Here is a 115,343-nt window from a genome sequence, read left to right as displayed (position 1 = left end):
CCAGCCGCCGTGCTGACCGACCTTGCCGAATTCAACCATCTCGTCACCCGGCTGCGTTTCGTGCCGACGGCCATCGAGGATGCCTCGCTGTCGGAGGACGAGCGGCAGCGCGGCGCCGATTTCGCCAGGACGTTGTCGGTCAGGGTGCTGTCGCGGACATGGCAGATGCTGCTCAAGGGCATTCCCGAGGTGCAGTCCTCCAACCGGCCGGTCAGTGCCGCCGAAATGGTGCTGATCCGGCTGGCGCATGCCGCCGATCTGCCGACGCTGGACGAGGCGCTGAGATCGCTCGAGGGCGCTGCGCCTATGCAGAATGGCGCGCCGCGCCCGAATGGGACGCCGGCAAGTTCCGGCAATGGCGGTGGTGCCGGCGCGGTGGCGCAGACGCGCATGCCATCCGGATCCGGCGGGGCACAGAGCATGCGGCTGGTCGAAGCCTCGCCTGCTGCCGTTGCCTACGTCGCTCCGCCGGAGCCGGCCATGGAATCGGCGCCGCTGAAATCGCTGGCCGACATCATTGCGCTCGCCGATGCGCAGCGCGACATCGCCTTCAAGGTGCTGGTCAAGAGCTGCATCCGGTTTGTGCGTATCGAGCCCGGCCGCATCGACGTCGGCCTGACCAGCGATGCGCCCAAGATGCTGCTCAACGACCTGACGACGAAGCTTCGCGCCTGGACCGGCCGCAGCTGGCTGGTCTCCCTGTCGAAGGAAGAGGGCGGCCAGACGCTCGCCGAAATGGAATCGGCCAAGCGCGAGACGGCATTTCTCGATGCCAAGAGCGATCCCACCGTGGCCGCCATCCTGGCGCGCTTTCCCGGTGCCAAGATCATCGACGTGCGCATTCCAGACGCGCCGGAAGCCGAAACGACAGAGGCTGAAGTGCCGGTAGAGCCGCCGGCTGACGACGATGAAACCTGATCCAGTCACGAATCCGCAAAGGACCCGACCATGAAAGATCTTCTCGGCCTGATGGGCAAGGCGAAGGAAATGCAGGCCAAGTTCCAGGCCATGCAGGACGAGATCGCCACGCTGGAAGCGTCCGGCCAGGCCGGCGGCGGCCTGGTCAATGTGACGCTGACCGGAAAATTCGAGATGAAGTCGCTGAAGATCGATCCGTCTCTGTTCAGGGAAGACGATGTCGAGATTCTGGAAGACCTGGTGCTGGCCGCTCACAACGACGCCAAGACCAAGGTCGAGCAGATCATGCAGGAAAAGACCAAGGCGCTGACCGCAGGTCTGCCGATCCCGCCGGGAATGAAACTGCCCTTCTAGCATTCGGCGCGCGCGCCCATGATCGCCATGACCGAAGAGCCCTCCGAAAGACTGATCGAGCAGCGTATCCGCAACAGGATCTACGAGATCCTGGAAATCCTGGCCGATTGTGACGACGGCGTCGATCTCGTCGGCATCAAGGGTTATTTCTACCTGTTCGAGGATTTCGTCCATCGCCCGTCGATCGAAGCCGGCACATCGGCGCTTTCAAAGGACGAGCGCGCGATCGTGCTGGAGATCGCCGAATTCCTGGAGGCAGCGAGCGAGACAAATCCGGACTTCACCAAGGCTGAGTTCATAGACAGCGACTGGCCGGGAAAGATCGCGCCGACGGCCAGGGAGGCGCGGACGCTGTTCCTCCGGCGCGGCTTGTTTTCGGAGAAGGTCGAGGAGCTTGAGCCCGGCCAGCCGGCGGCCATCACAGTGGGGCACTAATTCACTTTTAGGTCATGCAACTGTACCAATTTGGCAACAGAGCCTCATCAATAACGTTTTGGCCATCATTTTGCCCGAAAGTGTCTCATTCTTGCCGCAGCCTGGGGGCGGGCATGGAAGTGAGAGGGTTACCTGTTGATTGCCACGCGATGGAAGACGCCGCTGTTGCTCTGCGCCGTCATTTCACCCCTGTTTTTGGCTGCCTGCAGCCAGACCACGTCACACGGCATGTCCGTCGCCAGCCTGACCGACGCCATCACGCCGGGTTTCCTGAACTCCCGGGCCTACAGCCACACGCCGAAGGACAAGGAATGCCTGGAACGGGCGATGTTCTTTGAATCCAACCGCTCGAGCCGCGATGGCATGATAGCGGTCGGCACTGTGGTGATGAACCGGCTGCGCTCCGGCAAGCACGGCAGCACCATCTGCCAGGTGGTGGGCGAGCGCGGGCAGTTCGCCCCCGGCGTCATGACAAGGCCGATGAATTCACGCGCAATGCCCGATGTCGAAGAGGCTGCCGAGGCGGTGCTCAAGGGTGAGCGCAAGGCCAAGCTCAAGAACACCATGTTCTTCCACACCGCCGGCTTACGCTTCCCCTACAAGAACATGCACTACACCATGGTTGCCGGCGGCAATGCCTTCTACGAGAAGCGCGGCCGCAACTGGCAGCCGCTGCCGGACGAGCCGCAGGTCGCCATTGCCTCGGCGGCGCCGCAGAAGCCAGCGGAGCCGGTGACGATGGTCGCGTCCGCCGAGCCGGTGCGTCCGGCCAAGCCGGCGACCGTCCGGTCCGTCCCTGCCCAGCAGACCTATATGACCGCGGCCGCCGTGCCGACCGCGAAATCCGCGCGTGTCTCGGCGGAGCCGACGGTGGTGGCGATGCAGGAGCCGATGGAGGAACCGGATGCCGCCCGTTTTGGCGGAACCTTGAACACAAGGACAAGGGTCATCTCCTCGGTCGAGGAAGCGCCGCAAGAGGCGTCTATGGGGTTCCAGTCGACGCCTGAGAACACCGACGCTGTCGGCGCGATGATCGTCAGCCAGGGCCGGCCGCTCGAAACCAACTGATCTGCTCTCCATGGTCCCCATGGGCCCTGCCCATTTTGGTCCGCCAAGGCCAATATGGCGGTCATGCGTATGCGGATGTTCCAAAGCGCTCTGAAAAATCCTAGATCAGAGCGATGTCGAAGCGAATCGCCGGTCCCGAGATCGAACGTCTGATCCAGCTCCTGGCCAAGGTGCCGGGGCTGGGTCCCCGGTCGGCCAGGCGTGCGGCCCTTCATCTGATCAAGAAGAAGGAGCAGCTTTTGTCGCCGCTGGCTGCCGCCATGGCCGAAGCGGCCGACAAGGTGCGCATCTGCTCGACCTGCGGCAATGTCGACACATCGGACCCTTGCATGATCTGCACCGATCCGCGCCGTGACGCCGGCACCATCATCGTCGTCGAGGACGTCTCCGACCTGTGGGCGCTGGAGCGCGCGGCGGCGATGAATGTGCGCTACCACGTGCTCGGCGGCACGCTGTCGCCGCTCGACGGCATCGGCCCCGACCAGCTCAACATGCGCTCGCTGGTCGACCGCGTCGCCGGTGGCGAGGTCAAGGAGATCATCCTCGCCGTCAATGCGACGGTGGAGGGCCAGACGACCGCGCATTACCTCACCGATCAGCTGTCCGGCTTCGACATCAAGGTGACACGGCTCGCGCATGGCGTGCCGGTCGGCGGCGAACTCGACTATCTCGACGAGGGCACGCTGGCCGCGGCGCTGCGCTCGCGGACGGCGTTTTGACGCAATTGGCGGGCAGGAGAAGCAAATGATTCCTGCTTTTGTGAAATCAGCTTTCGTCTTTCTCTGCCTTGTCTTTGCGGCGATGGTTTCGGTCACTCCCGCCTCGGCCGCACCGATCGACGACCAGTTCCGCGCCTGGCTGCAGAACGACCTTTGGCCGCAAGCAAGGGCGAAAGGCATTTCCAAAACCACCTTCGATGCCGCCTTTGACGGCATCAAGCCCAATCTGAAGCTGCCGGACCTGGTCAAGCCGGGCGATAAGGCGACCACGCCGCGGAAGCAGCATCAGGCCGAATTCGGCTCACCCGGCGCCTATTTCGCCGAGAAGACGGTTCGCGCGGTGACGGCGGGCGGGCGTGCGCGCGAAGCCACCAATGCCAGGACACTTGCATCAATCGAAAAGCGCTACGGCGTGCCGGGCGAAGTGCTGCTGGCGATCTGGGGCCGCGAAACCGGATTCGGCGCGGCGAAGGTGCCTTACGACGCCTTCGAAGTGCTGGGCACCAAAGCGTTCATGTCGACCAGGAAGGACTTCTTCCGCACCGAACTGCTTGCGGCACTCGAGATCGTCGAGCGCGGTCTTGCTCCGGTCGGCGCGATGAAATCGTCCTGGGCCGGCGCGCTCGGCCAGCCGCAATTCATGCCGACCTCGTTCCTGAAACATGCCGTCGATTTCGACGGCGATGGCCGCGCCGACATCTGGAACTCGACGCCGGACGTGCTGGCCTCGATCGCCAATTATCTCGTCCATTACGGTTGGGTAAAGGGCCGCGGCTGGGGTTTCGAGGTGACGGTGCCGGAAAGCGTTTCCTGTTCGCTGGAAGGCCCGGACCAGGGCAAGAAAATCTCGCAATGGGCTGATATGGGCATCAAGCGCGTCGGCGGCAAACCGTTTCCAGCAAGTGAGCTGAAGGCCGAAGGCTTCCTGCTGATGCCGGCAGGGCGCAGCGGCCCGGCCTTTATCGCCACACCCAATTTCTACGTGCTGAAGCAATACAACACCAGCGACCTCTACGCGCTGTTCATCGGCCACGGCGCCGACCGCATCGCCCATGGCGATGGCAATTTCGCCGGCAGCTGGGGCGCGGTTGGCGGGCTCCACCGTTCGGATATCGCCGCTCTGCAACGCGCGCTGGAAGCCCAGGGCTATGATGTCGGCAGCGCCGATGGCCTGCCCGGCTTCAAGACCCGCCGTTCGATAGGCACTTGGCAAGCCAAGAACGGGCGCGCCGCCACCTGCTTCCCTGACGCCGGCTTGGTCGCGGCGCTGAAGTAGCCGCGACATTCGCCAGATTTTCCCCGATCGGCAGCCTCTATTGGCTGGCTTATGCGTCGACATCCACCGGCCTCTCTGGCCCATTGAGCCGTCGTATAAATGCTCGTTGCCCGCCACGAGGCCGCCGGATATGGTGTTGACCAACTGGACAAAAACCGCAACGGTAAGAGGTCAGTGAGGCCGTCTCAAGGCCCGAAAAGAATTCCACAACCCTGAGCCGGGAACTCAGGTCAACAAACAACAAAACAGGGAACGATCACGATGATGATGGAAAAGTTTGCTCTACGCTCTCGCTTCCTGCTGGCGGGTGCAGCCATGTCCGCGCTGCTTCTGGCCGGCGCGCCCGCCGGTGCGGTCACGCCCGCCGACACGCTGGTCGAAGGTTTCGCGATCGACGACATCATCTCCATGGATCCGGGCGAGGCGTTCGAGCTGTCGACCGCCGAGGTCACCGGCAACACCTATGATCTGCTTGTCCGTCTCGACCTCAGCGACACCTCCAAGGTCAAGGGCGACCTCGCCGAAAGCTGGACCGTCTCCGATGACGGCCTGACCTACACGTTCAAACTCAAGCCCGGCCTGAAATTCGCTTCCGGCAACCCGATCACCGCGGCCGACGTCGCCTGGTCGTTCGAACGCGCCGTCAAGCTCGACAAGAGCCCGGCCTTCATCATCGGCCAATTCGGCATCAGCGGCGACAACGTCGCCGAGAAGGCCAAGGCGGTCGACGAGACCACTTTCCAGTTCACCGTCGACAAGGCTTATGCCCCGAGCTTCGTCCTGAACTGCCTGTCGGCAACGGTCGCTTCGGTGGTCGACGCCAAGCTGGTCAAGGAACATGTCGCGGCGGTCACGCCGAGCGCTGACTACAAATGGGACAATGATTTCGGCAATGCCTGGCTGAAGACCGGCTATGCCGGCTCCGGCGTCTTCAAGCTGCGCGAATGGCGCGCCAATGAGGCAGTCGTTCTCGAGCGCAACGACAATTACCATGGCGAAAAGGCCAAGCTTGCCCGCGTCATCTATCGCAACATGAAGGAAAGCTCGGGCCAGCGCCTGGCGCTCGAAGCCGGCGACATCGACGTTGCCCGCAATCTCGAGCCGAACGATCTCGACGCCATCGCCAAGAACGCCGATCTCACGACCACCAGCGCGCCGAAGGGCACCGTCTACTACATCAGCCTCAACCAGAAGAACCCGAACCTTGCCAAGCCGGAGGTCCGCCAGGCCTTCAAATATCTGGTCGACTATGATGCCTTGAGTTCCACCATCCTCAAGGGCATCGGCGAAATCCACCAGACCTTCCTGCCCAAGGGTGTGCTCGGCGAATTGGATGAGAATCCGTTCAAGCTCGATGTCGCCAAGGCCAAGGAATTGCTGGCCAAGGCCGGCCTGCCCGACGGCTTCAGCGTAACCATGGACGTACGCACCGGCCAGCCGACGACCGGCATGGCGGAATCGATCCAGCAGACGCTTGGCCAGGCCGGCATCAAGCTCGAGATCATCCCGGGCGACGGCAAGCAGACGCTGACCAAATATCGCGCCCGCAACCACGACATCTATATCGGCCAGTGGGGCCAGGATTATTTCGACCCGAATTCCAACGCCCAGACCTTTGCCTCGAACCCGGACAATTCGGATGCGGGCAAGTCCAAGACGCTGGCCTGGCGCAACGCCTGGGACATTCCGGACCTGACCAAGGAGACGGAAGCAGCACTGCTCGAGAAGGACGCCGGTAAACGCGCTGACATGTACAAGGATCTGCAGAAGAAGATCCTGGACACCAGCCCCTTCGTCGTCATCCACCAGCAGCTGGAAGTGGCCGGCCTGCGCAAGAACCTCAAGGGCTTTGCGCTCGGCCCGAGCTTCGACAGCAATTTCGTCGGACCGGTGTCCAAGGAATAATGCTCGCGGACACGCCGCATGAGCGCGGTTGAAAAAGAAATGGCGGCGGGGCGCGGCAGCGCCCGCGCTGTCGCTATTGCATCATCCTTTGGCCGTTTCCTGGTCATTGCGATCACGACCTATCTTGGTCTGCTCGCGGTCACCTTCTTCATCGGCCGCGTCATTCCGATCGACCCGGTGCTGGCGGTGCTCGGCGACCGGGCGCCGGCCAATGTCGTCGAGCGCACGCGCCGGGAGATGGGCCTCGACCTGCCGTTGATCGAGCAGTTCTACATCTATGTGAAAAATGCCCTGAACGGTAATTTCGGCATCTCCGTGCTGACCACCAATCCGGTCATGACCGACATTCGCCGGGCGCTGCCGGCCACCACCGAACTGGCGACGCTGGGAACGCTTATCGGGGCGCTGTTCGGCGTGCCGCTCGGCGTGCTGGCGGCGGTCAAGCGCGGCAGTCTCATCGACCAGATCGTGCGCATCATCGGCCTGATCGGCTATTCCGTGCCGATCTTCTGGCTCGGCCTGCTGGCGCTGGTGCTGTTCTATGCCAAGCTGCAATGGGTTGCCTTCCCGGCGCGGCTCGACGTCGTCTACGAATACACTTTTACGCCGATCACCGGCTTCTATCTCCTCGACTCCGCGATGCAGGGGCAGTGGGACGTGTTTTACGACGCCTTCCGCCACATCATCCTGCCGGCATCGCTGCTCGGCTACTTCTCGCTCGCCTATATCAGCCGCATGACGCGCTCGTTCATGCTCAACGAACTGTCCCAGGAATACATCGTCGCGGCGCGCGCCAAGGGCCTGTCGGAAACCCGCATCATCTGGGGCCACGCGCTGCGCAATGCGGCGGTGCCGATGGTGACGGTGATCGCGCTCTCCTATGCCGGGCTGCTCGAAGGCTCGGTGCTCACCGAAACCGTGTTCTCGTGGCCGGGCATCGGCCTCTACATCACCAACTCGCTGCAGAACGCAGACATGAATGCGGTGCTCGGCGGCACCATCGTCATCGGCTCGGTGTTCATCGCCATCAATCTCCTCTCCGACCTGCTGTATCGGGTGCTCGATCCGAGGACGAAGGTTCAATGAGCAGAGGTATTCCACTTTCGGGCCTAGAGCAGTTCACCGTTTCACGGAAACGGCGACCCGCTCTAACTCCTTGTTTTTACGCAATTCCGGACGGAAAACCGTTTCACACTTTTCCTGGAATTGCTGCGGCCAATCACCCCCACTCCGGCCCTTCGGGCCACCTCTCCCCCTGCCCGGGGGAGAGGAAAAGCCGGTCGCACGCCTGGCGCCTTTCATCTCCCCCGTCGAGCGGGGGAGAGGTGGTCTGCGAAGCGGGCCGGAGTGGGGGTCGACAGTACCAAGAGGCATCGTCATGACCGCCTCCGACGCCCGCCCTCTCTCCCGTCGCGACTGGCTGCTCAGCGAGCGGCCGGCCTCGCGTATGCAGGCAAGGCTCGGTCGCGCCTATGTGGCGTGGCGGCGCTTTTCCGCCAACCGTCTGGCCTTTCTCGGCCTGCTCATCATCGTTGCCCTGCTGGTCGTTGCCGCCCTTGCCGGCGTGCTGGCACCTTATTCTCCGACGTTCGGCGACCTGAAGAACGCGCGCCTGCTGGCGCCGAGCGCCGAGCACTGGTTCGGCACCGACGATCTCGGCCGCGATATCCTGTCGCGCATCCTCTACGGCTCGCGCTGGACCCTTTATGTGGTCATCCTGGTCGCCATCATCGCGGCACCGATCGGCCTTCTGGTCGGCACGGTGGCCGGCTATGCCGGCGGCTGGACCGATGCCATCCTGATGCGCATCACGGACATCTTCCTCGCCTTTCCCAAGCTGATCCTGGCGCTGGCCTTTGTCGCAGCACTTGGCCCCGGCATCGAGAATGCGGTGCTGGCCATCGCCATCACCTCATGGCCGCCCTACGCCCGCATCGCGCGGGCAGAGACGCTGACGGTGCGCAATTCCGATTACATCAAGGCGGTGCAGCTGATGGGCGCCTCGCCCTTCCGCATCGTGCTGCGCCATATCATGCCGCTTTGCATTTCGTCCCTGATCGTCAGGGTGACGCTCGACATGGCCGGCATCATCCTGACCGCCGCCGGGCTCGGTTTCCTCGGCCTCGGCGCGCAACCGCCGCTGCCCGAATGGGGCACGATGATCGCGTCGGGCCGCCGCTTCGTGCTCGACCAGTGGTGGGTGGCCGGTGCGCCGGGCTTCGCCATCCTCATCGTCAGCCTCGGCTTCAACCTGCTCGGCGACGGCCTGCGCGACGCGCTCGATCCTCGCAGTGGTGACCAATGAGCAGGGAAACGAAGACGCTTCTCGACGTCGACGACCTGCGCGTCACCTTCCCGACCCGCACCGGTCTAATCGAGGCGGTGCGCGGCGTTTCCTTTTCGCTCGGCCGCGAAAGGCTCGGCATCGTCGGCGAGTCCGGCTCGGGAAAATCGCAGACCGGCCGCGCCATCATGGGCCTGACGCCGCCGCAGGCCCGGATATCGGCCAACAAGCTCGCCTTCGACGGCATCGACCTGCTCAGCGTCTCGCCGCGCGAACGTCGGAAGCTGCGCGGCAAACGCATCGCCATGATCCTGCAGGACCCGAAATATTCGCTCGACCCTGTCATGAGCATCGGCCGCCAGATCGTCGAGACGCTGCGCACCCATGAAAAGGTCGGCAAGGCCGAGGCACGCGACCGCGCATTGGCCATGCTGGAGGCGGTGCAGATTCGTGATCCCTCTCGCGTCTTCAACCTGCATCCGCATGAAGTTTCGGGCGGCATGGGCCAGCGCGCAATGATCGCCATGATGCTGATCGCCGGTCCGGAAATGATGATCGCCGACGAGCCGACCTCGGCGCTCGACGTCACCGTGCAGCTCGATGTGCTCGGCATTCTCGACCGGCTGGTCAGTGAGCGCGGCATGGGGCTGATCTTCATCTCGCACGATCTGCGCCTGGTCTCGTCCTTCTGCGACCGCGTCATCGTCATGTATGCCGGCAAGGTGGTCGAGCAGCTCAAGGCGTCCGAACTCGGCCATGCCCAGCACCCCTACACGCGCGGCCTGCTCAATTGCATGCCCAAGATCGGCGCCGACCGCCACCCGCTGCCGGTGCTCGACCGCAAGCCGGAGTGGGCGGCATGATTTCCGCGATTGCCGTCGACAGGCTGGAAGTGATCTTCGACCGTTTTCGCGCACTGAAGGGCGTCAGCCTCGACGTGCAGCCGGGTGAATCCTTCGGCCTGGTCGGTGAATCCGGCTCCGGCAAATCGACGCTGCTGCGGGCCATCGCGGGCCTTGCGCCGGTCGCATCGGGCAGCATCGCCGTCAACGGCAAGACGCTCGGCGCGCGCCGCGACAAAAGCTTCTACCGCGAAGTCCAGATGGTCTTCCAGGATCCGTACGGCTCGCTGCACCCGCGCCAGACCGTCGACCGCCTGCTGCAGGAGCCGCTTGCCATCCATGGCTTTGCCGACGGCGAAAAGCGCATCCAGCGGGCGCTCGACGAGGTCGGCCTCGGCAACGGCTTCCGCTTCCGCTATTCGCACCAATTGTCAGGCGGCCAGCGCCAGCGCGTGGCGATCGCCCGTGCGCTGATCCTCGAACCCTCGATCCTGCTGCTCGACGAGCCGACCTCGGCGCTCGACGCCTCGGTGCAGGCGGAAGTGCTCAACCTGTTGGAAGAGGTACGCAAGCGGCGCAAGCTGACCTTCCTGATGGTCAGCCACGACCTCGCCATCATCACCCATATGTGCGAGCGGCTGATGGTGATGCAAAGCGGCGAGGCGGTGGAGAATCTTGCGGCTAACGACCTTGTCGAGCGCCGTGTCTCGAAGGACTATACGCGCAACCTGCTGAGAGCGAGCGACGGGTTTGTGAGAACCGGCTGAATTCGTTCTTCCTGTGCACAGAACAACCATCTTGGGGGACTACGATGGAGGAGTGGAAGTTTGCGGATCCGCCCAATGTCGCAGTGTTTGTGGATAGGGGCATAGTTACGCGTGGCGACTGGATTGCCTACGTCTCGCATGACAATGACGACGGCAGTTGGCAATTCCACAACAGCGAAACGGGACCTGTGGACGAAGGCGATATCATGATTGTCAGCTTGCAGAACGTTGCGCAGCGGGACGAAAGCGTCCAGGCGTTGGCTGACTTGCCAGAAGGCTGGCATGCGTGGCGCATCTCAAGATCGTCGCCGTGGCAACGCGCCAGGTCGCACCCTGTACCTTCCAACGACAACGAATGACCAGGCAAAGCGTTAAGTCGAACCTTGCGCCAGTTCGCCGTTTTCCAGAACGGGGGACTCTTCTCGGTCCTTCGGCTCCTTGATCCTGAACCACGTCACATAAAGCGCCGGCAGGAACAGCAGCGTAATCGCCGTGCCGGCAATGATGCCGCCCATCATGGCATAGGCCATCGGGCCCCAGAACACTTCACGTGCGATCGGGATCAGCGCCAGGCTGGCGGCGGCGGCCGTCAGCGCGATCGGCCGCATGCGGTGTTCCGTCGCTTCGATGACAGCGGCCCAGCGGTCCTTGCCTTCCCGGACGAGATCCTCGATCTGCACGATCAGGATGACCGAATTGCGGATCAGGATGCCGATCAGCGCCAGCACGCCGAGGATGGCGACGAAGCCGAGCGGTGCTCCGCTCGGCACCAGGGCCGCCACCACGCCGATCAGGCCGAGCGGCGCCACGGCCACCACCAGGAACAGGCGCTGGAAACTCTGCAACTGCACCATCAGGATCGTCGCCATGACGAACAGCATCAACGGCACGACGGCGGCGATCGGTCCCTGGCTTTTGGCGCTCTCCTCGACCGAGCCGGCGGTGGCGATCGAATAGCCCGGCGGCAGCTTGGCGGTGAAGGCATCGACCGACGGCTTCAACTCGTTGACGACGGTGGCCGGCAGCACGTCGCCGACCAGTCCGGCGCGCACGGTGATGGTCGGGATGCGGTCGCGTCGCCACACCGTTGGCTGCTCCAGATCGTAGCGGAAGTTGGCGACGGCCGCGAGCGGGATCGCCTCGCCGGTACTGGTCGGCAGCTGCATGTTCTGCAAGGTTTCGATCGAGCCGCGTTCGGACCCACGCGAGCGCGCCACGACATTGATCAGATAGGTGGCGTCGCGCACCTGCGTGATGGTGGCGCCGCCGACCGTACTGTTCAGCGCGCTGGCGATGTCGGAGGAGGTGATACCGAGCTGGCGTGCCTTGTCCTGCAGCACGTCGACCCTCAGCACACGCTGCGGCTCGTTCCAGTCGAAGGTCGGCGCTGCTAGCTTTGGATTGGCGGAGATGACACCGGCGAATTGCTGCGCCAGTTCGCGCACCGTCTGGATGTCGGGACCGCCGACGCGATATTGCACCGGGCGGCCGACCGGCGGTCCGAGTTCGAGCGGCTTGACGAAGGCGTCGGTGCCGACGAACTCCTCGCGCAGCAGTTTTTCAAGCGCCGGCTTGACCCGGTTGCGGGCCGCGATGCTTTTGGTGACGATGACGGTCTGGCCGAAATAGGGGTTGGCCGGCTGCACGTCATAGGCGAGCACGAAACGCACCGCGCCCTGGCCGATATAGGACGAAAAATGGTCGATGTCGGGATTGCCGACCAGCGCCCGCTGCTCGAACCGCTCCATCTGGTCGCGCGTATCGGCGATCGAGGCATTCTGCGGCAGGTTCCAGTCGACGATCAGCTCCGGCCGGTCCGATGGCGGAAAGAACTGCTGCTGCACCAGCCCGAAGCCGGCGATCGAGCCGGCAAACAAAAGCACTGTGACGATGATGGTCAGCCAGTGATGGCGCACCGAGCCGACAAGCACGCGCCGGAAAAGCGAGGTGAAGCGGCCAGGCTGGTCGTGATGCTTGGTTTTCATCGTCGCCGGCAGGATGGTGACGCCGAGCAGTGGCGCAAACAGCACCGCCACGACCCATGACACCAGCAGCGAAACGGCGATGACCACGAACAGGGTGAAGGTATATTCGCCTGCGGCGCTGTTGTTGAGGCCGATCGGGATGAAGCCGGCGACCGTCACCAGCGTACCGGTCAGCATCGGAAAGGCGGTCGATGTGTAGACATAGGTCGCCGCCTTGCGCAGATTGTCGCCGACCTCCAGCCGCGCCACCATCATCTCGACCGCGATCATCGCGTCGTCGACCAGAAGCCCGAGCGAGATGATCAGCGCCCCCAGGGAAATACGCTGCAGCGAAATGCCGAGATAGGCCATGACCGTGAAGGTGATGGCCAGTACCAGCGGGATCGACAGCGCCACGACGAAGCCGGCGCGCATGCCGAGGCTGATGAACGACACGGCGAGCACGATGGCGACCGCCTCGAACAGCGCGCGCGTAAAGCCCGAGACGGCCTCCTCGACGATGACCGGCTGGTCGGCCACCAGATGCACGCCGACACCGACCGGCAGGTCGGCCAGCACCTTGTCCATCTCCTTGTGCAGCGCCTCGCCGAATTCGAGCAGGTTGGCGTTGGGTTTCATGCCGATGGCGAGCCCGATCGCGTCCTGGCCGTTGAAGCGGAATAGCGCCGTAGGCGGATCGACATAGCCGCGCGTGATCGTCGCCACGTCGCTGAGGCGGAAGAAACGGTCATCGACGCGCAGATTGATGGCGCGCAGGCTGTCCTCGGAGGTGAACTGCCCGCCGACCCGCACGCTGATGCGCTCCGGCCCGGACTGGATGACGCCGGACGGCGTGATCGCGTTCTGCGCCTGCAGGCTCGCCACGATCGCTTGCTGGTTGAGGCCGAGGGCGGCGATCTGGCGGGTCGAGAATTCGAGATAGATCGCCTCGTCCTGGGCGCCGACGAGGTCGACCTTGCCGGCGTTGGGCACGGTCAGGATTTTTGTTCTGGCGTCCTCGACATAGTCGCGCAGCTGGCGCGGCGTCAGCCCGTCCGATGTGAAGGCGTAGATGTTGCCATAGACGTCGCCGAAGCGGTCGTTGAAGAAGGGTCCCTGCACCCCCTGCGGAAACTGCGCCGCGATGTCGTTGACCATGTTGCGCACCTGAATCCAGTTCGGCACGACATCGCGTGCTTTGGTGGTGTCCTTCAGGTTGACGAAGATGACGGTCTGGCCGGCCGTGGTGACGGACTTGGTGTAGTCGAGGCTGTCGAGTTCCTCGAGTTTCTTCTCGATACGGTCGGTCACCTGCTGCACGGTTTCCCTGACCGAGGCGCCCGGCCAGTTGGCCTGGATGATCATCGTCTTGATGGTGAAATTGGGGTCTTCTTCACGGCCGAGATTGAGGTAGGAGAACACGCCAGCCACGACGAAGACCAGCATGAAATACCAGACCATGGAGCGGTGGTTGAGCGCCCAGTCGGAGAGATTGAAGCCTTTCATGAGGCCCCTCCCTCGGGCACTGTCACCTTCTGGCCTTCGCTCAGGCTGTGGACGCCCGCCGTGACAACACGCATGCCGGCCTCCAGCCCCTCGGCCACCGTGAAGGTGCCGCCATTCTTCGACGCGACCTTTATGTCGCGTGCGTTCACGCTGGATGTCTGCGGGTCGACGATCCACACTTTCGCGGAACCGTTCTTTTCGAACAGCGCCGACATGGGCAGTTCGATCGTCAGTGCCACCTTGGTCTCGCGGGTCGCCGTCACCGTCGAGCCGAGCCGGAAGGCCTGTGGCGGATCCGTGAGCGTCAGCTTGACGCGCCGCGTGCGGGTCGAGCCCTCGGATTGCGGTGCGATCTCGCGCAGCTTGGCCCCGGTCTGGATCGTCGGCAGCGACTGCAGGATCACCTGGAAGGGCGTGCCGGCCTCAAGATCACCGGTCAATTGATCGGGAATGTCGACCACCGCCTCGCGCAGGTCCGAACGCGCCACGGTGACGACGGTCTGGCCGGGCGAGACCGTCTGGCCAACTTCGGCGCCGACCGCGGTGACGACACCGTCGAAATCAGAGAACAGCCTGGCATAGCCGAGTTGTTCCTGCGATTTGGCAAGCGAAGCCTTGGCCCGCTCGACACCTGCCTCCGCAGCTTTGCGCGCCTGCTGCGCGGCATCGAAGACAGCTTGCGTGGCGTTGGCCGAGGCGAGCAACTGGCGCTGCCGTTCCTCGCTGGCGGCGGCGTTGGCGAGCTGCGCCTCGGCATTGGACAGTTCCGCCTTGGCCGCCTGGAGGCCCAACTCCAGTGCGGTCGGATCCAGTGCCGCTATCGTCGTGCCCTTGCTGACGATGTCGCCGACCTGGACGTCGCGCGAGACGACCCGGCCAAGCAGGCGGAAGGCCAGGTCGGCGCTGACCTGCGGTTCGACGGATCCGGCAAAACCGAAGATTTGCGTGGTGCGCGGCTCGATCACCATCGACAGCACCGGTCGGACGATCTCGGGCGGCTTTTCCTCCGACTTGGAGCAGGATGCCAGCGCGCCGAGCATGAGCACGCCGAGCAGGATGCGTGGCGTCCGGCTCATTGGCCCGCTCCCGATATCTCGATCGTCTGTCCAGGGCTGAGCAGCTGTCCTCCAGCGGTGACGACGCTCTGGCCCGCGTCCAGCCCCTTGGCGATCACGACCGTGCCCGAATTGAACGCCAGCACTTCGACCGGCGCCATCGTCACTGCCTTGGTCGAGGGATCGACGATCCAGACCGCCGGCTTGCCGCCGCTGGACGTCAGCGCCTGCCAAGGCAGCAGGATCGCCTTCGCCGGCTTGGCGCTTACCGTGCCGATGACGGCTGCCCCAAGCGGCATGCCGGCGGGCGTGTCGGGAATGGCGATTTTGACCCGGATCGAGCCCGAAGCCGGGTCGACCGCAGGCGAGATTTCGCGGACCTTGCCCGTCGCCCTGACCTGCGGATCGGACAACAGCGTGATCGTCACCGCAGGCGATGCCGGTGCCTTGGCGATCAGCGTCTCCTGCACGTTGAACACGGCGTCGCGGTCACCGTCCTCGGCGACGGTGAAGACGGTTTGCGCGGCTTGCACCACTTGGCCGGTTTCGACTTGGCGGGCGGTGATCACGCCGGCGGCACCGGCCTTGAGCTCGGTGAAGGACAGGTTTTGCTGGGCGTTGGAGAAAGCGCTCTGCGCGGCTTCGACGCTGCCTTGTGCCACCTTCAGGGCCTGGTCCGCGGCGTCATAATCGCGCCTGGTGGTAAAACCCTGGGCGAGCAGCGTCTTCTGCCGTTCGAAGGCGGCGGCGGACTGGGTCAATTGCGCCTGTGCCGCGTCGAGATCGGCCTGCGCCGAGCGCAAATCGGATTCCTGCTCCTGCGGATCGATCCGGGCGAGCACCGTGCCTTGATCGACATGCTGGCCGACATCGACAAACCGTTCGGCGACGCGACCACCGACCCGGAACGACAGATTGTTCAGCGTACGCGCCGCGATCACCCCGGTCAGCGAGGTTCTCGGCGCATAGTCGGCCATCGCCACGGTTTCGGTGCGCACCATGACCGGCAATTTCTTGTCCGCCGCCTCCTGCTTCTGGCAGCCGGTTAGCAGAAGAGCCGCCGTGCAAGCGAAAAGCACCGAGGCGATCGGACAAGAAAACAGGCAGGGGGTTTTGACCGACGGCCGCGAGACGGACGATGTCGCGTTCCTGCTCATGGACTCCCCCAGCCCCGTGGGCGGCTCGCGCGGATCGCGAGACCTCGCGGATATCTGGAGGATAGTCGATCCCCGGGAAAAGGAAACCGGTCTCGTACGTGTATCGGGCAACTGGTTAAGCGCCGGGATCCACCCGTCGCAGGCCCAATCGCCTGCCGGTGGTGCCGACTTGAGGAAAACGTGAAATAAGGTCAGAAGACGTCTCAACGGCATCAAACAGGACGGGCGCCGGCCCGGTGAGGGATACGATGAAGAATTCAGCCATTTCCGAACGCAAGAACCAATCGATTTCCCGCGGCGTCGGCATGACCACGCAGATCTATGCCGACCGGGCTGAAAATTCGGAAATCTGGGATGTCGAGGGACGTCGCTATATCGATTTCTCGTCGGGCATCGCCGTGGTCAACACCGGGCATCGCCATCCCAGGGTGATCGAGGCGGTCAAGGCACAGCTCGACCGCTTCACCCACACCTGCCACCAGGTGGTGCCCTATGAGAGCTATGTGCGCCTGGCCGAACGGCTGAACGGCATGCTGCCCGGCAAGTTCGAGAAGAAGACGATCTTCGTCACCACCGGGGCGGAGGCGGTAGAGAACGCCATCAAGATCGCCCGCAATGCCACCGGCCGTCAGGCGGTCATCGCCTTCGCCGGCGGTTTCCATGGCCGCACCTTCATGGGCATGGCGCTGACCGGCAAGGTCGTGCCCTACAAGGTCGGCTTCGGCGCCATGCCGGGCGATGTCTATCATGCGCCGTTCCCGGTGCCGCTGCACGGTGTCTCGGTCGCCGATTCACTGGCGGCCCTCGACCGGCTGTTCAAGGCCGATGTCGATCCGGCCCGCGTTGCCGCCATCATCATCGAGCCGGTTCAGGGCGAAGGCGGTTTCTACGACGCGCCGCGTGACTTCCTGGTTGCGCTGCGCAAGCTTTGCGACCAGCACGGCATGCTGCTGATCGCCGACGAAGTGCAGACCGGCTTTGCCCGCACCGGCAAGATGTTTGCGATGGATCACCATGAGGTGGCCGCCGACATCACCACCATGGCCAAGAGCCTGGCCGGCGGTTTTCCCTTGGCCGCGGTCACCGGCCGCGCCGAAATCATGGATGCGCCCGGCCCCGGCGGGCTCGGCGGCACCTATGGCGGCAGCCCGATCGGTGTTGCCGCCGCGCACGCCGTGCTCGACGTGATCGAGGACGAAAACCTGTGCGACCGCGCCAACACGCTGGGCGCAAGGCTGAAGCAGCGGCTGCAGTCGATCCGTGACGACGTGCCCGAGATCGTCGACATCAGAGGCCTCGGCTTCATGAATGCGGTCGAGTTCAACGACGTCAAGAAGGGCCTGCCGTCGGCTGAGATCGCCAATGCGATCCGGTTGAAGGCGCTCGACAAGGGCCTGATCCTGCTGACCTGCGGTGTCTACGGCAACGTCATCCGCTTCCTGGCGCCGATCACCATCCAGGACGAGGTCATGAACGAAGCACTCGACATCCTGGAAAGCTCGATCCGCGAAGTCTGCGCCGCCTGAACTTCTACCTCCCCCTTGTGGGGAGGTTGGGCCGAAGGTCCGGGTGGGGGCTTGGCGCCCACCCCCACCCCGCTGCTTCGCAGCGACCCTCCCCACAAGGGGGAGGGTAAGCGGGGGGCTAGCCCGCAGCCCTTGCAGGCTCATCCTGCTGAAATGCGGCCAGCGCCGCCTTCAGACCGTCAGGTCCCTCAGCAACCAGCTGCGGCGTCGGTGAGAAGCCGGCGCCGAGCATCTTGCGGCCAAGCATGTGGTCGCCGGGACGGTTGACCGATTCGATGCCGAGCAGCCGGTCGCCGGCATAGTGGTAGATCGAGAACTTGTTTTCGGGCAGGTCGCCCAGCACGACATGGCTGTCGCCGCCGGCGGTCAGGCCGACCATCTGCAATTTCATGTCGCCGATGTCCGACCAGAACCATGGCACCGCCGAATAGGGGTCGGTATGGCCTGATATCGTGCGCGCGGCAAGCCGCGCCTGGTCGGTGGCGTTCTGCACCGATTCCAGCCGCACGTCGCCGCCGGTGAACCAGTGCCGGTAGGAGGCAGCATCGCCAATGGCGAGAATCTCCGGCATCGACGTGCGCATCTGATGATCGACGCGAATGCCGTTGGCGATGCTAAGGTCGGCCGCCTGCGCCAGTTCGACATTCGGCACGGCACCAATGCCGACAATGACCATGCGCGCCGGCAGCCTTTCGCCTGACGAGGTGATCGCGGCCACGACATGACCGTTTTCGCCATCGAGCCTGGCGATCGAGGTGCCGGTGAGGATGCGCACGCCTGTCGCTTCCAGCCGTTGCCGGACGTGGCTCGCCACGACCGGCGCCACGGCGCGGCCGAGCAGCCGGTCCACGGCCTCCACCACTGTCACTGTGCGACCGGTGGCCCGCAGTGTGGCTGCGATCTCCAGCCCGATGAAACCGCCGCCGAGGATGACGACTTCGTCGCTTTGGGCGCTGAGGTCGCGGATCAGCCGCGCATCGGCCAGCGAGCGCAGCGACAGCACCCCGGACAGATCGGCGCCGGGCAGCGGCAGCGTGCGCGGGCGCGAGCCTGTCGCCAGGATCAGGTGGTCGAAGGCAAGCGCACCCCCGCCGGCAATATCCAAACTGCGGCGTCCGGCATCGATCCGATCGATCCTGACGCCAGGCCGGTAATCGATGGCGCTGCCGGTGTAAAAGGCCTCGCCGCGCAAGGGTTGCGGCTTGGCCTCTACATCCTTGATGAAGGTCTTCGACAGCGGCGGTTTGTGATAGGGAAGTTCGTCCTCATCCCCGACGAGGATCACCGGCCCGTCATAGCCGTCTTCGCGCAGACTGGCGGCCGCTTGCACGCCCGCATGACCCGCGCCGACAATGACCACACCGTTCTTCATCGCATTCCAATCCCGCTTCTATCCTAGGATGTCTCGCCAAGTGGCAATTGTCTGGTGCCGCCGCAAGAGAGCTTTTGCGGGTCGCACCCGGAATGGCGGCTGTCAATCGTACAGTTCAGTGGCAAGACCGGTGCAGAAGATGCATAAAGTTGACAGTCGTAGTTTAGAATAATTCTAAACTGTTGTTTCAATTGACTTTTCCTACGGATTGTCATTGACATCCGACGATGTCGCAGCTTTATGGAGGCTCGCGCGTCAGCGCATCCCTTTAATGTCTGGGCCTTGAACCCTTTCGATTGGAGGCATTTTGGTGTCTTTCTTCCGCGAACCGCGCGATGGCGCGGCATCTCTTGCGCCCAATGGCCCACAGATGGCCTGGCGCCGGTTGCTGCGCGCGCCGTTTACAGAATTTCCGAGAAACTGGAGAGTGATTATGACAGCACGATATGGCAGCAGGCTTGCGGCGATCGGCGCCACTGCCCTGCTGACGGCGGCGGTATTCGTGTTGCCGGCAAAGGCGGAAACCGATGCAAAGGCGGTCATCAAGACCTATTCCGACATCGCACTCGCCAAATACGAGGATTCGCTGACCACCGCGCAGGCGCTCGACAAGGCGGTCGACGCGCTGCTCGCCGCGCCATCGGCGGAAACCCTCAACGCTGCCCGTGACGCCTGGAAGGCATCGCGCGTTCCCTACCAGCAGACCGAGGTCTACCGCTTCGGCAACAAGATCGTCGACGACTGGGAAGGCAAGGTGAACTCCTGGCCACTGGATGAAGGCTTGATCGACTACGTTGCCAAGAGCTACGGCACCGAATCGGACGCGAACGCGCTCTACACGGCCAATGTGATCGCCAACAAGGAGATCGAGATCAACGGCAAGAAGGTCGATGCATCGAAGCTTTCGCCGGAGTTCCTCTCCGGCACGTTGCAGGGAGCCGGCGGCATCGAGGCCAATGTCGCCACCGGCTACCACGCCATCGAATTCCTGCTCTGGGGCCAGGACCTGCATGGCGCCGGCCCGGGTGCCGGCGAGCGCCCCTATACCGACTACGACCTCAAGAACTGCACCGGCGGCAATTGCGATCGCCGCGCCGAGTATCTGAAATCGGCCAGCGACCTTCTGGTTTCGGATATTCAGGAGATGGTCGGCAACTGGAAGGAAGACGGCGCCGCCCGCAAGGCTCTCGTCGATGGCGAGCCGAACCCGGCGATCTCGACCATCTTCACCGGCATGGGCTCGCTGTCCTACGGCGAACTGGCCGGCGAGCGCATGAAGCTCGGCCTGCTGCTGCATGATCCGGAAGAGGAGCACGATTGCTTCTCCGACAACACCTACAATTCGCATCTCTACGACGCCATCGGCATTCGCGCGGCCTATCGTGCGAGCTACACGCGTCTCGACGGCACCGTCGTTTCGGGTCCCTCGGTGGCCGATATGGTGAAGGCGGCCGATCCGGCGATCGACAAGGAACTGTCTGACAAGCTCGATGTCACCGTCGCCAAGATGGAGGCGATCAAGGCGCGTGCACTGGCCGGCGAGGCCTATGACCAGCAGATCGCCGAGGGCAACGTTGAGGGCAACGCCACCGTGCAGGCGGCGATCGATGCGCTGATCGATCAGACCAAGTCGATTGAGCGCGCCGTCGGCTCCCTGAAGCTCAGCACCATCGCCTTCGAAGGGTCCGACAGCCTCGACGCGCCGGACAAGGTGTTCAAGTAAGGGCCGAAAGACAGGAGACTGATCCGGAGCCGGACAACCGGCTCTGGAACGGCCTCCGCTAGAAAATCAAGCCACACGGCGCGGGAGACGCCGTCAGCCAGCCGAGCAAGCCAATGCTGATTTGTCATTGCAATATCATCACCGAGAAGGAGATCGAGCAGACGATCGTCGGGCTGCTGGACCAGGATCCCTGGCAGCTGATCGTGCCGGCGAAGATCTATCATGCCATGCAAAAGCGCGGTCGCTGTTGCGGCTGCTTCCCAAATGTGGTGGAAACGATCATTCGGGTCACCGAAAATTACCACGCCCGCTCGGAGGCGAGCGGCGTGGATGTCGTTTCACACCTGGATCGCGTCAGAGGCCTGCGCGTCCAATACGGGAGCAGAATTCATGAAAGGCGATCCGCAGATCATCGAGCGGCTTAACGAGGCTCTTTTTCTGGAGCTTGGGGCCGTCAATCAGTACTGGGTGCATTTCCGTCTGCTTGAGGACTGGGGATACGCCAAGCTGGCAAAGAAGGAGCGGGCGGAATCGATCGAGGAGATGCACCATGCCGACAAGCTCGTCGCCCGTATCATCTTCCTCGAAGGCCATCCGAACCTGCAGTCCGTGGCGCCACTGCGCATCGGGCAGAACGTCAAGGAAGTGCTCGAATCCGATCTTGCCGGCGAATATGACGCACGTACCGCCTACAAGCGGTCGCGCGAAATCTGCAACGACGCCGGCGACTACGTGACGATGAAGCTGTTCGAGGAATTGCTCGCCGACGAGGAGGGTCACATCGACTTTCTCGAGACGCAGCTCGACCTGCTTGCCTCGATCGGCGAGGAAAAATACGGCCAGCTCAACGCCGCATCGGCGGACGAGGCGGAGTAAGGGCATGCGGGAATGCGGCGCCTGCTAGAATTCGTGCGCCGCTCGCGGCGGGCCAATGGCTCGCCGCTCCTTCGCAAGACGCCGGCCGGATTGGCGCGTCGGCGCTATGTCGTGCTCGTGTTGGCGCTTGTCTCTTCGGCGATGGCCGGTGATCTTCAGCCTGCCGGGCTCGCCACCACGCGCACCGACCTCAATGCGAAGGACCAGGCGCGCGTCATCGCCGTCACCAGGCCGACCGCGGATTTTTCCAGGCCAGAGCAGTTCGAACTGATGCAAGGTGGCGCCGGCACGTCCCGGAAGGACGTCAGCCGCGATTCCTTCTCGCAATCCTCGGCCAACATCACCTTCGAGGAAGAGGGCGACTTCAAGCTCGGCAATGCCCTTTTCCGCAAGAACTGGGTCTCGTCGCCATCCTCGACCCAGGCGTCGGACGGGCTCGGCCCGCTGTTCAACGAACGTGCCTGCCAGAACTGCCATCTGAAAGATGGCCGCGGCCGCCCGCCGCAAGGCGACGTCGGCACCACGTCGATGTTCCTGCGGCTGGCCCGTGACGCCAGCAGCGCGGAAGAGAAGGCGGCGCTTGCCGACCACGAGGTGCTCAACTTCCCCGACCCGGTCTACGGCAGGCAATTGCAGGAGCTCGCCGTACCCGGCCTGCCCGGTGAAGGCAGGATGCATATCGACTACCAAGAACGTAAGGTAGAGCTGACGGACCGCACTGTGATCTCCTTGCGCAAACCGAGCTATTCGGTTGACGGCCTTGGCTACGGGCCGCTTGACCCACGCACCACGCTGTCGCCGCGCCTGACCCCGCCGATGATCGGCTTGGGCCTGATCGAACAGATCGCGCCGGCTGATATTCTCGCCCACGCCGATCCGGACGACAGGGACCGCGACGGCATTTCCGGCAGGCCGAACATCGTGCGCGATAGCCTGAACGGAAAACTGACGCTTGGCCGTTTCGGCTGGAAGGCACAGACCGCGTCGATCCGCCAGCAGGCGGCGGACGCCTTTGCCGGCGACATCGGCATCTCGACGCCCGAAGAGCCGAAGCATTGGGGCGATTGCACTGCTGCGGAGGCAAAATGCCTCGACATGCCGAACGGCGTGCAGCAGCGTCTTGGCCCGGTCGAGGCGCCGCCGCCGGTGATGGATCTCGTCACCTTCTATTCGCAGAACCTGGCCGTGCCGTCGCGCCGCGACCTCGACCGGCCCGACGTGCTCGCGGGCAAAAAAACATTCTACGAGATCGGCTGCATTGCCTGCCACACGCCGAAATTCGTCACGCGCCGCGATACGCCCAACAAGGCGCAGGCCTTCCAGTTGATCTGGCCCTATTCCGACTTCCTGCTGCACGACATGGGGCCTGATCTGGCCGATGGCCAAGCCGTGGGAGATGCGACGGGCAATGAATGGCGCACGCCGCCGCTGTGGGGCATCGGCCTGACCGAGACGGTCAACGGCAATTCCTTCTTCCTGCATGACGGGCGCGCGCGCAGCCTGACCGAGGCGATCCTGTGGCATGGCGGCGAGGCGCAGAAAGCGCGCGACCGCTTTGCCGCCGCCAGTGCGACTGAGCGTGACGCGCTGCTCAAATTCCTGGAGTCACTGTGATGTTCAAGCGTTCTGCATTGTTTCTCGTTCTTCCGCTGGCCCTGCTGGGCGTTGTCCCTGCGTCTGCGGCGGTCAAAGCCTCCGATATCATCCAGCGCGCGATCGATGGCTTCGTCCGCCCGGCCTATGCCGGCCTGCACGAGCATGCGGAAGCCTTGACCGGATCCATGCGCGAGCTGTGCGTCACGCCCTCGCAAGGAGAACTCGATGCCGCACGCGCCGAATTCTCCGCCACCGTCTATGCCTGGTCGTCAGCCGAAATCATCGGCTTCGGACCGATCAAGGAGAACAACCGGCTGGAGCGCATGCTGTTCTGGCCGGATCGCAAGAGCATCGGCCTGAAACAGGTACAGGCGGCGCTGTCCGACAAGGATCCGACCGCGACCGATCCGGCACAACTGGCCGGCAAGAGCGTTGCCATGCAGGGGCTGGGCGCGCTCGAATTCGTTCTTTACGGCGACGGCGCCGATGCACTTGCCGGCAAGGATGATCCCTACCGCTGCGCCTATGGCGCGGCGGTTGCCGGCAACATCGAAGCCATGGCCGGTGAGGTCAGCGCCGCCTGGAACAAGCCGGACGGCTTTGCAGCGCTTTGGGCCAATCCGGGGCCGCAGAACCCGCTTTACCGCGACGGCAACGAAGCGGTGACGGAACTGGTCGGCGTCTTCATCAATGAGCTCGAAATGGTGCGCGACGTGCGCCTGAAAGGGTTTTTCGGCGGCAAGCCGGATGCGGACAAGCCGAAACAGGCAATCTACTGGCGCTCGCAAAACACCACCGCGTCACTGGCCGGCAATCTCTCCGGCATCGATACGCTGTTCCAGGCCTCGAAACTTGGCGATGCTCTGCCGGCCGATGCGCGCTGGATGGCCGAATCGATCCACATCCAGCTGGTCAACGGTGTCGCCACCGCCAAGGCGGTCAGCTGTCCAATCGACAAGGCGCTTGCCGATCCGGCGCTGCGTGACAAGCTCGATCATTTCGCGCTGATCACCTCCAGCCTCTCGGCCTTGATTGGCACCAGGTTGACCGCCGAATTCGGACTGACCGCAGGCTTCTCTTCGCTGGATGGGGACTGAGCATGATCCCGAAAAGTGGAAGCCGGTTTTCGGAAAAGATCATGCTCAAGAAGAGAGATTGATCCTTGAAAACCCCTCTGATAGATCGCCGCGATTTCCTGAGAGCTGCAGGCGTTGGCTTCATGGCGACGATGACGCCCTCGGCCTGGGCAACCACGCTTGTGGCCGACGCCGTCTTCGCCACGGCTTTCGTCAAACGCGACGGCAGCTTTGGCGCTGCCGTCCTGTCCGAGGCCGGCAAGGTCCTGCATGCGATCGACCTGCCCGATCGCGGCCACGATGTCACCTTCGATCCCATATCGAAACGCTCGGTGGTCTTCGCGCGTCAGCCCGGCACCTTCGCCGTGGTTTTCGATCACTCGGGCCGTGACGCGCCGCTGACCATCGCCAGCATCGCCGGCCGGCATTTCTTCGGCCATGGCGTGTTCTCGGCCGACGGTGCGCTGCTCTATGCCACCGAAAACGACTTCGACAACGCCGCCGGCGTCGTCGGCGTCTACAATGCGCGGGCCAAATTCAGCCGTGTCGGCGAATTCCCGACCTATGGCATGGGTCCGCACGAGCTTCTGCTCTTGGGCGATGGCAGGACGATCGCGGTTGCCAATGGCGGCATCGAGACCCATCCGGATTACGGCCGCGCCGAGCTCAACATTGCAACCATGAAGCCGTCCTATGTGCTGATAGACCGCGTCACCGGCGATCTTATCGAGAAGCACGAATTGCCGGCCGCACTGCATCAGCTGTCGATCCGCCACATGGACACCGATCGGTCCGGAAGCGTCTGGTTCGGCTGCCAGTACAGGGGGCCGGGCACCGATCGACCGTTGCTGGTCGGTCGCGCCGCGCGCGGCAAGGAGCTGCAGTTGCTGGACATGCCGCAGGACGTTTTGTCCGGCTTCCGCAACTACATAGGCTCGGTAGCCGCCAATCGGGCTGCCGGAACCGTCGCCGTTTCCTCGCCGGAAGGCAACTCGCTCGTCGTGATCGATGCGGCCAGCGGCCGGGTCGTTGCGAACAGCGCATTGGTCGAGGTCTGCGGCGTGGCGCCCGATGGAACCGGCTTCATGGCCACCACCGGCGCCGGCGAGATCGTCGAGGGCAGCGGTGCGACACGCTCCGAACCGGACTATGTCTGGGACAACCACATGCTGCGTATCGAACAGGCCGCATAGGCTACAAGCGAAGCCGCTTAACGAATTATGCACTATCCCCTTGCGGTGGCGGGCCGTGGCGGGCACAGGGAATTGTTTTTCGAACCGGTTGCCTCATGAAATTGCTTGCCATCGACTGTGCCGCCAACCTCTGCACCGCTTGCGTCTATGACGTGGTGGCGAAGCGGGAGCTTGGCCGTTCGGTGCTCGATCTCGGCAAGGGCCATGCCGAGCAACTGATGGCGGTCATCGCCGAAGCGCTGGAGGCAAGCGCAACCGACTATGCAGGTCTTGGCGCCATCGCCGTCTCTGTCGGCCCGGGTTCCTTCACCGGTCTGCGCGTCGGCGTCTCGACCGCGCGTGGCCTGGCGCTGGCGCTGAAGATACCCGCAATCGGGGTGACGACGCTGGAGGCGCTGGCCGCCGAAGCGTCAGCGGCATTTCCCGGTCGCGCCGTGCTGGCGGCGCTCGATGCCGGCCGTGAAGAGATCCACGCGGCCTTCTACGATGAAATGTCAGTCTTGACTTACGGTCCGGCCGTGGCCACGCTGACTGACGTGGTGGCCATGGCGATGGAAGCGTCTCCGGTGCTTGCCGGCACCGCGGCAGCGCTCATCAGCGCATCGGCCGGGCGCGAATTCGATGTCGGCCCTCGGACAGCCACCGCCGACATTGTCACCTACGCCCGCCTGGCTGCCGCCAAGGGCGCGGGCGAACGGCCGAAACCACTCTATATGCGCGGCGCCGACGCCAAGCCGCAGGCCGGGTTCATTCTTTCAAGGCAAGAAAATTAGATGCGCATACCTTTTCTCCAACCACGCCGCCGGGACTATGCGCTCGAGCCGCTGAGGATCGCCGACAGTCCGGCGGTCTCACTGCTGCATCGCGAGGACTTTGTCCGCCCTTGGACCGATGGCGAATTCGCCGCTCTTCTCGAACAGGACACCGTGTTCGGCTATGCGGCGCGCGAAACCGGACAGGGCTCCAAGCCGCCCGTCGGCTTCGTGCTGGCGAGGCTCGCGGCAGGCGAGGGCGAGATCCTGACCGTCGCGGTGGCGCGATCGCATCGCCGGCAGGGATTGGGCTGGCAGTTGATGGACGCGGTGTTGCGCGAACTGCACGCGCAGCGCGCCGAAGCGCTATTCCTCGAGGTCGACGAGACCAATGTCGCGGCGATCGCGCTTTACCGTCGGCTGGGCTTCCGCGAGGTCGGCAAGCGGCCGAATTACTACAGATCGACCGAACACGGACCGACCGGCGCGCTTGTCATGCGCCGCGATCTTCGCTAGCGACACGGCCGGGATGGGGCGATGATCAAGAAAATCAGGATTTTCCTGGCGCTGGGCCTCGTTGTCGCCGGTTCGCTGGTCCTCGTGCCGTTACAGATCCTGTCGATGAAGACCGGCTGGTGGCCGGAAACCTTCATCCTCAAAATCTGGCACAGGCTGATCGTCAGGGCGCTCGGCATGCGCATCCATGTCAAGGGAACGCTGTCCGACAAGCGCCCGCTGCTGGTTGCGTCCAATCACATCTCCTGGACCGACATCATGGTGCTCGGTTCTTTTGCCGACGTAAAGTTCATCGCGAGAGCCGATATGGAAGGCTGGCCGCTGATCGGCATGCTGTCGAAGCTGCAGCGCACCGTGTTCATCGAGCGCGAGCGCAAGCGTTCGTCGGGCGACCAGGCAAGCGAGATTGCCAGCCGCATGGCCAAGGGCGATGCGATGGTGCTGTTTGCCGAGGGCTCGACCGGCGACGGCAATATGATCCTGCCGTTCAAGAGCACACTGTTCGGCGCCGCCTCGATGGCGATTTCGGAAGGCGCGGCGGAACAGGTGTTCATCCAGCCGGTGGCGATCGCCTATACGCGTCTGCACGGCGTGCCGCTCGGCCGCCGGCATCGCCCGCTTGCAGCCTGGATCGGCGATGAGGATTTGATGCCGCATCTCAAGGTTCTGCTCGCGGAGGGCGCGCTCGACGTCGAGGTGCATTTCGGCGAGGCAATCGCCTTTTCCAAGGGTTCGAACCGCAAGGAGACGTCGAAACTGATGGAAAGCCAGGTGCGTGAGATGATGCAGGCGGCGCTTGCCGACCCGCGGCCGAGCCGCTAGCCCCGGCATGCCCTTGCTGGCGCGGGCCGAGAATCGTCTGTTTTTTGTCACGGAAAGGCGTTAGAAGCCGCCTTATGGACTTGAACACGATAGAAAGCGACGACATCGGCACTACGGCTGGACAGCCGGCGGTGCTTCCCGCGGCAGCGAGAAAAGTCTTCATCAAGACCTATGGCTGCCAGATGAACGTCTATGATTCACAGCGTATGGCCGATGCGCTGGCTGCCGACGGCTATTCCGCGACCGATGCCATTGGCGAGGCGGACCTGGTGCTGCTGAACACCTGTCATATCAGGGAGAAGGCTGCCGAAAAGGTCTATTCCGAGCTCGGCCGTATCCGCGCCATGAAAGCCGAGCGTGCCCTGGCTGGCCGTGAGATGCTGGTCGGCGTCGCCGGCTGCGTGGCGCAGGCCGAAGGCGCCGAGATCATCCGCCGTTCGCCGGCAGTCGACCTGGTCATCGGTCCGCAGACCTATCACCGGCTCCCGGACGTGCTGGCGCGGGTGCGCGGCGGCGAAAAGATCGTCGAGACCGATTACGCCATCGAAGACAAGTTCGAGCACCTGCCGCAGCCCAAGCGGGCCGAGGTCATCAAGCGCGGCGTCACCGCCTTCCTCACCGTGCAGGAAGGCTGCGACAAGTTCTGCACCTTCTGCGTTGTGCCCTATACAAGGGGCTCCGAGGTCTCCCGGCCGGTGGCGCAGATTGTCGCGGAGGCTGAGCGCCTGGCCGAAGCCGGCGTGCGCGAAGTGACGCTGCTCGGCCAGAACGTCAATGCCTGGCATGGCCAGGGCGGGAGCGGTCAGGAGTGGGGGCTTGGCCGCCTGCTGTTCAGGCTGGCCGAAATCCCCGGGCTGGCGCGTTTGCGCTACACCACCAGCCACCCGCGCGACATGGATGACGAACTGATAGCGGCCCATCGCGATCTGCCGGCATTGATGCCCTATCTGCATCTGCCGGTGCAATCCGGCTCCGACCGCATCCTCAAGGCGATGAATCGCCGGCACACGGCGAGGGATTATCTGGCGCTGCTCGACCGTATCCGTACCGCGCGGCCTGACATTGCGCTCTCCGGCGACTTCATCGTCGGCTTTCCCGGCGAGACCGAGGCGGATTTCGAGGCGACCATGGAGCTGGTGCGTCAGGTGAATTACGCCTCGGCCTTTTCGTTCAAATATTCGCCGCGCCCCGGCACGCCGGGCGCCGAAATGTCCGATCACGTGCCGGAAACGGTCAAGGACGAGCGCTTGCAGAGACTGCAGGCTCTGCTTGTGAAGCAGCAGCAGGATTTCGGTTTGAGCCTCGTCGGAAGCACCATCGACACGCTGATCGAGAAGCCCGGCCGTCAGGCCGGCCAGAAGGTTGGCCGCTCGCCTTGGCTGCAGCCGGTTATTGTTGATGAAAAGGCCGGCGAAATCGGTGACATTATCCAGGTGCGAATCACGAAGACGGGCTACAACAGCCTGTTCGCCGAATTGGCCTGAGGGTCTCGGCAGATGAGGAGAGACGGTTGAGCGCAGCAGAGCTGAAGAACCTGCCCCCGGTACCGGCATCTGGGGCTTCTGACATGGCGCACATCGTTCTGACTTTCGACAACAACAAGCTTGCCAGCGCCCTTTATGGTCAGTTCGACGAAAACCTCGCCAGGCTGGAGCAGAAGCTTGGCGTCGACATCCGCTCACGCGGCAACCAGCTGACCATCAAGGGTTCGGCGTCGGCCGCCGAGCAGGCGCGCCGCGCCCTGGACAACCTCTACGGCATTCTCCAGAAAGGCGTCGATATAGGCCAGTCCGACGTCGACGGCGCCGTGCGCATGGCGATCGCCGCCGACGATCAGCTGACCCTGCCGACGCTGGAGCGCAAGGGCAAGGTTTCCGCCGCCCAGATCGCCACCCGCAAGAAGACGATCTATGCCCGTTCACTCAACCAGGACGCCTATATGCGGGCGCTGGAACGGTCGGAACTGGTGTTCGGCATCGGCCCGGCCGGCACCGGCAAGACCTATCTGGCGGTGGCCCATGCGGCGATGCTGCTCGAGCGCGGCATGGTCGAGCGCATCATTCTCTCGCGGCCTGCGGTCGAGGCCGGCGAACGGCTGGGCTTCCTGCCCGGCGACATGAAGGAGAAGGTCGATCCCTATCTGCGGCCGCTCTATGACGCGCTCTACGACATGATGCCCGCCGACAAGGTCGAGCGCGCCATTGCCGCCGAAGTGATCGAGATCGCGCCGCTCGCCTTCATGCGCGGCCGCACGCTGGCGCATGCCGCCGTCATCCTCGACGAGGCGCAGAACACCACGCCGATGCAGATGAAGATGTTCCTGACGCGTCTGGGCGAAAATTCGCGCATGATCGTCACCGGCGATCCGACCCAGATCGATCTTCCCTCGAACACCAAATCGGGACTGGTCGAAGCCTTGCGGGTGCTGGACGGCGTGGCGGGCGCGGTCACCGTGCGCTTCAACGACGGCGATGTGGTCCGCCATCCGCTGGTGGCGGAAATCGTCAGGGCCTACGACCGGGACGCCAAGCTGGCGCGCGGCCTCGGCGCCGAGAATTGATTTTGACGATGCGGCCTCATGCCTGAGGACATAATATCAGGCGACGGGGATGTTCCCGTCGACATCGATATATCTGTCGAAGCGGGCGACTGGCCCGATGAGGCAAGCCTGACGCGGCTGGTCGATCGCGCTGTCGTGGCTGCTTTTGCCGAGACCGGCGTAGTGGGCCATTCCGAGCTTAGCCTTGTTTTTTCCGACGACGCCCATATCCGGACGCTCAACGCCGGCTGGCGAGGCAAGGACAAACCGACCAACGTCTTGTCTTTCCCGGCTTTTCCGTTTGTGCAAGGCGGACCGTTGCCGCCGATGCTGGGCGACATCGTGCTGGCCGCCGAAACGGTCGCCCATGAAGCGGCACTGGAAGACAAGCCTGTCGAGAACCATATCACCCATCTCGTCATCCACGGCCTGCTGCATTTGCTGGGTTACGATCACGAGACCGACACTGAAGCCGAGGCGATGGAAGCCGTCGAACGCGCGGCGCTTGCAAGGCTTGCCATTCCCGACCCCTACGCGTAACTACATCTGATCAATTGACCGGACGACGATGAACGACAAACCAGAAACTGCCGCCCGCCCCGACGCCGGCAGTGCGACCAAGGCTTCCGATACGTCGGAAGAGGGATCAAGTCCGAGTACCGTTACCTCTGGTGCTAACAGTACCTCTGGCGCTAGCAGTACCTCTGCTGTTGCCGGTGCTGGCAGCGCTGCCAGCGAGACGTCGCCTGCCGGTCCCTCCCTGTTCGACCGCGTTCTGGGCCTCTTTCGGCAACGAAACGGAACCAGCCTGCGTGAGGAAATTGCCGGCGCGCTTGCCGAGACGACGAGCGATGCCGGCGCCTTCTCGCCCGGCGAACGCGCCATGCTCAACAACATCCTGCGGCTGCGCGAAGTGCGCGTCGAGGACGTCATGGTACCGCGCGCCGACATTCAGGGGGTCGAAATCACGACGACGCTCGGCGATCTCCTGGGCACTTTCGAACAATCCGGCCATTCCCGCATGCCGGTCTATTCCGAGACGCTCGATGATCCGCGCGGCATGGTCCATATCCGTGACGTGCTGGCCCACATCACCAAGATCGCGCGCGTCAAGAAGGGCCGCACGACCAGGAAAACCCCCGCTGCCACGGTTCTCGATCTTGCCCAGGTCGACCTCGCACGCACCATTGGCGACCTCAATCTGATCCGCCCGGTGCTGTTCGTGCCGCCGTCGATGCTTGCCTCCGACCTGATGGGCCGCATGCAGACGACGCGCACCCAGATGGCGCTGGTCATCGACGAATATGGCGGCACCGACGGCCTCGCCTCGCTGGAAGACATCGTCGAGATGGTGGTCGGCGACATCGAGGACGAGCATGACGACGACGAGCCGATGATCACCCAGAGCGGCGACGGCGTGTTCATCGTCGACGGCAAGGCCGAGATCGACGACGTGGCCAAGATGATCGGCGGGGATTTCGCCGCCGGTGAACATGGCGAATATGTCGACACGATCGGCGGCATGATTTTCAACACGCTTGGCCGTGTTCCGGCCCGCGGCGAGGTGGTGCAGGCCATACCCGGCTTCGAATTCCACGTCCTCGATGCCGATCCGCGCCGCGTCAAGCGCGTGCGCATCGTGCAGAGCCAGAAGGGTGAGCGCCGCCGGCGCGCCACCGCGCGCACCGAACAGGCGTGAGCGTCACGCTCGCCCGATGACTGTCGACGACCCGTTCAAGCATCCAAGTCTGGGGTCCTCTTCTACAAGGACCCTCGTGCCGCGCTGGACTGGCTTGAAGCAGCATTTGGCTTCGAGCGCAGCATGGTGGTCAGCGATGCCGAGGGAAAACTCGTCCATGCAGAGATGCGATTCGGCGACAGCTACATCATCGTCGATTCCGAATGGAGCGATTATGTCGCCAGCCCGGCTTCGGTCTCGGGCAGGAACACGCAGTCGATCTATGTCAGGCTGAAGGGCGGCCTGGATGCGCATTGCGAGCAGGCGCGGGCGACCGACGCCGGGATAATCCAGGAGCCGGCGGATCAGTTCTACGGCGAGCGCCAGTATCGTGCCCGCGACCCCGAGGGCCATGTCTGGACCTTCACGCAGACCATCCGTTCGGTTCCGCGCGAGGAGGCCGAGCGGCTGGGCGGCGTTCAAATCGAGGGTTGGCACCGGTAGGGCAGGGCCGGAGCTGTGCATCTCAGCCAGCCATCCGCCCGTTTGGAGCGCGGAGCGCAGCCTGTTAAATCTTGTGTCCTGATTCGCGACTCGGAAGTATGCATGGAGCGCCTCACCGGCCGGATAATTCTGCTTTGGGGTTGGCGGCGTGCGCTCGTGGCGTTTCTCGCGGGCGCTTTTGCCGTGCTTGGGCAGGCGCCTTACGATTTCTTCGCCGCCTGTTTCGTCTCGTTTCCGCTGCTGGTCTGGCTGCTCGACGGCGCCACCGGCGAAGCTTCCGGCAGCCTGTTCCGGCGTCTGCGGCCGGCTTTTGCCGTCGGTTGGTGGTTTGGTTTCGGCTATTTCCTCGCCGGCCTCTGGTGGATCGGCTCGGCGCTGCTGGTCGAGGCCGACAGTTTTGCCTGGGCGCTCCCCTTCGCGGTGGTCGGCATTCCTTTCATGCTCGCCTTTTTCTACGGCTTTGCTGCAATCGTAGCCCGGCTGCTGTGGAGCAACGACATTGGCCGCATCGCCGCCCTTGCCTTCGGCTTCGGGTTGGCGGAATGGCTGCGCGATTTCCTGTTCACCGGTTTTCCCTGGAATGCCGTCGGCTACGCGGCCATGCCCGTGCCGCTGCTGATGCAGAGCGTCTCGGTGACGGGCATGATCGGCATGAACGCGCTCGCCGTGTTCGTCTTCGCACTGCCGGCACTGCTGGCGGCACGTCGGCACCTGCGCCTCGGCGCGGCACTGTTTGTCATGCTCGCCGCCGCCCATGTCGGCTTCGGCTATGTCAGGCTTGGCGCTCCCGAACCGCCAGCTTCACGCAGCCTGGATGTCCGCATCGTTCAGCCGGCCGTGGACCTGTCGGAAAAATGGGATGCCTCGGTGCGCGACCGCATCTTCGCGGTCCTGATGGGGCTCTCGGCCAAGGCGCCGGACCCAGGCCATCAAAAGCCGCAGCTGATCCTGTGGCCCGAAACCTCGGTGCCTTTCCTCTTCACCGAGCGTCCGGACGCATTGACGGCGCTGGGAGACATGCTCGGATCCGGCCAGATGCTGATTGCCGGCGTCGTTCGCGAGGAAGGCGGTTCGGCCGCGAATGCCGACAGCCGTTACTACAACTCCGTGGTGGCGATCGACGACAAGGGTGAAATCTCCGACGCAGTCGACAAGGTTCACCTGGTGCCGTTCGGCGAATACCTGCCTTTCGCCGATCTGCTCCAGCGTTTCGGCATCGAGCAACTGGTTGCCGGGCCGATGAGTTTCGCGGCCGGCAATGAGCGGCACGCCATCACGCTGCCCGATGGCATCCGTGCGCTGCCATTTATCTGTTATGAGGTGATCTTTCCCGATCTTGTGGCAGTTGACGCTGCGTCAGCGCAGCTTATTGTGAACGTTACCAACGATGCGTGGTTCGGCGACACGCCGGGTCCGTATCAGCATTTCAGGCAGGCCCAGATCCGCGCGGTGGAAAATGGATTGCCATTGGTACGTGCTGCCAACAACGGCATCTCGGCCGTCGTCGATCCGCGCGGGCGCATCGTCGATGCGCTTGCGATCGACGCACGCGGCGCCATCGATGCCCACATACCGATTTCCGGACAGGCGCTCATATCTCCCGGCCAACGGCGCATTAACGGAATGCTGATCATGTTGCTGTTTGCCGTTGGGGCAGCGCTGTTGAACGTAAGGCAAAGGCTACGGGTGAATTGACAGCCAACACATTAGAAACTCATACTGTAAGTGCCTGAAAATTTCTCGAAGCCGGTGGATCGTTCTGTTGGGGCAGTTGCCTCCGGCTTTGTTTGGGCAAGAAAAAATAGAGAAAGCCGAAAAAATTCGGCGAGGAAAAAATGACAGAAGACAACAAGAAGAAACCGAATCCGATCGACATCCATGTTGGCAGTCGCATCCGGCTTCGCCGCAACATGCTGGGAATGAGCCAGGAAAAGCTGGGAGAAAACCTCGGCATCACATTTCAACAGATTCAGAAATATGAAAAAGGCACCAACCGCGTCGGCGCCAGCCGATTGCAGGCGATAGCGTCCATACTCGGCGTGCCGGTCGCCTTCTTTTTCGAGGATGCGCCCGGCCAGGAGCCCGTGGCGGGCCGTGGATTTGCCGAGGACGCGTCGATGGCTTTCGCTGTCGAATTCTGCGGCAGCCCTGAAGGCCTTCAGCTCAACCGGGCCTTTGTCAAGATCGCTGATGCCAAGGTGCGCCGCAGGATTATAGACCTGGTCAAGTCCCTCTCCGCCGACGATCCCGACTGATCCTCAATCACGCCAGCACCGGCGGCGTCTTGCCGCCGGTGGCACAAGATAACTGCATCGACATTCATGCCAGAGCCGAAGCACCGCTTGACGAGCGGCGCTTCGCCCCGCTAACACGTGGCGCGCCAAAATCGGCAGCCTGCCGATCGTTTTTCAAGAGGGGACACCCGTGACGCGGCAGAACTACTTCTTTACCTCGGAATCCGTTGCCGAGGGCCATCCCGACAAAGTCTGTGACCGGATTTCCGACGAGATCGTCGATCTGGTGTATCGCGAAGCCAAGAAGACCGGCATGGACCCGTGGAAAGTCCGTGTCGCCTGCGAGACGCTGGCCACCACCAACCGTGTCGTCATCGCCGGCGAAGTGCGTGTTCCCGACACGCTGCTCAAGAGGGACAAGGCGGGCAATATTCTCAAGGATGCCGCTGGGCATTCGGTCGTCAATCCGGCCAAGTTCAAGTCGGTCGCCCGCAAGGCGATCCGCGAAATCGGCTACGAGCAGGCCGGCTTTCACTGGAAAACCGCGAAGATCGAGGTTCTGCTGCACGGCCAGTCGCCTGACATCGGCCAGGGCGTCGACAATGCCTCCGACCGTCAGGGCGAAGAGGGTGCCGGCGACCAGGGCATCATGTTCGGCTACGCCTGCCGCGAGACGCCGGATCTGATGCCGGCGCCGATCTACTACAGCCACAAGATACTCGAATTGCTGGCGGCCGCCCGCCACGAGGGCAGCGGTGAAGCCGGCAGGCTCGGACCGGATGCCAAGAGCCAGGTCACCGTTCGCTATGTCGACGGCAAGGCCGCCGAGGCGACGCAGATCGTGCTGTCCACGCAGCATCTCGATGCGAGCTGGGATTCGAAGAAGGTCCGCAAGGTCGTCGAACCCTATATCCGGGAGGCGCTGGGCGAGCTGAAGATCGCCGACAACTGCATGTGGTACATCAATCCGACCGGCAAGTTCGTCATCGGCGGGCCGGACGGCGACGCCGGGCTGACCGGCCGCAAGATCATCGTCGACACCTATGGCGGTGCCGCACCCCATGGCGGCGGTGCCTTCTCCGGCAAGGACACCACCAAGGTGGATCGTTCGGCGGCCTATGCGGCGCGCTACCTGGCCAAGAACGTCGTGGCGGCGAAACTCGCCGACCGCTGCACCATCCAGCTTTCCTACGCCATCGGCGTTGCTCAGCCGCTGTCGGTCTATGTCGACTTGCACGGTACCGGCAAGGTCGACGAGGCAAAGCTCGAGGACGCGCTGCGCACGGTGATGGATCTGTCGCCGTCGGGTATCCGCCGTCACCTCGATCTCAACAAACCGATCTACGCCAAGACGTCGTCCTACGGCCATTTCGGCCGCAAGGCCGGCCGTGATGGGTCTTTCTCCTGGGAAAAGACCGATCTCGCCAAGGCGCTCAAGGACGCGGTCGCCGCCTGACAGCGGCGCCGCAAAGTCCCACCATGGATCCGAAGGGCAGACCAAGCCGCGCGACCGAAGCCTTTTTCGGTCGCCGGCGCGGCAAAACCATGCGTCCGCAGCAGGCGGCCGCATTGGAAAGCGGCTTTGGCACATATCGGCTCGATCTGACGGCTGAACCGCCGACCGATCTCAGCAGTCTGTTTGAGACGGATGTCAGCGCGGTTCGCCTTGAGATTGGCTTCGGCGGTGGCGAGCATCTCCTGCATCGTGCGATCGAGGCGCCTTCGATCGGCTTTATCGGCGTCGAGCCCTTCGTCAACGGCATGGCCAAGATGATGATGGCGGTGCGCGAGAAACCACTCGCCAATCTGCGGGTCTATGACGACGACGCCACAAGGCTGCTCGACTGGCTGCCGCAAGCCTCGCTCGACGGCATCGATCTGCTCTATCCCGACCCTTGGCCGAAGAAGAAACACTGGAAGCGGCGCTTCGTCAGCCCGGTCAATCTCGAGCGGTTCGCGCATGTGCTGAAGCCTGGTTCAAAATTCCGCTTCGCGTCCGACATCGACACCTATGTCAACTGGACCCTGCTGCATTGCCGCGCGCATGGCGCGTTCGCATGGCAGGCTTGCGAGGCGGCGGACTGGCACCTTTCCTATGAAGGTTGGCCGGGCACCCGTTACGAGGCCAAGGCCATTCGTGAGGGCCGGCGGCCGGCCTATCTGACCTTCATTCGGAAATAAGCTCGCGGTCATAGAGAAATTCCAGGAAAAGTGTGAAACGGTTTTCCGTCCGGAATTGCGTCAAAGCTAGAAGCGGCGGCCGATGCGATCGAAGGCGGCAGGCTCGACGCCGAGATTGCGCAGGTCGTCGGCGCGCGGCCTGCGACCGGCTTCCACGGCCCGTGAAGCGGCCACGGCGCTGCCGAATACGGTGAAGAAGTCGCCTATTGCAGAAAATATCGTGCGATTGCTCATGATCATGTCCTTTCGCGCACGTATGGCGCACGGCCACATTTGTGCAGCGCAACATAAATAGGCGCGTTTCAGCGCCGATCCCATGGGTGTCGCCGCATAGGCGCCATGCGCCCCATGCAACGCTGGCGCGGGCCGCCTCGATGGCGGCGTTGCCCGACCAGCACAGCGGGCTTGAAACACAGGCCGTCATCGTCTATATCAGCCTCAAATTCTTGGTCGGTATGACGAAGAGTGGGTCCACCCGGTCCCGCTCTTTTTTATTACCTGCCGATAACTTGGTAGAGAACGACAGGGCTTCAATGACTGCAACGGCAAGCGAGGGCGACGATCGCATCATCCGCGAAAGCGGCATCGATGCGCGCATCGCGCTGATCGTCCAGCCGGTTCTGCGCGGCATCGGCTTCCGCCTCGTGCGGGTGCATCTGTCGGGCCAGAACGGGCTGACGCTGCAGATCATGGCCGAACGCGAGGACGGCACCATGACCGTCGAAGATTGCGAAGAGGTCAGCCGCGCTGTGTCGCCGGCGCTCGACGTCGATGATCCGATCGAAAAGGCCTATCACCTCGAAGTCTCGTCGCCCGGCATCGACCGGCCACTGGTCCGTAAATCGGATTTCACGACCTGGACGGGTCATCTGGTGAAGATGGAAACATCGATGGTCGTCGCCGACCGCAAGCGCTTCAAGGGCAAGATCGCCGAAGCCGGCGAAGACGATGTGCTGATCGAGCGCGACAAGGCAGCCTATGGCGAGGAGCCGACGGTGCGTGTCCCCTACGATGCGATTGCCGACGTGCGCCTGATCCTGACCGACGATCTCATCCGCGATGCCCTGTCGAAGGACAACAGGGCGCGCAAGGAAGCCAAGAAGCGCCGCGGCGAACCGGACGATGACGAGTCGGGTGCGGAAGCGGACGCCACGGAAGACCACGAACAGGAACTATGATTGAGCTGCCGGGCGCAAAGGCCCGGCAAACAAGCTCCGGAGAAAAACGATGGTTGTAAGCGCCAACAGACTTGAATTGCTGCAGATCGCCGACGCGGTCGCGCGTGAAAAGTCGATCGACAAGTCGATCGTCATCGCCGCCATGGCCGATGCGATCCAGAAGGCGGCGCGCTCGCGTTACGGTCAGGAGACCAACATCCGCGCCGACATCAACCCGAACACCGGTGAGATGAAGCTGCAGCGGCTGATGGAAGTGGTCGAGAAGGTCGATGACTACGCCACGCAGATCGCCATTTCCTCGGCTCGCGAGCGCAATCCCGACGCCCAACTCGGCGACTTCATCGCCGAACAGCTGCCGCCCATGGATTTCGGCCGCATCGCTGCCCAGTCGGCCAAGCAGGTCATCGTGCAGAAGGTCCGCGAGGCCGAACGCGACCGCCAGTATGACGAGTACAAGGACCGCATCGGCGAGATCGTCAACGGTACCGTCAAGCGCGTCGAATACGGCAACGTCATCGTCGATCTCGGCCGCGGCGAAGCGATCATCCGTCGCGATGAGCTGATCCCGCGTGAAAACTACAAATATGGCGACCGCGTCCGCGCCTATGTCTACGATGTGCGCCGCGAGCAGCGCGGCCCGCAGATATTCCTGTCGCGTACCCATCCGCAGTTCATGGCCAAGCTGTTCACCATGGAAGTGCCGGAAATCTATGACGGCATCATCGAGATCAAATCGGTCGCCCGCGACCCAGGTTCGCGCGCCAAGATCGCCGTTATCTCGCGCGACAGCTCGATCGATCCGGTCGGCGCCTGCGTCGGCATGCGCGGCAGCCGCGTCCAGGCCGTCGTCGGCGAATTGCAGGGCGAGAAGATCGACATCATTCCGTGGTCGCCTTCTGCGGCGTCCTTCATCGTCAACGCGCTGCAGCCGGCGGAAGTCGCCAAGGTCGTGCTCGACGAGGATGCCGAGCGCATCGAAGTCGTGGTTCCCGACGACCAGCTGTCGCTGGCCATCGGCCGCCGCGGCCAGAACGTGCGTCTCGCCTCGCAGCTGACCGGCTGGGATATCGACATCCTCACCGAGGCCGAAGAATCCGAGCGCCGCCAGAAGGAATTCGTCGAGCGTTCGTCGCTGTTCATGGAAGCCCTCGACGTCGACGAGATGGTCGGCCAGGTGCTGGCCTCCGAAGGCTTCACCAGCGTCGAGGAAGTCGCGTATGTCGATTCCGGCGAGATCGCCTCGATCGACGGTTTCGACGAGGACACCGCTTCGGAAATCCAGACCCGCGCCCGCGAATATCTGGAGAAGATCGAGGCCGAGCACGATGACAAGCGCAAGGCGCTCGGTGTTTCGGACGAGTTGCGCGAAATCCCCGGCGTCACCACCGCCATGATGGTGACGCTTGGCGAGGACGGCGTGAAGACGATCGAGGATTTCGCCGGCTATGCCGCCGACGACCTGACCGGCTGGAAGGAACGCAAGGACGGCGAGACAAAGGTCTATCCGGGCGTGCTGGCCAATCATGGCGTGACCCGCGCGGACGCCGAACAGATGGTTCTGGCCGCCCGCCTCAAGGCCGGCTGGATCACCGAAGACGAGCTTGCAGCCGAAGAAGTCTCGGCTGACGAAGCCGTTGGTGCGTGAGGTGAAACCGCATCGCACCGAACCCGCCCCTGGACGAGATGAACGATCGCACCTGCATCGTTACGCGCAAACAAGCCGAACCGGATGATCTGATCCGGTTCGTCGTCGGCCCGGATTCGGCCGTCGTTCCCGACATCAAGAGAAATCTGCCCGGCCGCGGTTGCTGGGTGAGCGCCGACCGCCTACATATCGACAAGGCTGCGGCGAAGAACCTCTTTGCCCGCGCCTTCAAGGCACAGGTGGTCGTGCCGCCCGATCTTGGCGGCATGATCGACGGGCTGCTTTCCAGGCACGCTCTGGGCATGCTTGGTCTTGCCCGTAAGGCAGGCGCAATTTCGCTTGGTGCTACCAAGGTCGAAAGTGCTGTTCGTGGCGGATTGGCGCTTTTCGTGCTCCACGCGACCGAGGCGTCCGATGACGGCGTGCGCAAGATCAGCCAGGCGCGACGGGCGACAGTCCATCTCGGCGGGCCCGCCATCCTTGCCTACAAACTTTTCTCCGAGGCCGAGTTGAGCTTGGCATTGGGGGGTACAAATGTGATACATGCTGCCGTTCTCGCGGGAGACGCGGGCAGGGCGGTCCAGAAGCGCATGGTTGCGCTCGACCGGTATCGGGGCGGTTCCCCGGACGATCTGGCAATGCTTGCGGCTGTTGCTGACGAAGATGATGCCGCAGAGGATATGGAATGAGCGATACGAAATCGGGTGACGACAATACGCTGAGTGTGACGCCGAAGAAGACCTTGACGCTGAAGCGCCCCGGTATGGAACAGGGCACTGTGCGCCAGAACTTCTCGCACGGCCGCACCAAGCAGGTCGTCGTCGAAACCAAGAAGCGCAAGTTCTCGATGCCCGGCGACAAGCCGGAGCCTGTTGCCGCCCCGGTCTTCACACCGAAGCCGGCGGTCGTGGCCGCACCCGTCGTCGTGCCGGAAGCACCGAAGGCGCCACCACCGCCGCCGGCCCCGGTCGAACGCAGCGGTATGGTGCTGAACGAACTGTCGCGCAGTGAAATGGAAGCGCGCCGCAGGGCGCTCGAGGGCTCGAAGGTTCGCGAGGTCGAGGACCGCCAGCGCGCCGCCGAGGATGCCAAGCGTCGCGCCGAGGACGAAGAGCGCCGCAAGCGCGAACGCGATGAATCCGCACGCCGCCAGGCTGAGGAAGAGGCGCGGTTGCAGACCGAGGCCGAATCCCGCCGTCGGGCTGAGGAAGAGGCCCGTCGACGCGCGCCATTGGCTGCCGAATTGGCAACGGTCGATGACGAGGAAGTGGCCAAGCCGAAGCGTGTTGGTGCCGGCGCACCGGTGCGCCGTCCGGTCACGCCCGAAGTGGCGCGTCCGGCCAAGCCGACCAAGGCCGAGGAAGACCGCCGCCGCGGCAAGCTGACGCTGAATTCAGCATTGTCCGACGAAGACGCGCGAGCCCGTTCGCTGTCGTCGATGCGTCGCCGCCAGGAAAAATTCAAGCGCGCGATGCACAATGAGCCGCGCGAGAAAGTCATGCGCGAAGTGATCCTGCCAGAGACCATTACGATCCAGGAACTGGCGCAACGCATGTCCGAGCGCGCGGTCGACCTGGTCAAGTTCTTCATGAAGCAGGGCCAGATCCTGAAGCCGGGCGACGTCATCGATGCCGACACGGCCGAGCTGGTTGCTACCGAATTCGGCCACACGGTCCGCCGCGTCGCCGAGTCCGACATCGAGGAAGGCCTGTTCAACATCGCCGACAATGCCGAGGACCTGGTTTCGCGTCCGCCGGTCGTGACGATCATGGGTCACGTCGATCATGGCAAGACCTCGCTGCTCGACGCGATCCGCAACGCCAATGTCGTCTCCGGCGAAGCCGGCGGCATCACCCAGCATATCGGCGCCTACCAGGTCGAGAAGAACGGTCACAAGATCACCTTCATCGACACGCCCGGCCACGCCGCCTTCACGGCGATGCGTGCTCGTGGCGCCCAGGCGACCGACATTGCCATCCTGGTGGTTGCCGCCGACGACAGCGTCATGCCGCAGACGATCGAATCGATCAGCCATGCCAAGGCGGCCGGCGTTCCGATCATCGTGGCGATCAACAAGATCGACAAGCATGATGCCGATCCGCAGAAAGTGCGCTCCGAACTGCTGCGCCACGAGGTTTTCGTCGAATCCATGGGCGGTGAAGTTCTGGACGTCGAAGTGTCGGCGACCAAGGGCACCAATCTCGACAAGCTGCTCGAGGCGATCCTGCTGCAGGCCGAAATTCTCGACCTGAAGGCCAATCCGGATCGTACCGCCGAGGGTGTCGTCATCGAAGCCCAGCTCGACAAGGGCCGTGGCCCCGTCGCGACCGTGCTGGTGCAGACCGGCACGCTGATGCCGGGCGACATCCTCGTTGCCGGCAACGAATGGGGCCGGGTGCGTGCGCTGGTCAACGATCGTGGTGTGCAGATCAAGGAAGCGCCGCCGGCGATGCCGGTGGAAGTGCTTGGCTTGCAGGGCACACCGCAGGCCGGCGACCGCTTCGCCGTGGTCAACAACGAGGCCCGTGCCCGCGAGATCACCGAATACCGCCAGCGTCTGGCGCGCGAGAAGGCGGTTGCCAAGCATGCCGGCCAGCGCGGTTCGCTCGAGCAGATGATGTCGCAATTGCAGACAAGCGGGCTGAAGGAATTTCCGCTGGTCATCAAGGGCGACGTGCAGGGCTCGATCGAGGCGATCAACGCCGCGCTCGACAAGCTCGGCACCGACGAAGTACGTGCGCGCATCGTCCATGCCGGCGCCGGCGCCATCACCGAAAGCGACGTGTCGCTGGCGGAGACTTCGGGTGCCGCGATCATCGGCTTCAACGTCCGCGCCAACGTCCAGGCGCGTGCCGCTGCAGCGGCGGCTGGCATCGAGATCCGCTACTACTCGATCATCTACAACCTCGTGGATGACGTGAAGGCGGCTCTGTCGGGCCTGCTGTCGCCGGAGCGTCGCGAGACCTTCATCGGCAACGCGCAGATCCTCGAGATCTTCGACATCACCAAGGTCGGCAAGATCGCCGGCTGCCGTGTCACCGAAGGCAAGGTCGAGCGTGGTGCGGGTGTGCGCCTGATCCGTGACAACGTCGTCATCCACGAAGGGACGTTGAAGACCCTGAAGCGCTTCAAGGACGAAGTTTCGGAAGTCCCCGGCGGCCAGGAGTGCGGCATGGCCTTCCAGAACTACGAGGACATGCGCGTCGGCGACGTCATCGAGTGCTTCCGCGTCGAGATGGTGACCCGGACACTCTGAGTTCGAGTGACTTGTCCATACCGGGCGGTGGCCGAAAGGCCGCCGCCCGAGGTCTATTGAGAACGACCCATATGAGACATGCGGCACGGTCCCATCCCGCGCCTCACGCTTCAGGATAGAGAAAAATGCCCCGTCCAACCACATCCAGCCCATCCCAGCGCATGCTGCGCGTCGCCGAACAGGTGCGCCATGCGCTGTCCGAAACCCTGCAGCGCGGCGAGATCATCGATCCGCTGATCGAGAACACCGTGGTGTCGGTCTCGGAAGTGCGCATGTCGCCCGATTTGAAGGTCGCTACCGCTTTCGTTTCGCCACTCGGCGCCAAGGATACCGATGCGGTGGTCGAGGCGCTGAACAAGCATGCGAAATTCATCCGTGGCCGTGTTTCCAGCGCGCTGCGGCAGATGAAATTCATGCCGGAGTTTCGCTTCAAGCTCGACACCTCCTTCGACAATTTCGCCAGGATCAACGACCTCTTGAAATCGCCGGAAGTGGCGCGCGATCTGAGTCCTGAGGACCAGCAAAACGCGGACCAGGACAAAGACGACAACAAGGACACCGAATAGTGGCGCGCCGCGGCAAGAAGAAGGGCCGGCCGATCTCGGGCTGGCTGATCCTGGACAAGCCGGTCGGCATGGGCTCGACCGAAGCCGTCTCCAAGATCAAATGGCTATTCCAGGCGGAAAAAGCCGGCCATGCCGGCACGCTCGATCCGCTGGCGTCCGGCATGCTGCCGATCGCGCTTGGCGAGGCCACCAAGACCGTTCCCTACGTGCAGGACGGCGCCAAGATCTATCGCTTCACCGTTGCCTGGGGACAGGAGCGTTCGACCGATGACCTCGAAGGTCCGGTGACGAAGGAGTCCGATCTGCGTCCGTCGGAAGCCGAGGTGCTCGCCCTGCTGCCGAAATACACCGGCGTCATCATGCAGACGCCGCCGCAATTCTCGGCCATCAAGATCGCCGGCGAGCGCGCCTATGATCTGGCCCGCGACGGTGCGACGGTCGACATACCCGCGCGAGAGATCGAGATCGGCCGTCTGGACGTTGTCGAGCATGGCGCCGACCATACTGTTTTCGAGGTCGAGTGCGGCAAGGGCACCTATGTGCGTTCGCTGGCCCGCGACATGGGCCGCGACATGGGCTGTTTCGGCCATATCTCCGAATTGCGCCGGGTCGAGGTCGAACCGTTCACCTCGGAGGACTTCGTTACCATCGCCGAGTTGGAAGCTGCCCGTTTCGGCGTGGTGGAGGGAAACGCAGACGCGACTGATATCGCCGACGCTACGGTAGCCGCCGACACGGCAGAGGCTGCCGACAAGGTGGAAGTGCCAATCGACTTCGATGCCATCGATGCGCTCTTGGTCGACACATCGGCTGCCCTCGATTGCCTGCCGCAGATCGCCATCAGCGACGATGCGGCGACCAAGATCCGCCTTGGCAACCCGGTCATCATCCGCGGCCGCGATGCACCGGTGGAAGCCGAGGAAGCCTGCGCCACGGCGCGCGGCAAGCTGGTCGCCATCGGTGCCATCGAGCAAGGCATGTTCAAGCCCAAGCGGGTCTTTGCCGGGTGACGGCTCTCGTCTAACTTCAGTTCGACTCTACGTTCGAGGGGCACATGGCAAAGGCCGAAGCGGTGAACAAACGGGCGCCGGTGAAAACGCGCCGGCCGCCGGTCGGTGCGTCGCCTGGCACGCTGATCGCCGACCCCTCGGCGCGTCGCAGCGAACTCAGGCTGACGCTGATCTCGCCCGAAAAATTCAAAACCATCGAAAATGCCAGCATCGACGACCTCAACACCCATTGCGACAAATGGCCGGTCCTCTGGCTCGACTGCACCGGCCTCGCCAACATCCCGCTGATCGAGGAGATCGGCCGCATTTTCAGCCTGCATCCGCTGGCGCTGGAGGACGTCGTCAACACCGGCCAGCGGCCGAAGGTCGACTTCTTCGAGGACCATGCCTTCGTCGTCGTCAGGATGATCGACGACGTCACCTCGCATCGCTATGAGCAGATCGCCGTCTTCTTCGGCAGCAACTTCGTCGTCACCTTCCAGGAGCGTGAAGGCGACCCGTTCGATCCGGTGCGCAAGCGCATCGAAAGTTCGGCGCCCAACCGGTTGCGCGCCCGGGGCGCCGATTACCTCGCCTATGCGCTGATCGACGCCATCGTCGACAGCTACTTTCCGCCGATCGAGGCCGCCGGCGACACGGTCGACAGCATCGAGGACGAGATGCTGCATTCGCCGCACAAGCATCAGATGCGGCAACTGCATGAATTGCGGCGCGACGCCAACGTGCTGAAAGGCGTGCTTTGGCCGATGCGCGATGCGCTGGCGACGCTGATCCGCAACGATGTGCCCTATGTGAAGGCCGAGACCAAGATCTTCCTCAACGACACGCTCGACCATGCGCTGCGGCTGATCGAACTGGTCGAAACCCAGCGCGACATGCTGACCGGCCTGATCGAGATGCACCTGTCGCTGAGCCAGGCGCGCACCAACGACGTCATCAGCTATCTCACCATCGTATCGGTCATCTTCATGCCGCTCACCTTCCTGGTCGGCATCTGGGGCATGAATTTCGACCCGGAGTCTTCGCCCTGGAACATGCCGGAACTGAAGGCCTATTATGGCTATCCCTTGTCGCTGCTGTTCATGGCGCTTGTCGCGTTCGGGCTGATCGCCTTCTTCAAATGGAAGAAATGGCTTTGACAAGGATAAACCTGCCATTTTGGGCCTGAAAAGCCGGCTGGTGAATTGGGCTGGTGTTTTCCGGGGAATTGCACTATATGCGCCGCAGCATAGCGCTGTGACGCTTTGCTTGCACCGGCCCCTGCTGGACGACATCCCGGCTGAGGGCGACCCGTTTCCTCAAACAGATAAGGAAAAACACGATGTCGATTACTGCCGAGCGCAAACAGGAATTGATGGGTGAATTCGCAACCGCCAAGGGCGATACCGGGTCTCCGGAAGTCCAGGTGGCCATCCTTTCCGAGCGCATCAAGAACCTGACCGACCATTTCAAGGACCACAAGAAGGATAACCATTCCCGCCGTGGTCTGCTTGCTCTCGTCTCTCAGCGCCGCAGCCTGCTTGATTATCTCAAGCGCAAGGACGACGCGCGCTACCAGACGTTGATCGAGAAGCTCGGTCTGCGCCGTTGACGAATTGACCGGCGGGCTTTCGAAGGAGAGCCCGCCGGTCGCGCATTCTGCCAGTCGCATCGACTGGCCAGACCCGGTTTCGATCGTGCAGAGGGCACTCGAAACCGCCCATGGACGGTCATGGGGCAGGATTGCAGGACGCTCGCGCGCGCTCGCCGCGCCGAAATTACCCGAGCTTCCCGTTGTCTTGCCCGTGGCTGCCCGAGAAAGGAAGCCAGGGAAAGGGCATCCGCGCACCGTGAAACGGCGCGGCCCTTTCCTCATATTAAGGACAAGACATGTTCAATCACCACAAAGTGGAAATCGAATGGGGCGGCCGTCCGCTCATCCTCGAAACCGGCAAGATCGCACGCCAGGCTGACGGCGCGGTGCTCGCCACCTACGGCGAGACCAAGGTTCTCGCCACCGTTGTTTCGATGAAGGAGCCGAAGCCCGGCCTCGATTTCTTCCCGCTGACCGTCAACTACCAGGAAAAGACTTACGCCGCCGGCAAGATCCCGGGTGGCTATTTCAAGCGTGAAGGCCGTCCGAGCGAGAAGGAAACGCTGGTTTCCCGCCTCATCGACCGCCCGATCCGCCCGCTCTTCGCCTCCGGCTACAAGAACGACACGCAGATCGTCGTCACCGTCGTCCAGCATGACCTCGAGAACGATCCCGACATCCTGTCGATCGTGGCCACCTCGGCTGCCCTGACGCTCTCGGGCGTGCCCTTCATGGGCCCGATCGGCGGCGCCCGCGTTGGCTATATCAACGGCGAATACGTGCTCAACCCGCATGTCGACGAGATGCAGGAATCGAAGCTCGACCTGATCGTCGCCGGCACCACCGACGCCGTGCTGATGGTTGAGTCCGAGGCCAAGGAATTGGGCGAAGAGCTGATGCTCGGCGCCGTCATGTTCGGCCACAAGGGCTTCCAGCCGGTCATCGACGCCATCATCAAGCTGGCCGAAGTCGCCGCCAAGGAGCCGCGCGACTTCACCGCGCCGGACTATTCCGCGCTTGAAGCCGAGATGCTGAAGATCGTCGGCGACGAACTCAGCAATGCCTACAAGAACGTCGACAAGCAGAAGCGCTACGCCGCCGTCGACGCCGTCAAGGCGAAGGTCAAGGCAGCGTTTGCCCCGGCAGAAGGCGAAGACGCCAAGTACACTTCCGAGCAGATCGGTTCGGTATTCAAGGAACTCCAGGCCAAGGTCGTGCGCTGGAACATCCTCGACACCGGCTCGCGCATCGATGGCCGTGACCTCAAGACGGTCCGCAAGATCGTTTCCGAAGTCGGCGTCCTGCCGCGCACCCACGGTTCGGCGCTGTTCACCCGCGGCGAGACCCAGGCGCTGGTCGTTGCAACGCTCGGCACCGGCGAGGACGAGCAATATGTCGATTCGCTGACCGGCATGTACAAGGAGAAGTTCCTTCTTCACTACAACTTCCCTCCCTACTCCGTCGGAGAGACCGGCCGCATGGGTTCGCCGGGCCGTCGCGAAATCGGCCATGGCAAGCTCGCCTGGCGCGCCATTCGCCCGATGCTGCCGAGTGCCGACCAGTTCCCCTACACGCTGCGCGTCGTCTCGGAGATCACCGAGTCCAACGGTTCGTCGTCGATGGCCACCGTCTGCGGCACCTCGCTGGCGCTGATGGATGCCGGCGTGCCGCTGGCAAAGCCGGTCGCCGGTATCGCCATGGGCCTGATCAAGGAAGGCGAGCGTTTCGCCGTTCTGTCCGACATCCTTGGTGATGAGGATCACCTCGGCGACATGGACTTCAAGGTCGCCGGCACCGCGAACGGCATCACCTCGCTGCAGATGGATATCAAGATCGAAGGCATCACCGAGGAGATCATGAAGATCGCGCTGGACCAGGCCAAGGATGGCCGCCAGCACATCCTCGGCGAAATGGCGCATGCTCTGACCGGCGCGCGTTCGGAACTGGGTGAGTTTGCACCGCGCATCGAAGTGATGCACATCCCGACCGACAAGATCCGTGACGTGATCGGCTCGGGCGGCAAGGTGATCCGCGAGATCGTCGAAAAGACCGGCGCCAAGATCAACATCGAGGACGACGGCACGGTCAAGATCGCTTCGTCCAACGCCAAGGAGATCGAGGCGGCGAAGAAGTGGATCCACACCATCGTCGCTGAGCCGGAAGTCGGCGAGATCTACGAAGGCACGGTCGTCAAGACCGCCGACTTCGGCGCTTTCGTCAACTTCTTCGGCCCGCGTGACGGCCTCGTCCACATCTCGCAGCTTGCCAACGACCGGGTCGCCAAGACCTCGGACGTGGTCAAGGAAGGCGACAAGGTCTGGGTCAAGCTGATGGGCTTCGACGAGCGCGGCAAGGTCCGCCTGTCGATGAAGGTCGTCGACCAGGCCACCGGCAAGGAACTCGCCCGCGACAAGAAGACCGAAGGCGAAGAAAACGCCGCCTGAACGTCTTGAGTTCATGAATTGAAGCGGGCGCGGCTTATGTCGCGCCCGTTTTCATTTCAGCCCCGGTTTTCACTTTCAAATCGCCCAGACAAGTCGAGATCGAACAATGTCCGCCGAGCCGTTGAAGACGCTTTTCCATCCCTTCGAGGCCGAGGCTGTTTCTTTGCCGGGAAAGGGCACGCGCGCCCTGTTTCTCGGCGCTGAGCCGGGTTTTCGCCTGCCTGAAGGCTTCGAGGCGACGCTTCACCTCGTGCAGGGCTTCCGGCCGCATTTTAGCGCGCTGCAGGCGTCTGGCTGCGTCGTCACCGCGCAAGTGGAAGGCGATGGCTTCGATATGGCACTTGTGCTTGCCGGCCGGCATCGGGGTCTGAACGAAGTGCGCCTCGCGGAGGCGCTTGAGCGTGTGGCGCCGGGCGGCTTGGTCGTCGTTGGCGGCGGCAAGGACGATGGCATTGCCAGCCTGCGCAAGCGCGTTGACGAACTTGTGCCGCTGGAGGGCCATCTGCCAAAATATCACGGCATCGCCTTCTGGTTACGCCGTCCCGCGGACCTCGCCGCCGCGGAAGAACTGCGCGCCGCCAATCCCGCTCTGCTGGTTGAAAACCGGTTCCGCACCGCGCCCGGCATGTTTTCCTTCGACCGGATCGATACCGGCTCGAAATTGCTGGTCGAGAACCTGCCCAATGATCTGCGTGGCAACATTGCCGATTTCTGCGCCGGCTGGGGGTATCTGGCTGCCGAGATCGCCGTCCGCTCACCGGGCATTTCAGCGCTCGACCTCTATGAGGCCGATTTCGCCTCGCTCGAAGCCGCAAAGCTCCATCTGGCAGGGGTCGGCCAGTCGATCGCCAGGAATTTCTTCTGGATCGATCTGCTGAAGGAACCGGTCGAGAAGCGCTACGACGCGATCGCCATGAACCCGCCCTTTCACCGCAGCCGGGCGGCCGAGCCGGAGATCGGCGCCGGTATGATCCGCGCGGCGGCCAAGGCCTTGAAACCAGGTGGTCGGCTGTTCATGGTCGCCAACCGCCAGCTTCCCTATGAGCCGATACTGGCGGCCGCTTTTTCGAGCCATGCCGAACTCGCCCGCGACGGCATGTTCAAGGTGCTTGTCGCTCGTCGTTGATACAATGCACCGCGTTCAATGCAGATTGGCGACGCGTCGGACCTCATCGGTGACATGCACGTCGCCGACCCTGATCTTGAGGGGGGCCGGCCTGCCGTACAGGTAGCCTTGCACCACCTCGCAGCCGGCTGCCCTGAGCAGCGTCGCCTGGCTTTCGGTCTCGACGCCTTCGGCAATGATGCTGACGCCGAGCGCGCGCGACAGCCCGACGATGGTCGAGACGACCGCACCCGAGCTGGAATCGGTGTCGAGGCGGCTGACGAAGGACCGGTCGATCTTCAGCTTGCCGAACGAGAAATCGATCAGGTAGCTCAAATTGGAATAGCCGGTGCCGAAATCGTCGACGGCGACCGAGATGCCCATATCCGCAAGCTCCTTCAGGATGGCGGCGGCGCGGTCGCGGTCCTGCATCATCGCCGTCTCGGTCACTTCCAGCTCCAGCCGCGACGGCTTGATGCCGGTGCTCGTCATGGCGTCGCGCACGATGCCGACAAAATCCTTGGTCATGAACTGGACGGGCGAGATGTTGACGGCGACGAAGCAGTCGTCGGGCAGATGCCGGGCGTCGCTGCAGGCTTTGCGCAGCACCCATTCGCCGATCGGGCCGATCATGCCGGTTTCCTCGGCGATCGGAATGAACTCCATAGGCGGGATCATGCCGCGTTCCGGATGCCGCCAGCGGATAAGCGCTTCATACCCGACGATGCGGCCGGTCGGGAGATCGAGCTGCGGCTGGTAATGAAGGTCGAAGTCACCACGTTCGAAGGCTATGTGCAGTTCGGATTCGATCCATTGGCGATGGTCGGCGACCCTGCCCATTTCGGCATGGAAGACCGACCAGTTGCCGACGCCGCTGGCGCGCGCGTTCTGCAGCGCCAGATTGGAGCGGCGCAGGATGAGGACCGGATCGACGCCGTCCTTTGGCATCGCCACGATGCCGACCGACAGGCTGACGGATTGCAGGTGCGTACCGAGATCATAGGGCTCCATCATCTCGTCGATGAGCCTCTCTATGGTGCTTTCCAAGGACCCTGAGACTTGATTGTCGGGCAGCAGGATCGCGAATTCACCGGCGCCGATGCGCCCGATCAGCGCGCGCGGTGGCACGCACGTCTTCAAGCGCTTGGTGAAGGCGCGGATCAACTCGTCGCCCTGGCTGTAGCCGATGGCGTCATTGATCTGCTTGAAGCGGTCGATGTCGATATCGATGAGGAACATCGGCTCGCCGGTCCGGCTGGTCGCGCATGCCGCCTCGGCAATCTTGCCGACCATCGCCGGGCGTGCCACCAGGCCGGTCAGCTTGTCGAAATGGGTTTCCGTGAAGACGAAATCCGCCGATTCATCGACGCCGGCGAAGAAGGACATCGCGGCGACCGACGCCGCCAGTGCGCAAAGAGCGGCCATCACCGGGACCATCAAGTCCGCCGAGATGCCGGCAAAACCATCGCCGAGACCGAGCTTCAGGCCCCAGAGCCCGAGGACGAAACTGCCGAGACCCGAACTCGCTATGGTGAGCAGTCGGAACACCGGTGTTCGCTTCGGGTTGCTGACGGCGAGCATTGAAAGTTCCCCTGAGTACGGGGCTTTCTAGCGGATATCTCCTTAAAATGAGTTTCCGCGAATGAATCCAATTTTATTGGACCGAAAGTATTTCTTGAGCGGATCAATGCGCTGGCGCTGAAACGATTCAGTTGGCGCGCTTTAAGCTTCGTATCTTCAAATGTCCGCCATTTCAAAACCGTCGCGCACCTTTGGCCGGAAGGCGTTAGTCTCGCCCGCCGTCGGTCTGCTTCAATTCGTCGAGCGTCGGCATGGAAACGATATGATAGCCGGAATCGACATAGTGGATTTCGCCGGTAACCCCGGAAGACAGATCCGACAACAGATAAAGCGCCGAGCCGCCGACCTCGTCGATGGTCACCGTGCGGCGCAGCGGCGAGTTTCGCTGCTGGTAGGAAAACATGTGGCGCGCATCGGAAATGCCGGCGCCGGCAAGCGTGCGCACCGGTCCAGCCGATATGCCGTTCACCCTGATGGCGCGCGGACCGTAGTCGTTCGCAAGATACCGGACACTCGCCTCCAGCCCTGCCTTGGCGACGCCCATGACATTGTAGTTCGGCATGACGCGGACCGACCCCGCATAGGTCAGCGTGATCATCGATCCGCCGTCCTTCATCAAAGTGGCCGCATGGCGGGCGACCTCGGTGAAGGAGTAGCAGGAGATCACCATGGTGCGGACGAAATTGTCCCGGCTGGTGTCGGCGTAGAGACCTTTCAGCTCGTTCTTGTCGGAAAAGCCAATGGCGTGGACGACGAAATCCAGCCCGCCCCATTCCTTGCCCAGAGTCTCGAACGTGGCCGCGACAGAGGCGCTGTCCTCGACGTCGCACGGCACGACCAGCGAGGCGCCGAGCTTGTCGGCCAGCGGCCTGACCCGGCGTCCGAAGGCATCACCCTGATAGGTGAAGGCGAGTTCCGCGCCATGTTCGGATAATTTCCGGGCGATGCCCCAGGCGATCGAATGATCGTTGGCGACACCCATGACAAGCCCGCGCTTGCCCTTCATCAATCCGTCCATGGCCGGCAAATCCTTATGCGGAATAGCGCTGGAAAACGAGCGTGGCGTTGGTGCCGCCGAAGCCGAACGAATTGGACAAGACAGTGTCGATCCTGGCGTCGTCGATGCGCTTTCGCACGATCGGCATGCCCTCGAATTCGGGGTCGAGGGTCTCGATATGGGCGCTTTCGCCGATGAAGCCGCCCTGCATCATCAGGATCGAATAGATGGATTCCTGCACGCCGGCCGCGCCCAGCGAATGGCCGGTCAGCGACTTCGTCGAGGTGATATACGGCATCTCTGGGCCGAACACCTCGCGGATCGCTCCCATTTCCTTGGAATCTCCCACCGGCGTCGAGGTACCATGGGTGTTGATGTAGTCGACCGGTGTGGAAACCGTGGCCAGCGCCTGGCGCATGCAGCGGACTGCGCCCTCGCCTGAAGGGGCAACCATGTCGTGACCATCCGACGTCGCGCCATAGCCCACGATCTCGGCATAGATTTTCGCGCCGCGCGCTTTGGCATGCTCAAGCTCTTCCAGCACCAGCACCCCGGCGCCGCCGGCGATGACGAAGCCGTCGCGATTGGCGTCATAGGCGCGGGAAGCGGTCGATGCGTTGTCGTTGAATTTCGACGACATGGCGCCCATGGCGTCGAACAGGTCCGACATCGTCCAGTCGAGATCCTCGTGGCCGCCGGCAAAGATGATGTCCTGCTTGCCCCACTGGATCAATTCATAGCCATTGCCGATGCAATGCGCCGAGGTCGAACAGGCCGACGAGATCGAGTAGTTGACGCCGTGGATCTTGAACCAGGTGGCAAGCGTCGCCGATGCGGTCGACGACATTGCCTTCGGCACCGCGAACGGACCGATGCGCTTGGGACTGCCGTTCTTCAGCGTCGTTTCGGCAGCTTCGACGATGGTGCGGGTGGATGGTCCGCCCGATCCCATGACGATGCCGGTGCGCTCATTGGTGATGTCGCTCTCGCCGAGGCCCGCATCCGCGATCGCCTGATCCATGGCGACATGGTTCCAGGCAGCCCCCTGGCTCAGGAAGCGCATCGCACGGCGGTCGATCATGGCCGATGGATCGAGCGTCGGCGCTCCCCAGACCTGGCAGCGGAAGCCGTGTTCGGCGAAGGAATCGGAGAAGCTGATGCCGGATCTGGCGTCATGCAGAGAGGTCTGCACCTCGTTGGCATTGTTGCCGATCGACGACACAATGCCGATGCCTGTGACTACGACACGTCTCATTCGCAACTCCTTCCAGGGGTGCTGGCCAGAGAGCTGGCCAGGGATGCCGGTCAGCCAACCGCCGACTGCTTGGACAGACCGACTTTCAAATCCGTTGCCGCGTATATGGGTTCGCCATCCGCCTTCAGCCAGCCATCGGCGATGCCGAGCACCAGCCGGCCCCGCATCACGCGCTTGAAGTCGATGCCATATTCGACCTTCTTCACCGAGGGCGTGACCATGCCCTTGAATTTCACTTCACCGGTCGACAGCGCCATCCCCTTGCCGGGTTCGCCCAGCCAGCCAAGATAGAAGCCCGTCAATTGCCACATGGCGTCGAGGCCGAGGCACCCCGGCATGATCGGATTGCCGATGAAATGGCAGGCAAAGAACCACAGGTCCGGCTTGATGTCGAACTCCGCGCGGATGAAACCCTTCTCGAAGGCGCCGCCCGTCTCGCTGATCTCGGTGATGCGGTCGAACATCAGCATCGGCGGATAGGGAAGCTGGGCGTTGCCCGGTCCGAACAGTTCGCCGCGGGCGCAGGCCAGCAATTCGTCGTACTCGTAGCTGGATTTACCCGCCATCAATCTCATCCCCATATCGTTCCGGGCTATCGGGTGCCCTTGTCGTTGGTTTCCTAACACAATCTGTTTCAGGCCGGAAACCGGCGTTTGCGCTTAGCCTGCTCGTCTGCCTGGGTCAATGCGCGCTATTGATCGCATTCGGACGACAGAATATATGTCCTGAGAGGTCCGGTTTCGGCAGACGTTCATTTTTTTGCCATTCTGGGCGTGTCTTGGGGCGGAACTGTGGGGTTCGACGAGAAGATGGACCTGGACGGCCGGAAGGAAAATGTCGCTGTGGACAAGCGGGTCCGTGAAGCTGGCCTGAGGCCGACGCGTCAGCGCATTGCGCTGGCCGATCTGCTTTTCGCCAAGGGCGACCGGCATCTGTCGGCCGAGGAACTGCACGAGGAGGCGGTTGCCGCCGGCGTGCCGGTGTCGCTGGCCACCGTCTACAATGCCCTTCACCAGTTTACCCAGGCGGGACTTTTGCGCATCCTCGCCGTGGAGGGCGCGAAAACCTATTTCGACACCAACACCTCCGACCACCACCATTTCTACATCGAAGGCGAAAACCGCATATTCGACATCGACAGTGGTCCGGTGACGGTCGCCAACCTGCCGGAGCCGCCGGAAGGGATGGAGATCGCCAATGTCGATATCGTGGTGAGGCTGCGCCCCAAACGCCGCGAATGACCGGCGAGGCCCCCTTACCGTGCCCGTGCTGTTGTTGCTCGGCGGGCACATGTGGGGCAATGCGGCCGCGATGGCGGTTGCGCTGATCTGGATCGCGCACATCGCCATCGACCGTGCGCTGGCCTATGGCCTGAAGCTGCCAACCGGCTTTCAGGACACCCATCTCGGCCGTATCGGGCGCTAGGCTGACCTGAATTTCAACACACCCAAACCGGGCCGTGAAGGATCGGGGTTAAGATTCTGGGTCAAGAATCAGTCCTTGACCCGTTCGCCGGGATAGGCGCCCCAGACGATCGACTGGGCAAGCCAGCCTGTGTGGCCATCGAATGTCATTTCGCACCACTGGCCGTCGCAGGATTTGATCGTGCCCATGACGCCCGGCTCGACCATCGCGACCACCCTTGCGTCCTTGTTGGGGCTGTTGAGAAGGTTGATCTGGGCACCCTTGCCGCGCTGCCACGGAGCAACGATTGCTGTGCGCCGGCCGGACAGCAGCGACTGGTTGATCCAGCCTTCCGAACCATCGGCATCGCGCACGCGGCGCCATGTGTCGAATTCCTGGATGATCTCCATCGGCAGGCCGGCCTTCATATACATCCAGTCGACCGAGTAGTTGGCCCCGGGACCGACGCGCGAGTTGACGCGGCCGGATTTCAGGCTGACGAAGCGCGGCAGCGGCAGGCCACTCGGACCAAGCGTGACGACGCCCTGGGCAGGTGCAGCGGCACTCTGCGCCACGGCAAGCGGAGAATAAAGCAGAGCGCCGAGAAATGCTGCGCTGAGGGTCAGGCGAAGCGACGCGAAACCAGACACTTTCATTCCTTTCGGCGCTTGCCCATCGGCCTCGGCGCCCCTTTTTCTTTGTCTTCGGCGGCACCGCTTGTTACAGGGAGTAATCGGCACCGCGACCGGCTTTCAGTTTCGCCGGTCTTGGTTAAAGAGGTCTCAACGAGATCGGGTTAGAAGCAATTCCAGCAAAAGTGTGATGCGGTTTTGCGTTCGGAATTGCGGCAAGTACTCGGGAGGGAAAACAATGGCAGGCAAAAAGAAGCCTCTCGTCGTCATCACGCGAAAGCTGCCCGACCCCGTCGAGACCCGCATGCGCGAGTTGTTCGACGCAAGGCTGAATGTCGAGGACCGGCCGATGACGCAGCCGGAACTGGTCGCGGCGGTCAAGGAGGCCGACGTGCTGGTGCCGACGGTAACCGACCAGATCGACGCCGCACTGATCGCCCAGGCCGGCGACAACCTCAAACTGATCGCGAATTTTGGCAATGGCGTCGACAAGATCGATGTCGCGGCCGCGGCCAAGAGGGGCATCACCGTCACCAACACGCCGAATGTCCTGACCGAGGACACCGCCGACATGACCATGGCGCTGATGCTGGCGGTGCCGCGGCGGCTGGCGGAAGGTGCCAATGTGCTCACCGGTGACAAGAAATGGGCTGGCTGGTCGCCGACCTGGATGCTGGGCCGGCGCATCTGGGGCAAGCGGCTCGGCATTGTCGGCATGGGCCGCATCGGCACCGCCGTCGCCAGGCGGGCCAAGGCCTTCGGACTGTCGATCCATTATCACAATCGCCACCGCGTGCTGCCGGCCGTGGAAGACGGGTTGGAGGCGACCTATTGGGAAAGCCTCGACCAGATGCTGGCCCGCATGGATATCATCTCGGTCAACTGTCCCTCGACGCCGGCAACCTTCCATCTGCTTTCGGCGCGGCGGCTGGCGCTGCTGCAGCCGACTGCCTATGTCGTCAACACCGCACGTGGCGACATCATCGACGAGGAAGCGCTGGTCAAGCTGATTCAGGACGGCAAGATCGCCGGCGCCGGGCTCGATGTCTACGAGCATGAGCCGGCCTTGAACAGCAAGCTGCTGAAGCTCGCCGCCAAGAACAAGGTCGTGCTTTTGCCGCATATGGGCTCGGCGACGCTCGAGGGCCGCATCGACATGGGCGAGAAGGTCATCATCAATATCCGCGCCTTCGTCGACGGCCACCGCCCGCCGGATCGGGTGCTGCCGCTCAGGACCTGACGCTGTCGCGGCCCACAAACCGTAAGATAAACCTTACGGGATGGCTTTGCGCATGGTGATCGAGGTCGGCCTGGCATAGCCCTCGTGCGCCGTACGTTCAGTTTCGCGAAAGCCGAGGCGAGCAAAGGCCGCATGATTCCCGGTCAGCTCGATCCGCGTCTGAAGCTCGATTGCCGTCTTGCCGCGGCTGCGGGCAAGGTCTTCGACCGCCTGCATCAGCCGCCGGCCAATGCCTTGTCCCTGGCAGTCCGGCGCGACCGCGAGCTTGCCGACATAGAACTCTGTCACCTTTTCAAGGGCAAAGACGCAGCCGACGATCCGATCGCCCTTGAGCGCGACGAAGCCGGTCTCCCACCGCGCCTTGTCCCGCAGAGTGTCGGTGGTCAAAAGGTGGGCCGAGGAGGGCGGGTCGATGACGCCGTCCATCGAGGCGAAAGCGCGCATGATCAATGCGAGCACATCGTCCCAGCGGTCGAAATCGGTCGGGATCCGCGTGATGGAGACAGCTTCGATCCGGTCCAAGAATTCAGCTTCTCTTGTAGCGGATGGTGTCGAAGCGCGCCGCCAGCCCATCATAGAGCAGCAGCCGGCCGACCAGCGGTTCGCCGACGCCGGTGATCAGCTTGATCGCCTCCATGGCCTGCAACGTGCCGACGACACCGGCCAGCGCGCCAAGCACGCCGGCTTCGGCGCAGGACGGCACCAGGCCCGGCGGCGGCGCCTCGGGAAACAGATCGCGATAGCCTGGATTGGGTTTGCCGTCCTTGCCGTCTTCGAATGGCTTCAGCACCGTTACCGAACCATCGAAGCGTCCGACGGCGGCATGCACCAGCGGCTTGCCTTCGCTCGCGCAGGCATCGGCCACGGCATAGCGCGTTTCGAAATTGTCGGAACCGTCGACGACGATGTCATAGCGGGCGACGAGGGCGGGCGCATTGTCCTTGGTCAGCCGGATTGTGTGCGCTTCAACAATTGTGTTGGGATTGATGCGAGCGATTGCCGCCTTGGCGCTATCGGTTTTCAGCAGGCCGACAGTGTCGGTACCGTGAATGACCTGGCGCTGCAGATTGGACAGCGAAACGGTGTCGTCATCGACCACGCCTAGTGTGCCGACGCCGGCGGCGGCGAGATATTCAAGCACCGGCGCGCCCAGCCCGCCAGCGCCGATGACCAGCACCCGGGCCTGTTTCAGCCTTTGCTGGCCGGCTCCGCCGATCTCCGGCAGCACGATGTGGCGGGCATAGCGTTCGATCTCGTCTGCGGTCAGGGCGGCAGTGGTCATTGCCTGATCATACAGGGACTGAAAAACCTTGTCAGGGATCTTCGGTTGGCCCAACCGTCCCATGGTCGACAGTCAGGAATTGCGCGCGTCCCTGGAGACTGGAAAACAGCGCAGCATCGGTTCCTGTCATGAACGCCTGGCAGTTCAGTTCCTCCAGGATGGAAAACAGCGCCGTGCGGCGCCGGCTGTCGAGATGCGCGGCGATCTCGTCGAGCAGCAGGATCGGTGTCATGCCCGACATTTCGCCGGTCAGCCTTGCATGCGACAGCACGATGCCGACCAGCAGCGCCTTTTGCTCGCCTGTCGAGCAAAGCTCGGCCGGCATCGCCTTGGGGCGGTGCCGAACCATCAGGTCCGAACGATGCGGGCCATCGAGCGTGCGCCCGGCGGCGCGGTCGCGCTCACGGCCGTCGGCAAGCGTCCGGCGGAAGCGTTCCTCGACATCGACTGCCGGCGCGACGGCAATCTCGGCTTCCAGATCGCCCGAAAGGCCGATGTCGGCCTGCGGAAACGGTCCTGTGTCGGGCAGCCTGTCGATCATGGCGGCGAGAAGACGCACCATCTCGGCCCGCGCGGCGGCGATCGCCACACCGGTTTCGGCCATCTGCGTCTCGATAGCGTCGAACCAGCGGTCGTCTCGAGAGCCTTCAGTAAGCAAGCGGTTACGGCCACGCATCGCCTTCTCGTAGTCGATCGCACGTTGCCCGTGGCCGGGATCGATCGCCAGCACCAGCCGGTCGAGAAAGCGCCGGCGATCCGCGGCCGGCCCGGTGAACAACGCGTCCATGGCCGGCGTCAGCCACACCACGCGCAGCCATTCCAGCATGTCCTCGGCCGAACGCGCCGGAGCTCCATTGATGCGCACCCGCCTGCCGCCTTCGCCGGCGGTGTCGCCGCCGGAAATGCCTGTTCCGATCTCGACTTGGCCGTCAGGTCCGTCGAGCCGGGCATGCAATGCAAAGCCGCCGTCGCCGCCCTCGCGTGCGACATCCGCGTAAGGGGCGCGGCGCAAGCCACGCCCTGGTGTCAAAAAGGAGATCGCTTCGAGGAGATTGGTCTTGCCGGCGCCGTTGTCGCCGGAAAAAACCACGGCACCTGGCGCCAGATCGATCGTCAGCGCCGCATAGTTGCGGAAATTAGTAAGTGTTAGCTTACTTATATGGTTCTGTCCCGGCAACCGCTATCCGCCTATAGAGCGCTCCATCGTTTCACAGAAACGCAGAACCGCTCTATCTCTTTGTTTTGACGCAATTCCGGACGGAAAACCGCTTCACACTTTTCCTGGAATTGCTCTAGGAGTTGCCGTAAATATCGCGCTTGCCGCCGTTCACAACAGGACCGAAGTGCTGACACCGCGCCGCTACACCCGCATCGGCATCAACACATAAAGCGCGGTCTCGTCGGCCATGTCGTGGATCAGTGTCGGCGAACCGGCATCCGCCAGCATGAACTTGGCCTCCGTGCCGGTCAGCTGCGCGGCAACGTCGAGCAGGTACTTGGCGTTGAAGCCGATCTCGATCGGATCGGATGAATAGTCGGCGGACAGTTCTTCGGTGGCGCTGCCTGAATCCGGATTGTTGACCGCAAGCGTCACCTGACCCTCGCTGATCGACAGCTTCACCGCGCGGCCGCGTTCGGAAGAGATGGTCGAGACACGATCGACGGCGGCGGCAAAGCTCTGGCGGTCGATGATCAGCTTCTTGTCGTTGCCGGTCGGAATGACCCGCTGATAGTCGGGGAAGGTGCCGTCGATCAGCTTCGAGGTCAAAACCACGCTGCCGATGGTGAAGCGGATTTTGGTGTCCGACAGTTCGGTGGTGACCGCGACATCCGGATCGTCGACGAGCTTCTGCAGCTCGCTCACCGTCTTGCGCGGAATGATGATGCCCGGCATGCCTTCGGAACCCGCTGGCGCATCGATCTCGGCGCGCGCCAGGCGGTGGCCGTCGGTCGCCACCGAGCGCAGCTTCAGCTTGCCGCCGACCTCATGCGTGTGCAGGTAGATGCCGTTCAGGTAATAGCGCGTCTCCTCGGTGGAGATGGCGAATTGGGTCTTCTCGATCAGGCCTTTCAGGGCAACCGAGTCGAGACGGAAGATATGCGAGAAGGATCCGGCCGAGAGCTCCGGGAAGTCGGATTGCGGCAGACACTGAAGGCGGAAGCTCGAGCGGCCAGACGTCACCGTCATGGCGTTGCCGTCCTCGTCCGTCTTCAGCATCACCTCGGCGCCATCGGCAAGCTTGCGCACGATGTCGTAGAGCAGATGTGCCGGGACTGTCGTCGCCCCGCCGCGCTCCACCTTGGCGGGCGTCGCTTCGGTCACCTCGAGGTCGAGATCGGTCGCCTTCATTTCAAGGCTGGCGCCTTCGGCGCTGAGCAGCACGTTGGACAGGATCGGTATGGTGTTTCGCCGCTCGACCACACGATGGACGTGGTTGAGCGACTTCAGGAGATTTGACCGTTCCAGGATAACACGCATGACGAAACAGGCTCGCTTGAATGAATGACGGGTCACCAGTGAGCGGCGTCCCGCGAAAGGTCTGAACAGGCTCAGAATCTGCGTAAACTGACAGGAAAAAACCAGCAAACGCAAGCCCGCGCCACCGGTTCAGGCCGGCTAGGCGGGCTTTCTGGGGATAACGCGCCCGAAGTCCGCGAGCCAGTGTCGTAAAACCGAAATCCAGATCGCTTCCAGGCGGCGCCACGAGCCCGATCCAGGCCCAGCGCCGCACTGGCAAGCCATTGAATTCCGGTATTGTTCTGGCTCTGCCATCCCCGGAGGATCAGGCCTGGTCGTTGATCAACCGCCTCAGAAGCTCAAGTTCCTGCGCCAGCGTGTTGTCGTTGCCGGAAAGGTCCTCGATCTTGCGCACGGCATGCAGCACCGTGGTGTGATCGCGGCCGCCGAAACGCCGTCCTATCTCAGGCAGCGAGCGCGGCGTCATCACCTTCGACAGGTACATGGCGACCTGCCGCGGCTTGACGATGGTGCGCGTGCGCCGGTTGGACAGCAATTCGGTCTTCGACACATTGTAGTGACGCGCCACGATGCGCTGGATGTCCTCAATACGGACACGCTTCGGCTCGCCGGTGCGATAGATGTGGCCGAGGATTTCGTCGATCCGGTCGATGGTGATCTGCGGCTCGAAGGATTGACGGAACAAAAGCTGATTGAAGGCGCCTTCCAGCTCGCGTCCGCTACCGGTCACGGTGCGGGCGACGTGATTGAGGATCTCCTCCGAAATGTCGAGCGACGCGTCGTCGCTCCTGGCCGTGGCAAGGCGCAATTTGAGCATGCCGAGGCGCATGGCGAAATCGGGCGCCGACATTTCAAGCGCGACACCGCCATTGAGGCGCGAACGGACCCGCGGTTCGAGCGATTCCAGTTCCGATGGCGGCCGGTCGGCGGCGACGACGACCTGCTTGGCGCTGTCGAGCAGCATGTTGATGAGGTGGCAGAATTCGTGCTGGATCGACTTGCCCTGCAGAAACTGCATGTCGTCGATGATGAGCAGGTCGATGTCGCGCAGCTGTTCCTTGAGCGTCAGCGCGTTGTTGTCGCGGATCGCGGTGGCAAAGCGCCACATGAAATACTCGGCCGTGAGATAGACGACGCGCGACTTGGGGTTCTGCTTCAGCGATTCCGCGGCGATGGCCTGCAGCAAATGTGTCTTGCCGAGCCCGACGGTTGCGTGAAGGAAAAGCGGATTGAAGCGCACCGCGCTCGATTGCGATTCCGCCACTGCCTTGGCGGCGGCGAAGGCCACCCGGTTCGACGGTCCCTCGATGAAGGAGCCGAACGTGTAGCGCGGATCGAGCGGTGATCCCAAAACGTTGTGGCGGAATTCGCTCTCGATCGGTGTGCCCGGACGCGGAGCCGGTGCGCGCTCCACCCGGCTGGGGCTGACTGTGCCGGCGGCAAGCGCCGTCTGCGTCTGCCGTGTCACCTTGCTGCGTGCTGGCGTTACCTCTGGCTCGGCCTGGCTGCGTCCCTGACGGGTTGCCGTGCGCACGACGATGTCGATCTTGAGGAGATCGGGATCCTCCTGCTTCCACAACTCGGAGATGAGGTCGAGATAGTGGCCGTTGATCCATGAGCGCAGGAAGGCGGTAGGCACCGAGATGCGGACAATGCCCTTGGAAGCCTCGGCGACCTTCATGCGGCCAAACCAGCTCGAATAGACTTCGGTTCCCAGGCGCGCCTTCAACTGGGTCTTGACCCGGTCGAATTTCTGTTCCGCGTCGCTGGACACCGCCATGTCGTTTGCTCCGATCAAAGTTCCAGGAAATGGGAGGTCGCCCGTAAGCTCCCTTTCGATGCCGCTCTGCATGATCTTTTCCTTGTCCTTCCGTACCTGTTTTCCACCGGGGATGCGCCTCCTGCATCCGGTTCCGGCGACCTAACTCTTTGCTACGATGTCCGCTGCCGCCGCCGGCAGATGAACGTCGCCCATTATCCGTGGGAACCGGTGCCGGCCCATGGAAGCCAGTCCGCGTTGGGTATGTCAGGGCAATACAACACCGTCCGGCGAAAGTGCGCCGGCGCGCCGTCTACCTGCCATGTCTAGTTACGCCAGTCCCCTACCGTATCGAAAAAGACAAACCAAACCCGTCCGCGGACTTGATCCGCGTTGCAAATCCCGCCAATTTAAGCTGGCCGATTCAGGCTTGGGTTAAGAGCCAGAGCCCGTCCCTTTCGATAGATCGACACTACCGAAATCGCTGTGGATAGGGCAAGGCCACGTCTAACGGATTTTTAAGGAATCTGGTTACTGGAGGTGGGTTCGAGTGGCGTGCCGCAACGGCACAATTTAACAAAGCCATTGTGATTCAAACCCTTTTCCGGTGAATATGAAAAACCGGACGCCGACAGAAATATTCTGAAATAATTCGCTTGACAGCGACTTGTCCCCGATCGGGTCCGACCGGTGTGGACAAGCTGTGGATCACCATCTGTAAGTGTCTGAAAAATATAATCTATTTCTGACAATCAAGAATCTTTAGGTCGGCCGTTTCAAGCATGCCGATCAACAGCAGGCATGCATATGTCGGCAAACTATTCCTAAATGTGAAATCCCGCATAAGACGGCGTTTCCGGACATTCTTTTTAAGTGCTTGCCGGCAAACGAAAAAACCCGGCACAAGCGGCCGGGTTCCAAGAACGTCAGTCTAGGCAAGTAATGTCAGGCCGACAGTACCTTGACCCGCTGAGCCAGTCGCGACACCTTGCGGGACGCCGTATTCTTGTGGATTACGCCCTTGGTCGCGGCACGCATCAATTCCGGCTCCGCGATCTTGAAGGCAGCCTGTGCGGCAGCCTTGTCACCGGAGGCAAGCGCCTCTTCGACCTGGCGGATATAGGTGCGGACGCGCGAGCGGCGATTCTTGTTGACCGCTGCGCGGCGGACGATCTTGCGCGTTGCCTTTTTGGCCGAGGATGTATTGGCCATGATGCCTCTCTTCTGATCTGGTCGGCGCATGCGGGATGCCGCAGGGCGCAAAAAACAAAACGGGCAGCCACGGGGCCGCCTCGGTTGGTGCGGCTTATAGTTCAGCTTTTCCGGCGCGTCAACGCTGCCTGGCCTTCTTTTTGGCGGCCAACAGTCATCTTCTTCGCAGCCAAGGTATTGGCGTCAGCGGTTGGTGAAATTCGGCTTCCGCTTCTCGGCAAAGGCCGCCATGCCTTCCTTCTGATCGTCCAATGCAAACAGCGAGTGAAACAGCCGGCGCTCGAACCGCAACCCCTCGGCAAGCGTCGTCTCGAAGGCGCGGTTGACAGCCTCCTTTGCCATCATCACCGATGGTAGCGAGAATGCGGCGATCTTGGCCGCGGCCTTCAGCGCCTCCTCGACAAGTTCGCCGGCGGGCACGACCCGCGACACCAGGCCAGAACGCTCGGCCTCGGCGGCATCCATCATCCGCCCGGTCAGGCACATGTCCATCGCCTTCGACTTGCCGACGAAGCGGGTCAGCCTTTGTGACCCGCCCATGCCTGGAATGACGCCGAGCGTGATTTCGGGCTGGCCGAACTTGGCCGTATCGGCGGCGATGATGAAATCGCACATCATCGCCAGTTCGCAGCCGCCGCCGAGTGCATAGCCCGCCACCGCCGCGATAATTGGCTTTCGCGCCCGCGTAAGCTCTTCCCAGCCGACGAAGAAGTCTTGGGCGTAGGCGTCCGCGTAGGAGATGGACTGCATCTCCTTGATATCGGCGCCGGCGGCGAAAGCCTTTTCAGAACCGGTGATGACCATGGCGCCGATACCGGCATCGGCGCTGAAACCGGTCACGGCCGCCACCACTTCGGTCAGGATCTGGGAGTTGAGCGCGTTGAGTGCCTGCGGCCTGTTCAGCGTGATCAGCCCGACCTTGCCGTGCGTCTCGGTGATGATCGTCTCATAGGTCATGGCTGCTTCTCCTTGCTCACGCTCGTCTGGAGCGGTTCATCGTTTCACGCAAACGCAGAACCGCTCCATCTCCCTGTCTTGACGCAATTCCGAATGGAAAACAGTTTCACACTTGGAATTGCTCTAACTCATCGCTGACACGTCCGGCAATAAAAGGTCGATCGGCCGCTCTGCACGACACGTTCGATGTGGCCGCCGCAGCTGGGCTTGGAGCAGGCCTCGCCTTCGCGGTCGTAGACGGCGAAGGCGTGCTGGAAATAGCCCAGCGACCCATCGGTCTGCATATAGTCCCGCAGTGAGGAACCGCCGGCTGCGATCGCATCCGATATCACCGAACGAATGGCTTGCACGAGGTGTTCGCTTTGGGCCTGGGCTTTCTTTCCGGGCTTGGCGATCGTGCCCGCCTCGCGCAGCGGCGACAGGCCGGCGCGCCACAGCGCCTCCGACACATAGATGTTGCCGAGCCCGGCGATCAGCCTCTGGTCGAGGAGCGCTGCCTTCAGCGGTGATCGCCGCCCTTTCATCAATGAGGCAAGCAGCGCGCCGTCCAATGTGTTGCCCGTAGGCTCAACGCCGAGTCCGGCCAGCATCGGATGGACGTCCGGCCCTTCGGCAAACAACATGAAGCCGAAGCGGCGCGGATCATTGAAGATCACGCGGGATCGGGCGCCTGCCGGAGACACGATATGGAAGACGACGTGATCGTGATTGGAGCTCTTCGAGCGCTCGTGCCGGAAGATGCCGGGCATGTCGCTGCCATCGGCCGTCTCGATGCGGAATGAGCCCGACATGCCGAGATGGCAGATCAGCACGGGGCCGCCTTCCAGGTCCATCGTCAGATACTTGGCCCGGCGGCCGAGTGCCGTGATCGTCTTGCCCGTCAGTCGCTGCGCGAATTTCTCGGGAAATGGAAAGCGCAGATCCGGTCGGCGCGCCTCGACGCGGGCGAAGGTGGCGCCTTCCAGAACCGGCTGAAGTCCGCGCCGGACGGTTTCGACCTCCGGCAATTCAGGCATGACCGCCGATCGCCGTATAGAAAGAAGCGCCGTAGCGTCCGGGCGCCAGCCCGAGATGCTCGGCCACGGTCTCGCCGATGTCGGCGAATGTCGTTCTCAGTCCGATGTCGCCGCCCTTGAGACCCGGTCCAGTGCCGATCACCGGAATGCGCTCGCGCGTGTGATCGGTCCCGCCCCAGGTAGGGTCGTTGCCGTGGTCGGCCGTCAGGATGAGAAGATCGCCCTGCCGCAGCCTCGCAAATGCCTCCGGCAGCCGCAGGTCGAAGGCCTCGAGCGCTGCAGCATAGCCCGCGACATCGCGGCGGTGACCGAATTCGGTGTCGAAGTCGACGAAATTGGCGAAGACGAGATCACCGTCGCCGGTATCATCCATCGCACCCAGGGCCTCGTCGAACATCGCCATATTGCCTGCCGCCTTGCGCACTTGCGAAATTCCGCGATGGGCGAAGATGTCGCCGATCTTGCCGACGGCGATGACACGGCTGCCACGCGCCGTCAGCCGGTCGAGCAGGGTCGGTTCCGGCGGGGGCACGGCGTAGTCATGACGGTTGTATGTCCGCTCGAAAGTGGCGGTGGTTTCGCCGACGAACGGCCGCGCGATCACCCGTCCGATCCTCAGCGGGTCAACCAGCCTGCGCACCACCTGGCAGAATTCATAAAGCCGATCGAGGCCGAAATGAACTTCATGCGCGGCGATTTGCAGGACCGAGTCGACCGACGTGTAGCAGATCGGCTTGCCGGTCCGGATGTGCTCCTCGCCGAAGCGCTCGATGATCTCGGTGCCCGGCGCATGGCAATTGCCGAGAATGCCCGGCACTTTGCCTTCGCGGATGATCGCCTCGGTCAGTTCGGCCGGAAAGGCGGGAATCCTATCCGGGAAATAGCCCCAGTCGAGGCGCATCGGCAGGCCGGCGATTTCCCAATGGCCCGACGGCGTGTCCTTGCCGCTCGAAACCTCCTGTGCGGCGCCGTGGAAGGCAGTGGCGAGCAGATCCGTCCCGCTGCTGGCAAAGCCCAGCCCCGTTGCGGTTTCGGCGGCCTTGCCAAGCCCGAGCGAGGCCATATGGGGGACAAACAGCGGTCCACTGCGAAGCCCTTCGCGATCCGCGCGCCCCTCTGCACAGGCTTCTGCGATGTGCGCTAATGTGTTGGCGCCGGCGTCGCCGTAGCGGTCGGCGTCGGCCGCTCCACCGATGCCGAAGGAGTCCAGGACGAAGAGGAAAGCGCGCGTCATCGAGTTGTTGCCAGTTTGACCGACCAGACATAGGGTTCCGCGACTTCATTGGCAATTCGGAAACCAAACGGCAACGGCTTGGCGTGATAGTCTGGTGCATGTCGCCCAAAAGTGCGCAGCGGTTTTGGGATAACGACATGCACAAATGCCCCGCGCATGGGCATGGATCGAGGACAACAGACCGTGGTTCCTGTCATGAGAGTTGCGCTGAAGACTTATGCCGCTCTCCTGCTGGCGCAGGTCGGGCTCTGGTCCAATCCGGCGCATGCCGACTGGCGCGATGATATCGGCACGTTTCGCATCGGCATCGTTGCCGATCCAGGCGCCGGCAACTCCGTCCCGGGGCTGGCTGTGTTGACCGACGCCTACACCAAGGCCTTGGGCATGAAGGTCGAGTTTGTCGTTGCCCGCAACTATGCCGCGCTGATCGAGGCGCAGGCCAATGCCCGCATCGAATACGCGATCTATTCGGCCACCGCATATGCGACGGCCTCGCAGCGCTGCTTATGTATCGAGCCGCTTGTCGCTCCGGTCGATTCAGACGGCTCGATCGGCATCCGCTCCGTTCTGCTGACGCGGGACGGCAAGCTGCCCGGCCTTGCGGCGATGGACAGCCATCGTATCGCCATGGCGCCTTCGGACAGCGTCGGCGGTTCTCTCTTGCCATTGGCGGCGTTGGCGGCGGAAGGCCGCAAGATCGCGGAAGATGCGCCGTTTCTGGTCCATGCCGATTCGGCCGCGGCGGCCGAGACGATGCTGGTCGACGGCGGGGCCGATGGCCTGTTCGGCTGGGTGACGGCCGCTGCCGACGGCCCGCGAGAACCGTCGGGCACGCAGGCGAGGTTGGAGGCGGCAGGGCTCTCGGTGACGTCGCTTCGTGTCGTGTGGACGTCGGGTCTGCTGAGATATGGTCCGCACGCGGTCCGCAGCGATCTCGACCCCGAAGCCAAGCGCCGGCTCACCGTGTTCCTCACCAACCTCAAGTCGACGACGCCCGATATCTACGACCTTCTGGAGTCGAAGCATCCCGGCGGCTTCGCCACCGTGGCGCCAAAAGACTACGAGATGGCCGCTGCTATCGTGCGCTTCGTTTCGGACCGTGGACAGCAGCAGTAGCTGGAGCGGCCTTGCGCCGCGCCTGACTGCCTCTGTTCAACAGTCGCTGCAAGGGATTGCCACGCTTCTGCGGGGGCGCAGAAAATAGGTTTCGCCCATATTTATGTTGCTGAAAGCCGAGGTCAGCCCAAGCTTCTGTTGACTGCTCGCGCTCCATGCGATGACCGGCGTATAGCCGAGATTGCTTTCGACGCGGATGAGAAAAGTGTTGGCGACTCTGAGCGCCGCCGGGACTGTTGTCGCGGTGGTGGCGGCGGCGCCACGGCTGGCGACGCCGGCTACCAATTTGCGTGACCACACCACCAGTGCCTGTGTCCCATCGGCCGAGACCTGGATTGCCGTGATGGTGATGGTCGGGTTTGAGCGATTGTAGGGTTGAAGGGTGACGCTGCCGATCTGCATGATGGCGTCGACATCCGCTTTGAGGACGCTTGTCTGCTGGGTGACGAGATCGGCCACCATGCTGCCGATACGACTGACCTTCTTGCTGGTCTCGATGGCTTGGGACGCTTCCATTGTGAGGAAATACATGATCAGCAGAATTGGCATGATCAAAGCGAATTCGACTGCTGCGATGCCGCGGCGATCCGACCAGAATCGACTTGCTTTGCGCCAAACTCCCGTAATCATAAGATGTGCCCCCGCACGCGTCATGCTCATTGCCCTTTTCTTATACTGCTCGTGCATTCCGCTCAGTTGTCGAACGGCTCGTTCTGCCAGGTCACCGATGCGAAATGCAGGGTCTTGTTGCCGCCCATCGATTTGGCCAGCAGGTCGGTCATGATCGGCCATTTGTAAAAGACCCGCAGCATGTTCCTCGACTCCGCCGCACCCGCCGTAGTGGAAAAGGGCACTTCGGTGGTGCCGTTCGTCAACTGGACATCGTTGTTCTTGATCTTGAAGCCGGCCGCCGCCGCGTCTGCGAATGCCGTGTATTGGCGAAGATCCACCATCAACTGAAGCTTGCAGTCCTGGGCGACGATGATCTGCAGTTTGTTGCAGATCGTGGTCTTCAACCCGTCTTCAGTGACGGTGGCCGCCTTTAACTGGCCGGTGCGCAACTGGCGCGCGACATCGTCGGTGATGTTGGCCATCACCTCCTGCGCGGCAAATGAAATGCAACTTTCCAGAATGGCGAAGACAAGCAGCGCGAAGGGGACTGAAAGGATCGCGAATTCGATTGCCGTGGCGCCGCGCCGGTCACGAAGGAAGCGGGCGAAAAACCTTCGGCGTCCCGCTCTGTGGTCGCCTGTGCAGCCGAATTCCGTGCTCATGTCCGATCCTGCCGATCTCTATGCGGTCTCGGAAGGAGCATTAGCGCAAACCAATTGAGGTCCGGTTTGGATGATCGTTAAAGTCGGCGCAGGCCTCTTAACCAGCCGATAACCGGAACGGCAGCCGATCACGCCACCTATCGGCTGACGCTCATCTCCGCTTCGGAAGACTTCTCCGCTTCGCTCTTGTAGGAGCTTTCGCAATAGGGCGTGCAGGACATCGTCTGGATTTCGGCACGCCGATAGATGCGCACCGACGAAGCAGCCTGCCGCACGACGGTAACCTGCTCATCGACGATGGGACTGCCGTCGGTATCGAGCACGACCAGATTGGTGACGCCGAAGCCTTTGCCGGTGAGCACGATCGTCGAGGCGTCCTGCACCGAAGCGTCGGCGATTGCCGGGTTGCCGACCACGATGGTGTCTGCCGGACGCGACAGTTTGACGATCTTGGCCTGGTTCATCGTGACCTCGATGCCGGCGCCGGCCATGGCGGGAGCCGCGAAGCTCGAGACGGCAAGAAGCGCGGCAATCAGGATTGACGATCTCGGCTGGGCCATTGAGGCGCTCCACGCAGGCGGACTGATCAACGGAACATGAACGAGATTGGTGAACCAACGGTTAAGCATGCGATGTTGCCAATCGTGTATTGGCCGGCAGCCACCCGCGAGGCGCGGTCCGGTCGGGTCGCAAGCCTGCCAAACCCGGAACTGGAAGGCGCGGCGGTACATTAGCCCGAAGTTAACCACGCAATATGTTCGAACCGGGAAAGGAATCGGTAAGGCTGTTTCTTAAGCCGATCGAAAGAGCTTCTCCCTAGATTGGCAGTATCCGATCAACCATCACAGAAGTTGACGGAAGTGCTGTAACACGTGGAGTAGGAGCTCTCGAATGTCTAATCTCATCGCACGTTTTGTGAAGGACGAATCCGGCGCGACCGCTATCGAATATGGTCTGATCGCCGCTCTCATCGCGCTCGCCATCATCACTGGCGCCGGCACGCTCGGCAATGCGCTGAACGCCAAGTTCACCAACATCGGCACCACCCTGAACGGCACGCCGAGCGGCAGCTGATCGGCTTATCGCCGAGCACTTGCATTACATTTCTGGAAAAGGGCCGCCGCGTGGCGGCCCTTTTTCTATGCCGCTGCCAATATAGGTCGTCTTTTCGTTCCTGGCCTCATCAATCGTTAATCGAACATACTTAGATTGAGCCCCGTGAAATCGGACAATAGGCATGGCGCCGATGCTTGAAGCCCTGATCTTCGTCGTCTTTCCGTTCTGCATGCTGTTTGCCGCGATCTCCGACATGCTGTCGATGACGATCGCCAACCGCGTGCCGGTGCTGCTCGTCGTTGTCTTCGCGCTGGTCGCGCCCCTTACAGGCATGGACTGGGCGGCCTATGGCGGACACTTCGCCGCCGGCGCCCTGGTTCTGGCCGTGACGTTCGGCCTGTTTGCAATGGGCGGCATGGGCGGCGGCGACGCCAAGCTTCTGGCCGCAACCGCGATGTGGATGGGCCTCAATGTCAATCTCGTGGAGTATCTTGTCGCCTCGACAATCATCGGCGGCCTGCTGACGCTCGGGATCATCCTCTACCGGAAGTCGATGCTTGCGGCCGTTACCGGCCAAAATCCGTTTCTGCGCCATTTCGCCGACGAGGCAAAAGGCGTTCCCTACGGCGTCGCGCTCGGCCTTGGCGGGTTGCTGACCTATCCGGACTCGCCTTTGATGATATGGGCGCTGGCCAGGCTGGCGGCCTGACCACGATATTATTTTATTGTCTGTCAGCATTGCCGAAACCCCGTTCTCAACAGGGCCGGCCCGGCCATTTTGGTCGTGCTGGCCACATTCCGGCTAATTTATGTAAACCTTAAATTAATCACGATCGTAAGCATTACATTAACCTTGTTTTGACGATTGCCGCTGCAAAGTCCGGCTTGGCTACGTGGTTTGCCAGGGCAAGGGTTCGGACAGATGCCAGCATCGCGATTGATAATTCTGAGCGTGGCGGTGGCCGCGGCGGGTGGCGCTGGCTATGTCGCGAAGAACATGGTGGCACCGCCGCCCCAGGTCGTCGTCGATTCCGGTCCCCAGGCCCCGGCGGTGGCACTCCAGGATGTGCTTGTGCTTTCGGGCGACGTTCCGATGGGCAATCCGATCCAAAACAACATCGCCTGGCAATCCTGGCCCGCCGACGGCGTCAACGCGAATTTCATCACCCGCACCGCCGAGCCCGAGGCACTGGACAAGCTGAAGGGTTCCATTGCCCGTGTGGCGATGTATGCCGGAGAACCCCTGCGGCGCTCCAAGCTGATCGGCGAGGGTCAGAGCTTCATGTCGTCGATCCTGCCTTCCGGCATGCGGGCGGTCGCCACGGCCATCTCGGCCGATACGTCGGCCGGCGGCTTCATTCTTCCCAACGATTTCGTCGATGTCATCATGACCCGCAGGGCCGATGCCGCCAGCGGCTCCGCCGGCTTCAACACCGAGACCATCCTCAAGAACATCCGCGTCCTCGCCATCGACCAGACCATTCAGGAGGACGAGGAAGGCAAGAAGACCAGGGTGGGCCAGACCGCCACGCTGGAACTGACGCCCAAGCAGGCGGAGATCATCACCGTCGCCCAGCAGATGGCGGATCGCCTGACCCTGGCGCTGCGGGCGGTCGCGGACACGCAGGAAAAGAATGTGGGTGAGGCCGACTATCTCGTTTCCGGCAATGGCCGCAGGGGAACGGTGAGGTTGATCAAGTCGGGCGAAGTTTCCGAAGTGGGAGCAAGGAAATGAAGCTAGGTGGCAAACTGCCGGCAATCGTAGCCGCGGCATTCGGCCTGCTGCTCGTCGGAGCGAACGTGCAAGGCAGCGTCGTCGAGGCAAAGAACGCGCAGGTCACGGCATCGACGGCCACCCAGCGCGTCAAGCTCGGCCTCAACAAGTCGGTGGTCATCGACCTGCCGAGCGATGCCTACGACATTCTCGTCGCCAACCCGGCGGTTGCCGATGCGGTGACCCGCACCGCGCGGCGCATCTATCTGTTCGGCAAGGCGGTCGGCGAGACGAACATCTTTGTCTTCGGCCCCAATGGCGAGCAGATCGTCAGTCTTGATCTGGCCGTCGAACGCGACGTTGCTGGCCTGGAGGATTATATCAGGCGCTTCCTGCCGACGTCGGCCATCAAGGTGGAGCTGCTGAACGACAACGTCGTCTTGACCGGAACGGTCGACACGCCGCTGGATGCAAAGCGCGCCGAACAGTTGGCGAACATGTTCGTGTCGGGTGGTGAAGCAACGACGGGACAATATTCGCAGACGGCGGCCGGCGGTTCGGCCCAGAGCGGTGTCGACATCAACAATCCGGATCAGGAGCGGCGCACTAGCCAGATCGTCAACCTGATCCAGATCATTGGCGACGACCAGGTCACGCTGAAGGTCACGGTCGCCGAAGTCAGCCGCTCGGTGATGAAGCAGCTCGGCGTCAACATGGTCGGCAGCGGCAGCTCCAACGGCATTTCCTACAGCGCGGCGAGTTCACCTGCTTTCGGGTTGGGCAAGCCGATTTCGCAGACAACCGATTTGTTGCTGGGAGACGGGATCGGAAACGGCCTCCAAGCCTACATCAATGCCATGGAACAGAGCGGCGTGATGAAGACGCTGGCTGAGCCGACCCTTACCGCCGTGTCGGGCGAGAAGGCAACATTCAAGGTCGGCGGCGAGTACAATCTGGTCACCGGCCGCTCAAGCAACGTGTCGGACGACAACCAGACCGGCCTGACCACATACTCGTTTGAAAAGCTCGAATACGGCATTGGCCTCGAGTTCCAACCGGTTGTGTTATCGGCGGGGCGCATAAGCCTCAAGGTCAGGACGTCTGTTTCGGAGCCGACCACGGATGGTGCGCCGACTCTCGAAGGTGGGGGTAGCAGCAAAACTATAAATCAACCCGGCATGACAATCCTGTCGATCCGCAAGAGGCTTGCCGATACCACCGTGGAACTGCCTTCGGGCGGGTCGATGATGATCGCCGGTCTTGTTCGCGACGACGTTCGCCAGGCCATCTCGGGCCTGCCTGGCCTGGCCAAGATCCCGGTGCTCGGTTCGCTCTTCCGCAGCAGGGACTTCGTCCGCAACGAGACCGAGCTCGTCATCATTATCACGCCCTATCTGGTGAAGCCGGTTGCGCGCAACGACCTTGCCAAGCCGGACGACAATTTCAACGCCGCCAGCGATGGCGCCGGCATGTTCCTTGGCCGCGTCAATCGCGTCTACGGCACCATGCAGACCGACAAGCCCAACGGCCGTTATCACGGCGTTGTCGGCTTCATCTACAAGTGAGCGGGGAAGCGGACATGTCTCAGTCAGCATTGAAGGCAAGGACCATCGCTACGACGATGCGTTTTGGCCGCTCGCGGGTCTGCCGGCGGTTCGTTCCTGTCCTGGCAGTTGCGGTGGCGGCGCTGCTCGCCGGCTGCGCCCAGCGCGACAGCATCACGGTCGGCGCCATCCCGGACGACTACCGCACCAACCATCCGATCGTGATCGCCGAGAAGAACCAGAAGATCGACCTGCCTGTCGGCGCCGGTGACCGCGGCATGACGGGTTATCAGCGTGACACGCTTCTTGGCTTCCTGGATGGCTATGACAAGAGTGCCGCGCCGACGCTGACGATCCAGGTCCCGAGCGGATCGGCCAACGAGGTCGCCGCCACCGCGGCGGCCCGTGATTTCGCCCGGCTCGCGATCGCCAGCGGCGTCAAGCGCAACCGGCTTGTCGTCACCTCCTATCAGGCTGCCTCCAGCGAGATATCCTCGCCGGTCCGCGTCGCTTATGTTGCGGTGAGGGCGCAGACCGACAAATGCGGACGCTGGCCAGCCGACCTCGTCGACACGTCGGAAAACAAGCACTATGCCGATTTCGGTTGCTCTTATCAGAACAATCTTGCCGCCCAGATGGCCAACCCGTCTGACCTGCTCGGCCCGCGTAAATCTGCCAATATTGATCCGGCAAATCGTAGCCAAGCCATCGATGTTTACCAAAAGAGAGGCATCTCGGACGAGTTCCTCGGCAATTCGGAAGTGACGTACTGAGCCGCCAGTCTCGGATAGAACAGGCCACGGGAAAGAGCATGACGATGAGCAACCTTGCCTACGACGCCCCGGTGGACGGCAGCGATACCTCGCAGCAGGACATCGCCGCGATGCAGGCGTTGCGGCCGATCCCGCGGATCTCGATCCAGGCATTCTGCGAGACCGAGGGTGTTGCCAACCCGGTCGAGCGCGCCGGCGAGGACCGCCGTATGACGAAGGCGCATCTCAAGGTCCATATGGGCGGCGTCCCCACTGCCATCGAATTCTACCAATCGGCGCCGACGCCCAACCTGATCCTGCTGGAATCGCGCAGCGAGCCCAAGCAATTGCTGGAACAACTCGCCCAGCTTTCGGAATATTGCGATCCGACGTCGAAGGTGGTGGTGATCGGCCACTACAATGATGTCGGCCTCTACCGGGAACTCATCCGCAACGGCATTTCGGAATATGTGATCGCTCCGGTCTCGATGGCCGACATCGTCAGCGTGGTGTCGTCGATTTTCATCGATCCGGAAGCCGAGCCGCTCGGCCGCTCGATCGCCTTCGTCGGCGCCAAGGGCGGTGTCGGCTCTTCGACGATCGCCCACAATGTGGCTTGGGCGATGTCTTCCCTGTTCAAATCCGAAGTGGTCGTCGCCGATCTCGATCTGGCTTTCGGCACCGCCAACATCAATTTCGACCAGGATCCGGCGCAAGGCATCGCCGAGGCGGTGTTTTCACCGGAACGCATCGATGAAGTCTATCTCGACCGGCTGCTGACCCAGTGCGCCGAGCATCTGTCGCTGCTGGCAGCTCCTTCGACGCTCGAACGGGTCTATGATTTCGATCCCGAGGCCTTCGTTCAGCTCATCGACACCGCCCAGCGCAGCGTGCCGCTTCTGGTGCTCGACGTCCCCCATGCCTGGACGGGCTGGACCAAGAACACCCTGGTCAAGGCCGACGAGGTCGTCATCACCGCGACACCGGAACTTGCCAATCTGCGCAACACCAAGAACCTCGTCGACATGCTCAAGCGGCTTCGCCCCAATGATCCGCCGCCCAAGCTGATCATCAACCAGGCCGGCGTCCCGAAGCGCCCGGAGATTTCGCCGTCCGATTTCGCCGAGCCGCTCGGCCTGTCGCCGATGTCGGTCATTGCTTTTGATCCGTTGCTGTTCGGCAATGCCGCCAACAACGGACGCATGCTTGGCGAAATGGATGCCAAGAACCCGGTCGTCGCGATGATCAACGAAATGGCGCATGTGCTGACCGGGCGCAGCGAAATCAAGATCAAGAAGAAGGCCGGGCTCGGCAGCCTGCTCGGCAAGCTCTCGCGCAACAAGAAGTGACGCTTCAGCAGTGGAATCGGTAGTCGATCATGTTTGGTAAAAGAGGCAGCGACGACGGCAACCGGTTCACGCCGGAATTTCGCCAGCCAGCACCGGCGCCTGTTGCGCCGCCGGCAGCGGGTTCCATGGACACCGCGGTTCTGACCCGGCCCGCAGCGGCACCTGTCGCGCCGCCGGCGCGCCGTGCGGTCGAGGCACCGCCATTGGCGCCTGAGCCGAAGCGGGCACAGCGCGAAAAGAGCGAAACTTATTACGACACCAAGAGCCAGGTCTTCTCCGCGCTCATCGACACCATCGATCTGTCGCAGCTTTCCAAGCTTGATCCCGAAAGCGCGCGCGAGGAAATCCGCGACATCGTCAACGACATCATCGCGATCAAGAACTTCGCAATGACGATCGCCGAGCAGGAAGAACTGCTCGAGGACATTTGCAACGACGTGCTCGGCTATGGGCCGCTCGAGCCGCTGCTCGCCCGCGACGACATCGCCGACATCATGGTCAACGGCTCCAGGAACGTCTACATCGAAGTCAACGGCAAGGTCGAACAGACCGGTATCCGCTTTCGTGACAACCAGCAGCTCCTCAACATCTGCCAGCGCATCGTCAGCCAGGTTGGCCGCCGCGTCGACGAATCCAGCCCGATCTGCGACGCGCGCCTTCCCGACGGCTCACGCGTCAACGTCATCGCGCCGCCGCTCTCCATCGACGGCGCCACGCTCACCATCCGCAAATTCAAGAAGGACAAGCTGACGCTCGATCAACTGGTCAAGTTCGGCGCCATCTCGCCGCAGGGCGCCGAAGTTCTCAAGATCATCAGCCGTGTTCGCTGCAACATCGTGATCTCGGGCGGTACCGGCTCGGGCAAGACCACGCTGCTCAATTGCCTGACCAACTATATCGACCGCGAGGAGCGCGTCATCACCTGCGAAGACTCGGCCGAGCTGCAATTGCAGCAGCCGCATGTGGTGCGCCTCGAAACCCGCCCGCCCAATCTGGAGGGCGAGGGTGAGGTGACGATGCGCGACCTGGTCAAGAACTGCCTGCGCATGCGCCCCGAGCGCATCATCGTCGGCGAAGTGCGCGGACCCGAAGTGTTCGATCTTCTGCAGGCGATGAACACCGGCCATGACGGCTCGATGGGCACGATCCACTCGAACAGCCCGCGCGAATGCCTCAACCGTATCGAATCCATGATCGCGATGGGCGGCTATTCGCTGCCGCAGAAGACGGTGCGCGAAATCGTCGTCGGCTCCATCGACGTGATCATCCAGGCGGCGCGCCTGCGCGACGGATCGCGCCGCATCACCCACATCACCGAGGTGATCGGGATGGAAGGCGACGTCATCATCACGCAGGATATCGTCCTCTACAACATCAAGGGCGAGGACGCCAACGGCAGGCTGTTGGGTGAGCACGTATCGACCGGCATCGGCCGTCCGCATTTCTGGGAGCGTGCACGCTATTACGGCGAAGAGCAGCGTCTCGCCATTGCGCTCGAGGCGATGGAGAAACGCGCTGACTGACGTACGCTGGGGTGTAAGGGTTCGGGCCAATGTTTGGAATTGACGGCACAGTACTGGCGTTTGTCGTGCTCGCCGGCTTCAGCGCCGGCGCCGTAGCTTATGCATTTCTGTTCACCCGGATCAGCAACGAGAAACAGGTCGGCAAGCGGCTCGAAACGATCAGGACTGCCGAGACGGATCGTTCCGTCGTCAAAGCGTCGCGCGACCGCGTGGCGGAAGCCACCAAGCGGCGCAAATCGGTTCAGGATTCTCTCAACGAACTCGACGCCAAGCAGAAAACCAAGGACAGCCGCGTTAAGAAACCGCCGCTGAAAGCCCAGCTTCGTCAGGCCGGCCTCAAGACCACCATCGAGCGTTTCTATATATATTCCGCAATATGCGGCGTCGTTTTGACGATTGTCGCCTTTGTGGCCGGAGCCCCGCTGATCGCCTTGCCGGGCGTGCTGCTGGCCGGGGGGCTGGGCCTGCCGCGCTGGTTCGTCACGTTTCGCCGCGCCCGCCGGGTCAAGGCGTTCCTCAACGAATTTCCAAACGCGCTCGACATCATCGTGCGCGCGGTCAAATCCGGCCTGCCGCTGAACGACGCCGTGCGCCTGATCGCCAACGAATCGCCCGAACCCGTGAAGGCCGAGTTTCGCCGCATCGTCGATTCACAGCAGATGGGCCTCTCTATCCCCGACGCGACCTTGCGCATGCCCGAAACCATGCCTTGCACCGAGGCAAGCTTCTTCGGCATCGTTATCCAGATTCAATCGCAGGCCGGCGGCAATCTCTCCGAGGCGCTGGGCAATCTTTCGCGCGTGCTTCGCGATCGCAAGAAGATGAAAGCCAAGGTCGCGGCGCTGTCGATGGAAGCGAAGGCGTCCGCCGCGATCATCGGTGCGCTGCCCTTCATCGTCGCCTTTCTCGTCTACCTGTCGAGCCCGGCCTACCTGATGCCGCTCTTCAACACCAGCGTCGGGAACCTGATCCTTGGTTGCTCTGCGGTCTGGATGTCGATCGGCATCCTGGTGATGCGCAAGATGATGAACTTCGAAGTCTAGGATGCTGGCATGACCGAGCAAGTCATCAAGACCCTGACGGATCCGAGCTTCCTGATCGCGATGCTGGTCGCGATAGCGGTGTTTGCGACCGTCTTCACCTTGCTGCCGGCGTTTGGCGGAAACCAGCTGAAGTCACGCATGAAATCCGTTGCGCTGGAACGCGACGAACTGCGTGCGCAACAGCGCGCCCGGCTTGCGGTCGAGGCCGACCGCCGTCGCAAGGGCTTGCGCGAGGAACAGTCGGTCGGCATGCGCAACATTGTCGACCGGCTGGATCTGAGACGCGCGCTCGCCGATGAAGGCACCTTGCAGAAACTCAAGGTGGCCGGCTTTCGTGGACAGAACCCGCTGACGCGGTTTCTTTTCTTCCGCCTCGTTCTTCCTTTCGTCGGTTTCGCGCTGGCCGCAATCTACATCTTCGTGCTCGGAGGACTGCCCGACAAGCCATTGGTCATCAGGCTGTTCGTCTGCATCCTCGTTGCTTACGGCGGCTTCTACGCGCCAGTCGTCTACGTCAACAACCGCGCCACCAAGCGCAAGCAGTCGATCCAGATGGCATGGCCGGATGGGCTCGATCTGATGCTGATCTGCGTCGAATCGGGCATGTCGGTGGAAGCGGCACTGCGCAAGGTCGCCGACGAGATCGGTGCGCAATCGGTGGCGCTGGCGGAAGAGTTCATCCTCACCAACGCCGAGCTTTCCTACCTGCCGGAGCGCAAGCAGGCCTACGAGAACCTGGCAAGCCGCACCGGCCTGGATTCGGTCAAGTCGGTGTCGCAGGCGCTCGTCCAGGCCGAGCGTTACGGCACGCCGGTGGCGCATGCACTGCGCGTGCTTGCCGCCGAAAGCCGCGACATGCGCATGAATGCGGCCGAGAAGAAGGCCGCCGCCCTGCCGCCAAAGCTCACAGTGCCGATGATCCTGTTTTTCCTGCCGGTGCTCTTCGCCATCATCCTGGGTCCCGCCGGCATTCAGGTCAGCCAGCGCGGTATCTTCGGCGATCATCCGGCGCCGGCAACAAACGCCCAGTAGCGGCAAGGCAAATTCCTGCATTCCCTCAAACGAAGAAGCCGCGCATGCAGCGCGGCTTCTTCGTTGGGCATCGGGATTGTGGTCTCAGTTGGTCGCGGATTTCGGCTTGTCCTGGTCCTTGAGCTGGCTCCAGGCATTCTGCTGGGCCAGCATCTGCCTGAGATAGGCGACGTTTGCCTGCGCCTGTTCGGGCGAGAGCTCCTGCGAGGCGATCTTCTCGGCCTCGTCGAACCGGCCTTGCAGGCCGACGACCAGTGCCAGGTTCTGGCGGACGCGGCTGTCCGCATTCGGCTGCTGCGCGGCCGAGCGCATATAGGTTTCGGCGGTGCGCAGGTCACCTTCCAGCACATACGACATGCCAAGATTGGAGAGCACGGAAGGCTCGTTCGGCTTAAGGTCGAGCGCCTTGCGGTAAAGCTGGCGCGCATCGTCCTTCTGGCCGGTCTGGTCGAGGATGGCCGCTTCGGCCGACACCAGCTTCCAGTCGGGATATTCCGGTGTTTGAGCGCGGCGCACGGCGTCGAGTGCCGCCTCGAACTGGCCATTGGCGGCCAGCGCCTTGCCGTAGGAGGCAAGAACGTCACGATCCTTGGGCAAAGCGATGGCGAGCTTGCGCATCACGGCCAGCGACTGATCGGCGTCGCCATCCATCTGCAATGCCGCCGCATAATTCGTCGCGATCCGCTTGTCGTTGGGGTTCTTCGCGTAGGATTGGCCGAGTGCGCCGGTGGCATTGTGCAGTTCCCCGGCCGACATGCTTTCCAGCGGTTTGCCGCTGGTGCGTGCGATAGAGCCGGTGGAGAGCTTGTCGGTTCCGCAGCCGGCGACGCCGGCCGCCAGCGCCAGCACAAGGGCCGTGGTGATGAGCCGTTTTCCCCTGGCATTGATCCTGCGGTTGGTCGGCATGGCCACCTAAGCCTCCATTCATGCGCGGCCATTGCGTGGCCGTCTTCCCTCCCGCAGAAATATTCTGTTAACCCTAACGGACGGTTAAGAACGGCGACTCACACGGAGAACATCGCATGCCTGTCGAACTCGTCGGGAAGACATTGCCGGGCGCGCTGCCGGTCCATCTGGTCGCCAGGGACGGTCTGGACGCGGCCGGCCTTGCGCCGGCCGCTGTCGCCTGGGCCAGGGCCAACGGCTTTTCCGGCGAGGCAGGCAGGACGCTGGTCGTGCCCGGCGAAAACGGGGCGCTCGGCGGCGCCTTGTTTGGTATCGGCGATGGCGAAGGCGCGCTCGCCTTTGGCGCGCTGTCGAAAGCCTTGCCGGAAGGCGACTGGCATTTCGCCTCGGCGCCGGCCGAGCCGGACCTCGCGGCGACCGCGCTGCTGCTCGGCGGCTATGTCTTCACCCGTTACGGCAAGAAGTCAGGCAGGGCGCTGCGCTTCGGCCTGCCGGCAGGCGTCGATGCCGGGCGCGTTCGCCGCATTGCGGATGGCGTCTTCCTGACACGCGATCTGGTCAACACGCCGACCAGCGATATGGGTCCGGAAGATTTGGAGCAGGCGGTGCGGGCCCTGGCCGCCAGGCACAAGGCCGAAGTCTCGGTGGTCAAGGGTGACGATCTCCTCGACCGGAATTTCCCGATGATCCATGCTGTCGGCCGTGCGTCGGCCGGCGCGCCGCGCCTGATCGATATGCGATGGGGGCAGCAAGGGGCGCCGAAGGTGACCCTGGTCGGCAAGGGCGTCTGCTTCGACACGGGCGGTCTCGACATCAAGCTATCGTCCGGCATGCTGTTGATGAAAAAGGACATGGGCGGTGCTGCCAATGTCCTTGGCCTTGCCTCGATGATCATGGCTGCCGGGCTGAATGTGTGGCTGCGCGTGCTCATTCCCGCGGTTGAGAATTCGATTGCCGGCAACGCCTTCCGGCCCGGAGATGTGCTTGCGAGCCGCAAGGGCATCACTGTCGAGATCGGCAATACGGATGCCGAGGGGCGGCTGGTGCTGGCCGATGCGCTGGCGCTGGCCGACGAGGAGGAGCCGCAGCTTCTGGTCGACATGGCGACGCTGACCGGGGCTGCCCGCGTCGCGCTCGGCCCCGATCTGCCGCCGTTCTACACAAGTGATGAAGCGCTGGCATCCGATCTTGCGGCGGCTTCCGTCGCGGCCGAGGACCCTCTGTGGCGCATGCCGCTGTGGCGGCCCTACGATGCAAAACTGTCGTCGAAAATCGCCGACATCAACAATGTCACATCAGACGGTTTCGCCGGCTCGATCACGGCGGCGCTGTTCCTGAAACGCTTCGTCGAAAAGACCGCGGGCTGGGCGCATTTCGATATCTTCGCCTGGAACCCGGCCGATCGCCCGCATGGCCCCGCCGGCGGCGAGGCACAAGGCATCCGCGCCTTAGAGCGGATCATCGCGAAACGCTACGGCTGACGGTTGCAGGCGGAGCCGGCAAAATTGCCTCGACTGAAACGGAACCGAAACAATTTGCCGTCATGCTGGCGCGATGTCGATTGCTATGCGCCCGAGCCAGGCCTTGCGACTGTGGCAGCAAGTGATGCTGTCACAGGTGCGCGACGACGCGCCCGATCTGACCATGCGCCAGACGGCGATCCTGTTCACCATCTATCTCGACCCGCCACCGCACACCATTCGCGGGCTCGCCGCGCGCCTCAATGTCACCAAGCCGGTGATCACCCGCGCCCTCGACACGATGGGCGCTTTGAAACTCGTTTCGCGTCACCGCGATGAACTCGACAAGCGCAATGTGCTGATCAGGCGCACGGTCGAGGGCGCGCTCTTTGTCGAGCGCTTCGGCGATGGTATCATCGCCAAGGCGCTCGAACTGCCGATGTGAGCGCATTACCTTTCAACAGAGTGTTCGATTTGACTGCCAGGGATGCCCGCCTTCACGCTTTTCGCTCCGATCTCGCCGATGCAAGGCTGAAGGGCGAGGTCACCGCCGAGCGCTTCGTCGCCGGCCGGCCGGCGCGGGTCACCGCGTCAGTGGCCGAAATGCGCAAGGCGCCGCGGCCGGACGCCGACGTCAACACGCAAGCGCTGTTCGGCGACGATGTCCTGGTCTTCGATGTCGCTGAAGGCTGGGCCTGGGTCCAGGCCGAACGCGACGGCTATGTCGGCTATGTCGCCGACACGATGCTGGGCAAACGGGACCATGCGCCGACGCACATCGTCTGCGTGCCGCGCACCTTCCTCTACCCCGGGCCGGATCTGCGCTTTCCGATCGCCGGACAATTGTCGATGGGATCGACGGTGACGGTGACGGAGGCCGCCGAGACACGCGGTACGCACTATGCGGTCCTGCCTTCCGGGGAGACGCTGATTGCAGGTCATCTGCGGCCGCTCAGTGAAGCTGCCTCCGACTATGTCGCAGTTGCCGAAGCGTTTCTCGGCACGCCCTATCTCTGGGGTGGCACTTCCGGTTTCGGCATCGACTGTTCGGGTCTGGTGCAATTGGCGATGCGCATGGCCGGCAGAGACGTGCTGCGCGATTCCGACATGCAGGCGGCGACACTTGGCGAGCCGCTCGAACCGGGACCTGATTTCTCCGGGTTGCGACGCGGCGATCTGGTGTTCTGGAAGGGCCATGTCGCCGTCATGACCGACGCCGACACGATGATCCACGCCAACGGCCACACCATGCTGGTGTCGCGCGAAGGGCTGAAGGACGCCGTCGCCCGCATCGGATATCTTTACGGCGGTCCGACCGGGTTCAGGAGGCCGTAGCCTTTCTTCCTTCGCCCCGTTCACGGGGAGAAGGTGCCCGAAGGGCGGATGAGAGGCAGTGCCAGCATTTGAAGGTTCGCGCTGCCCCTCACCTGCCTGCCGGCATCCTCTCCCCGTAAACGGGGCGAGGAAAGCTCACCTCGATCACCTTTTGTTCCGATTTTCCTTGGCGCTCGCGCGCCGTCGCGCTACCTCTGGCGGGTGACAGAGCAGCCGCGCCTTGCCGAACAGAATGCCGCCGTGGCCCTGCCCGAACCATTCCTCAGATGGTTTGGCGAGAAAGGCTGGTCGCCGCGCGCCCATCAGATTGGACTTCTGGCGAAAGCCCAGGCCGGGCAATCAGTCCTGCTGATTGCGCCGACCGGTGCCGGCAAGACGCTGGCCGGGTTCCTGCCTTCGCTCACTGAACTGGCCAACCGGCCCAAGAGAAAGCCGGGCCAGGCGCGTCGCGGTATCCACACGCTCTACATCTCGCCGCTGAAGGCGCTGGCCGTCGATATCGAGCGCAATCTCGGCAAGCCGGTGGAGGAAATCGGCCTGCCCGTCACCATCGAGACGCGCACCGGCGACACCCCCGCCCACAAGCGTCAGCGCCAGAAGCTGGTGCCGCCCGACATCCTGCTGACCACGCCCGAGCAACTGGCGCTGCTGATTGCGGCAGGCGACGCAAGACGCTTCTTCGAGGATCTGCGCTACGTCGTGCTCGACGAGTTGCACTCGCTGGTGACGTCGAAACGCGGGCATCTGCTGGCGCTCGGCCTGGCGCGGCTGCGCAGCTTTGTCCCCGGCTTGCAGACGATCGGCCTGTCAGCGACGGTGGCCGAACCGGACGAGTTGCGGCGCTGGCTGGTCAGCCAGAATCCGCCCAAGGGTTCGACCGGCCATAGCATGGCCGAACTGATCGTCGTCACCGGGGGTGCGAAACCGGAGATTTCTATCCTCGATTCCGAAGAGCGCGTGCCTTGGGCGGGACATTCGGCGCGCTACGCCACGCCGGAAATCTATCGCGAGATCAAGCGCCACAAGACGACCCTGCTGTTCGTCAACACGCGCAGCCAGGCGGAGTTGCTGTTCCAGGAATTGTGGCGGGTCAACGAGGACACTTTGCCGATCGCGCTGCATCACGGTTCGCTCGACGTCGCCCAGCGCCGGCGCGTCGAAAAGGCGATGGGGGAAAACGCACTGCGCGCCATCGTCGCCACCTCGACGCTCGACCTCGGCATCGACTGGGGCGATGTCGATCTGGTTGTGCATGTCGGTGCGCCGAAGGGGGCGAGCCGGCTGGCGCAGCGCATCGGCCGCGCCAACCACCGCATGGACGAGCCGTCCAAGGCGATCCTCATTCCCGCCAATCGCTTCGAGGTGCTGGAATGCCGGGCCGCCCTCGACGCCAACTATCTCGGCGCGCAGGACACGCCTCCCTTGATCGATGGCGGGCTCGATGTGCTGGCCCAGCATGTGCTCGGCTGCGCCTGCGGCGCGCCATTCCGTGCCGATGACCTGTTCAACGAAGTGCGAACCGCAGCACCCTATGCCGGCCTCGACCGGCCGACATTCGATCGCGTCATCGATTTCGTCGCCACCGGCGGCTATGCGCTGAAGAACTACGAGCGCTACGCCCGCATACGCCTGAACAAGGATGGGTTCTGGCGAGTGTCCAATCCTCGTATTGCCCAGCAGTATAGGTTGAATGTCGGCACCATCATCGAGGTGCCGGCGCTGAATGTGCGCTATGTGCAAGCAGGCAGCAAGGGCGCGGCTTCGCGCGGCGGCCGGGTTCTCGGCAAGATCGAGGAGGCCTTCCTCGAAACGTTGACGCATGGCGACACCTTCATGTTCGCCGGCAAGGTGCTGCGCTTCGAAGGCATCCGCGAGAATGAATGCTTCGTGTCGAACGCGCCCGGCAGCGATGCCAAGGTGCCCTATTATGGCGGCGGCAAGTTTCCGCTTTCGACCTATCTCGCCGAACAGGTCCGCATCATGCTGGACGACCCGCAGCGATGGAAGAAGCTGCCCGAGCAGGTCGCCGACTGGCTGCGGTTCCAGGCCGACAAATCGGTGCTGCCCAAGCGTGACGACCTGCTGATCGAGACCTTTCCACGAGGCAACCGCCACTACCTGGTGGCTTACCCGTTCGAGGGCAGGCTGGCGCACCAGACGCTCGGCATGCTGCTCACCCGCCGTCTCGACAGGGCAGGAGCCAGGCCGCTCGGCTTCGTCGCCACCGATTATGCCTTGGCGATATGGTCACTGGGCGACATGAGCGCGATGTTCAAAGCCAGGAAGCCTTCGCTTGGCGCACTTTTCGACCAGGACATGCTGGGAGACGACCTCGAAGCCTGGCTGGCCGACAGCTGGCTTCTCAAGCGCACCTTCCGCAATTGCGCGCTGATTTCAGGGCTGATCGAGAAACGTCATCCGGGCCAAGAAAAGAGCGGCCGCCAGGTCACGGTCTCGACCGACCTGATCTATGATGTGCTGCGCAGCCATGAACCGGACCACATCCTGCTTCAGGCGACACGCGCCGACGCAGCGACCGGCCTGCTCGATGTCAGCAGACTTGCCGACATGCTCTCGCGCATCCAGGGTCGAATCGTGCATAAGGCACTCGAACAGATATCGCCGCTCGCCGTGCCGATCATGCTCGAGATCGGCAAGATGCCGGTTCATGGCGAAGCCGATGAAACGCTTTTGATGGATGCGGCGACTTTGGTCGAGGAGGCCATGGGGCCGGAAATGGCTGAGGAATGAATTTTTCGCTGGCGCGCACATCGCTGATTGCCGAGGCCGACCTTGTCGGCATCGCCGGCGAGCGCGCCGTCTGCGACCCGCGCGGCGTGCTTTATTTTCCGGATCTGCGGCTTCTGGCCGTGTCCGATCTGCATCTGGAAAAGGGTTCGTCGCTGGCACGCCGCGGCACGCTGATCCCGCCCTACGACACCGGCGCGACCTTGTTGCGGCTTCAGGCCGTGATATCAGACTACCAGCCGTCGATCGTCATCAGCCTGGGCGACAGCTTTCACGATGGCGGCGGCGCCCAGCGTATGCATGCAAGCTTCCGCGAGCGGCTGGAAGCGCTGATGGCAGGCCGAGACTGGTTCTGGGTCGCCGGCAACCATGACCCGGAAGCGCCAGCCGATCTGCCCGGCGAAACGGTGCGTGAACTTGCTATAGGCTCGCTGCTGTTCCGGCATGAGCCGTCGAAGCAGCGTGTCGAAGGCGAAATAGCGGGCCATCTGCATCCCTGCGCCCGCATAGTCCAGCAGGGACGCTCGGTGAGGCGGCGCTGCTTTGCCGGCGACGGCGGCCGCATGATCATGCCGGCCTTCGGCGCCTATACCGGTTCGCTTAACGTGCTCGACCGCGCCTATGCCGGGCTGTTCCGGCTGGACACGCTGATGGCTTATATGCTGGGCGCCCAACGCATCTTTGCCATTTCCGGCTCGATGCTGCGGCCGGGCTAAACAGCCTTACCTGCCATAGTAGAGCGTAACCGTGTGCTTCGCCTCGGCGAAGAACAGCCAGCGCTCGACCAGCATGCCAGCGAACTGGATTGCAGCAGCAAGTATCGACAGCAACGCTGCCAGCGACCCTGGCAGGGCGAACACAATGGCGAGCAGCCCCAAGGGCAACGCGAAGGCCAGAACCTGCGTGATCTGGCGCAGCCGCGCGCCATGCTTGCGTGCGATGCGGAACCCCATCTCCTTGAGCAGGTAATTCTCCTCGGTATGCGGCCATTCCAGCGACCGCACCGTGCCGCCCGCCAGCCCGGTCGCGGTGTTGGCGGTTGTCGAGATTTCCAGCCTGTCATTGTAGCGCCAGGTCGCCACTTTCCAGCTCCAGCCGAACAAGGTCAGCAGCAGGCAAGCCGCCAGCTGCACCTTCGAACCCAGCGCAAAGCCCTGCAGCAGCGCGTTCAGCAGCACGCTGCCGGTCATCGTCGAGAAGATGAGGTAGCCGGGCAGGGTGAAGTGGCTGTGCCATTGGGCGATCGGCTTCAGCGACGCATAGATCATGCCGGTGGTGCAGACGGTAACGACCGCGCCGATGGCAGCCAGAAATCCGGCGATGCCGACCCAGCCATCGATGCGGCCGAGAAACACCCAGCCGATGCCGAACAGCCCCGCCGGAATGAAGGTGACAACCGAGGCAACGCCTTCACGCGACAGCCATGAACTGCGCCATTGCGAGAACGCCCGCCAGGCGCGTTCGGGACGGCCGAGGTGACCCGTTGAAGACAACAACCCGGCCACGATGAGACCGAGTGCCAGGCCCATGCCGACAAGGCCCAGCCAGAAATCAGGCGGGATGATCTGGAAGCCTCCGAACATGCCCAGCAGCGCCAGCAGGCCGTAGCCGGCGCCGGTGGCGGTGGTGAAGAAGACGACGGAGAAGGCTGGATGCATGGGTCAGTTCGAAAGCATGCGGTCGACCCAGCCGAGGAAACCGCCTTCGGCCCGCACCGGTTCCAATGCCGGCGCGGCCACCGATGCGGCGCGCTTGCTGTGGGCGCGCGGCGGCAGATATTTGTTGGTTGGGCGATAGCCGAGCTCAGGCATCAGGTCGACGCCGCCACGCTCCGCCACCAGTTGCGAGACAGCCGACAGGGGATCGCCTAGGTCGCCGAAATGCCGGGCGCTGGTCGGGCAAGCGGCGACGCAGGCCGGCACGCGGTCTTCCTCGGCCAGATTGTCATTGTAGATGCGGTCGACGCACAGCGTGCACTTCTTCATCACCCCGACATCGGTGTCGAATTCGCGTGCACCGTAAGGGCAGGCCCAACTGCACAATTTGCAGCCGATGCACTTGTCCTCGTCGATCAGCACGATGCCGTCCGAAGCCCGCTTGTAGGAGGCGCCGGTCGGGCAGACGGTGACGCAGGCCGGCGTCTCGCAATGCAGGCAGGAGCGCGGGAAGTTCACCGTCCGTCCGCCCATCTCGGTGGTGTGCTCGTAAGCGTGCACGCGGTTGAACCAGACGCCGTCGACATGGCCGCCATAGGGGTCGATGTCGGTCAGCGGCGCCATGTGGCCGCCGGTGTTCCATTCCTTGCAGGCGGTGACACAGGCCTGGCAGCCGACGCAGGTATCGAGGTCGATCACAAGGCCGAGTTTCTTGCCGCTTTGGCTTGGCAGGCAGGTCATTCGGTCGCCTCTCTTGCCCGGCGGAATTCAGCGCCGAAAGTCAGTCTGTCGGGTGAGGGTTCGAAATGCGGTGGCTGCTGGAAACGTTCGAATTGCGGCTCGGTGAAGCCGGCTTCTTCGGCCGCGCATTTGACGATGCGCACGCGTAAATCGAACCATGCCGCCTGGCCGGTCACAGGATCGGAGTTCGAATAGCGTTTGCCCTGAGCGTCAGCCGAGGTCTGGTCACCGATGATATGGTTGAGCAGGAAGCCGCGGTTGCTCTCGGCCGCGTCGTCCTTCAGCCCCCAGCTGCCGCGCCTTTTGCCGATGGCGTTCCAGGTCCAGACCGTGCTTTCGTTGACCCCGTCGATCAGTTTGATCTGCCCCTTCACCCTGCCGTTGATGCTTTCGATCCACACCCAGTCGTCGTCGACAAGGCCGAGGCCAGCTGCCGTCCGGTGATGCACGAACAGCCGATTCTGGCTGGTGATCTGCCGCAGCCACGCATTCTGCGAGCCCCAGGAATGGTACATGTGCATCGGCCGCTGCGTCAGCGCATGCAGCGGATATTTTCCGAGGTCGACGACCGCTTCCTCGAAGGGCATGTACCAGAACGGCAGCGGGTCCATGTAGGTCTCGATGCGCTGGCGATCGCCCGCCGGTGGCACCACACGGCCATGCCCACGCGCGGCGAGCCTGAAGCGCTGCATCGGCTCGGAATAGAGCTGGAAGACGATCGGCTCGGCTTTCGGGATAAAACCCATCTGCATCGCGAAGTCGAGATAGGAGCGGTTGGCCATCTTGTAGTAGCGCTGGTCGTCGGCGAATTCGTGGTGCCAGAAGCCGCCATTGTCGATGTAGCGCTGCAGCTGGTCCGGGTTGGCCTCGCCCCTGCCGGTCGAGGTCCCGTCCTTGCCGCGCCAGCCGGCGAGCGGGCCGATGCCTGATGTGCGCTCATGGTTGACGATGTAGTCGGCGTAGTCGGCATATCTGGCCGAGCCATCGCCGTTGATGAAACCGGGCAGGCCGAGCCGCGCGCCGAGTTCGATCAGCACCGACTGGAACGGCCGGACGTCGCGATCAGGTTCGACGACGGGATGGCGGATGGCGTCGCCCGGTCCGTCGGCATGGCTGATCGGCCGGTCGAGCAGGCTGATGCAGTCATGCCGCTCAAGATAGGTGGTGTCGGGCAGCACGAGGTCGGCGAACGGCACGGTCTCGGAATAATAGGCATCGGAATAGATGATGAAGGGGATCTTGTAGTTGCCCGCATCGTCATGGTCGGTCAGCATGGCGATTGTCTCGACGGTGTTCATCGAGGAATTCCACGCCATGTTCGACATATACATCATCAGTGTATCGATCTTGTAGGGATCGCCGTCCCAGGCATTGCGGATGACGGTGTGCATCAGGCCATGCGCGGCCAGCGGTGCGTCCCAGGAATAGGCCTTGTCGATGCGAAGCGGCGTGCCGGCCTCATCGACCAAAAGATCGTCCGGCCCACAGACGAAACCGAGTGGCATGCCGTCAAGCGGCGTCATCGGCTTGACGGTTTTGCCGGCCGGCTTGGGACCGGGCGGAGCGGAGCGGGGGTAGGGCGGCTTGAAACGGAAGCCGCCAGGGACATCCACCGTGCCCAGCAACACCTGGAGGAGATGGATGGCGCGGCAGGTGTGGAAGCCGTTCGAATGGGCCGAGATGCCGCGCATGGCGTGCATCGAGACAGGCCGCCCATTGATGGTCTCGTGCCGGCGTCCGGCCCAGTCGGTCCAGGCGATCGGCAATTCGATCGTCTGTTCGAAGGCGACATGCGCAAGTTCGGCGGCGATCCTGCGGATCGTATCGGCGGCAATGCCGCAGCGCTCGGCGACCGCGTCCGGCGCATAGCTCTCATCGAGGTAGCGGTCGGCGATGAGCTGGAACACCGGGACGCAGTGGCGCCCGCCGACCGTGAAGCTGCCCGTCAGTGCCGGCTTCGCACTGGCATCGGTGGCGCCGACAGGCGTCTTCGCAACCCTGTCCCACGCCAGCGGATTTCCGTCGGCGTCGCGCACGAACAGCCCGTCATCGGCGGCACCCGGCTCCTGCACGACGAGAACATGGGCATTGGTGTAGCGCAGCAGATAATCGAGATCGACGCGGCCCGCCTTGAGCAATTCGTGGATGAGGGCGAACACGAACAGCCCATCGGTGCCGGGCCGAATGCCGATCCAGTCGTCTGCAATGGCATTGTAGCCGGTGCGGCACGGGTTGATCGAGACGACCTTGGCGCCGCGCGCCTTGAGTTTGCCGAGGCCGATCTTGATCGGGTTGGAATCGTGATCCTCGGCGACGCCGAACAGCATGAAATACCGGGTGTTGTCCCAGTCGGGCTCACCGAACTCCCAGAACGAACCGCCGATCGTATAGAGACCACCGGCCGCCATGTTGACCGAACAGAAGCCGCCATGGGCGGCAAAGTTCGGCGTGCCGAACTGGCTCGCCCACCAGCCGGTCAAGGATTGGGATTGATCGCGGCCGGTGAAGAAGGCCAGCTTCCTGGGGTCGGTCCGGCGGATGGCCGAGAGCCGTTCCGTCGTGATCGAAAACGCCTCTTCCCACTCGATCTCGCGGAACTCGCCGGAGCCGCGCGGCCCGCTGCGCAGCAAGGGCTTCTTCAGCCTTGCCGGACTGTAGTGCTGCATGATGCCGGAGCTGCCCTTGCCGCAGATCACGCCGCGATTGACCGGATGGTCCTTGTTGCCGTTGATGTAGCGGACCTTGCCATCCTTGATGTGCACGTCGATGCCGCAGCGGCAGGCGCACATGTAGCAGGTCGTCTTGGCGATGCTGTCGGAAACATCAGGCGAGGTGTCGACGCCGTCGCCTTCGTCAGGCGCCCGCGTGTCGGCAAGCGGGCGTTGCGATGGTGCCGAATTCGCGCCGCGCGGCGGTCCCTGCATCATGATCCGGTGGCGCCTGTACGGCCCATGGATTTGGCCCGCGTCTTCGGTCCGGGGCCGCGCATGTAATGCTCTTCCGGGTGGTAGCGATCACCGGCCAGCCGCCGTCTTATGCCGCGGGTCCAATGCGCAAGCAGGGATCTGAACCGCCCGATCATTCTGCTCTCTGCGATCTCTCGGCGAATTTTTTCTAACTTCTTTCAAAAACTTAGAATAAAGCTATCGATCTGTCTAATCAGTTGTTCTTGTAAATTCGATCGATATTGGTTCTTAATGCAGACATGACCCTGGACCAGTTGCGGATTTTCGTCGCCGTCGCCGAGCGCGGCCATATGACCAAGGCGGCGGAATTGCTGGGCATTTCGCAGTCGGCCGCATCGGCCGCCATCCGGGCGCTTGAAGAACAGCACGGCGTCCACCTGTTCAACCGCGTCGGCCGCAACATCGAGCTTGCCCAGACCGGCCACCGGTTCCTGCCCGAGGCCAAGGCCGTGCTCGAGCGGGCCGCCGCCGCGCGCAATGTGCTGGAGCATGTCTCGCAGACCGTCACCGGCAGCCTCTCGATCGCAGCCAGCCAGACCATCGCCAGCTACTGGCTGCCGCGCCGGCTGGCTTCCTTCCACGAAGCCTATCCGGCCGTCAGGCTGAGCGTCTCCATCGGCAACACCAGGCAAGTCGAGGCCAATGTCCTCGATGGCGCGGCCGATCTCGGCCTGGTCGAAGGTCGCACCGAATCCGACATATTGCGCCGCACCAAGGTCGACGTCGACAGGCTGATGCTGGTGGTTGCCAGCGCGCATCCGGAGATCCCCGAGGTCGCGCCCGGCCGCCCTGACATCAAGGGCCTGCGCTGGATCATCCGCGAGGGCGGTTCAGGCACGCGCGAGGTGCTGGAGGATCTGGCGCGCCACGAAGGGATTTCGCTCGCCGACCTCCAGATATTCCTGGTGCTGCCGAGCAATGAAGCTATTCGCCAGGCCGTCGAGGCGGGGGCCGGCGCCACCATCATTTCCGAGCTTGTCGTGGCGCGCGCCGTGGCCGAAGGCAGTCTGAGGTCGGTGCCGCTCCAACTGCCGAAACGCGACTTCGCCATGATCGCCCATCGCGATCGCCAGGCAAGCCTGGCCCAGATGGCGCTCAAGGCGCATCTGGGTACGTCGGATCAACGGTGAGGGTTCGCTGAGATTCAGGTCAGGCCGAGTCGAAAATGGCTGATGCCGAGAACCGGAGCGGAGCGTACTTAAAGTACGTGAGCACCGGAAGCGCAGGTATCAGCCATTTGCAGGCCGGCATCACCTGAATATCAATGGACCCGGTCAACCGAACTTTCGCTGCGCATCCAGCGCCAGGCCAAGTCCGACCGAGCCGAACATGTCGCCTTCGATGACGGATGCCTGCGGCACCAGCGACAGGATTTCTCGCCTTGCCAGCGGGATCGCGGTCGATCCGCCGGTCAGGAACACCGCGGTGATATCGGATGGCTTCACCTCAGCGTCCCGGATGGTCTGCGCTACCGTCGCCGTGACCCGCTCGATGTCCCTGGCGATCGTGGCATCCAGCCCGTTGCGCGTGATTTCGGCCGCGAACTCCGCACCCGGCAGCTTCACCACGACCTCCGCGGATGACCTGTCGGTCAGCTCTATCTTGGCTTTTTCGACAAGTGCGGCCAGCGCGTGTCCATAGCGGTGTTCGACGATGTGGATGAAACGGTCGACCAGGTCGGCGCGCTCGGCCTCGTAGCGGATCTGGCGCAGATGCGTCATCGCCTTGGCGGTGTAGACCAGGTTGATGCGCTGCCATGTCGCGAGGTCGATGAAGTAGCTTGCCGGCAGATTGCGCTTGCCGTCCTTGGTCGGCGTCAAATAGCCGAGTTGCGGCATGACATGGGCGATGCTCAGCAGCCGGTCGAAATCCGTACCGCCGATATGGACGCCCCGGCTGGCCAGGATGTCGTCCTTGCGGTCGAGCGACCGGGAGCGCTGCGGCGAGACGCGCACGATCGAGAAGTCCGACGTGCCGCCGCCCATATCGATGATCAGCGCCAGTTCCTCGCATGTCACCTTTTGTTCGTAGTCGAGCGCCGCCGCGATCGGCTCGAACTGGAAAGCGATGTGCTTGAAGCCCTGGCCACGGGCGGCGTTCTCGAGTTCGCTTTGCGCCTTCGCGTCGGCCTCGGCATCGTCGTCGACGAATTGCACCGGCCGGCCAAGAACGACGGTCTCGACCGTATCGCCGGCATCTGCTTCCAGCCTCATCTTGAGATGTCCGAGGAACATGCCGACGATGTCCATGAAGCCGATCGACCGCGATTTGATGCGGGTCTTTTCATGGGCCAGCGAACTGCCGAGCACGCTCTTCAGCGAACGCATCAGCCGGCCTTCGATGCTGTCGGTGTAGTTGGCGATGGCGTGACGGCCAAAGCAGGTGCGGTTGTCCTCGAAGTTGAAGAACACGGCACTGGGCAGTGTCACCTGGCCGTCCTCCAGGGCGACGAGGCGCGGCTGCCCGTTGCGGACCACGCCAACAGTGGAGTTCGAAGTGCCGAAGTCGATGCCGCCGAAGGCTGGTCGCATGACAAGTTCCTGTATTTGTCGTCGGCGAGCCGACAGGCGCCGAGAAATCGCGCGCTGCCCGGGGACGGGCTGCTCTGCCGAACCGAATTGTTTGTGTCTGCCATTTGGCTGGGGAGCGCGGTCTACCGCATGCCCCGGCAAAGGGAAACCACTTTTCGGGGAAAGTTCTGAAGTGCGTCGCGTTTGAGCGGATTCACGCGACGCACTTCAGCTCTTGATTCGATGCATGTCTTTCTCCCAAAACCGGGGCCACTTTTGGGCGACATGCATTAATCCCGCCGGAAGATCAGCCTTCCGAGCCAGCCTGTCAGCATGGCCAGCGATATCGCGAAGACGCCGTAGAGGAAGGAATAATTGTGGGCGACACGGAAGATCGACTGTTCGAAACCGGATTTGCGGATTTCGAGCTGGGCCGAGCTTTCCTTGATGAACAGGCCGCTCTTGAACAGGAACGCGCGGGCTTTATGGGTTCCAACTGGCACATTTGGCGCCAGCCTCACTGTGGCGCGGAACAGGTTCTGCGACAGGAATTGCACGCCGCCGACATTCTCGCTGTAGAGGCCGGTCGCCGACTTGCGCTCCCGCAGTGCGGCCGTGAATTCCTCGATCGTCGCCGGGCTGTCGCCGGCATCGGCGGGCTGCATGTAGAGGTTGGAGGCGCCGAGCGACAGCTGCTTGTAGCTGTTGGGTTCAGTGATGTCCTGCAGCGGTCGCGTCGTCGCCACCGAATAGGAGACCGGCACGTTCTCGAAGGTCTCGGAATCCAGATTGACCCAGACGCCTAGCACCCGGTCCTTGCGGCGCACCACCACCGGTTTGGGCGGACCTTCGAGCACGACGATGACGTCGTAACGGCCTTGGCGCGCGACAAGTGGATCCGGGTTTTCCAGCGAACCGAAAATGGTCAGGTCGGCCCCGGAAAAGCCGGCGGTGATCGAGACGTTGTCGGTGGAGAGCCCGATCTGGATGCCTTCGGTCAGCGGGACCTGCGCCTTCGCCGGCGCGGCGGCCGCAATCAGCGACAGGACAATGGCGGTTGCGAATGTGTTGCGAGCTCTCATCAGTTGAGGCCCGCGGCAGACAGCGAATAGAGGTTGGGCGGGGTGACGAAAAGATCGATCGCCAATCGTATCGCCACCGCCAGCACCAGCAGCGCGAGCAAGGCCCTGAGTTGCTCGCCGCGCAGCCGCTGGCCTGCCTTGGCGCCGTACTGCGCACCGGCGACGCCGCCCGCCATCAGCAGGAAGGCCAGCACGACGTCGACCGTCTGGTTGGTGGTGGCGTGGACCAGCGTCGTATAGGCGGAGGTGAAGATGATCTGGAACAGCGAGGTGCCGATGACGACGTTGGTCGGCACTTTCAGCAGATAGATCAGTGCCGGCACCATGATGAAGCCGCCGCCGACGCCCATGATCGACGACAGGAACCCGATGCCGGCGCCAAGTCCAAGGACGGGGATGACGCTGACGAACAGTTTTGAGGCCCTGAACCGCATCTTCAGCGGCAAGCGGTGGATCCAGTTGTGCTGGCCGGATTTCTTCAGCACGGGTGCCGCACCGCTGCGCGTGGCGCGCAGCGCATTGACGCTTTCGACCAGCATCAGCCCGCCGACGGTGCCGAGCAGCACGACGTAGAGCAGCGAGATGAACAGGTCGAGCTGGCCGAGGCGGCGCAGGAAGGCGAAGACGAAGATGCCGCCGGTGGAACCGACAATGCCGCCGGCCAGCAACACCCCGCCGAGCTTGAAGTCGAGCGTCCCTCGCTTCATGTGCGAAAGGACGCCGGAGACGGAGGAGGCGATGACCTGGTTGGCGCCCGTGGCGACCGCGATCGCCGGGGGTATGTTGTAGAAGATCAGCAGCGGCGTGATGAGGAAGCCACCGCCGACGCCGAACATGCCCGACAGGAAACCCACCGCCGCGCCCATGGCCAGCAGGACGAAGATATTGACGGAAATTTCCGCGATCGGGAGATAGATGCCCACCCGTCAGTCTCGATCAGTTCTGCCTGTCGGCGAATGCAACCGTTGCGGGCATCTTGACCCGACAAGCCAATTCGTTCTTGCCCCGGAGGTGCTGCGAAGTCAAACCGCGCTACGCCGCCGAAACAAAAAACATCTCAATCAGTTAACAGGCGAATGTGTGGCAAGGGCGTCGTGGAAACGACGCCTCTGCCGTTATTTGCGCGCCAGCAGCGCCTTGACCAGTTTTTCATCGACTTCGCCGGTCGCCGGCATCTTGTTGTCGGTCTGGAAAGCCATGATCGCGGTCTTCGTCTTCTGGCCCATCTTGCCGTCGGCGCCGCCGGCGTCGTAGCCGTTCTTGTTGAGAATGCGCTGGATGTTCTGGACGGCTTTCTTCATGTCGATGCTGGCTGTCGTCTGCGGTGTGCCGTCCTGCCAGGATTCGGGAATGTCGGCCGAATTGGCCGCCGCATCCAGCGGCTTGGCCTTCCACAGTTCGGTCGCGGCGCGGGCGCGTTCGAGCTGCTCTGGCCGCAGCGCATTGGCGATCTCGTCACGCTTGGCAGCGGCATCCTTGTCGCCGGTCTTGGCGACGAGCGCGAACCATTTGTAGGATTCCTCGAGGTTCTGCTTCATGCCGACGCCCTTGGCGGCGAGGATGCCGAGATTGAACTGGCTGTCCTTGACGCCGACGTCGGCGGCCGCCTGGAACCAGTGCGCGGCCGATTCATTGTCGGTGACGCCGTCTGCCGCCATGGCGAACAGGACGGCCAGATTGTGCATGCCGCTGGCGTTGCCCTGTGCTGCGGAAAGCTGGTACCAGGTCTTCGCCTTCTTGATGTCGCGCGCGACGCCGATGCCCTTTTCGTAGAAGTTTCCGATGCGGTATTCGGCCGGCGCGAAGCCGAGTTCCGCCGATTTCTCGTACCATTTGGCGGCTGCCGCCATGTCTTCCTTGACGCCGCGTGACTCGGCATAGCGCGAGCCGATTTCGAACAGCGCCTTGGCGTCGCCGCTGGCGGCGGCATCGCGCAAGGCGGCCGGGCCGGCGTCAGCGGGAATGTCGAACTTCGTCGTCATCGCCGGCGAGGCGTCCGCTGGCGGGACCGCGCCCGTGGTATCCTTGGCGGTAGTCGGCTCAGCCGCCATAGGCTGGGCGCCGGTGTCGGCAGCTTCCGCGGCGACCGGAACGGTCGAGGCCGGCGCAGCCGAGGCTGTCTCCCCGGACACCGCTTGGTTCGCATCAGCCGATGTAACCGAGGCGACGGGCGCGGGAACCGGCTCTGCGGTCGGCGCGGCACTCATCGACGGCTCGGCGCCTGGCGGCGTGGCAATCATGCTTTGCGCGGCCATGTCGTCCTTGGTTGCCGGTGCGGACGGCTCGGCCTGCCTGACGGTGTGGTCAGGCGCACTTTCCACTGCCGCGGGCTGCGCGTCCATCTTAGGTTGGCCGGCGGCATCAAGCGAGGCGGTCTGCACCGGCTGCGAGGCGACGATCGGCGCAACATCGTTGCTCGCCACCTGGGCCGGATCGGCGAAGAAGGCCTTGCCCAGTTGCAGGGCGCCCAGTGCCAGCAGGATCGCGGTTGTCCCCATCAGGATCGGCTTGCGCCGTGCCTTGAGCAGGTCGCCGATCCGCAGTGCCTTCACCGGTCCGGTCACCGTCGACTGGCGCTTCAGCGCATCGGCCTCGGCGGCCGCGGCCTGGGCCGCGCGCCGGGCAGCGGCGATGAAATCCGACTTCGCGGCGTCGGTGTCGCTGGGCTTGGCCGGCTGGCCGCGCTCGTCGCGCACGCGCTTCATGATGGCGTTGAGGTCAGGTGCGCCGGAACCGGGCTCCAGCGGCCGGTTGGCCATTTTCGGATCGAGCGGTTCGTCGAGATCGACGCTCGGGATCGGGGCACTCGGCGCCGAGCCGGCCAGTGGCGGGATGTCCGCCTCCTTCTTGCCCTTGAAGGCGCGGGCCAGTCCGCCGAACATCGACCTGCGGCCGCCCGCCTGTTCGTTCTTCTCGACAATTGTGTCGGAGCCGAGAGCAGCCATGGCCGCAGCCGCTGCGGCTTCGGCCGGCGTGCGCGTTCCCATACCCAGGCCGCCCAGATCGCTACGAGCACCCGGCTCGTTGCGCAGGATGGCGGCGGCACGGCCATCGAGATCGGCCAAGTCCCCAGTCAATGGCAGGGGCTGATCGATATCCATCGATGGCGCGTCCACGGCCATCTTGGGTCGCCGCGCGCCGCGCCAGTTGCTCGGCTCGACCGGTGCCGCATCCAGCAATTCGCTCATCGCCTCGACCGGCTCGCCGGGTTCGAGCGAACCCAGCCGGTCGACGATCTTGAGCAACGTGTCGTGGATGGCCTCGAACGTTCTCGAATTGCGCTCGTCGGAGCGCCGCGTCAGCGTTTCAAGCGTCTTCAAATCCTGGGCGAGGCCGGAAACAGCGGTCGTATTGGCGCTCGAACCGGCAAGTGATTGCACCGCGTTCTCGGCGGCTTCGCGCGCTGCGCCAAGGATGGAATCGCGGGTTCCTGCGAGCGACTTTTCAATTTCGTTGAGACGCGGGCTGATGTCCTCGAATTCCGGCAGCGGGGTGCTGGGCCTGGAAAGATGGGCGGACAGGCCGGCAACCTGTGCTTCCAGGCTGCGGATCAGCGCCGGATCGATGCCGGCCACCTGCGCGGCCGACGCATCCAGCCGGCTTGAAATGTCTTCGAGCCGGCTCTCCAGGCCGCGGATTGCGGCTTCGCCCGCGGGATCGGGTACACGCGTTTCCATACGCTTGGCGAGCGCCGTAAAGCGCGCATCGATGGCGTCCATGATGCCGGCGCTGTCGATCTGCGGCATGCGTTGGTCGAGCCTGTCGGCAACCTCATCCAGCCTGCGCTCGAGATCGCGGAACAGCATGTTGCCCTGTTCGATGGCGTCACCCTGGCGGCGTTCCATCATGCTCGACAGCACGTCGAAGCGCTGCTCCAGCCCATGGAAGATGTAGTCGGCGTCAGGCATGGCTGGTGCCTGGTCGATCTTGTCGGCGATGAGTGCGATCTGCTTGGCCAGGCGCTCCATCGCCTGCTCCGGCAGATTGGCGCGGCCGGCGAGTTCGTCGACCCGGCCCGACAGCGTGCTCAACCGGTCCATGACCGCGTTGCCCGGACGATCCTGCGCCACTTCCTCGATCTGGCTGGCAAGTGAGTCGATCCGCCTCTCGATGCGCTCGAAAGCCTCGTGGTCGAATGAATTGGCTTGCGCGGCGACCGTGGATGCGACGATGGCGCGGGAAATCTCGTCCAGCCGCTCGTCGATCATGCCAAGCGTGTCGCTGCCGCGATTGTCCTGCTGGCTGGCGAAATGGTCGACAGCACCGGCAAGCGTGCGCACCTTCTCCTCCAACGAGCGCAGCGATAACGATTCCGGCAAATTGTTGACGGCATTGCTGATCTGTTCCAGCCGGGCGGTCAGAGCAGACAGGCCCGGGTCGTCCGAGCGCTTGCGCTGGTCGGCGTCGACGCGGTCTTCGAACGCCGTCCACCGGCGATCGAAATCGTCCCAGCGGCGGTCGACCTTCTGCACGCTCTCTTCGCGTGCCAGCGTTTCGAGTGCGGCTTTGACCTGTTCGAGTTCGAGCCGCAGCATGTTGACGCTTCTGTCGTCGCTCTTCTCGGCCAGTGTCTGGATGGCGCCCGAAAGCCGCTCGAACTCAAGACCGAGTTCAGCACTGCCCTTGGCCGAAGCATCGGGCCTTGCCCCTGACTGGAAAGCCCGCTCGATGTCCTTGCGCAGCGCTTCGAATTCCCGCTGCAGGCCTGCGGTCATCTGGTGGCGCAATTCCTCGCGCATGCCGCGCAATTCGCCGGCGATCTTGCCGACCATGGCAACGCCGTCCTCCTGGCCGCGCACGCGATCAATGTCGCGGGCAATGGCCTGATAGTTCTGCTCGAAAGCGGCGGCTCCCTGAATCGGGCTCTTCGGACGCAACGCGGGCTGCGGGTCCTCGTACCAGCGCTGCTGGCCAGCGGGCCGGGCTGCGGGATAGCGCGCATCGGCACCATATTGGCGTGGATCGGGTTGGCGGAGTTCGGGACGTGCCACCGGATCCTCGCGCGTCCGCTCCAGCCGCTGCTCCAGTGTCTCCAGCGACTGGTTCAACTGCTCGAGCGTGGTCTGCGGCCTGCGCTGCCTGCCGGCATTGAGTGTGTCGAGATAGGACCGCTTGCTGTTCATCGGTGCGTCCGTCTTTCAGAATGGCTGGCTCGCGGCCAGTTCCCCCAGGTCCCTATCGGAACGAAGGCGACCGGCGGCGATGCCGCGGCGGAAGACGAGCTTCCCGGGCTCTCGCCCGCGCTCCGAAAAACCGTGAAAAATTCGATACAGGATAAACACGGGTAGCCGACGCGCCCACATTTCCCCCAACGTGGTAAACAACGCGTTAACCAAACTTAAGAAATTGAAAGGATGCCGGCTGCCGGCCTGACGGTGCGGCATAAAGGGCGGCGCGCAGAACGCCCTTGCGTCATCATGCGGCAATCGGTATAGAATTGACGTAAACGTAAAAGGCGCATTGAGCGCATGTTTGCGATTTGTTTGTTGAAACCACGACTGGAAGCAGGCCCCCGCTTCCAGTCAGGCGACGCACGGTCCGAGACCGCGACGCCACCAGACGGGGAAAGCCAGTGACCATGAAGCTTATCTCGGCCGGCGAGACCGCGGCCAATACCAATATATCTGCCGAAACCGGCGAGGACCTCGTCCGCATCGGCGAGATGGCGAAAAAGTATGGAGTGACGCTGCGCACGCTGCGTTTCTACGAAGACAAAGGCCTGCTCAACCCGCAGCGTGACGGGTCGACCCGTCTCTACACGCGCCGCGACAAGGCCCGCCTAAAGCTGATCCTGCTCGGCCGCAAGGTCGGGTTCTCGCTGCGTGACGTCAAGCAGATGATGGATCTCTACGATCCGACCGGTTCAAACGCCAAGCAGCTCAAGCTCGCGCTGGACAAATCGGAAAAGCAGCTTGCCCGCCTGCAGAAGCAAAGGGCGCTGATCGACGACGCCATCAACGACCTGAGCGGCTCGATGTCGGCGGTGCGCCAGATGCTGAGCGAGCGTTCGGCGCCACAGGCGAGCGCCGCCAGCTAAAACAAATCCGTTCGGATTTGCGGCAGACCAAGTCGTCTGCTGATTGTCTGAGTTCTGTCGAGCCGCGTGGCCTGCCACGCGGCTTTTCGTTGTCCTGGCCCACTCTCATGGCCTTTCGCCGCTGGCTTGCGCAACGTCGCGCCGCTACGCTCATTGCTCCAGTGGGCGGGGAATCTTGTCGCATCGAAAAAATTGACGTTTACGCAAACGTCAATTTTTGCTATCCCGCTCCTAAATATGGGTCCGCATGCCGCCCCTGGCTTGTCTTCGGGGCATTCGGACCGGGTTTGCAGGGTGGAGAAAAAGCATGCCGACATACAGGGCTCCGGTCCAGGATACGCTGTTCGTGCTCAACGAGGTTCTGGGTTATCAGCGTTATTCGAACCTTCCCGGATTTGCCGACGCCACGCCCGATGTGCTCGAGGCGATCCTGGCCGAAGGCGCCAAGCTCGCCGAAAACGTCATGCATCCGCTGAACCGTGTCGGCGACATGGAAGGCTGTGTGCGTCACGACGATGGCTCGGTGACCACGCCGAAAGGCTTCAAGGAGGCGTTCGACCAGTATCGCGAAGGCGGCTGGATGGGGTTGGCCGCACCAGTCGAGTTCGGCGGCCAGGGCCTGCCCTATGCCGTGCATACCGCCGTCGCCGAATATATGGTCTCGGCCAATATGTCCTTGATGATGTATCCGGGCCTGACGCAAGGCGCGATCGCCGCGATCATCACCCACGGCACCGACGAGCAGAAGTCAACATGGTTGCCGAGGATGATCGAGGGTGCCTGGACCGGCACCATGAACCTGACCGAGCCGCATTGCGGCACGGATCTGGGCCTGTTGCGGACCAAGGCGGTGCCGAACGGCGATGGCACCTATAAAATTTCAGGCCAGAAGATCTTCATCTCGGCCGGCGAACACGACATGTCGGACAACATCGTCCATCTGGTACTGGCCCGCATCGAGGGTGCGCCGGAAGGCGTCAAGGGCATCTCTCTGTTCATCGTGCCGAAGCTCAAGCTCGACGCATCGGGCAATCCGGGCACCAGGAACACCGTCTCCTGCGGCTCGATCGAGGAGAAGATGGGCATCCATGGCAATTCGACCTGCGTCATGAACTATGACGAGGCTGAGGGCACGCTGCTCGGCGAGGCCAATGGCGGCCTGAAGGCGATGTTCACGATGATGAACGAGGCGCGCCTTGGTGTGGGCCTGCAGGGGCTGTCGCTGTCGGAGATCGCCTATCAGAACGCTGTCGGCTACGCCAAGGACCGTTTGCAGGGCCGCTCATTGTCGGGGCCGAAGGCGCCGGACAAGAAGGCCGACCCGATCATCGTCCATCCCGATATCCGCCGCAGCCTGATGACCATGAAGGCCTTCAACGAGGCCGGCCGCGCGCTGGCGCTGTGGACGGCGATCAAGTCCGACATTGCCCACCGCTCCGGCGACGACAAGGACCGCCAGGCCGCCGACGATTACACCGGCCTGATGACACCGGTGGTCAAGGGCGTGCTCACGGACAAGGGCTTCGACCACGCCGTCATGGCGCAGCAGGTGTTCGGCGGTCACGGTTATATCGAAGAGCACGGCATGAGCCAGTTCGTGCGCGATGCCCGCATCGCCATGATCTATGAAGGCGCCAACGGCATCCAGGCGCTCGACCTCGTCGGCCGCAAACTCGGCCTGAATGGCGGCCGCGCCGTGCAGGCCTTCTTCAAGGAGGTCGGTGAGTTCTGCGAGGAGAACCGCTCCGACGAGAAGATGGCGCCATTCACCAAGGCGCTGAAGAAAGGTCTCAACGATTTGCAGGCCGCCACCATGTGGCTGGTGCAGAACGGCATGGCCAAGCCCGACAATGCCGGTGCCGCCTCGACCGACTACATGCATCTCTTCGGCTTGGTCGCTCTGGGCTATATGTGGGCGCAGATGGCCAAGGTGGCACTTGGCAGGACGGACGCCAATGGCGCGCAATCTTTTTACGACAACAAGGTCGTGACGGGGCGCTTCTTCATGGAGCGGATCATGCCGGAGACGTCGGCGCATCTCGCCCGCATTTCGAGCGGCGCCGACACATTGATGGCACTGCCGGCGGAAGCGTTCTAAAGATGATCGGCGTCCTCCTCCCCCTTGAGGGGAGGGTGGCCCGAAGGGTCGGGAGGGGTCGCTGCGGCAGTGCGCCGGCCTCAGTTTCGATGATGCATGTCGGGAGGAGTATCATACCAGCATGACCAACCCAGCTGAAATCCTTGGCCTTCCGAAGCCCGCTTGGGCGGCGGACGAGGTCGGCATGCTCTACGACATGGCGCATCGCTTCATGTCGGAGGAGATCGCGCCGCGCTACGACGAGTTCGAGAAGAACGAGATGGTCGATCGTGAGAGCTGGCTGAAGGCAGGTTCCGCCGGCCTGCTCTGCGCCTCTATGCCGGAGGAATATGGCGGCTCCGGCGGCACCTTCGCGCATGAGAGCGCCATCATCGAGGCCATCGGCCATGTCGGCGTCGACGGTTTCGGCATCGGCCTGCACAATTCGATCGTCGCCCCTTACATCCTCCACTATGGCTCCGAGGAGCAGAAGAAGAAATGGCTGCCGAAACTGGCGACCGGCGAGCTGATCGGCGCCATCGCCATGACCGAGCCGGGCGCCGGCTCCGACCTGCAGGGCGTCAAGACGCGGGCGCAGAAGGATGGCAATCAGTACAAGATCAACGGCTCCAAGACCTTCATCACCAACGGCCAGCTTGCGAACTTCATCATCGTCGTCACCAAGACCGATCCGGAGAAGGGTGCCAAGGGCACCTCGCTGATCGTCGTCGAGACCGACGAGGTCGAAGGTTTTCAGCGCGGCCGTAACCTCGACAAGATCGGGCTCAAGGCCAACGACACGTCGGAGCTGTTCTTCAACGACATGCGCGTGCCGACCTCCAACCTGCTCGGCCATGAGGAAGGGCAGGGCTTCGTCCAGCTGATGCAGCAATTGCCGCAGGAGCGGCTGCAGATCGGCACCGGCGCCATTGCCATGATCGAGCGGGCGCTGGCGCTGACCATTGATTATGTCAAGGAACGCAAGGCGTTCGGCAAGGCGATCATCGATTTCCAGAACACCCAGTTCAAGCTGGCCGAACTCAAGACCGAGGCCACCGTCGGCCGCGTCTTCTACAATGATTGCGTCACCCGCCACATCGCCGGCGGCCTCGATCCTGTGACCGCGTCGATGGCCAAGTACTGGCTCAGCGACCTGCAGGGAAAAGTCGTCGACGAATGCCTTCAACTGCATGGCGGCTATGGCTACATGAATGAATACCCGATCGCCCGCATGTTCCGCGACGCCCGCGTCCAGCGCATCTACGGCGGCACCAACGAGATCATGAAATTGCTGATCGGCCGCTCTCTCTGAGAGCGACATCAGGCAAACCTAAGGAGCAAGCAAATGGCTGAAGCTTATGTCTATGACGCCGTGCGCACACCGCGCGGCAAGGGCAAGAAGGACGGATCGCTGCACGAGGTGCCGGCGGTGCGGCTTGCCGCCAAGACGCTTGAGGCGCTGCGCGATCGCAATGGGCTCGACACCGGCACTGTCGATGACATCATCTTCGGCTGCGTCGATCCGGTCGGCGAAGCCGGTTCGGTCATTCCGCGCGCCGCCGCCTTCGAGGCCGGCTACGACACCAAGGCGCCCGGCATGCAGATCTCACGCTTCTGCGCTTCCGGGCTCGACGCCATCAATTTCGGCGCCGCCAAGATCGCCCAGGGCGCCGATGAGATCGTCATTGCCGGCGGCGTCGAATCGATGTCGCGTGTCGGCATGGGCGCCTCGGGCGGCGCCTGGTTCATGGATCCTTCGGTCGGCCTGCCCGGCTGGTTCGTGCCGCAAGGCATCTCGGCCGACCTGATCGCCACCAAATACGGCTTCAGCAGAGACGACGTCGACGCCTATGCGGTCGAGAGCCAGAAGCGCGCCGCCAAATCCTGGGCCGATGGCCGCTTCAAGAATTCCGTCGTCCCGATCAAGGACCAGAACGGCCTGACCATCCTCGACCATGACGAACATATGCGCCCGTCGACCGACATGCAGTCGCTGGCCTCGCTCAACCCGTCCTTCGTCATGCCAGGCGAAATGGGCGGCTTCGATGCCGTCGCCGTGCAGAAGCATCCCGAGGTGGAAGAGGTCAATCACGTCCATCATGCCGGCAATTCGTCCGGCATCGTCGACGGCGCCGCCGCCGTGCTGCTCGGTTCGAAGAAAGCCGGCAAGGCGATGGGGCTGAAGCCGCGCGCGCGCATTCGTACCTTCGCCAACATCGGCTCCGAGCCGGTGCTGATGCTGACCGGCCCGGTCGACGTCACCGAGAAGCTGTTGAAGCGCGCCAAGATGAAGCTCTCGGACATCGACCTGTTCGAGCTCAACGAAGCCTTCGCTTCCGTGGTGCTGCGCTACATGCAGGCGTTCGACATCGATCACGACAGGATCAACGTCAATGGCGGCGCGATCGCCATGGGTCATCCGCTCGGCGCCACCGGCGCGATGATCTTCGGCACGGTGCTGGACGAACTCGAGCGCCGCGATCTCAACACGGCTCTGGTGACGCTGTGCATCGGCGCCGGCATGGGAACCGCAACCATCATCGAACGCGTCTGACGGGGAGAGAAACGATGAGCTACACCAATTTCACCCTCGACATCGACGCCGACGGCATTGCGCTGGTCACCTGGGACATGCCTGGCCGCTCGATGAACGTCTTCACCGAAGAGGCGATGCGGGAATTGAACGCCATTGTCGACAAGGTGGCTGGTGACGCCGCCATCAAGGGCGCCGTGATCACCTCCGGCAAGGACACCTTCTCCGGCGGTGCCGACATTACCCTGTTGCAGAAGATGCTGACGACCTTCGCCGCGGAAAAGGGCAAGGACGCCGAACGGGCGACCAAGGCGCTGTTCGACAATGCCGGCATGATGACCGGCCTGTTCCGCAAGCTGGAAACTTGCGGAAAACCGTGGGTGTCGGCGATCAACGGCACCTGCATGGGCGGCGCCTTCGAATTGTCGCTCGCCTGCCACGGCCGTGTCGCCGCCGACAGCGACAAGGTGAAGATGGCGCTTCCCGAGGTGAAGATCGGCATCTTCCCGGGCGCAGGCGGCACCCAGCGCGTGCCGCGGCTGACCGATCAGCAGCAGGCGCTGCAGATGCTGACCTCGGGCCAGACACTGTCGCCGCAGAAGGCCAAGTCTATGGGCCTGATCCATGAGATCGCCGAGCCGGCCAGGCTCGTCGAGACCGCCAAGGCGATGATCAGGAATGGCCTGAAGCCGGTGGCGCCATGGGACGAGAAAGGTTTCAAGCTGCCCGGCGGCCAGATCTATTCGCCCGCCGGCTTCAATCTGTGGCCGCCGGCCATCGCCATCCTGCGTCGCGAGACTTACGGCAACTATCCGGCCGCCGCCGCGATCCTCAAATGCGTCTATGAAGGCCTGCTGGTGCCGTTCGACACCGGTTTGCGCATCGAGCAGCGCTATTTCACCGAGATCATGCAGACCAGGGAAGCGGCGGCGATGATCCGCTCGTTGTTTGTGTCGCTGCAGGAACTGAACAAGGGCGCCCGCCGCCCGGCCGGCGTGCCCGAAACCAAGTTCAAGAAGGTCGGCATTCTCGGCGCCGGCTTCATGGGCGCCGGCATCGCTTATGTCACTGCCAAGGCCGGCATCCCGGTGGTGCTGCTCGACCGTGATCTGGAGTCGGCGACCAAGGGCAAGGCGCATTCCGACGGCCTGATCTCGGATCAGGTCAAGAAGGGCCGCGCCAAGCCGGAGGACAAGGACAAACTGCTGTCGCTGATCACGCCGACGGCGGACTATGCCGACCTTGCCGGCTGCGATCTGGTGGTCGAGGCCGTTTTCGAGGATTCGAGCGTGAAGAAGAGCGCCACCGAACAGGCGGAAGCCGTGCTGAAGCCATCGGCGATCTTCGCGTCGAACACCTCGACCATTCCGATCACCGGCCTGGCGAAGAATTCGGCGCGGCCGAAAAACTTTATCGGCATCCATTTCTTCTCGCCGGTCGACAAGATGATGCTGGTCGAGATCATTTTGGGCAAGAAGACCGGAGACAAGGCGCTGGCCACCGCCATCGACTTCGTTCGCGCCATCAAGAAGACGCCGATCGTCGTCAACGACACGCGCGGCTTCTACGTCAATCGCTGCGTGCTGCGCTACATGTCGGAAGCCTACAAGATGCTGATCGAGGGCGTTCCCGCGCCGATGATCGAGAATGCAGCGAAGGCGGCCGGCATGCCGGTCGGCCCCCTGGCGCTGACCGACGAGACGGCCATCGACCTTGCCCAGAAGATCATGAAGCAGACCATCAGGGATCTGGGCGACAAGGCGGTCGATCCCAAGCAGATGGCGCTGATCAACGCCATGGTCGACGATCACGGCCGCTTCGGCCGCAAGAACGGCAAGGGTTTTTACGATTACCCGGCAAAGCCCGCCAAGAAGAAGTTATGGCCGGGCCTTAGGGAGCTCTATCCGCAGCTTGCACCCGAGAAGGTCGATTATGAGGAACTGCAGCAGCGGCTGCTGGTCACCATCGCGCTGGAAGCGGCGCGGGTGATGGAAGAAGGCATCGTCACCGACCCGCGCGAGGCCGATGTCGGCTCGATCCTCGCTTTCGGCTTCGCGCCCTACACCGGCGGTGCGCTGTCCTACATCGACGGCATCGGCGCCAAGGCGTTCGTGAAGATCGCCAAGAACCTGCAGAAGAAATACGGCGCCGAGTTCAAGGCACCCAAGCTGCTGCTCGACATGGCCGAGAAGGGCGAGACCTTCTACCAGCGCTTCGATCCCTATGCGAAAGGCGACGTGAAGCAGGCAGCCTGACGCATGGGCAAAATCAAGCGTCTTGCAGCGACCTTTGCGCGTCCAAGAGGACATGGGGCGCTGTAATGTATGTCTGGGCGCGCATGGTGCGCATGATGGCCACGGCACACAGCCGTGGCCCCTATGTGATGGGCGGCGAAGGCCGGCTGGCTTTCCGCTGCCTGCCGACCGACATCGATTTCAACATCCATCTCAACAATGCGCGCTACATGATGCTGGCCGATCTCGGCCGCATCGACCTGTTTGTTCGTGCATGCCTCATCACGCTGGCAAGGAAGAATGGCTGGGCGCCGATGATGGGCGGACTGCAAGCGGTCTATGCACGCGAGATCAGGCTGTGGCGCCGCTTCGAAGTGGTGTCCTCGATCGAGACCTGGGAAGGCACCCAGGTTGTAGGCAAGCACCGCTTCGTCCTCGACAATGGCGAGACGGCCGCGTTGATCCTGACGACAGCCGGCGTCTACGATCGCAAGGCTCGCAACTTTCTTGAGATTGACGAGGTCGTTGCGGCACTTGGTCGTGCCGTGAACCCGCGGCCACCGACGCAAACGGAGCGGATTTTCATGACATCGCACCAGGGTCTGCGCAGCTTGGCCAAGGGCGTCGATCGATCCCGGTAGTCGGACTTTCCGCGATCGACGGAAACGTTTGCAACCACTCCACGACCGGTGGACAAAACGACATTCCAAGACTAGAAGGGAAAGGTATTTTTTCCTGCACCGAAGGAGAGCGAGCATGCTCTCGCACGACCGAGTCTGGGCTGCCATCGATGCTCTTGCCAAGCGTTATTCGCTTTCGGCCTCGGGTTTGGCCAAGCGTGCGGGGCTCGATTCCACTGCCTTCAACAAGTCGAAGCGTTTGTCGTCGGATGGCCGACCACGCTGGCCCTCGACCGAATCGCTGGCCAAGATCATCGAGGCGACGGGCGCCTCACTCGACGAATTCACCGGTCTGATCGAAGGCCGGCCCGGGATCAGCAATGGTGCTTCGACCAGCCATGCCGCTTCGGTCGCCCGCAGAAGCTCCGTGCCGTTGCTCGGCTTTGCCCAAGCCGGCGCCGGCGGCTTCTTCGACGATGCCGGCTTTCCAGTCGGGCAGGGTTGGGATCTGATCGAACTGCCGGCGCAATCGACCGAGAGTTCCTACGCGCTGCAGGTGCAAGGCGATTCCATGCTGCCGCTCTACCGCAATGGCGACGTCCTCATCGTCGAACCGGGCGCCGTCACCCGCAAGGGCGATCGCGTCGTCGTCAAGACCACATCAGGCGAGGTGATGGCCAAGGTGCTCGAGCGCCAGACCGTCAAGTCGATTGCGCTGGTCTCGCTCAATCCCGATCATCCCGACCGCGACATTCCCATGCGCGATGTCGAATGGGTGGCGCGGATTGTCTGGGCAAGCCAATAGGTCGAGCTGGTGCGGCTTCTCCATCATGCGCTGGCGGTTCTGATGGTCCCTGTGATGGCGGCCATGGTCGTCACTGGCGGTCGCACGTTGAAAGGGAGTGAAAGCGTCATCACGGTGGACCAGCTTGATCCGGGCGCCGATACGATGGCGCAGCAGGCTGCCGGGACGGTGCCGCAGGAGCCGGCCACATCGGCCATAGCAGCTCCGCAGCCGCCAAAGCCTGCGCTACATTCGAGGGCGATCGATCCCGAAATCGTCGCGCCACCGGAACTGCCCGCCGAGGGGCTTGAACGGGTCGAGCCGCGCGAGCCGTTGAGCAAGCTCGCACTGGCCGTGCCGCCCAAGCCGAAAATGCCCGACGACTGGAACGGCACCAAGCTGTTCCAGCCGGTTGCGCCGGCCGCCGGCCTGATCGAGGCGAAGGGTTACTCGGTCGCGGTTTCCGGCATCGATATCGTCAGGCAGGATGAGACCTGCAGCGAGGACGGCAAAACCTGGCCGTGCGGTGTCCGGGCGCGGACGGCGTTCCGCGCCTTCCTGCGCGGCCGCGCGGTGGTCTGCACCGTGCCGCCGGAAGGTGGCCGCGACCTGATCGCCGCCGAGTGCCGGATCGGCAAGCAGGATGTCGGTCAGTGGCTGGTCGAAAATGGCTGGGCGCGCGCCGCCAAGGGCGGACCCTATGTCGAGGCTGGCGACAAGGCACGCACGGCGAAGAAGGGCATTTTCGGATCGGCGCCCGATCTGTCCGGCATGCCGGCGATGCCGGCCGCGCCACGCCCGGCCCCTCAGGCGCCGGGTTCGATCCTGGAAGAGGTCGACGGCGTGCTCAAGCCAGCTGACCAGCCAGCGCCCGCTCAATGAGCGCACGTGTCTCGGCAACGCCGTAGAGCGCTGCGAACGAGCCGAAGCGGGGGCCGCGCTCCTGGCCGATCAGCACCTGATAGATCATCTGGAAGAAGGCGCCCGATACGCCGGGGCCGCCTTCCGGGCTCTGCTTGGAATGATCCTGATAGCGCTCGATCCTGCGCGCGACGTTGAGCGAGGCGTTCTGGATCGCTTCGCCGTTGGCGTCGGCCGGCAGCGCCCCAAGCGCTTCGTCGAGGGCTGCCAGCGCCTCGCGCTCGACCTCGTCGGCGGGCCGGAAGGTTTTCGTCGGCTTCACGAAATCGTCGAAATAGCGGATCGCATGGCCGACCAGCCGGTCGAGCTCGGGATGCGTCTTTGGCGTCACGCCTTGCGTATGACGTGAAATGAACCCCCACAGCACATCCTTGTTCTGCGCGTTGGAGGCGCTGACCAGATTGAGCAGCAACGAGAACGGCACCGGCATGTCGATCGCGGGCGGGTTGCCGTCGTGCATATGCCAGACCGGGTTGCCCAGCCGTTCCTTCCAGTCCTGCCGGGGATAGGCGGCGAGGAACGTATAGTATTCGTCCACGGCCCGCGGGATGACGTCGAAATACAGCTTCTTGGCCTGCCGCGGCCGCTGGTACATGTAGAGCCCGAGGCTTTCGGTCGGCGCATAAGTCAGCCACTCGTCGATGGTCAGCCCGTTGCCTTTCGACTTCGAGATCTTCTGGCCGTTCTCGTCGAGGAACAGTTCGTAGACGAAATGCTCCGGCGCCCGTCCGCCCAGAATGTTGCAGATGCGGTCGTAGACCACCGCATTGGTCTGGTGGTCCTTGCCGAACATTTCGAAATCGACGCCAAGCGCTGCCCAGCGCATGCCGAAATCCGGCTTCCACTGCAGCTTCACGCGGCCGCCGGTGATCGAAAGCGTGGTCTCGGTGCCCTCGTCGTCGAAGGTGATGGTGCCGGCCTTGGCGTCGACATGCTTCATCGGCACGTAAAGCACGCGGCCGCTCTTTGGCGAGATCGGCAGGAACGGGCTGTAGGTCGCCTGCCGCTCGGGTCCGAGCGTCGGCAGCATCACCGCCATGATCTGCTCATAGCGTTCGGCGGCGCGCTTGAGCATCGCATCGAAACGGCCGGCCTTGTAGTATTGCGTCGCGCTGGCAAACTCATAGTCGAAGCCGAACGTGTCGAGGAAGCGGCAAAGCATCGCGTTGTTGTGGTCAGCGAAGCTGGCATAGTCGCCGCCGAAGGGGTTGGGGACCGACGACAGCGGCTTGTGCAGATGAGGCTCGAGTGCGGCGCGGTCCGGCACGCTGTCGGGTATCTTGCGCATGCCGTCCATATCGTCGGAAAAGCACAGCAACTTGGTCGCGACCTTATCCTGCGTCAGGACGCGGAAAGCATGGCGCACCATCGACGTCCGCGCCACTTCGCCGAACGTGCCGATATGCGGCAGGCCGGACGGCCCGTAGCCGGTCTCGAACAGGATTGTTTGCGGGAAGTCGGCGCCTTTGTAGCGCTCGATGATCTTTTTGGCCTCTTCGAAGGGCCACGCCTTGCTTTCGGTCGCGGCCGCCAACAGTTCGGGGTTGAGATCGATGATGTTTGATCCCGCCATGTCACAGTTTCCAAATCATTTGCCGGCCCGAAGGCGGGCCGCTGCAAGGTTTTCAACCGGTCTCTAGGCGTGCAGCGCCGGAGCGTCAACGCGTGCGGCGCTTTTTCCTTGCGGTGCAGAACGGGCGTTCCTAACTTCGAGGCCCGGTTCAAGGAGAAAAAATTGCCGACACCTCATGAAGCCCTGATCTATCTGATGGTCATCACCTCGGCCTCGGACCGCGACATGACCGATGTCGAACTGGCGCGGATCGGCGAGGTCGTCCGCTCCTGGCCGGTGTTCGAGGACTTCAACCACGACAGGCTGGTCGGCGTTGCCCAGGACTGCCAGAAGCGCCTGCACGAAAAGGATGGGCTGGAAGGCGTGCTGGCTGAAGTCGCCGAGGTCTTGCCTGAGCGGCTGCGCGACACCGCCTATGCCGCCGCCTTCGAGGTTGCCGCCGTCGACCTCGAAATGCGCATGGAAGAGGTGCGGGTGCTGCAGCTGATCCGGCGTCAGCTCGATCTCGACACGCTGACGGTTGCTGCCATCGGCCGCGCGGCCAAGGCGCGGCTCCGCACGCTGACCTGAAGTCCTTGGCCGGAAGCTGTTGAGGTTCAGGTCAGGCCGGCAAAGCCGACCGGAACCGGATCAGAAAAAACTGACCGGGAAATAGCGCAGATAAAATTCGGCGAACGTGCCTTTCATCGAAATTTCCTGCAGCGCGTAGTCGATCGCAGCGGCCAGCGCCGGATTGTCCGCTTTGGTGGCAATGGCCATGCCCGAGCCCAGATATTCAGGCCCCAGATAGGGCCCGCCGGCAAAGCGGCAGCAGCCCGCCGCGTCCGAGCCGCCCAGCCAGAAGGCCAGGCGCATGCCGTCGCCGAAGGCGGCGTCGACCTTGCCGGCCTTGAGATCGGCATAGAGGTCCTCCGGCCTGTCGAAAGGGACGACCTGAACCGTGTTGAAATAGTCGCGCAGCATGCGTTCATGCGCCGAGCCTGATATTACGCCGACACGCTTGCCGTGCAATTTGTCAAAGATGGGCTCGGTCAGCGCCTTGCCTTTCGGCATGATGAAGCGCGCTGGAAACTGCAGGTAGGAGCGTGAGAAGGCGTAGGTCGCGCGCGATTCCGGTGTTGCGGCGATGCCGGCGATGATCGCCTCGCCTTCGCCTTTCCGCAGTGCGCCTTCCAGCTCGGCCCAGGGCAGGGCCTGGATCTGGCATTTTTCGACAATGCCAAGCTCGGCGCAGATGGCGCGTGCCAGATCGATATGGAAGCCGGACAGCTTTCCCGCGCCGTCAAGGAAGTTGAAGGGCGGGAAGTCCGTGGTGGTCAGGAACCTCAGCCGGGGCAGCGTCGAAAGGTCTGGCTTGGGCAGCCGCTCCTTGGCATCCCACAGCACCGGAACCTGAGGCGCCGCGGCGCGCGCGCCGTCGGCGAACGACAGCAAGCCGATCAGCATCGCAAGGGCGAAGGACCTCCACCGGAACGCCAAGATAAAACTCCGCCACAGTCGTGCTCGCACCGGTTTTGGTACGAAAATGGTACAGGCACAATGGTTTTTGATTTCAACCCGCCGATTTCAGGATATGATTTAGCCGGTTTGCAAATCAGCTTCGGCCGCCTCGGTGAGGGAAGCCACAAAATAAGTATGCGATTTGCAATCCGTGGTCGGTGGCGAAGTGTAAATCAGGCACGCATCATCGGCCGCAATGCACGAGGCAACATGGGGTTGATGTTGCGATGGGTCAGTTCGATCGCACGCTGGAATACATAGACCAACTGCAGCACGCCGCAACGGCGGCGGCGGTCTGTGAAAGGCTGCTGGGCATAACATCGGATTTCGGCCTCACCGCGCTGATGGCGGGAACCGTACCGCAGCCAGGCACGCCGGCCGGCCAGCAAAAGCAGCATGTGCTTCTCTGCGATTGGCCGGGCGAATGGCTGGAGCGCTATGTCGCGCGCAACTATGTCGACCATGACCCGGTCGTCAGCCACATGAAACAGTTGCAGGCGCCCTTCCAGTGGCACGAGGCGTCGCAGGGCATCCGCATAGACAAGAGCAGCGGCGAGGTGATGGGCGATGCCGGCGCCTTCAAACTGCGTGATGGATTGGCCTTTCCGTTGATCACGCTTGACGGCCAGATCGTCATGGTGTCGCTCGGCGGCGAGGCTGTGGAATTGTCCGCCGCCGAATTTGGCCAGGTGTCGCTGGTCTCGACCTACGCGGTTGGCCGCGCCATGCAACTCCACACCATGGCGAGCAACACCATCGATCATATCGTGCTGACGCCGCGCGAGCGCGAATGCCTGCAATGGGCCGCCGTCGGCAAGTCCGAATGGGAGATTTCGCAAATCCTCGGCATTTCCGAACACACGTCGGAGAAACATCTTCTTAACGCCAAAAGCAAACTAGGTGCCGTCAACAGGGTGCAGGCCGTCGCGGAAGCGATACGGCGCGGCTACATTAGTTAGGTCGGCCGTGCCGACCTGGAATTTTTGCCTACGCGATCACGCAATTTTCTCATCAAAGCACGGCCGTATCTTCCTCTGAACGCAGGAGACGGCGGAATGCTTTTTTCCCTTACAACCCAGGAATTGATGGAACGTCCCGACCTTTGGGAGGCCGTCCATCGGTTGCGCTACAAGATATTCGTCGAAGAGATGGGGTGGGATGACCTCAGGCGTCCCGACGGGCTCGAACTTGACCAGTTCGATCACGACGAGGCGGTCCATCAGATCGTCATCAGGGGCGGTGAAGTGGCGGGTTATCAGAGGATGTTGCCGACGACGCGGCCACATCTGCTGACCGAGGTCTTGACCGATCTTTCCGAAGGAACGCCGCCATCGGGTCCAAACATCTGGGAATTGACCCGCTACGCGGTGGCTCCCGGTTTTCGTGATGGCCGTCGTGGCGTTTCGACCGTCGGCACCGAACTGATTGCCGGTTTCGTCGAGTGGGGGCTGAAGCGCGGCGTCGACAAAGTGATCATCGAGTTCGAGCCGATGTGGGTGCTGCGCGCCTTGCAGCTGCATTTCCTGGCGACCCCGCTGGGCTATCAGCGCACCTATGGCAACCAGCAGGTCGTCGCCACCTTGCTGACCTTCAACGAACACACCCTCGATGTGGTGCGGTCGCGCCGCAATCATTTTGCTCCCGTGCTGGCCAGGGGATATCCTGACATGCTCGGGCAAAGGCGTGCGTCATGAGATCGGAGACAGCCATGAGCACACACCCGCAACCTGAACTTCGCAACCACACGCTGGTCGTCACCGTGTCGTCGAGCGACGGCCGGCCGGTGCTGGACAGGAGAGCCTATGAAAGCCTGGCAAGGACCTTCCATGAAGCCGCCGACAATGAGGAGGTTCGCGTCGTCGTGCTGCGCGGCCTGGCAGGCTGTTTCTGTCTGGGCGGCGACTTCTCCGAATTCCTCGACGCCACCAAGCACCAGAAACTGATTGCCGCCGTCACCGACCTGTTCCGTACGCTGGCGACGTTTCCCAAGCCCATCCTTGCCTGCGTCGACGGCGATGCCGTCGGTGTCGGCTGCACCATCCTGTTCCATTGCGACATGGTGATCGCGTCCGATGAGAGCACGTTCAGGGTGCCGTTCGTCGATTTCGGCCTGGTGCCGGACGCGGCGACCAGCATCCTGGCGCCGCAGAAGCTCGGCTATGCCGGTGCCTTCCGCTTCTTCTGCCTCGGCGACACGCTTCGCGCCGAGGACGCCAGGGCGCTCGGCCTGGTCGCGGAGATCGTGCCGGGAGGCACCGTCGAGGAGGCGGCCCTCGGCCGGGCAAGACAGCTCGTCAAGAAGCCGGTCGCCGCCTTGCTGCAGACGCGCGGCCTGCTGAAAGGGAACACCGAGGCCCTCTGCGACCGCATCGATCAGGAGATTTCGCTTTTCCAGCAGGCGCTGCAGGACGACACCACGCTGCGGCGATTGCAACGCATCGCCCGGCTCGCGGCCTGAGCGAAAGCCTCAAGGAACGCGCCCCCCGGCCAACCCCCCCCCGCGCCGGACCGCGCAAACGCAGTTGCCGCGGAATAACGCCCTTACGCCCATCTACGATTTTTTTAACTGGCCGTAATTTAAGAAAACCCCACCAC

General features: G+C 63.0%; 103 protein-coding genes and 2 pseudogenes (1 of these 105 running past the window's edge). 73 read left to right on the top strand and 32 right to left on the bottom strand.

Annotated elements, in window-relative coordinates; all coding sequences use genetic code 11:
• The 12 genes from NKJ67_RS00520 to NKJ67_RS00465 all read left to right on the top strand — a co-directional run.
• On the top strand, positions 1-918 hold the 3' portion of the coding sequence (locus NKJ67_RS00520) for a DNA polymerase III subunit gamma/tau (protein ID WP_352580097.1). The gene continues 894 nt to the left of window position 1, outside the view; only the last 918 of its 1,812 coding nucleotides appear in the window; the start codon falls outside the window, past its left edge; its stop codon occupies positions 916-918.
• A 30-nt stretch (positions 919-948) separates the two neighbouring features.
• Positions 949-1,272, top strand: a complete 324-nt coding sequence (locus tag NKJ67_RS00515) for a YbaB/EbfC family nucleoid-associated protein (protein ID WP_292701077.1) — start codon at positions 949-951, stop codon at positions 1,270-1,272.
• A gap of 27 nt (positions 1,273-1,299) precedes the next feature.
• Positions 1,300-1,707, top strand: a complete 408-nt coding sequence (locus NKJ67_RS00510; protein ID WP_127272517.1) for a hypothetical protein — start codon at positions 1,300-1,302, stop codon at positions 1,705-1,707.
• A 135-nt stretch (positions 1,708-1,842) separates the two neighbouring features.
• A complete protein-coding gene (locus NKJ67_RS00505; protein WP_352580095.1) occupies positions 1,843-2,775 on the top strand; it encodes a cell wall hydrolase in 933 nt (310 codons plus the stop codon).
• Between the two features lie 113 nt (positions 2,776-2,888).
• Positions 2,889-3,494: a recombination mediator RecR gene (gene recR / locus NKJ67_RS00500; protein WP_027039603.1), complete on the top strand. Its 606-nt coding sequence runs from the start codon at positions 2,889-2,891 to the stop codon at positions 3,492-3,494.
• Positions 3,495-3,576: 82 nt separating this feature from the next.
• Entirely contained in the window at positions 3,577-4,770 is a 1,194-nt protein-coding gene (locus NKJ67_RS00495) for a lytic murein transglycosylase (protein WP_352580328.1), read from the top strand.
• 261 nt (positions 4,771-5,031) lie between these two features.
• On the top strand, positions 5,032-6,675 hold the full coding sequence (locus NKJ67_RS00490) for an ABC transporter substrate-binding protein (RefSeq protein WP_127267906.1): 1,644 nt from the start codon (positions 5,032-5,034) through the stop codon (positions 6,673-6,675).
• A gap of 18 nt (positions 6,676-6,693) precedes the next feature.
• The gene (locus tag NKJ67_RS00485; protein ID WP_352580094.1) at positions 6,694-7,761 is read left to right on the top strand and encodes an ABC transporter permease; all 1,068 of its coding nucleotides are present in this window, start codon (positions 6,694-6,696) and stop codon (positions 7,759-7,761) included.
• Between the two features lie 292 nt (positions 7,762-8,053).
• Complete coding sequence (gene nikC / locus NKJ67_RS00480; RefSeq protein WP_127326259.1) at positions 8,054-8,980, top strand: nickel transporter permease; 927 nt, start codon at positions 8,054-8,056, stop codon at positions 8,978-8,980.
• On the top strand, positions 8,977-9,822 hold the full coding sequence (locus NKJ67_RS00475; RefSeq protein ID WP_127397214.1) for an ABC transporter ATP-binding protein: 846 nt from the start codon (positions 8,977-8,979) through the stop codon (positions 9,820-9,822). Before nikC ends, NKJ67_RS00475 begins: the two co-directional genes overlap by 4 nt.
• Complete coding sequence (locus NKJ67_RS00470; protein WP_352580092.1) at positions 9,819-10,568, top strand: ABC transporter ATP-binding protein; 750 nt, start codon at positions 9,819-9,821, stop codon at positions 10,566-10,568. The genes NKJ67_RS00475 and NKJ67_RS00470 overlap by 4 nt, the downstream gene beginning before the upstream one ends.
• Positions 10,569-10,612: 44 nt before the next feature.
• A complete protein-coding gene (locus NKJ67_RS00465; RefSeq protein WP_256745921.1) occupies positions 10,613-10,927 on the top strand; it encodes a hypothetical protein in 315 nt (104 codons plus the stop codon).
• 12 nt (positions 10,928-10,939) lie between these two features.
• Here NKJ67_RS00465 and NKJ67_RS00460 read toward each other — a convergent pair whose 3' ends face one another.
• From NKJ67_RS00460 to NKJ67_RS00450, 3 genes are read right to left on the bottom strand one after another with little or no spacing between them, the layout of a single operon-like run.
• Positions 10,940-14,038 (bottom strand): efflux RND transporter permease subunit, encoded by a 3,099-nt coding sequence (locus tag NKJ67_RS00460; protein WP_352580091.1) that lies wholly within the window; start codon positions 14,036-14,038, stop codon positions 10,940-10,942.
• The gene (locus NKJ67_RS00455; protein WP_352580090.1) at positions 14,035-15,114 is read right to left on the bottom strand and encodes an efflux RND transporter periplasmic adaptor subunit; all 1,080 of its coding nucleotides are present in this window, start codon (positions 15,112-15,114) and stop codon (positions 14,035-14,037) included. Before NKJ67_RS00455 ends, NKJ67_RS00460 begins: the two co-directional genes overlap by 4 nt.
• The gene (locus tag NKJ67_RS00450) at positions 15,111-16,250 is read right to left on the bottom strand and encodes an efflux RND transporter periplasmic adaptor subunit (protein ID WP_127272390.1); all 1,140 of its coding nucleotides are present in this window, start codon (positions 16,248-16,250) and stop codon (positions 15,111-15,113) included. Before NKJ67_RS00450 ends, NKJ67_RS00455 begins: the two co-directional genes overlap by 4 nt.
• Before the next feature lie 248 nt (positions 16,251-16,498).
• Here NKJ67_RS00450 and NKJ67_RS00445 point away from each other — a divergent pair, with 248 nt between their 5' ends.
• Complete coding sequence (locus NKJ67_RS00445; RefSeq protein WP_023811424.1) at positions 16,499-17,776, top strand: 4-aminobutyrate--2-oxoglutarate transaminase; 1,278 nt, start codon at positions 16,499-16,501, stop codon at positions 17,774-17,776.
• Between the two features lie 118 nt (positions 17,777-17,894).
• Here the strand turns inward: NKJ67_RS00445 and NKJ67_RS00440 are convergent, their stop codons facing one another.
• Positions 17,895-19,148, bottom strand: coding sequence for an NAD(P)/FAD-dependent oxidoreductase (locus tag NKJ67_RS00440; RefSeq protein WP_352580089.1), 1,254 nt, complete (start codon positions 19,146-19,148; stop codon positions 17,895-17,897).
• 433 nt (positions 19,149-19,581) lie between these two features.
• Here NKJ67_RS00440 and NKJ67_RS00435 point away from each other — a divergent pair, with 433 nt between their 5' ends.
• The 18 genes from NKJ67_RS00435 to trmB all read left to right on the top strand — a co-directional run bounded on the left by NKJ67_RS00435 (position 19,582) and on the right by trmB (position 36,838).
• On the top strand, positions 19,582-20,871 hold the full coding sequence (locus NKJ67_RS00435; RefSeq protein WP_352580088.1) for an imelysin family protein: 1,290 nt from the start codon (positions 19,582-19,584) through the stop codon (positions 20,869-20,871).
• A gap of 113 nt (positions 20,872-20,984) precedes the next feature.
• Complete coding sequence (locus NKJ67_RS00430; protein WP_023811421.1) at positions 20,985-21,296, top strand: (2Fe-2S)-binding protein; 312 nt, start codon at positions 20,985-20,987, stop codon at positions 21,294-21,296.
• Positions 21,262-21,747, top strand: a complete 486-nt coding sequence (bfr, locus tag NKJ67_RS00425) for a bacterioferritin (RefSeq protein ID WP_013527914.1) — start codon at positions 21,262-21,264, stop codon at positions 21,745-21,747. Before NKJ67_RS00430 ends, bfr begins: the two co-directional genes overlap by 35 nt.
• A 12-nt stretch (positions 21,748-21,759) precedes the next feature.
• The gene (locus NKJ67_RS00420) at positions 21,760-23,361 is read left to right on the top strand and encodes a di-heme oxidoreductase family protein (RefSeq protein ID WP_352580087.1); all 1,602 of its coding nucleotides are present in this window, start codon (positions 21,760-21,762) and stop codon (positions 23,359-23,361) included.
• Positions 23,361-24,440, top strand: a complete 1,080-nt coding sequence (locus tag NKJ67_RS00415) for an imelysin family protein (RefSeq protein ID WP_352580086.1) — start codon at positions 23,361-23,363, stop codon at positions 24,438-24,440. The genes NKJ67_RS00420 and NKJ67_RS00415 overlap by 1 nt, the downstream gene beginning before the upstream one ends.
• Positions 24,441-24,505: 65 nt before the next feature.
• Positions 24,506-25,612 (top strand): DUF1513 domain-containing protein, encoded by a 1,107-nt coding sequence (locus tag NKJ67_RS00410; protein ID WP_352580085.1) that lies wholly within the window; start codon positions 24,506-24,508, stop codon positions 25,610-25,612.
• 95 nt (positions 25,613-25,707) lie between these two features.
• On the top strand, positions 25,708-26,385 hold the full coding sequence (gene tsaB, locus NKJ67_RS00405) for a tRNA (adenosine(37)-N6)-threonylcarbamoyltransferase complex dimerization subunit type 1 TsaB (protein WP_352580084.1): 678 nt from the start codon (positions 25,708-25,710) through the stop codon (positions 26,383-26,385).
• Positions 26,386-26,880: a ribosomal protein S18-alanine N-acetyltransferase gene (gene rimI / locus NKJ67_RS00400; protein WP_128306964.1), complete on the top strand. Its 495-nt coding sequence runs from the start codon at positions 26,386-26,388 to the stop codon at positions 26,878-26,880.
• Positions 26,881-26,901: 21 nt separating this feature from the next.
• A complete protein-coding gene (gene olsA, locus NKJ67_RS00395; protein WP_352580083.1) occupies positions 26,902-27,702 on the top strand; it encodes a lyso-ornithine lipid O-acyltransferase in 801 nt (266 codons plus the stop codon).
• A 74-nt stretch (positions 27,703-27,776) separates the two neighbouring features.
• Entirely contained in the window at positions 27,777-29,186 is a 1,410-nt protein-coding gene (gene miaB, locus NKJ67_RS00390; protein ID WP_352580082.1) for a tRNA (N6-isopentenyl adenosine(37)-C2)-methylthiotransferase MiaB, read from the top strand.
• An 83-nt stretch (positions 29,187-29,269) separates the two neighbouring features.
• Complete coding sequence (locus tag NKJ67_RS00385; protein WP_023758127.1) at positions 29,270-30,262, top strand: PhoH family protein; 993 nt, start codon at positions 29,270-29,272, stop codon at positions 30,260-30,262.
• An 18-nt stretch (positions 30,263-30,280) separates the two neighbouring features.
• Positions 30,281-30,781, top strand: a complete 501-nt coding sequence (ybeY, locus tag NKJ67_RS00380) for an rRNA maturation RNase YbeY (RefSeq protein WP_352580081.1) — start codon at positions 30,281-30,283, stop codon at positions 30,779-30,781.
• A 28-nt stretch (positions 30,782-30,809) separates the two neighbouring features.
• Positions 30,810-31,940 (top strand): hemolysin family protein, encoded by a 1,131-nt coding sequence (locus NKJ67_RS00375; RefSeq protein WP_352580080.1) that lies wholly within the window; start codon positions 30,810-30,812, stop codon positions 31,938-31,940.
• A gap of 84 nt (positions 31,941-32,024) precedes the next feature.
• Complete coding sequence (locus NKJ67_RS00370) at positions 32,025-32,423, top strand: VOC family protein (protein ID WP_352580327.1); 399 nt, start codon at positions 32,025-32,027, stop codon at positions 32,421-32,423.
• Positions 32,424-32,525: 102 nt separating this feature from the next.
• A complete protein-coding gene (gene lnt, locus NKJ67_RS00365; RefSeq protein ID WP_127266945.1) occupies positions 32,526-34,118 on the top strand; it encodes an apolipoprotein N-acyltransferase in 1,593 nt (530 codons plus the stop codon).
• A gap of 140 nt (positions 34,119-34,258) precedes the next feature.
• The gene (locus NKJ67_RS00360) at positions 34,259-34,678 is read left to right on the top strand and encodes a helix-turn-helix domain-containing protein (protein ID WP_013527901.1); all 420 of its coding nucleotides are present in this window, start codon (positions 34,259-34,261) and stop codon (positions 34,676-34,678) included.
• Positions 34,679-34,847: 169 nt separating this feature from the next.
• Positions 34,848-36,113 carry a methionine adenosyltransferase gene (gene metK, locus NKJ67_RS00355; protein ID WP_127266944.1) on the top strand — a complete coding sequence of 422 codons (1,266 nt, stop codon included), beginning with the start codon at positions 34,848-34,850 and terminating at the stop codon, positions 36,111-36,113.
• Between the two features lie 23 nt (positions 36,114-36,136).
• Positions 36,137-36,838, top strand: coding sequence for a tRNA (guanine(46)-N(7))-methyltransferase TrmB (gene trmB, locus NKJ67_RS00350; RefSeq protein WP_127266943.1), 702 nt, complete (start codon positions 36,137-36,139; stop codon positions 36,836-36,838).
• Between the two features lie 66 nt (positions 36,839-36,904).
• Here trmB and NKJ67_RS00345 read toward each other — a convergent pair whose 3' ends face one another.
• The gene (locus NKJ67_RS00345) at positions 36,905-37,072 is read right to left on the bottom strand and encodes a hypothetical protein (RefSeq protein ID WP_352580079.1); all 168 of its coding nucleotides are present in this window, start codon (positions 37,070-37,072) and stop codon (positions 36,905-36,907) included.
• A 299-nt stretch (positions 37,073-37,371) separates the two neighbouring features.
• Between NKJ67_RS00345 and rimP the strand changes: the two genes are divergently transcribed.
• The 11 genes and pseudogenes from rimP to NKJ67_RS00295 all read left to right on the top strand — a co-directional run bounded on the left by rimP (position 37,372) and on the right by NKJ67_RS00295 (position 49,636).
• The gene (gene rimP, locus NKJ67_RS00340) at positions 37,372-38,016 is read left to right on the top strand and encodes a ribosome maturation factor RimP (RefSeq protein ID WP_127270712.1); all 645 of its coding nucleotides are present in this window, start codon (positions 37,372-37,374) and stop codon (positions 38,014-38,016) included.
• Positions 38,017-38,065: 49 nt separating this feature from the next.
• Positions 38,066-39,661, top strand: coding sequence for a transcription termination factor NusA (nusA, locus tag NKJ67_RS00335; RefSeq protein WP_013527896.1), 1,596 nt, complete (start codon positions 38,066-38,068; stop codon positions 39,659-39,661).
• A gap of 38 nt (positions 39,662-39,699) precedes the next feature.
• Positions 39,700-40,350 carry an RNA-binding protein gene (locus NKJ67_RS00330; RefSeq protein ID WP_023811407.1) on the top strand — a complete coding sequence of 217 codons (651 nt, stop codon included), beginning with the start codon at positions 39,700-39,702 and terminating at the stop codon, positions 40,348-40,350.
• Positions 40,347-42,917 carry a translation initiation factor IF-2 gene (infB, locus tag NKJ67_RS00325; RefSeq protein ID WP_127294040.1) on the top strand — a complete coding sequence of 857 codons (2,571 nt, stop codon included), beginning with the start codon at positions 40,347-40,349 and terminating at the stop codon, positions 42,915-42,917. The genes NKJ67_RS00330 and infB overlap by 4 nt, the downstream gene beginning before the upstream one ends.
• A 125-nt stretch (positions 42,918-43,042) precedes the next feature.
• A complete protein-coding gene (rbfA, locus tag NKJ67_RS00320; RefSeq protein ID WP_128306960.1) occupies positions 43,043-43,483 on the top strand; it encodes a 30S ribosome-binding factor RbfA in 441 nt (146 codons plus the stop codon).
• Positions 43,483-44,152: pseudogene (gene truB / locus NKJ67_RS00315) on the top strand (tRNA pseudouridine(55) synthase TruB); the annotation flags it as partial. The gene rbfA and the pseudogene truB (NKJ67_RS00315), both read left to right, overlap by 1 nt.
• Positions 44,153-44,253: 101 nt before the next feature.
• Positions 44,254-44,493 (top strand): annotated as a pseudogene (gene truB, locus NKJ67_RS35100) (tRNA pseudouridine(55) synthase TruB); the annotation flags it as partial.
• A 44-nt stretch (positions 44,494-44,537) separates the two neighbouring features.
• On the top strand, positions 44,538-45,632 hold the full coding sequence (corA, locus tag NKJ67_RS00310; RefSeq protein WP_127270701.1) for a magnesium/cobalt transporter CorA: 1,095 nt from the start codon (positions 44,538-44,540) through the stop codon (positions 45,630-45,632).
• 140 nt (positions 45,633-45,772) lie between these two features.
• Positions 45,773-46,084, top strand: coding sequence for a 30S ribosomal protein S15 (rpsO, locus tag NKJ67_RS00305; protein WP_269470859.1), 312 nt, complete (start codon positions 45,773-45,775; stop codon positions 46,082-46,084).
• Positions 46,085-46,362: 278 nt separating this feature from the next.
• Positions 46,363-48,510 (top strand): polyribonucleotide nucleotidyltransferase, encoded by a 2,148-nt coding sequence (pnp, locus tag NKJ67_RS00300; protein WP_127318977.1) that lies wholly within the window; start codon positions 46,363-46,365, stop codon positions 48,508-48,510.
• A gap of 106 nt (positions 48,511-48,616) precedes the next feature.
• Positions 48,617-49,636, top strand: a complete 1,020-nt coding sequence (locus NKJ67_RS00295; protein WP_352580078.1) for a class I SAM-dependent methyltransferase — start codon at positions 48,617-48,619, stop codon at positions 49,634-49,636.
• Between the two features lie 15 nt (positions 49,637-49,651).
• Here the strand turns inward: NKJ67_RS00295 and NKJ67_RS00290 are convergent, their stop codons facing one another.
• The 4 genes from NKJ67_RS00290 to fabA all read right to left on the bottom strand — a co-directional run bounded on the left by NKJ67_RS00290 (position 49,652) and on the right by fabA (position 54,014).
• Positions 49,652-51,196 carry a putative bifunctional diguanylate cyclase/phosphodiesterase gene (locus NKJ67_RS00290; protein WP_127807962.1) on the bottom strand — a complete coding sequence of 515 codons (1,545 nt, stop codon included), beginning with the start codon at positions 51,194-51,196 and terminating at the stop codon, positions 49,652-49,654.
• 205 nt (positions 51,197-51,401) lie between these two features.
• Entirely contained in the window at positions 51,402-52,214 is an 813-nt protein-coding gene (fabI, locus tag NKJ67_RS00285) for an enoyl-ACP reductase FabI (RefSeq protein WP_352580077.1), read from the bottom strand.
• A gap of 13 nt (positions 52,215-52,227) precedes the next feature.
• Complete coding sequence (fabB, locus tag NKJ67_RS00280) at positions 52,228-53,448, bottom strand: beta-ketoacyl-ACP synthase I (protein WP_127267922.1); 1,221 nt, start codon at positions 53,446-53,448, stop codon at positions 52,228-52,230.
• A gap of 50 nt (positions 53,449-53,498) precedes the next feature.
• Positions 53,499-54,014 carry a 3-hydroxyacyl-[acyl-carrier-protein] dehydratase FabA gene (gene fabA, locus NKJ67_RS00275; RefSeq protein WP_013527885.1) on the bottom strand — a complete coding sequence of 172 codons (516 nt, stop codon included), beginning with the start codon at positions 54,012-54,014 and terminating at the stop codon, positions 53,499-53,501.
• Positions 54,015-54,257: 243 nt separating this feature from the next.
• Here fabA and irrA point away from each other — a divergent pair, with 243 nt between their 5' ends.
• Together irrA and NKJ67_RS00265 are read left to right on the top strand one after the other, a co-directional pair.
• Positions 54,258-54,689: an iron response transcriptional regulator IrrA gene (gene irrA, locus NKJ67_RS00270; RefSeq protein ID WP_024503471.1), complete on the top strand. Its 432-nt coding sequence runs from the start codon at positions 54,258-54,260 to the stop codon at positions 54,687-54,689.
• 19 nt (positions 54,690-54,708) lie between these two features.
• Positions 54,709-54,873, top strand: a complete 165-nt coding sequence (locus tag NKJ67_RS00265; RefSeq protein ID WP_372337958.1) for a DUF4260 family protein — start codon at positions 54,709-54,711, stop codon at positions 54,871-54,873.
• A gap of 68 nt (positions 54,874-54,941) precedes the next feature.
• Here the strand turns inward: NKJ67_RS00265 and NKJ67_RS00260 are convergent, their stop codons facing one another.
• Positions 54,942-55,502 (bottom strand): SH3 domain-containing protein, encoded by a 561-nt coding sequence (locus NKJ67_RS00260; RefSeq protein WP_127267923.1) that lies wholly within the window; start codon positions 55,500-55,502, stop codon positions 54,942-54,944.
• A 220-nt stretch (positions 55,503-55,722) separates the two neighbouring features.
• Between NKJ67_RS00260 and NKJ67_RS00255 the strand changes: the two genes are divergently transcribed.
• Positions 55,723-56,724 carry a 2-hydroxyacid dehydrogenase gene (locus NKJ67_RS00255; RefSeq protein ID WP_023811391.1) on the top strand — a complete coding sequence of 334 codons (1,002 nt, stop codon included), beginning with the start codon at positions 55,723-55,725 and terminating at the stop codon, positions 56,722-56,724.
• A 33-nt stretch (positions 56,725-56,757) separates the two neighbouring features.
• Here NKJ67_RS00255 and NKJ67_RS00250 read toward each other — a convergent pair whose 3' ends face one another.
• From NKJ67_RS00250 to NKJ67_RS00210, 9 genes are all read right to left on the bottom strand, one after another.
• The gene (locus NKJ67_RS00250; RefSeq protein WP_352580076.1) at positions 56,758-57,246 is read right to left on the bottom strand and encodes a GNAT family N-acetyltransferase; all 489 of its coding nucleotides are present in this window, start codon (positions 57,244-57,246) and stop codon (positions 56,758-56,760) included.
• Between the two features lie 4 nt (positions 57,247-57,250).
• Complete coding sequence (locus NKJ67_RS00245) at positions 57,251-58,006, bottom strand: molybdopterin-synthase adenylyltransferase MoeB (protein WP_352580075.1); 756 nt, start codon at positions 58,004-58,006, stop codon at positions 57,251-57,253.
• A gap of 31 nt (positions 58,007-58,037) precedes the next feature.
• The gene (recF, locus tag NKJ67_RS00240) at positions 58,038-59,183 is read right to left on the bottom strand and encodes a DNA replication/repair protein RecF (protein WP_352554691.1); all 1,146 of its coding nucleotides are present in this window, start codon (positions 59,181-59,183) and stop codon (positions 58,038-58,040) included.
• Between the two features lie 183 nt (positions 59,184-59,366).
• Positions 59,367-60,485: a DNA polymerase III subunit beta gene (gene dnaN / locus NKJ67_RS00235; protein ID WP_023811387.1), complete on the bottom strand. Its 1,119-nt coding sequence runs from the start codon at positions 60,483-60,485 to the stop codon at positions 59,367-59,369.
• 304 nt (positions 60,486-60,789) lie between these two features.
• Entirely contained in the window at positions 60,790-62,265 is a 1,476-nt protein-coding gene (gene dnaA, locus NKJ67_RS00230) for a chromosomal replication initiator protein DnaA (RefSeq protein WP_352580074.1), read from the bottom strand.
• A gap of 924 nt (positions 62,266-63,189) precedes the next feature.
• On the bottom strand, positions 63,190-63,456 hold the full coding sequence (gene rpsT, locus NKJ67_RS00225; protein WP_027039558.1) for a 30S ribosomal protein S20: 267 nt from the start codon (positions 63,454-63,456) through the stop codon (positions 63,190-63,192).
• A gap of 183 nt (positions 63,457-63,639) precedes the next feature.
• Entirely contained in the window at positions 63,640-64,413 is a 774-nt protein-coding gene (locus tag NKJ67_RS00220; protein WP_352580073.1) for an enoyl-CoA hydratase, read from the bottom strand.
• A 128-nt stretch (positions 64,414-64,541) separates the two neighbouring features.
• Complete coding sequence (gene mutM / locus NKJ67_RS00215) at positions 64,542-65,429, bottom strand: bifunctional DNA-formamidopyrimidine glycosylase/DNA-(apurinic or apyrimidinic site) lyase (protein ID WP_352580072.1); 888 nt, start codon at positions 65,427-65,429, stop codon at positions 64,542-64,544.
• Positions 65,422-66,663 (bottom strand): phosphopentomutase, encoded by a 1,242-nt coding sequence (locus NKJ67_RS00210; protein WP_352580071.1) that lies wholly within the window; start codon positions 66,661-66,663, stop codon positions 65,422-65,424. Before NKJ67_RS00210 ends, mutM begins: the two co-directional genes overlap by 8 nt.
• A 195-nt stretch (positions 66,664-66,858) precedes the next feature.
• On the opposite strand from NKJ67_RS00210, the gene NKJ67_RS00205 reads away from it, so the two are divergent.
• Positions 66,859-67,779, top strand: a complete 921-nt coding sequence (locus NKJ67_RS00205) for a phosphate/phosphite/phosphonate ABC transporter substrate-binding protein (protein ID WP_352580069.1) — start codon at positions 66,859-66,861, stop codon at positions 67,777-67,779.
• A gap of 36 nt (positions 67,780-67,815) precedes the next feature.
• Here NKJ67_RS00205 and NKJ67_RS00200 read toward each other — a convergent pair whose 3' ends face one another.
• The 3 genes from NKJ67_RS00200 to NKJ67_RS00190 all read right to left on the bottom strand — a co-directional run bounded on the left by NKJ67_RS00200 (position 67,816) and on the right by NKJ67_RS00190 (position 69,613).
• Complete coding sequence (locus NKJ67_RS00200) at positions 67,816-68,433, bottom strand: TadE/TadG family type IV pilus assembly protein (protein ID WP_352580326.1); 618 nt, start codon at positions 68,431-68,433, stop codon at positions 67,816-67,818.
• 38 nt (positions 68,434-68,471) lie between these two features.
• Entirely contained in the window at positions 68,472-69,053 is a 582-nt protein-coding gene (locus tag NKJ67_RS00195) for a TadE/TadG family type IV pilus assembly protein (RefSeq protein ID WP_027039552.1), read from the bottom strand.
• Positions 69,054-69,190: 137 nt separating this feature from the next.
• Positions 69,191-69,613: a pilus assembly protein N-terminal domain-containing protein gene (locus tag NKJ67_RS00190; protein ID WP_352580067.1), complete on the bottom strand. Its 423-nt coding sequence runs from the start codon at positions 69,611-69,613 to the stop codon at positions 69,191-69,193.
• 331 nt (positions 69,614-69,944) lie between these two features.
• Here NKJ67_RS00190 and NKJ67_RS00185 point away from each other — a divergent pair, with 331 nt between their 5' ends.
• The 9 genes from NKJ67_RS00185 to NKJ67_RS00145 all read left to right on the top strand — a co-directional run bounded on the left by NKJ67_RS00185 (position 69,945) and on the right by NKJ67_RS00145 (position 79,066).
• Positions 69,945-70,127 carry a Flp family type IVb pilin gene (locus NKJ67_RS00185; protein ID WP_023811379.1) on the top strand — a complete coding sequence of 61 codons (183 nt, stop codon included), beginning with the start codon at positions 69,945-69,947 and terminating at the stop codon, positions 70,125-70,127.
• Between the two features lie 172 nt (positions 70,128-70,299).
• On the top strand, positions 70,300-70,818 hold the full coding sequence (locus NKJ67_RS00180) for an A24 family peptidase (RefSeq protein WP_352580324.1): 519 nt from the start codon (positions 70,300-70,302) through the stop codon (positions 70,816-70,818).
• A gap of 213 nt (positions 70,819-71,031) precedes the next feature.
• Positions 71,032-71,844 carry a Flp pilus assembly protein CpaB gene (gene cpaB / locus NKJ67_RS00175; RefSeq protein WP_127397744.1) on the top strand — a complete coding sequence of 271 codons (813 nt, stop codon included), beginning with the start codon at positions 71,032-71,034 and terminating at the stop codon, positions 71,842-71,844.
• Positions 71,841-73,388 (top strand): type II and III secretion system protein family protein, encoded by a 1,548-nt coding sequence (locus tag NKJ67_RS00170; RefSeq protein ID WP_352580066.1) that lies wholly within the window; start codon positions 71,841-71,843, stop codon positions 73,386-73,388. The genes cpaB and NKJ67_RS00170 overlap by 4 nt, the downstream gene beginning before the upstream one ends.
• Before the next feature lie 14 nt (positions 73,389-73,402).
• Positions 73,403-74,140, top strand: coding sequence for a CpaD family pilus assembly protein (locus NKJ67_RS00165; protein WP_352580065.1), 738 nt, complete (start codon positions 73,403-73,405; stop codon positions 74,138-74,140).
• A 38-nt stretch (positions 74,141-74,178) separates the two neighbouring features.
• The gene (locus tag NKJ67_RS00160) at positions 74,179-75,468 is read left to right on the top strand and encodes a CpaE/TadZ family protein (RefSeq protein WP_352580064.1); all 1,290 of its coding nucleotides are present in this window, start codon (positions 74,179-74,181) and stop codon (positions 75,466-75,468) included.
• A 29-nt stretch (positions 75,469-75,497) separates the two neighbouring features.
• On the top strand, positions 75,498-76,991 hold the full coding sequence (locus NKJ67_RS00155; protein ID WP_352580063.1) for a TadA family conjugal transfer-associated ATPase: 1,494 nt from the start codon (positions 75,498-75,500) through the stop codon (positions 76,989-76,991).
• A gap of 29 nt (positions 76,992-77,020) precedes the next feature.
• Positions 77,021-78,034 (top strand): type II secretion system F family protein, encoded by a 1,014-nt coding sequence (locus tag NKJ67_RS00150; protein ID WP_027039545.1) that lies wholly within the window; start codon positions 77,021-77,023, stop codon positions 78,032-78,034.
• 9 nt (positions 78,035-78,043) lie between these two features.
• Positions 78,044-79,066, top strand: a complete 1,023-nt coding sequence (locus NKJ67_RS00145) for a type II secretion system F family protein (protein ID WP_352580062.1) — start codon at positions 78,044-78,046, stop codon at positions 79,064-79,066.
• Positions 79,067-79,150: 84 nt separating this feature from the next.
• On the opposite strand, the gene NKJ67_RS00140 is transcribed toward NKJ67_RS00145, so the two are convergent.
• Complete coding sequence (locus NKJ67_RS00140) at positions 79,151-79,972, bottom strand: tetratricopeptide repeat protein (RefSeq protein ID WP_127321198.1); 822 nt, start codon at positions 79,970-79,972, stop codon at positions 79,151-79,153.
• 116 nt (positions 79,973-80,088) lie between these two features.
• Between NKJ67_RS00140 and NKJ67_RS00135 the strand changes: the two genes are divergently transcribed.
• The 5 genes from NKJ67_RS00135 (at position 80,089) to pdeM (ending at position 86,231) form a co-directional block, all read left to right on the top strand.
• A complete protein-coding gene (locus NKJ67_RS00135; protein WP_352580060.1) occupies positions 80,089-81,453 on the top strand; it encodes a leucyl aminopeptidase family protein in 1,365 nt (454 codons plus the stop codon).
• A gap of 73 nt (positions 81,454-81,526) precedes the next feature.
• Positions 81,527-81,877 carry a MarR family winged helix-turn-helix transcriptional regulator gene (locus NKJ67_RS00130; RefSeq protein ID WP_127321196.1) on the top strand — a complete coding sequence of 117 codons (351 nt, stop codon included), beginning with the start codon at positions 81,527-81,529 and terminating at the stop codon, positions 81,875-81,877.
• A gap of 29 nt (positions 81,878-81,906) precedes the next feature.
• Positions 81,907-82,767 (top strand): C40 family peptidase, encoded by an 861-nt coding sequence (locus NKJ67_RS00125; protein WP_352580323.1) that lies wholly within the window; start codon positions 81,907-81,909, stop codon positions 82,765-82,767.
• A 201-nt stretch (positions 82,768-82,968) separates the two neighbouring features.
• Positions 82,969-85,518, top strand: coding sequence for a ligase-associated DNA damage response DEXH box helicase (locus tag NKJ67_RS00120; RefSeq protein ID WP_352580059.1), 2,550 nt, complete (start codon positions 82,969-82,971; stop codon positions 85,516-85,518).
• Entirely contained in the window at positions 85,515-86,231 is a 717-nt protein-coding gene (gene pdeM / locus NKJ67_RS00115; protein ID WP_256745948.1) for a ligase-associated DNA damage response endonuclease PdeM, read from the top strand. The genes NKJ67_RS00120 and pdeM overlap by 4 nt, the downstream gene beginning before the upstream one ends.
• A gap of 6 nt (positions 86,232-86,237) precedes the next feature.
• Here pdeM and NKJ67_RS00110 read toward each other — a convergent pair whose 3' ends face one another.
• The 3 genes from NKJ67_RS00110 to NKJ67_RS00100 are packed head-to-tail and all read right to left on the bottom strand — an operon-like array spanning position 86,238 to position 90,838.
• Complete coding sequence (locus NKJ67_RS00110; RefSeq protein WP_352580058.1) at positions 86,238-87,173, bottom strand: dimethyl sulfoxide reductase anchor subunit family protein; 936 nt, start codon at positions 87,171-87,173, stop codon at positions 86,238-86,240.
• A gap of 3 nt (positions 87,174-87,176) precedes the next feature.
• On the bottom strand, positions 87,177-87,911 hold the full coding sequence (locus NKJ67_RS00105) for a 4Fe-4S dicluster domain-containing protein (RefSeq protein ID WP_127320861.1): 735 nt from the start codon (positions 87,909-87,911) through the stop codon (positions 87,177-87,179).
• A complete protein-coding gene (locus tag NKJ67_RS00100) occupies positions 87,908-90,838 on the bottom strand; it encodes a molybdopterin oxidoreductase family protein (RefSeq protein WP_352580057.1) in 2,931 nt (976 codons plus the stop codon). The genes NKJ67_RS00105 and NKJ67_RS00100 overlap by 4 nt, the downstream gene beginning before the upstream one ends.
• Before the next feature lie 278 nt (positions 90,839-91,116).
• On the opposite strand from NKJ67_RS00100, the gene NKJ67_RS00095 reads away from it, so the two are divergent.
• Positions 91,117-92,007 carry a LysR substrate-binding domain-containing protein gene (locus tag NKJ67_RS00095; protein WP_292659312.1) on the top strand — a complete coding sequence of 297 codons (891 nt, stop codon included), beginning with the start codon at positions 91,117-91,119 and terminating at the stop codon, positions 92,005-92,007.
• 144 nt (positions 92,008-92,151) lie between these two features.
• On the opposite strand, the gene NKJ67_RS00090 is transcribed toward NKJ67_RS00095, so the two are convergent.
• From NKJ67_RS00090 to NKJ67_RS00075, 4 genes are all read right to left on the bottom strand, one after another.
• Entirely contained in the window at positions 92,152-93,408 is a 1,257-nt protein-coding gene (locus NKJ67_RS00090) for an Hsp70 family protein (protein WP_127267782.1), read from the bottom strand.
• 269 nt (positions 93,409-93,677) lie between these two features.
• Positions 93,678-94,469 carry a TIGR02186 family protein gene (locus tag NKJ67_RS00085; RefSeq protein ID WP_128287804.1) on the bottom strand — a complete coding sequence of 264 codons (792 nt, stop codon included), beginning with the start codon at positions 94,467-94,469 and terminating at the stop codon, positions 93,678-93,680.
• Positions 94,469-95,392 carry a sulfite exporter TauE/SafE family protein gene (locus NKJ67_RS00080; RefSeq protein WP_027039532.1) on the bottom strand — a complete coding sequence of 308 codons (924 nt, stop codon included), beginning with the start codon at positions 95,390-95,392 and terminating at the stop codon, positions 94,469-94,471. Before NKJ67_RS00080 ends, NKJ67_RS00085 begins: the two co-directional genes overlap by 1 nt.
• Before the next feature lie 192 nt (positions 95,393-95,584).
• Positions 95,585-99,592: a peptidoglycan-binding protein gene (locus NKJ67_RS00075; RefSeq protein WP_352580056.1), complete on the bottom strand. Its 4,008-nt coding sequence runs from the start codon at positions 99,590-99,592 to the stop codon at positions 95,585-95,587.
• A 455-nt stretch (positions 99,593-100,047) separates the two neighbouring features.
• Between NKJ67_RS00075 and NKJ67_RS00070 the strand changes: the two genes are divergently transcribed.
• The 8 genes from NKJ67_RS00070 to NKJ67_RS00035 all read left to right on the top strand — a co-directional run bounded on the left by NKJ67_RS00070 (position 100,048) and on the right by NKJ67_RS00035 (position 109,636).
• Entirely contained in the window at positions 100,048-100,506 is a 459-nt protein-coding gene (locus NKJ67_RS00070; protein ID WP_352580322.1) for a MerR family transcriptional regulator, read from the top strand.
• A gap of 307 nt (positions 100,507-100,813) precedes the next feature.
• Complete coding sequence (locus NKJ67_RS00065) at positions 100,814-102,604, top strand: acyl-CoA dehydrogenase (protein ID WP_352580055.1); 1,791 nt, start codon at positions 100,814-100,816, stop codon at positions 102,602-102,604.
• A 121-nt stretch (positions 102,605-102,725) separates the two neighbouring features.
• On the top strand, positions 102,726-103,895 hold the full coding sequence (locus NKJ67_RS00060; RefSeq protein WP_127270389.1) for an acyl-CoA dehydrogenase family protein: 1,170 nt from the start codon (positions 102,726-102,728) through the stop codon (positions 103,893-103,895).
• A gap of 33 nt (positions 103,896-103,928) precedes the next feature.
• Entirely contained in the window at positions 103,929-105,137 is a 1,209-nt protein-coding gene (locus NKJ67_RS00055) for an acetyl-CoA C-acetyltransferase (RefSeq protein WP_127268617.1), read from the top strand.
• Positions 105,138-105,151: 14 nt separating this feature from the next.
• A complete protein-coding gene (locus tag NKJ67_RS00050) occupies positions 105,152-107,371 on the top strand; it encodes a 3-hydroxyacyl-CoA dehydrogenase NAD-binding domain-containing protein (protein WP_352580054.1) in 2,220 nt (739 codons plus the stop codon).
• 65 nt (positions 107,372-107,436) lie between these two features.
• Positions 107,437-107,991 carry a thioesterase family protein gene (locus tag NKJ67_RS00045; protein WP_352580053.1) on the top strand — a complete coding sequence of 185 codons (555 nt, stop codon included), beginning with the start codon at positions 107,437-107,439 and terminating at the stop codon, positions 107,989-107,991.
• 115 nt (positions 107,992-108,106) lie between these two features.
• A complete protein-coding gene (locus NKJ67_RS00040; RefSeq protein ID WP_127268614.1) occupies positions 108,107-108,775 on the top strand; it encodes a S24 family peptidase in 669 nt (222 codons plus the stop codon).
• A 9-nt stretch (positions 108,776-108,784) separates the two neighbouring features.
• Positions 108,785-109,636 (top strand): thermonuclease family protein, encoded by an 852-nt coding sequence (locus NKJ67_RS00035; RefSeq protein WP_352580052.1) that lies wholly within the window; start codon positions 108,785-108,787, stop codon positions 109,634-109,636.
• On the opposite strand, the gene NKJ67_RS00030 is transcribed toward NKJ67_RS00035, so the two are convergent.
• Positions 109,602-111,248: a lysine--tRNA ligase gene (locus NKJ67_RS00030; RefSeq protein WP_292336170.1), complete on the bottom strand. Its 1,647-nt coding sequence runs from the start codon at positions 111,246-111,248 to the stop codon at positions 109,602-109,604. The two genes, NKJ67_RS00035 and NKJ67_RS00030, sit on opposite strands and share 35 nt — an antisense overlap.
• A 162-nt stretch (positions 111,249-111,410) precedes the next feature.
• Here NKJ67_RS00030 and NKJ67_RS00025 point away from each other — a divergent pair, with 162 nt between their 5' ends.
• Complete coding sequence (locus NKJ67_RS00025) at positions 111,411-111,818, top strand: tellurite resistance TerB family protein (protein WP_013533653.1); 408 nt, start codon at positions 111,411-111,413, stop codon at positions 111,816-111,818.
• A gap of 60 nt (positions 111,819-111,878) precedes the next feature.
• On the opposite strand, the gene NKJ67_RS00020 is transcribed toward NKJ67_RS00025, so the two are convergent.
• On the bottom strand, positions 111,879-112,727 hold the full coding sequence (locus NKJ67_RS00020; protein ID WP_352580051.1) for an ABC transporter substrate-binding protein: 849 nt from the start codon (positions 112,725-112,727) through the stop codon (positions 111,879-111,881).
• 248 nt (positions 112,728-112,975) lie between these two features.
• Here NKJ67_RS00020 and NKJ67_RS00015 point away from each other — a divergent pair, with 248 nt between their 5' ends.
• From NKJ67_RS00015 to NKJ67_RS00005, 3 genes are all read left to right on the top strand, one after another.
• Positions 112,976-113,707: a helix-turn-helix transcriptional regulator gene (locus tag NKJ67_RS00015; protein WP_127267150.1), complete on the top strand. Its 732-nt coding sequence runs from the start codon at positions 112,976-112,978 to the stop codon at positions 113,705-113,707.
• Between the two features lie 96 nt (positions 113,708-113,803).
• On the top strand, positions 113,804-114,442 hold the full coding sequence (locus NKJ67_RS00010) for an acyl-homoserine-lactone synthase (RefSeq protein WP_013533650.1): 639 nt from the start codon (positions 113,804-113,806) through the stop codon (positions 114,440-114,442).
• 14 nt (positions 114,443-114,456) lie between these two features.
• Positions 114,457-115,206: an enoyl-CoA hydratase-related protein gene (locus NKJ67_RS00005; protein ID WP_013533649.1), complete on the top strand. Its 750-nt coding sequence runs from the start codon at positions 114,457-114,459 to the stop codon at positions 115,204-115,206.
• The last annotated feature ends 137 nt before the right edge of the window (positions 115,207-115,343 follow it).

This window comes from Mesorhizobium sp. M0088 (assembly GCF_040322895.1).
Lineage (GTDB): Bacteria > Pseudomonadota > Alphaproteobacteria > Rhizobiales > Rhizobiaceae > Mesorhizobium.
Note: the sequence above shows the minus strand (reverse complement) of the source record. Positions and strands in the feature narration are given on the sequence as shown.

Coding starts and splice junctions, on each gene's coding strand:
- NKJ67_RS00415 (WP_352580086.1), top strand. CDS start 23,361: ATGTTCAAGCGTTCTGCATTGTTTCTCGTTCTTCCGCTGGCCCTGCTG.
- NKJ67_RS00055 (WP_127268617.1), top strand. CDS start 103,929: ATGGCTGAAGCTTATGTCTATGACGCCGTGCGCACACCGCGCGGCAAG.
- NKJ67_RS00345 (WP_352580079.1), bottom strand. CDS start 37,072: ATGAGCAATCGCACGATATTTTCTGCAATAGGCGACTTCTTCACCGTA.
- NKJ67_RS00070 (WP_352580322.1), top strand. CDS start 100,048: ATGAAGCTTATCTCGGCCGGCGAGACCGCGGCCAATACCAATATATCT.
- NKJ67_RS00100 (WP_352580057.1), bottom strand. CDS start 90,838: ATGATGCAGGGACCGCCGCGCGGCGCGAATTCGGCACCATCGCAACGC.
- cpaB (WP_127397744.1), top strand. CDS start 71,032: ATGCCAGCATCGCGATTGATAATTCTGAGCGTGGCGGTGGCCGCGGCG.
- dnaN (WP_023811387.1), bottom strand. CDS start 60,485: ATGCGTGTTATCCTGGAACGGTCAAATCTCCTGAAGTCGCTCAACCAC.
- NKJ67_RS00515 (WP_292701077.1), top strand. CDS start 949: ATGAAAGATCTTCTCGGCCTGATGGGCAAGGCGAAGGAAATGCAGGCC.
- rpsT (WP_027039558.1), bottom strand. CDS start 63,456: ATGGCCAATACATCCTCGGCCAAAAAGGCAACGCGCAAGATCGTCCGC.
- infB (WP_127294040.1), top strand. CDS start 40,347: ATGAGCGATACGAAATCGGGTGACGACAATACGCTGAGTGTGACGCCG.
- ybeY (WP_352580081.1), top strand. CDS start 30,281: ATGCCTGAGGACATAATATCAGGCGACGGGGATGTTCCCGTCGACATC.
- miaB (WP_352580082.1), top strand. CDS start 27,777: ATGGACTTGAACACGATAGAAAGCGACGACATCGGCACTACGGCTGGA.
- nikC (WP_127326259.1), top strand. CDS start 8,054: ATGACCGCCTCCGACGCCCGCCCTCTCTCCCGTCGCGACTGGCTGCTC.
- NKJ67_RS00155 (WP_352580063.1), top strand. CDS start 75,498: ATGTTTGGTAAAAGAGGCAGCGACGACGGCAACCGGTTCACGCCGGAA.
- NKJ67_RS00485 (WP_352580094.1), top strand. CDS start 6,694: ATGAGCGCGGTTGAAAAAGAAATGGCGGCGGGGCGCGGCAGCGCCCGC.
- NKJ67_RS00075 (WP_352580056.1), bottom strand. CDS start 99,592: ATGAACAGCAAGCGGTCCTATCTCGACACACTCAATGCCGGCAGGCAG.
- rimP (WP_127270712.1), top strand. CDS start 37,372: ATGACTGCAACGGCAAGCGAGGGCGACGATCGCATCATCCGCGAAAGC.
- NKJ67_RS00010 (WP_013533650.1), top strand. CDS start 113,804: ATGCTTTTTTCCCTTACAACCCAGGAATTGATGGAACGTCCCGACCTT.
- NKJ67_RS00450 (WP_127272390.1), bottom strand. CDS start 16,250: ATGAGCAGGAACGCGACATCGTCCGTCTCGCGGCCGTCGGTCAAAACC.
- dnaA (WP_352580074.1), bottom strand. CDS start 62,265: ATGGCGGTGTCCAGCGACGCGGAACAGAAATTCGACCGGGTCAAGACC.
- nusA (WP_013527896.1), top strand. CDS start 38,066: ATGGTTGTAAGCGCCAACAGACTTGAATTGCTGCAGATCGCCGACGCG.
- NKJ67_RS00060 (WP_127270389.1), top strand. CDS start 102,726: ATGACCAACCCAGCTGAAATCCTTGGCCTTCCGAAGCCCGCTTGGGCG.
- NKJ67_RS00375 (WP_352580080.1), top strand. CDS start 30,810: ATGAACGACAAACCAGAAACTGCCGCCCGCCCCGACGCCGGCAGTGCG.
- NKJ67_RS00445 (WP_023811424.1), top strand. CDS start 16,499: ATGAAGAATTCAGCCATTTCCGAACGCAAGAACCAATCGATTTCCCGC.
- NKJ67_RS00095 (WP_292659312.1), top strand. CDS start 91,117: ATGACCCTGGACCAGTTGCGGATTTTCGTCGCCGTCGCCGAGCGCGGC.
- NKJ67_RS00475 (WP_127397214.1), top strand. CDS start 8,977: ATGAGCAGGGAAACGAAGACGCTTCTCGACGTCGACGACCTGCGCGTC.
- NKJ67_RS00420 (WP_352580087.1), top strand. CDS start 21,760: ATGCGGCGCCTGCTAGAATTCGTGCGCCGCTCGCGGCGGGCCAATGGC.
- NKJ67_RS00200 (WP_352580326.1), bottom strand. CDS start 68,433: ATGACGCGTGCGGGGGCACATCTTATGATTACGGGAGTTTGGCGCAAA.
- NKJ67_RS00435 (WP_352580088.1), top strand. CDS start 19,582: ATGACAGCACGATATGGCAGCAGGCTTGCGGCGATCGGCGCCACTGCC.
- NKJ67_RS00245 (WP_352580075.1), bottom strand. CDS start 58,006: ATGACCACTGCCGCCCTGACCGCAGACGAGATCGAACGCTATGCCCGC.
- NKJ67_RS00460 (WP_352580091.1), bottom strand. CDS start 14,038: ATGAAAGGCTTCAATCTCTCCGACTGGGCGCTCAACCACCGCTCCATG.
- fabI (WP_352580077.1), bottom strand. CDS start 52,214: ATGGACGGATTGATGAAGGGCAAGCGCGGGCTTGTCATGGGTGTCGCC.
- NKJ67_RS00185 (WP_023811379.1), top strand. CDS start 69,945: ATGTCTAATCTCATCGCACGTTTTGTGAAGGACGAATCCGGCGCGACC.
- NKJ67_RS00360 (WP_013527901.1), top strand. CDS start 34,259: ATGACAGAAGACAACAAGAAGAAACCGAATCCGATCGACATCCATGTT.
- NKJ67_RS00440 (WP_352580089.1), bottom strand. CDS start 19,148: ATGAAGAACGGTGTGGTCATTGTCGGCGCGGGTCATGCGGGCGTGCAA.
- rimI (WP_128306964.1), top strand. CDS start 26,386: ATGCGCATACCTTTTCTCCAACCACGCCGCCGGGACTATGCGCTCGAG.
- NKJ67_RS00190 (WP_352580067.1), bottom strand. CDS start 69,613: ATGGCCCAGCCGAGATCGTCAATCCTGATTGCCGCGCTTCTTGCCGTC.
- NKJ67_RS00290 (WP_127807962.1), bottom strand. CDS start 51,196: ATGCTCGCCGTCAGCAACCCGAAGCGAACACCGGTGTTCCGACTGCTC.
- NKJ67_RS00470 (WP_352580092.1), top strand. CDS start 9,819: ATGATTTCCGCGATTGCCGTCGACAGGCTGGAAGTGATCTTCGACCGT.
- recR (WP_027039603.1), top strand. CDS start 2,889: ATGTCGAAGCGAATCGCCGGTCCCGAGATCGAACGTCTGATCCAGCTC.
- NKJ67_RS00150 (WP_027039545.1), top strand. CDS start 77,021: ATGTTTGGAATTGACGGCACAGTACTGGCGTTTGTCGTGCTCGCCGGC.
- NKJ67_RS00065 (WP_352580055.1), top strand. CDS start 100,814: ATGCCGACATACAGGGCTCCGGTCCAGGATACGCTGTTCGTGCTCAAC.
- NKJ67_RS00210 (WP_352580071.1), bottom strand. CDS start 66,663: ATGACGCGCGCTTTCCTCTTCGTCCTGGACTCCTTCGGCATCGGTGGA.
- NKJ67_RS00045 (WP_352580053.1), top strand. CDS start 107,437: ATGTATGTCTGGGCGCGCATGGTGCGCATGATGGCCACGGCACACAGC.
- NKJ67_RS00455 (WP_352580090.1), bottom strand. CDS start 15,114: ATGAGCCGGACGCCACGCATCCTGCTCGGCGTGCTCATGCTCGGCGCG.
- trmB (WP_127266943.1), top strand. CDS start 36,137: ATGGATCCGAAGGGCAGACCAAGCCGCGCGACCGAAGCCTTTTTCGGT.
- corA (WP_127270701.1), top strand. CDS start 44,538: ATGGCAAAGGCCGAAGCGGTGAACAAACGGGCGCCGGTGAAAACGCGC.
- fabB (WP_127267922.1), bottom strand. CDS start 53,448: ATGAGACGTGTCGTAGTCACAGGCATCGGCATTGTGTCGTCGATCGGC.
- tsaB (WP_352580084.1), top strand. CDS start 25,708: ATGAAATTGCTTGCCATCGACTGTGCCGCCAACCTCTGCACCGCTTGC.
- NKJ67_RS00130 (WP_127321196.1), top strand. CDS start 81,527: ATGTCGATTGCTATGCGCCCGAGCCAGGCCTTGCGACTGTGGCAGCAA.
- NKJ67_RS00495 (WP_352580328.1), top strand. CDS start 3,577: ATGGTTTCGGTCACTCCCGCCTCGGCCGCACCGATCGACGACCAGTTC.
- NKJ67_RS00110 (WP_352580058.1), bottom strand. CDS start 87,173: ATGCATCCAGCCTTCTCCGTCGTCTTCTTCACCACCGCCACCGGCGCC.
- rbfA (WP_128306960.1), top strand. CDS start 43,043: ATGCCCCGTCCAACCACATCCAGCCCATCCCAGCGCATGCTGCGCGTC.
- NKJ67_RS00295 (WP_352580078.1), top strand. CDS start 48,617: ATGTCCGCCGAGCCGTTGAAGACGCTTTTCCATCCCTTCGAGGCCGAG.
- NKJ67_RS00005 (WP_013533649.1), top strand. CDS start 114,457: ATGAGCACACACCCGCAACCTGAACTTCGCAACCACACGCTGGTCGTC.
- NKJ67_RS00510 (WP_127272517.1), top strand. CDS start 1,300: ATGACCGAAGAGCCCTCCGAAAGACTGATCGAGCAGCGTATCCGCAAC.
- NKJ67_RS00085 (WP_128287804.1), bottom strand. CDS start 94,469: ATGAGAGCTCGCAACACATTCGCAACCGCCATTGTCCTGTCGCTGATT.
- NKJ67_RS00430 (WP_023811421.1), top strand. CDS start 20,985: ATGCTGATTTGTCATTGCAATATCATCACCGAGAAGGAGATCGAGCAG.
- pnp (WP_127318977.1), top strand. CDS start 46,363: ATGTTCAATCACCACAAAGTGGAAATCGAATGGGGCGGCCGTCCGCTC.
- NKJ67_RS00205 (WP_352580069.1), top strand. CDS start 66,859: ATGAGAGTTGCGCTGAAGACTTATGCCGCTCTCCTGCTGGCGCAGGTC.
- NKJ67_RS00220 (WP_352580073.1), bottom strand. CDS start 64,413: ATGACCTATGAGACGATCATCACCGAGACGCACGGCAAGGTCGGGCTG.
- lnt (WP_127266945.1), top strand. CDS start 32,526: ATGGAGCGCCTCACCGGCCGGATAATTCTGCTTTGGGGTTGGCGGCGT.
- NKJ67_RS00165 (WP_352580065.1), top strand. CDS start 73,403: ATGTCTCAGTCAGCATTGAAGGCAAGGACCATCGCTACGACGATGCGT.
- bfr (WP_013527914.1), top strand. CDS start 21,262: ATGAAAGGCGATCCGCAGATCATCGAGCGGCTTAACGAGGCTCTTTTT.
- NKJ67_RS00170 (WP_352580066.1), top strand. CDS start 71,841: ATGAAGCTAGGTGGCAAACTGCCGGCAATCGTAGCCGCGGCATTCGGC.
- NKJ67_RS00465 (WP_256745921.1), top strand. CDS start 10,613: ATGGAGGAGTGGAAGTTTGCGGATCCGCCCAATGTCGCAGTGTTTGTG.
- mutM (WP_352580072.1), bottom strand. CDS start 65,429: ATGCCTGAATTGCCGGAGGTCGAAACCGTCCGGCGCGGACTTCAGCCG.
- NKJ67_RS00490 (WP_127267906.1), top strand. CDS start 5,032: ATGATGATGGAAAAGTTTGCTCTACGCTCTCGCTTCCTGCTGGCGGGT.
- NKJ67_RS00050 (WP_352580054.1), top strand. CDS start 105,152: ATGAGCTACACCAATTTCACCCTCGACATCGACGCCGACGGCATTGCG.
- NKJ67_RS00140 (WP_127321198.1), bottom strand. CDS start 79,972: ATGCCGACCAACCGCAGGATCAATGCCAGGGGAAAACGGCTCATCACC.
- irrA (WP_024503471.1), top strand. CDS start 54,258: ATGGACCTGGACGGCCGGAAGGAAAATGTCGCTGTGGACAAGCGGGTC.
- NKJ67_RS00385 (WP_023758127.1), top strand. CDS start 29,270: ATGGCGCACATCGTTCTGACTTTCGACAACAACAAGCTTGCCAGCGCC.
- NKJ67_RS00135 (WP_352580060.1), top strand. CDS start 80,089: ATGCCTGTCGAACTCGTCGGGAAGACATTGCCGGGCGCGCTGCCGGTC.
- NKJ67_RS00195 (WP_027039552.1), bottom strand. CDS start 69,053: ATGAGCACGGAATTCGGCTGCACAGGCGACCACAGAGCGGGACGCCGA.
- olsA (WP_352580083.1), top strand. CDS start 26,902: ATGATCAAGAAAATCAGGATTTTCCTGGCGCTGGGCCTCGTTGTCGCC.
- NKJ67_RS00330 (WP_023811407.1), top strand. CDS start 39,700: ATGAACGATCGCACCTGCATCGTTACGCGCAAACAAGCCGAACCGGAT.
- NKJ67_RS00105 (WP_127320861.1), bottom strand. CDS start 87,911: ATGACCTGCCTGCCAAGCCAAAGCGGCAAGAAACTCGGCCTTGTGATC.
- NKJ67_RS00015 (WP_127267150.1), top strand. CDS start 112,976: ATGGGTCAGTTCGATCGCACGCTGGAATACATAGACCAACTGCAGCAC.
- NKJ67_RS00160 (WP_352580064.1), top strand. CDS start 74,179: ATGACGATGAGCAACCTTGCCTACGACGCCCCGGTGGACGGCAGCGAT.
- NKJ67_RS00040 (WP_127268614.1), top strand. CDS start 108,107: ATGCTCTCGCACGACCGAGTCTGGGCTGCCATCGATGCTCTTGCCAAG.
- NKJ67_RS00145 (WP_352580062.1), top strand. CDS start 78,044: ATGACCGAGCAAGTCATCAAGACCCTGACGGATCCGAGCTTCCTGATC.
- NKJ67_RS00255 (WP_023811391.1), top strand. CDS start 55,723: ATGGCAGGCAAAAAGAAGCCTCTCGTCGTCATCACGCGAAAGCTGCCC.
- pdeM (WP_256745948.1), top strand. CDS start 85,515: ATGAATTTTTCGCTGGCGCGCACATCGCTGATTGCCGAGGCCGACCTT.
- NKJ67_RS00180 (WP_352580324.1), top strand. CDS start 70,300: ATGCTTGAAGCCCTGATCTTCGTCGTCTTTCCGTTCTGCATGCTGTTT.
- fabA (WP_013527885.1), bottom strand. CDS start 54,014: ATGGCGGGTAAATCCAGCTACGAGTACGACGAATTGCTGGCCTGCGCC.
- NKJ67_RS00090 (WP_127267782.1), bottom strand. CDS start 93,408: ATGCGACCAGCCTTCGGCGGCATCGACTTCGGCACTTCGAACTCCACT.
- NKJ67_RS00030 (WP_292336170.1), bottom strand. CDS start 111,248: ATGGCGGGATCAAACATCATCGATCTCAACCCCGAACTGTTGGCGGCC.